The sequence below is a fragment of the Calidifontimicrobium sp. SYSU G02091 genome (genome assembly GCF_022631395.1).
Classification (GTDB): Bacteria; Pseudomonadota; Gammaproteobacteria; order Burkholderiales; family Burkholderiaceae_C; genus Calidifontimicrobium; species Calidifontimicrobium sediminis.
The window spans coordinates 1-87,323 of the sequence record NZ_JALBGB010000016.1; the positions used below are offsets into that span (position 1 = coordinate 1).

Sequence of the window (87,323 nt, forward strand, 5' to 3'; positions counted from 1 at the left end):
CGCCTGGGCCGCCGGTGCGGCCGGCGCGGGGGCGGCCGCCGCAGGGGCCGGTGCGGGCGCCGCGGCGGGCGCCGGCGCGGGCTTCGCTTCGACCGGGGCCGGCACGTCGGGCAGCACGCCCTTGATCACCGGCTCCTGCTTGGTGCGCGCCTTCTCGCGCCGCGTGATGCCGACCTCGTCGTCGGGCTCCTCGATCATCGTGTAGCTGGCGCGGTAGGTCTCCAGCCGCGGGTCGTCGTGGCGCAGCCGCTCGAGCTTGTAGTTCGGCGTCTCGAGGTGCGGGTTCGGGATCAGCAGCACCGTGACGCGCTGCTTCAGCTCGATCTTCGTGATCTCGTTGCGCTTCTCGTTGAGCAGGAAGCTCGTCACCTCGACCGGGACCTGCACGTGCACGGCGGCGGTGTTCTCCTTCATCGCCTCTTCCTGCACCATGCGCAGGATCTGCAGCGCGGAACTCTCGGTGTCGCGGATGTGGCCGGTGCCGTTGCAGCGCGGGCAGGTGATGTGGCTGCCCTCGCTGAGCGCCGGGCGCAGCCGCTGGCGGCTGAGTTCGAGCAGGCCGAACTTGGAGATCGAGCTGAACTGCACGCGCGCGCGGTCCTGGCGCAGCGCGTCGCGCAGGCGCTGCTCGACCTCGCGGCGGTTCTTGCTCTCCTCCATGTCGATGAAGTCGACGACGATCAGGCCGCCCAGGTCGCGCAGCCGCATCTGGCGCGCGATCTCGTCGGCCGCCTCGAGGTTGGTGCGCGTGGCCGTCTCCTCGATGTCGGTGCCCCGCGTGGCGCGCGCCGAGTTGACGTCGACCGCGACGAGGGCCTCGGTGTGGTCGATCACGATCGCGCCGCCCGAAGGCAGGTTCACGGTGCGGCTGAACGCGGTCTCGATCTGGTGCTCGATCTGGAAGCGGCTGAACAGCGGCGCGTTGTCGCGGTAGCGCTTGACCCGTGACGCCATCTCGGGCATCACGTGGTTCATGAACTGGTGCGCCTGCTCGTAGATGTCGTCGGTGTCGATCAGGATCTCGCCGATGTCGGCGGTGAAGTAGTCGCGGATCGCGCGGATCACCAGCGACGACTCCTGGTAGATCAGGAACGCGCCCTTGCCGGCCTTGGCGGCGCCGTCGATCGCGTCCCACAGCTTGAGCAGGTAGTTCAGGTCCCACTGCAGCTCGGCGGCGCTGCGCCCGATGCCGGCGGTGCGCGCGATCAGGCTCATGCCCTTCGGGTACTCGAGCTGGTCCATCGCCTCCTTGAGTTCCTCGCGGTCCTCGCCCTCGATGCGCCGGCTCACGCCGCCGCCGCGCGGGTTGTTGGGCATCAGCACGAGGTAGCGGCCGGCCAGGCTGATGAAGGTCGTCAGCGCCGCCCCCTTGTTGCCGCGCTCCTCCTTCTCGACCTGCACCAGCAGTTCCTGCCCTTCCTTGATCGCGTCGCCGATCTTGGCGGTCTTGGCGTCGACGCCTTCGCGGAAGTAGTTCTTCGAGATCTCCTTGAACGGCAGGAAGCCGTGGCGGTCCTCGCCATAGTCGACAAAGCAGGCCTCCAGACTCGGCTCGACGCGCGTGACGACGGCCTTGTAGATGTTGCCCTTGCGCTGCTCGCGCCCCTCGATCTCGGTCTCGAAGTCGAGCAGCTTCTGTCCGTCGACGATCGCCAGCCGCCGCTCCTCGGGCTGCGTGGCGTTGATCAGCATGCGTTTCATGTGCACTCCATCGATGGCCGCGCGTCGCGCGGCCGCACTGCAGCGCGCCGGCGGCAGGTGGCCGACGGCGCATCGATGCACGAGCCGCCGAAGAAGAACCGGGGAGGAACTGGCCGGGGCCGGCCGCCAACCGCGAGGCGGTCAGCGCGCTGGCAGAGCCACGTGCGCTTGGGTGTGGGCGTGCGCCCGACCCTCGGGCCCGCCTGACGGCGCGTCGGTGCGACGCGCCCCGCGCGCGGGTGCTCGTGACACCGGCGGCTGCGGATCGGCAAGGCAGGGGGAGGACGGATGCGCGTTCACTGCGGCGCGGGCGCGAACGGCGTAACCACCGTTGCGTCGATCAACCTGGTCGATGCCGCGAGGCCATCGCGTCGCGGCGGGATTCTTCTTCTGGTGGCGTCTCTTCCACCCCCGGCCGGCGGCTGCGCGGTCACGTCGGGACCGCACCCGTCGCCGCCCGGCGGTGTTGCATCACCGGGGTTGCGCCTTCCCAACGCCCGGCAAGTGCCCGGGTACACTGAGTCGAATCAAGCACTTACTTGCATCGGGTGCGCGCGCGAATTATAGGGCCTGGCCCCGGGGTGGCCGAGCGGCGGAAAAGCGGCGTCGGCGCCGGCCAGACGCGCGCGGGCGCCGTGACCGTCGCGGCCGAGGTGCGGCACGTCGGCGTCGACGAGGCGAGCGCCGGCCAGCGGCTCGACAACTTCCTGCTGCGCCTGCTCAAGGGCGTGCCGAAGACGCACGTCTACCGGCTGATCCGCGGCGGCGAGGTGCGCGTCAACAAGGGCCGCGCCGCGGCCGACACGCGGCTGGCCGCCGGCGACGTCGTGCGCGTGCCGCCGGTGCGCGTGGCGGCGGCTGCGCCGGCGCCCGCGGTGCCGGCGCGCGAGTTCGCGCTGCTGTACGAGGACGAGCACCTGCTCGCGATCGACAAGCCCGCCGGCGTCGCGGTGCACGGCGGCAGCGGCGTGAGCTTCGGCGTCATCGAGCAGCTGCGCCGCGCGCGCCCGGGCGAGCGCTTCCTCGAGCTCGTGCACCGGCTCGACAAGGAGACCTCGGGCATCTTGCTGCTGGCCAAGAAGCGCAGCGCGCTCGTGCGGCTGCAGGACCAGTTCCGCGCGCGCGACACCGACAAGGTCTACGCCGCGCTGGTGCGCGGCCACTGGCCGGCGCGCCAGCGCGTGATCGACCTGCCGCTGCTGCGCACGCTCGACGCCGCCGGCGAGCGCCACGTGCGCGTCGTCGACGCCGCCCACGAGCAGGCGCGCCGCGCGATCACGCTGGTGCGCCCGCTTGAGCGCTTCGGTGCCCGCGCCGACGCGCCGGCGGCGTGCAGCCTGCTCGACGTGACGATCAAGACCGGGCGCACGCACCAGATCCGCGTGCACCTCGCGCACGGCGGTCACCCGATCCTCGGCGACCCGAAGTACGGCGACTTCGCGTGGAACCGTGCGTGGGCGCGCGGCGAGGTGCTGCCCGGCGTGCGCTTCGCGCGCATGTTCCTGCACGCGCGGCGGCTGCGCTTCGAGCACCCGGCCACCGGCGAGGCGGTCGACCTCGAGTCGCCGCTGCCGGCAGAATGCGCGGCCTTGATCGACACGCTGCGCGGCCCCACCTCGACGCGATGACCCGCCGCTTCGACCTCGTCGTCTTCGACTGGGACGGCACGCTGTTCGACTCGACGGCGCTGATCGTGCGCTGCATCCAGGACGCGTGCCGCGACCTCGGCATCGCGGTGCCGAGCGACGCCGACGCGGCCTACGTGATCGGGCTCGGGCTGCACGACGCGCTGCGCCACGCGGCGCCGGCGCTGCCGCCCGAGCGCTATCCCGAGCTCGGGCGGCGCTACCGCCACCACTACTTCGCGCGCCAGCACGCGCTGTCGCTGTTCGACGGCGTGCTCGAAATGCTGGCGGCGCTGAAGGCGCGCAACCAGCTGCTCGCGGTGGCCACCGGCAAGGGCCGCCAGGGCCTGAACGAGGCGCTCGCGCACGCGCAGCTGCGCGGCGTGTTCGACGCCACGCGCACCGCCGACGAGACGGCGAGCAAGCCGCACCCGCGCATGCTGCTCGAACTGATGGACGAGCTCGACGTGCCGCCCGAGCGCACGCTGATGGTCGGCGACACGACGCACGACCTGCAGCTCGCCGCCAACGCCGGCACCGCGAGTGTCGCAGTGGCCTACGGCGCGCACGGTCACGCGTCGTTCGCCGGCTTCGCGCCGCTGGCGGTCGTGCGCAGCCCGCGCGAACTGCACGACTGGCTGCTCGCGCATGGCTGAGCCCGACGCCGGTGAGGCGCTGTTCCTCTGTGCCGGCGACGCGCTGGCCGAGCGCGGCCGCGCGCACCTGTTCGACGTCGTCTGGCGCGGCGAGGCGGTGCGCGCGTTCGCGCTGCGCGTCGACGGGCGCGTCGTCGCCTACGTCAACCGCTGCGTGCACGTGCCCAGCGAGCTCGACTGGGTGCCCGGCGAATTCCTCGACGCGCAGCGGCGCCACATCGTCTGCGCGGTGCACGGCGCGACCTACGAGGCGGGCAGCGGCCGCTGCGTCGGCGGACCTTGCGGCCGCGGGCGTCTGACCGCGATCGCCGTCGAGGAGCGCGCCGACGGGGTGTATTGGTATCCTTCGCCGGCGATCCGCCCCGCTGCGCGCAGCGACTGCGCGCCCACCTGAACCCGCTCCCCCGATGACCTCCACCGACGACACCCCCGCGTCGCCGTCGCCCGCTGGCGCCGGCGGCGCGTTCGAATCCGCAGCCACGCGCCCGGCGCCGCCGCCAGTGGCCGCCGCGAGCCTCGAGCACACCGTCGAGCGCCTCGTGCAGGACCTGCTGCGCGACCGGCGCAGCGAGCGGCGCTGGCGCGTGTTCTTCCGCCTCGCGTGGTTCGGCCTGTTCCTCGCGGTTGCTTTCGCCGTCTTCGTCGAGAGCCGCGGCCCGGCGGCGCCGGCCGGGCCGCACACCGCGTTGGTCGAGGTCAGCGGCGCGATCGCAGCCGACGCCGAGGCGAACGCCGACACCATCGTCTCGGGCCTGCGCGCCGCGTTCGAGGACAAGGGCGCGCAGGCCGTCGTGCTGCGCATCAACAGCCCCGGCGGCAGCCCGGTGCAGGCCGGCATCGTGCACGACGAGATCCGGCGCCTGAAGGCGCTGCACGGCAAGCCGGTGTACGCGGTCGTCGAGGAGGTCTGCGCGTCGGGCGCCTACTACATCGCCGCGGCGGCCGACGAGATCTTCGTCGACAAGGCGAGCCTGGTGGGCAGCATCGGCGTGCTGATGGACGGCTTCGGCTTCACCGGCGCGATGGACAAGCTCGGCATCGAGCGCCGGCTGCTGACGGCCGGCGAGAACAAGGGCATGCTCGACCCGTTCTCGCCGCAGAACGAGCGCCACGTCGCGCATGCGCAGGCGCTGATCGACCAGATCCACCAGCAGTTCATCGCCGTCGTGCGCCAGGGCCGCGGCGACCGGCTCAAGGACACGCCCGAGCTGTTCTCGGGACTGTTCTGGAACGGCGAGCAGGCCATCGAGCTCGGCCTGGCCGACCGCACCGGCAGCCTCGACTACGTCGCGCGCGAGATCGTCAAGGCCGAGGAAATCATCGATTACACGCAGCGCGGCAATCTCGCCGAGCGGCTCGCGCGGCGCTTCGGCGCCGGCGTCGGCGAGAGCCTCGCGATCGCGCTGCGGCACCTGACGCCGGCGCTGCGCTGATCGCGCGCGCGGCCCGCCGGGCGCCGGCGGCTCAGGCCACCGGCGGAATGCGCAGCGCCTGCCCCGGGTAGATCTTGTCGGGGTGCGTGAGCATCGGCCGGTTGGCCTCGAAGATCAGCATGTACTTGTTCGGCGTGCCGTAGAACTCCTTCGAGATCTTCGACAGCGTGTCGCCCTTGACGACGACGTAAATCTTCGACTCGGGCTGCGGCGTCGCGACGACGAGCATGTCGTTGACGGCGGCGACGCCTTCGACGTTGCCGCAGCACAGCACGACCTTCTCCTTCGTCGCCTGGTCGGCGACCTGGCCCGACACCGTCACGGTGCGCGTGGCGCCGTCGAACTCGACGGCGAGTCCGTCGACCTTCAGCCCCATCGTGTCGATGTAGGCGACGATCGCGTCGGCCGCGGCCTTGTTCAAGCGCGCGATGTTCTCCGGGTTCGGGGCCTGCGCCGCGGCCTCCTGTGCGGCCTTGGCCTCGCCCTTGCCGAAGAGCTTCTCGCCGGCTTCCTTGATGAAACTGATCAGACCCATCGCGACCTCCTGACGTGTGACGGTGCCGGCCGACTATAGGCGATCAGGGTGTCGCGGCCGATGCCGTCAGCAGCCCCTTGCGCTCGATGAACTCGATCACCTGCTGCAGCCCCTGCTGCGTGCGCAGGTTGGTCATCACGTAGGGCTTGTTCGGGCGCATGCGTCGGGTGTCGGCCTCCATCACGGCGAGGTCGGCGCCGACGTGCGGCGCGAGGTCGGTCTTGTTGATGACGAACAGGTCGCTCTTCGTGATGCCGGGGCCGCCCTTGCGCGGGATCTTCTCGCCGCCGGCGACGTCGATGACGTAGATCGTCAGGTCGCTCAGCTCGGGGCTGAACGTGGCCGCGAGGTTGTCGCCGCCCGATTCGATGAACACGATGTCGGCATCGGGGAACTTCGCGAGCAGGCGGTCGACGGCCTCGAGGTTGATCGACGCGTCCTCGCGGATCGCGGTGTGCGGGCAGCCGCCGGTCTCGACGCCGATGATGCGCTCGGGCTCGAGCGCACCGGCCACCGTCAGCAGACGCTGGTCTTCCTTGGTGTAGATGTCGTTGGTGACGACGACGAGGTCCCAGCGCTCGCGCATCGCCTTGCACAGCATCTCGACGAGCGTCGTCTTGCCCGAGCCGACGGGCCCGCCGACGCCCACGCGCAGCGGGGGCAGGGGTTTCGTGCGGCCGGGAATCGAGTGTAGGGGGTTCATGAGCGGAACAGGCGCGAGTACTGGGTTTCGTGGCGCGCCGACAGGATCGCGAGCCCCGGCGCGAACGACTGGCGGGTGTGGTCGGTGACGGCGAGCGCGTCGTCGACGGCGGCGGGAATCGCGTCGGCCAGCGCGGCGAGGATGCGCTGGCCGGCACTCTGGCCGAGCGGCACCGCGCGCACGGCGGCCTGCACGGCGTTCTCGGCCCAGCCGAACGCCATCGCGAGCAGTGCATCGCGCACCGGCGCGCCGGTGGCCGCCGCGGCGAGCGCGAACGCGACGGGCCAGGTCGGCGCCGGCGCGAGTGCGTCGAGCACCGCGACGCGCGCGTCGCCGGGGTGGCGCTGGCGCAGCCACTGCGCGAGCGAGCGGCCCATCTGCTCGCTTTGCAGACGCAGCTCGGCCGACTCGCGCGTGCCGGCGACCCACGCGTTGAGCGCCTGCACACGGGCGAGGTCGCCCGCCTGCCACGCGACGCATGCCGACGCGGTCGCGGCGAGGTCGCTGCGCGCCTGCACGAGCACGAGCTGGTCGAGCAGCCAGTCGCGGGTGCTCGCCTCGTCGAGCGCGACGCCGGCGTCGACCGCCGCTTCGAGCCCCTCGGAGTAGCTGAAGCCACCCACCGGCAGCGCCGGCGACGCGAGCCAGATCAGCTGCAGCAGCGCCGCGGCGGAAAGCGCGGTCGCCTCGCTCACGCCCGTCAGTGGTCGTGACCGTGACCTTGCCCGTGGCCGTGATCGTGGCCGCATCCCGGTCCATGGACATGACCGTGCGCATGACCATGGCCGTGCGTCGCGGCCGACGCGGCATGCGCATGGCCGTGACCCGTGGCGGCGTAGGCGCCGGCCTCCGGCTCGAACGGCGCGTGCTCTTCGTGCACGACCAGGTGCATCGCGCGCAGCATCTCGGCCAGCACGTGGTCGGGTTCGAGCTTCAGGTGGTCGGGCTTCAGCTCGAGCGGCACGTGGCGGTTGCCGAGGTGGTAGGCGGCGCGCAGCAGGTCGACCGGCGCGCCGTGCTCGGCGCAGGTGCGCACGACGAGCACCGGCTGCGGTGCGGCGTCGACGCGGATCAGCGAGCCGTCCTCGGCCACCAGCACGTCGCCGCCGCGCACGACTTGCCCGCGCGGCAGGAACACGCCGAGGTGGCGCCCGGCCGAGTCGGTCGCGTCGAAGCGGCTCTTCTGCCGCGTGTCCCAGTCGAGCGCGACGTGCGCGGCGCGCCGCACCAGCACCGGCGCGAGGCCGCGGCCCTGGGGGATCAGCTTGTGGACGGTCAGCATCGGCGGGCTTGAAGCGGTGACGGAACGCGGTTAGTATAACGAACGTTATAACTGTCGGGGTCGACGATGACGGCACTCAAGCTCACGCAGATCGGCAACTCGGTCGGTGTCATCCTGCCGAAGGAGATCCTCGCGCGGCTGAAGCTCGAGAAGGGCGACACGGTGTTCGTCACCGAGGCGGCCAACGGCATGCTGCTGACGCCGTACAGCCCCGAGTTCGAGGCGCAGATGGGCGAGGCGCGCCGCATCATGAAGAAGCGCCGCGCCGTGCTGCGCGAACTCGCCAAGTGAGCGACTGGGTCTGGCTCGACCCGGCCGTCGTGTGCGCGGTCCACGAGGAGCAGCTGGCCGAGCACGGCGGCGCCCCGGGCACGCGCGACGCGGGGCTGCTCGAATCGGCGCTGGCCCGCCCGCACCACCTGGCGGCCTACGGCGAGCCCGATGCCGCCGCACTGGCGGCCGCCTACGGCTACGGGATCGCGCGCAACCACCCGTTCGTCGACGGCAACAAGCGCACGGCGTTCGTCGCCGTCGAACTGTTCCTCGCGCTCAACGGCATCGAACTGACCGCCGACGACGCGGGCTGCGTGTTGACGATGCTCGCGGTCGCCGCCGGCGATCTCGCCGAAGACGATTTCGCCGCGTGGATCCGCCCCCACGCGGTGGCGCGCTGAACGCTCGCGCACCGCGTCAGAACAGGAAGTAGCGCTGCGCCATCGGCAGCACCGCGGCCGGCTCGCAGGTCAGCAGCTGCCCGTCGGCGCGCACCTCGTAGGTCTGCGGGTCGATCTGCATCGCCGGCAGGGTCCCGTTGTGGACCATGTCGGTCTTCTTCACGGTGCGGCAGCCCTTGACGGCGGCCAGGTGCTTGTGCAGCCCGTAGGCCTCGGCCGCGCCGCTGGCCAGCGCGGTCTGCGAGACGAACGTGATCGACGTGCGGTGCATCGCACCGCCGAAGGCGCCGAACATCGGGCGGTAGTACACCGGCTGCGGCGTCGGGATGCTCGCGTTCGAGTCGCCCATCGCCGCCGCGGCGATGAAGCCGCCCTTGAGCACGAGCGACGGCTTGACGCCGAAGAATGCCGGCTTCCACAGCACGAGGTCGGCCCATTTGCCGACTTCGACACTGCCGATCTCGTGGCTCATCCCGTGCGTGATCGCCGGGTTGATCGTGTACTTCGCGATGTAGCGCTTGACGCGGAAGTTGTCGTTGCGTGCCGAGTCCTCGGGCAAGGGTCCGCGCTGCACCTTCATCTTGTGCGCGGTCTGCCACGTGCGCGTGATCACCTCGCCGACGCGGCCCATCGCCTGGCTGTCGCTGCTCATGATGCTGATCGCGCCGAGGTCGTGCAGGATGTCCTCGGCGGCGATCGTCTCGCGGCGGATACGGCTCTCGGCGAACGCGAGGTCCTCGGCGATCGACGCGTCGAGGTGGTGGCACACCATCAGCATGTCGAGGTGTTCGTCGAGCGTGTTGACGGTGTACGGCCGCGTCGGGTTCGTCGAACTCGGCAGCACGTTGGCCTCGCCGACGACTTTCAGGATGTCGGGCGCGTGGCCGCCGCCGGCGCCTTCGGTGTGGAAGGTGTGGATCGTGCGGCCCTTGAACGCGGCGATCGTGTCCTCGACGAAGCCCGATTCGTTGAGCGTGTCGGTGTGGATCGCGACCTGCGTGTCGGTCGCCTCGGCCACCGACAGGCAGCAGTCGATCGCGCTCGGCGTCGTGCCCCAGTCCTCGTGCAGCTTCAGGCCGATCGCGCCGGCCTCGATCTGCTGCACGAGCGCGTCGGGCCGGCTCGCGTTGCCCTTGCCGAGGAAGCCGAGGTTCATCGGGAACGCGTCGGCGGCCTGCAGCATGCGCGCGATGTTGGCCGGCCCCGGCGTGCAGGTCGTCGCGTTGGTGCCGGTGGCAGGTCCCGTGCCGCCGCCGGTCATCGTCGTGATGCCCGACATCAGCGCTTCTTCGATCTGCTGCGGGCAGATCCAGTGGATGTGCGTGTCGATGCCGCCGGCGGTGACGATCATCCCCTCGCCGGCGATCACTTCGGTGCCGGGGCCGATCACGATGTCCACCCCCGGCTGCACGTCGGGGTTGCCAGCCTTGCCGATCGCCGCGATGCGACAGCCCTTGAGGCCGATGTCGGCCTTGACGATGCCCCAGTGGTCGACGATCAGGGCGTTGGTGATCACGCAGTCGACCGCCTCGTGCGGCCCGGGGCCGTTGACGACCTGGCTCTGCCCCATGCCGTCGCGGATCACCTTGCCGCCGCCGAACTTCACCTCTTCGCCGTAGCCGCCGGCGCGCAGCGTGTAGTCGGCCTCGACCTCGATGATCAGCTCGGTGTCGGCCAGCCGCACGCGGTCGCCGACCGTCGGGCCGAACATCTCGGCGTAGGCCCGCCTGCCGATCGTGGCCATCACAGGGCTCGCCCGGCCGCCCGAAGGGCCCTGGCGCCCCCTCGGGGGGCAGCGAACGAAGTGAGCGTGGGGGTCATCAGACTTTTCCTTGCACCAGGCCGCGGAAGCCCCAGACCTCGCGCGCGCCGGCGTAGTCGACGAGTTCGACGGTGCGCTGCTGACCGGGCTCGAAGCGCACCGCGGTGCCGCTGGCGATGTTCAGCCGCATCCCGCGCGCCGCGGCGCGGTCGAAGCGAAGCGCCGGGTTCGTCTCGGCGAAGTGGTAGTGCGAGCCGACCTGGATCGGCCGGTCGCCGGCGTTCTCGACGACCAGCGTGACGGTGCGCCGTCCGGGATTGAGCACGTGATCCGGGCCGTCGGTGAACAGTTCGCCGGGGATCATCGTCACTTCCTGCGTCCGAACCACCACAGGCCGGCGAGCACGGCGACCGCGAGGGCAACGCCGAACACGTCGCTCGCATGCCAGTGCGACACGCCGGGCAGGCCGTGGCCTTCGTGGGCCAGCGCCGGCCAGCCGGCCAGCGCGGCGGTGGCGCCGATCAGGGTCTTCGTCGTCATCGGTTTCTCTCCTCGCAGCACGCACCTTCACGGTGCGAACCCGTCACGCAATCGGTTGGTGCACCGTCACCAGTTTGGTGCCGTCGGGGAACGTGGCCTCGACCTGGATCTCCGGGATCATCTCGGCGACGCCATCCATCACGTCGGCGCGCGTCAGCACCGTCTTGCCCTCGCTCATCAGCGCTGCGACGCTCTTGCCGTCGCGCGCGCCTTCCATGATCGCCGCGGTGATCAGCGCCACCGCCTCGGGGTAGTTGAGCTTGAGCCCGCGCGCCTTGCGGCGCTCGGCGAGCAGTGCGGCGGTGAAGATCAGCAGCTTGTCCTTCTCGCGCGGCGTCAGTTCCATGGCCCGGTCGTTTGCAGGTTCGATGCCATGTTAAGCGCGCCCGCCGCCGGCGCGGCGGGGCTGGTGCGTTTCTTGTAGCAGCGCCGGCATGGCGCGCACCATCCCGATCACTCCGATGCCGGCGCCCGGCCCCGCCGAGGCGCCGCAGCAGGTCGTCAAGGTGCGGCGCGACTACAACAGCTGGGTCGCCAGCGAAACGATCGAGGACTACGCGCTGCGCTTCACGCCGCGCAGCTTCCGCCGCGGCGGCACCTGGCGCGTCGCGCACGCCGCGTTCGGCGGCGCGGCGTCGTTCCTGATCCTCGAGGCGATCGGCGCGACGCTGCTGGTGCAGCACGGCTTCGTCAACGCCGCGCTGGCGATCGTCGTCACCGGCCTCGTGATCTTTCTCGCGGGGCTGCCGATCAGCGTCTGTGCCGCGCGCCACGGCGTCGACATGGACCTGCTCACGCGCGGCGCCGGCTTCGGCTACATCGGCTCGACGGTCACGTCGCTGATCTACGCCAGCTTCACGTTCATCTTCTTCGCGCTCGAGGCGGCGGTGATGGCCTACGCGCTCGAGCTCGCGTTCGGCATCCCGCCGGCGTGGGGCTACCTCGTCTGTGCGCTCGTCGTGATCCCGCTCGTCGTGCACGGCGTGACCGCGCTCAGCCGCCTGCAGGCGTGGACGCTGCCGCTGTGGCTGGCGCTGCTCGTCGTGCCCTACGTGGCGGTGTTCGTCCAGCAGCCCGACGTGCTGACCGAGCTCGTGCGCTACGGCGGCGAGGGCGGCGGCGCCGGCTTCGACCCGATCGCGTTCGGTGCCGCGACGACGGTGGGCATCGCGCTGATCACGCAGATGGGCGAGCAGGCCGACTACCTGCGCTTCATGCCCGAGCGCACCGCCGCCAACCGCTGGCGCTGGTGGGCCGCCGTGCTGGCGGGCGGCCCGGGCTGGGTGCTGCCGGGCGTGCTCAAGATGCTCGGCGGCGCGCTGCTGGCCTTCCTCGCGATCACGCACAGGGTGCCGGCCGAGCGCGCCGTCGACCCGAACCAGATGTACCTCGTGGCCTACGAGTTCGTGTTCTCGCACTACGGGCTGGCGGTGGCGGCCACCGCGCTGTTCGTCGTCGTCTCGCAGCTCAAGATCAACGTCACCAACGCCTACGCCGGGTCGCTGGCGTGGAGCAACTTTTTCTCGCGCGTCACGCACAGCCACCCGGGGCGCGTCGTGTGGATGGTGTTCAACACCGCGATCGCGCTCGTGCTGATGGAGCTCGACGTGTTCCAGGCGCTGGGCCACGTGCTCGGGCTGTACGCCAACGTCGCGATCGCGTGGATCATGGCCGTCGTCGCCGACCTCGTCGTCAACAAGCCGCTGAGACTGTCGCCGCCGGGCATCGAGTTCCGCCGCGCGTACCTGTACGACGTCAACCCGGTGGGCGTCGGCGCGATGGCGCTCGCGTCGCTGCTGTCGGTCACGGCGCACCTGGGGCTGTACGGCGAGGCCGCGCAGGCCTACTCGGCGGCGATCGCACTCGTGACCGCGTTCGTCGCGTCGCCGCTGATTGCCTGGGTCACCGGCGGGCGCTACTACCTCGCGCGCACGCCGGCGGCACCGGATGGCGACGCCGCGCACGGCGCCTACGCGCGGCTGAAGCCCGCGGCGACGCAGCGCTGCACGATCTGCGAGCGCGACTACGAGGGCGAGGACATGGCGCACTGCCCGGCCTACGGCGGGGCGATCTGCTCGCTGTGCTGCACGCTCGACGCGCGCTGCGGCGACCTGTGCAAGCCGCACGCGAGCCTGGCCGCGCAGTGGACGGCGCTGCTGCACCGGCTGCTGCCGCGGCGGCTGTGGCCCACGCTCGACGCCGGGCTCGGCCACTGGTTGCTGCTGATGGCCGCCGTCGCGCCGGGGCTCGCGCTGCTGCTCGGCGTGCTGTACCAGCACGGCGCACGCTCGCTGGCCGCGCAGGTCGCCAGTGCCGACGCGGCGCCGGTGCTCGCGCTGCTGCGCGCGAGCTTCGTGCACGTGTACCTGCTGCTGCTCGTCGTCGCCGCGGTGGCCTGCTGGTGGCTCGTGCTCGCGCATCAGAGCCGTCGTGTCGCGCAGGAGGAGTCGAACCGGCAGACGCAGGCGCTGCGCGCCGAGATCGCGTCGCACCGCCGCACCGACGAGGCGCTGCAGCGCGCGAAGGCGCAGGCCGAGAGCGCACAGCGCGCCGCCGAGGCCGCCAACCAGGCCAAGACGCGCTACGTCACCGCGATCAGCCACGAGCTGCGCACCCCGCTCAACAGCATCCTCGGCTACGCGCAGCTGCTCGAGGAGGACGAGGCGATGCCGGCGCACCGCCGCCAGGCCGTCGCGGTGATCCGCCGCGGCGGCGACCACCTGCTCGGCCTGATCGAAGGCGCGCTCGACCTCGCGCGCATCGAGGCCGGCAAGCTCGCGCTGCAGGTCGAGCCGATGCGCTTTCGCGACGGCCTCGACGAGATCGCACGCCTGTTCGAGCTGCAGGCCGCGGCCAAGGGCATCGGCTTCGTGCGCACATTCGAGCCGCCGCTGCCCGAGGTCGTGCGCGCCGACGAGCGGCGGCTGCGCCAGATCCTGATCAACCTGCTCGGCAACGCCGTCAAGTTCACGGCGCGCGGGCGCGTCGAGCTGCGCGTGCGCCACGTGCGCGACATGGCCTGCTTCGACGTCGTCGACTCCGGCCCCGGGATGGACGACGCCGAGCTCGCGCGCATCTTCGAGCCGTTCGCGCGCGGCTCGGCCGCCGGCGGCAGCGCGGCCGGCGGCAGCGGGCTCGGGCTGACGATCGCGAAGATGCTCGTCGAACTGATGGGCGGCGAGCTGACCGCGACGAGTCGCCCCGGCGAGGGCAGCACGTTCAGCGTGCGGCTGTTCCTGCCCGAGGTCGCGCCTGCGCCGGGTGCGGCGCCGGCGCCGGGGCTGCGCCAGGGCTACGAGGGACCGCGCCGGCGCATCCTCGTCGTCGACAACGAGGAGGCCGACCGCGCGCTGATGCACGACCTGCTGCAGCCGCTGGGCTTCGCGATCGACGGCGTCGCGTCGGGCGAGGCGGCACTGGCACGTCTGGCCGACCGCGCGCAGCCGCGGCCCGATGCGATCCTGATGGACCTCGCGATGCCCGGCATCGACGGCTGGGAGGCGATCCGCCGGCTGCGCGCGGCCGGCCACGCACAGCCGGTGGCGGTCGTGTCGGCCAACGCGTTCGACCGCGGCCTGGACAACGACGTCGGCATCGGGCCCGACGACTTCTTCGTCAAGCCGGTGCGCTGCGCGCGGCTGCTCGACTGGCTCGGAGCGCGCCTCGATCTCGCGTGGATCACGCCGCCGCCGGCGGCGCCCGCCGTGCCCGACGCAGCACCCGGTCCCGAGCCGCTGCCCGAGCGTGACCAGCTGCGCGCGCTGCGGCAGCTGATCGCGGTGGGTTACCTGCGCGGCGTGCAGCGCAAGCTCGACGAGATCGAGGCCGCCGACGCCGCTGCGGCCCGCTTCGTCGCCCGGCTGCGTACGCTGGCGCAGCGTTTCGAGCTCGACGCGCTGCGCGCCGTCGTCGACCAGGCCCTCGATGGACCCGAACCGCACCGCCGCTGACGCGACCGACGTCGTCCTGATCGTCGACGACGTGCCGGACAACCTCGCCGTGCTGCACGACGCGCTCGACGAGTCGGGCTACACCGTGCTCGTCGCGACCTCGGGCGAGGCGGCACTGGCCACCGTCGCGCAGGCACGGCCCGACATCGTGCTGCTCGACGCCGTGATGCCGGGCCTCGACGGTTTCGAGGTCGCGCGCCGGCTCAAGGCCGACGCCGCGACCGCCGGCATCCCGATCATCTTCATGACCGGGCTCACCGACACCGAGCACGTCGTCGACGCGTTCGGTGCCGGCGTCGTCGACTACGTGACCAAGCCGGTGCGCACGCGCGAGCTGATCGCGCGCATCGAGAGCCACCTGCGCACCGCGCGCGCGCAGGGCCAGGCGCGCCGCGCGCTCGACGCTTTCGGCCACGCGACCTTCGTCGTGCGCGAGCGCGACGGCCGGCGCCTTTGGCAGACCGCGCTCGCGCGCGAGCTGCTGCGGCAGCACTTCCCGACCGTGCCCGAGGTGCTGACGCCGCCGCCGGTGATGGCCTGGGTCGCGCGCGAGGCGCTGCGCCGCCGTGCCGGCGCCGAGCCGCAGGGCTTCAGGGTCGGGCAGAGCACGCGCCGGCTCACGTTCGCGATGCACGCGATCGACGACAGCGGCGACGGCGAGTGGCTCGTCGTGCTGCGCGAGGACTCGGAAGCCGCGCTGCTCGACGCGCTCGCGCGGGCGTTCCCGGCGCTCACCGCGCGCGAGGTCGAGGTGCTGTACTGGGTGATCCACGGCAAGACCAACCGCGACATCGGCGACATCCTGTCGCTGTCGCCGCGCACGGTGCACAAGCACCTCGAGCACGTGTTCGGCAAGCTCGGCGTCGAGACGCGCACCGCGGCGGCGTCGCTCGCGCTGGCACGCGTCGGGTCACCGGTGCGCTGAGGGCTGCGCGACGAGCGCGGCGGCGTGCAACGTCGGCGCCGTCGGTGCAGGCCCTACGCCACCTTGCGTATAGGTGCGCGCAGGCTTCGTCCGTAGTCTCACGGGCATCCCTTCACGACCGTCCAAGGAGTGCCCGCACCATGAAGATCTCCCGCCGTTCCGTCACCGCCCTGGCCGCCGCCACCGCGCTCGGCGTGCCCGCCCTCGCGTTCGCGCAGCCCGCACCGATCAAGGTCGGCGTGCTGCACTCGCTGTCGGGCACGATGGCGATCTCCGAGACGGTGCTGAAGGACACGGTGCTGATGGCGATCGACGAGATCAACGCCAAGGGTGGCGTGCTCGGCCGCAAGCTCGAGGCGGTCGTCGTCGACCCGGCGAGCAACTGGCCGCTGTTCGCCGAGAAGGCGCGCCAGCTGCTGACGCAGGACAAGGTCGCGGTCGTGTTCGGCTGCTGGACCAGCGTCAGCCGCAAGAGCGTGCTGCCGGTGTTCGAGGAGCTCAACGGGCTGCTGTTCTACCCGGTGCAGTACGAGGGCGAGGAGATCTCGCGCAACGTGTTCTACACCGGCGCGGCGCCGAACCAGCAGGCGATTCCCGCCGTCGAGTACCTGATGAGCAAGGACGGCGGCGAGGCCAAGCGCTTCGTGCTGCTCGGCACCGACTACGTGTACCCGCGCACGACGAACAAGATCCTGCGCGCGTTCCTCAAGAGCAAGGGTGTCGCCGAAGCCGACATCATGGAGGAGTACACGCCGTTCGGCCACAGCGACTACCAGTCGATCATCGCGAAGATCAAGAAGTTCGCGAGCGAGGGCAAGAAGACGGTGGTCGTCTCGACGATCAACGGCGACTCGAACGTGCCGTTCTACAAGGAGCTCGGCAACCAGGGCCTGAAGGCCACCGACGTGCCGGTGGTCGCGTTCTCGGTCGGCGAGGAGGAACTGCGCGGCGTCGATACCAAGCCGCTGGTCGGGCATCTCGCGGCGTGGAACTACTTCATGAGCCTGAAGAACCCGACGAACGATGCCTTCATCAAGCGCTGGAGCGACTACGCGAAGGCCAAGAACATTCCCGGCCACAAGGACCGCCCGCTGACCAACGACCCGATGGAGGCGACCTACATCGGCGTGCACATGTGGGCGCAGGCCGTCGAAAAGGCCAAGAGCACCGACGTCGACAAGGTGCGCGTCGCGATGGCCGGCCAGACCTTCAACGCGCCGAGCGGCTTCGTCGCGAAGATGGACGAGAAGAACCACCACCTGCACAAGCCGGTGTTCATCGGCGAGGTGCGCGCCGACGGCCAGTTCAACGTCGTCTGGAAGACGCCGGGCCCGGTGCGTGCGCAGCCGTGGAGCCCGTACATCGCCGGCAACGAGAAGAAGAAGGACGAGCCGGCCCGCATGGCGCAGGCCAAGTGACCGTGCGAGCGGTGCCGTGCCGGCGTGCGATCGCGGTCGCGACGCCCGGCGCGGTACCGCGTCGCGGCCGCGGGTGAATCCGCGGCCGCGTCCGCCGACCCCGATGACCCGTTTCGCGCCGCGTTCGTCCCGCCCGATGCCGATCCTCTGTCGCCTGCTGCGCTGGTCGCTCGTCCTGAGCCTGTGGACGGCGGCGCTCGCGCACGCGCTGACGGCCGAGCAGGCGCGTGTGATCGCCGCCGGCGACAGCACCGACGAGCGCGTCGCTGCGCTGCAGGCCGCCGCGGTGCGGTCCGACCCGGCGCTGGCGACGCTCGTGCAGGCGATGCTCGACGGCTACGTGCGCGTGGCCGGCGACCGCGTGTTCGTGCTGCGCGACGGTGCGGCCTTCGACGCCGTCACCGGTGCCGCGGCGACGCTGCCCGCCGACGCGCAGGACGTGACGATCAACAACCGGCTGCGGCGCGAGCTGCAGGCCGCACAGGCCGCGCTGCAGCTGTTCTCGCCCGAGCGGCACGAGCGCGCGCAGGCCATCGAGCGTCTGCGCCGCGACGCCGACGCGTCGCGGCTGCCGCTGCTCGAGCGCGCCGCCGCCGCCGAGACCGACGCCGCACTGAAGGCGCAGCTCGAAGGGCTGCAGGCGGCGATCCTCGTCGCCGCGCCCGACCGCGCGCAGCGCCTGGCCGCCGCCGAGCGGCTCGCCGCGAGCGGCCACCCGGCCACGCGCGCACTGCTGCTCGAGCGCCTCGCGCCCGGCGTCGAGCCCGACGCCGCGGTGCGCGACGCGTTGCGCGCCGCGCTGCGCCAGGTCGAGTCGCGCCTCGCGTGGGGCGAGCGGCTGGGCGTGCTGTTCACCGGCATCAGCCTCGGCTCGATCCTGCTGCTCGTCGCGCTCGGGCTCGCGATCACCTACGGGCTGCTCGGCGTCATCAACATGGCGCACGGCGAGCTGATGATGATCGGCGCCTACGCGACCTACGTCGTGCAGAACCTGTTCCGCCAGTACCTGCCCGGGTGGTTCGACGGGTACGTCGTCGCCGCGATCCCCGTCGCGTTCCTCGCCGCCGCCGGCGTCGGCGCGCTGCTCGAGCGCGGCGTGATCCGCTGGCTCTACGGCCGCCCCCTCGAGACGCTGCTCGCGACCTGGGGCATCAGCCTGATCCTGATGCAGTCGGTGCGCTCGATGTTCGGCGCACAGAACGTGCCGCTCGAAAACCCGTCGTGGATGAGCGGCGGCCTCGCGGTGCTGCCGAACCTGACGCTGCCGTACAACCGGCTCGCGATCGTCGTCTTCGCGCTGCTCGTGCTCGCCGGCGTCGCGCTGCTGATCGCGAAGACGCGGCTGGGCCTGTTCGTGCGCGGCGTGACGCAGAACCGCCGCATGGCCGCGTGCGTGGGCGTCAACACCGCGCGCGTCGACACGCTGGCCTTCGCGCTCGGCGCCGGCATCGCGGGCCTGGCCGGCTGTGCGCTGAGCCAGATCGGCAACGTCGGCCCCGACCTCGGCCAGCAGTACATCGTCGACTCGTTCCTCGTCGTCGTGCTCGGCGGCGTCGGTCAGCTCGCCGGCACCGTGGTCGCCGCGCTCGGGCTGGGTGTGCTCAACAAGGTGCTCGAGGGCTGGGCCGGCGCCGTGCTGGCGAAGATCATGGTGCTGCTGTTCATCGTCGTCTTCATCCAGAAGCGGCCGCAGGGCCTCTTCGCGATGAAGGGCCGCAGTGCCGAGGCATGAGGGCCCGACGATGAGCGCCGTCCTGCCCCCCGCCGCGATCCCGCGCCCGCGCGCCGGCCTGCTGCTCGGCGCCAAGGGCTGGAGCGGCGTGATGGCTGCGCTCGTCACCGTCACCGTGCTCGTGCCGGTGCTCAACCTCGCGGTGCCGCCCGACAGCGTCTGGCACCTCGGCGACTACTGGGTGTCGCTGGTCGGCAAGATCATGTGCTACGCAATCTGCGCGCTGGCGATGGACCTGATCTGGGGCTACACCGGCATCCTGTCGCTCGGCCACGGCCTGTTCTTCGCGCTCGGCGGCTACGCGATGGGCATGTACCTGATGCGCCAGATCGGCCGCGAGGGGCAGTACCAGTCGGACCTGCCCGACTTCATGGTCTTCCTCGACTGGAAGGCGCTGCCGTGGCACTGGACCTTCAGCGACAGCTTCGTGTTCCAGGTGGCGATGGTCGTGCTCGTGCCGGGGTTGCTCGCGTTCGTGTTCGGCTGGTTCGCGTTCCGCTCGCGCATCAAGGGCGTGTACTTCTCGATCATCACGCAGGCGATGACGTACGCCGCGATGCTGCTGTTCTTCCGCAACGAGACCGGCTTCGGCGGCAACAACGGCTTTACCGACTTCAAGCGCATCCTGGGCATCCCGATCGCGACGCCGACGACGCGCATGGCGCTGTTCGTGATCACCGGTCTGACGCTGATCGGCTTCTACCTGCTCGCGCGCGCGATCGTCCACAGCCGCTACGGCCGCGTGCTGCAGGCGATCCGCGACGCCGAGAGCCGCGTGATGTTCAGCGGCTACGACCCGATCGCCTACAAGCTCAGCATCTGGACGCTCAGCGCCGTGATGTGCGGCGTGGCCGGGGCGCTCTACGTGCCGCAGGTGGGCATCATCAACCCGAGCGAGATGAGCCCGGCGGCGTCGATCGAGATCGCGATCTGGACCGCGGTCGGCGGGCGCGCGACGCTGATCGGGCCGATCGTCGGCGCCTTCTTCGTCAACGGCGCGAAGAGCTGGTTCACGCAGGCGTTCCCCGAGTACTGGCTGTACTTCCTCGGCGCGCTGTTCATCGCGGTGACCTTGTTCCTGCCGCAGGGCATCGTCGGCCTGTTCCGCCGCACACGGGAGACGCGCTCGTGACGCCCGACCTGATGGAGCAGGGCGCGCAGCGACTCGCCGCTTGGCGGGCGAAGCAGCAGGCCGCGCCGTCGGGCGGGCGCGATGCCTCTTTTGGCCGGCAGCTCGTGCCCGGCGAGCCCGACTTCGCGCACGGTGTGGCGCTGTACGTCGACGACGTCACCGTCAGCTTCGACGGCTTCAAGGCGCTCGACGCGCTGACGCTGGCGATCGACGTCGGCGAGCTGCGCTGCATCATCGGGCCGAACGGCGCCGGCAAGACGACGATGATGGACGTCATCACCGGCAAGACGAAACCCGATGCCGGCCGCGTGAGCTTCGGCAGCAACATCGACCTGCTGCGGCTGCGCGAGAACGAGATCGCGCAGATCGGCATCGGGCGCAAGTTCCAGAAGCCCACCGTCTACGAGGACCTCAGCGTGTTCGAGAACCTCGAGCTCGCGCTGAAGGCCGACCGCCGCGTGCGCGCGAGTCTGTTCTCGCGCCTCACGGGCGAGCAGCTCGACCGCCTCGGCGCCGTGCTCGAGCGCATCCACCTGAAGGGCGAGGCGCAGCGCACCGCCGGGCTGCTCAGCCATGGGCAGAAGCAGTGGCTCGAGATCGGCATGCTGCTCGTGCAGGACCCGAAGCTGCTGCTGCTCGACGAGCCGGTGGCCGGCATGACCGACGAGGAGACCGAACGCACGGCCGAGCTGTTCCTGTCGCTCGAGGGCGAGCACTCGCTCGTCGTCGTCGAGCACGACATGAAGTTCGTCGAGCAGCTGACCGAAGGCCGCAAGAAGGTCACCGTGCTGCACGAGGGCCGCGTGCTCGCCGAGGGGCGGCTCGCCGACGTGCAGGCCAACGAGCAGGTCGTCGAAGTCTATTTGGGCCGCTAGCGCGATGCTGAAGGTCGAGGGCCTGAACCAGTACTACGGCGGCAGCCACATCCTGCGCAACGTGTCGTTCGACGCGGCGCTCGGCGAGGTCACCGTCGTGCTCGGGCGCAACGGCGTCGGCAAGACGACGCTGCTCAAGAGCCTGATGGGCGTCGTGCCGGTGAAGACCGGCGCGATCACGCTCGTCGGGCGCGACGTCACGCGCGCGACGCCGTACGAGCGTGTGCGCGCCGGCGTCGGCTACGTGCCGCAGGGGCGCGAGATCTTCGGCCGGCTCACGGTCGAGGAGAACCTGCGCATGGGGCTGGCCACGCGCAGCGCCGGCACACCGATCCCCACCGAGCTGTTCGAGCTGTTTCCGGTGCTCGCGCAGATGCGCCACCGTCGCGGCGGCGACCTCTCCGGCGGGCAGCAGCAGCAGCTCGCGATTGCGCGCGCGCTCGCCGCGGGCCCGAAGCTGCTGCTGCTCGACGAGCCCACCGAGGGCATCCAGCCGAGCATCATCAAGGACATCGGCCGCGTGATCCGCATGCTCGCCGACCGCAAGACGATGGCCATCGTGCTCGTCGAGCAGTACTACGACTTCGCCGCCGAGCTCGCCGACCAGTACCTCGTGATGGAGCGCGGCGAGGTCGTCGCGCGCGGGCGCGGTGCGACGATGGAGGCCGACGGCGTGCGGCGGCTGATGGCGATCTGAGCCCGCGCCGGGCGGCTCAGGCCTCGTGCCCGAGTGGCTCGGTTACCGCCCCGGCTTCGACGGGCGCCTCGTCGGACGGTCGCTCCATGAACCACGCGCGCGCCTCGTCGCCCGGCATCGGCCGCGCGAACAGGTAGCCCTGCACCTCGTCGCAGCCGTGCCGGTGCAGGAACGCGAGCTGCTCGGCGGTCTCGACGCCTTCGGCGATGACGCGCAGCTGCAGGTGGTGCGCCAGTCCGACGATGGCCGCGACGATCGCTGCGTCGTCGGGGTCGTCGGCGACGTCGCGCACGAACGACGCGTCGACCTTCAGCCGGTCGACCGGGAAGCGCTTCAGGTACGACAGCGACGAATAGCCGGTGCCGAAGTCGTCGATCGACAGGCCCACGCCGAGCGACTTCAGCCGCTGCATCGTCTGCAGGTCGGCCTGCCGGTCGACCAGGATCGACTCGGTGATCTCGAGCTCGAGCCGCGCGGGGTCGAGCCCGGTGGCGGCGAGCGCGCGCTGCACGACGTCGTCGAGATGCGGGTGGCGGAACTGCCGCGCCGACAGGTTGACCGACACGCCCGGCGGGCGCGCGCCGCGCCGGGGCAGCCGCGCCGCCCAGCGGCAGGCCTCGGCGAGCACCCACTCGCCGACCTCGACGATCAGCCCCGTCTCCTCGAGGATCGGGATGAAGACGGCCGGCGAGACGGAACCCAGCCGCGCGTTGCGCCAGCGCAGCAGCGCCTCGAAGCCGATGACCTCGCCGCCGTCGATCGCGACCTTGGGCTGGTAGTGCACCGCGAACTCGCCGCGCGCGAGCGCACCGCGCAGCTCGTTGCCGAGCTCGAGGCGCTGCTGCGCGCGCGCGCTGATCGCCTGCGTGAAGAACTCGTAGCCGCAGCGGCCGTTCTCCTTCGCGCGGTACATCGCCGCGTCGGCGTTCATCAGCAGCGCGTCGGCGCTGTCGCCGTCGCGCGGGTACAGCGCGATGCCGACGCTGGCGGTGACGTAGACCTCGCGCTCGCCGAGCCGGTACGGCCGCGACGACTGCTCGAGCACCTTGGCCGCGACGTGCACCGCGTCCTCGTCCCTCGTGAGTCCCTCGGCGATCACGGTGAACTCGTCGCCGCCGAGCCGGCAGACGGTGTCGCTGATGCGAACCGCGGCGCGCAGCCGCGCGCCGACCTGCCGCAGCAGCTCGTCACCGGCGGCATGGCCGAGCGAGTCGTTGACGTGCTTGAAGTTGTCGAGGTCGACGAACAGCAGCGCGACGCGCTGCTGCTGGCGGTTGGCCGTGTGCAGCGCGTGTGCGAGGCGGTCGCGGAACAGCGTTCGGTTCGGCAGCCCGGTGACGGGGTCGAAGTTGGCGAGGAACGCCAGCCGGTCTTCGTTGCGCTTGCGCTCGGTGACGTCGATCGCGACGCCGATCGCGCCGTTGACGCCGCCGCCGGCGTCGCGCAGCGGCGAGTAGTGCGTCTCGAACACCACGCGGCCGATCTGCCACGTGCACGCGAAGGCCTCGCCGGCGAGCACGCGGCGCGTGTCGGCGACGACGTCCGGAAACTCCCGGTAGAGCTCGAACACCGACTGGCCGACGACTTCGCCGGGCCGGCGCCCCAGCGCCTGGAGCCCCTTGCCCTCCGACAGCACGAAGCGGCCGTCGGCGTCGAGCATCCACAGCACGACCGGCAGGCCCTCGATGACGCGGCGCAGCGTCTCCTCGCTGCGGTGCAGCGCGTGCAGCGTGCGCTCGCGCTCGGTCACGTCCATCACGGTGCCGATCATGCGCAGCGGCCGGCCCTCGCCGTCGAACAGGACCTCGGCGTTCTCGCGCACGACGCGCAGCCCGCCGCCGGGCAGCACGACGCGGTGCGTGAGGTCGTAGGGCTCGCCGGCGGCCAGCGCGCGGCGCACCGCGGCGTCGACGCGCGCACGGTCGTCGGCGTGGACGCGCTCGAGGAAGGCCCCGTAGCTGGCGGCGAAGCACTCGGGGTCGACACCGAAGATGCGGTAGATCTCGGGGGACCACTCCAGCCGGTTCTCGGCGATGCGCCAATCCCAGTGGCCCAGCCCGGCGATACGCTGCGCGCGCACGAGCCGGTCCTGTGCCTCGGCCATCCGTGCCGCCTGGGCCTGCAGCGCTGCGGCGTGGGCGCGGATCTGGCGGTTCTTGCGCAGCACGACGACGAGCGACGCCGCCAGCGACAGCACGAGCGTGCCGGCCAGCGCGTACAGCACGAGGACGATTTCGTGCTGGTAGCGCTGCACCAGGCTCGGCAGCGGGCGCAGGACCGTCGCACGCGCGGCGATCCCCGGCGGCAGCGCGAAGCCCCAGCGCTGCAGCTCGTGCGCGTCGAACAGGTACTCGTTCGGGCTCGCCTCGATGGGGGGCAGGTCGCGCAGCGGCTGGCCCGCGAGGTGCTGCACGAGGAGCTGCGCCGCGGCGCGGCCCTGCGCGGTGCCGCTCGTCACGTAGCCGCCGAGCACTCCCGGCAGCAGGTAGACGTCTTCCATGCTGATGACGGCGTGACGTCCGAGCGCGGTGATCGCCGCGATGCTCTCGCGCAGCGTCAGCGGCGTGCCGTCGGCGCCGGTGAGTGCGCCCAGCGTCGTCAGGAACAGGAAGCGCTCATGGCCGGCCTGCACGCCGGCCAGCAGCGCGTCGAGCCGGCGCTCGGCGACGAAGCGCACGCGCACACCGGGGTACGCGGCGAGCTGTGCGCGGATCTCGCGCTCGATCGCGCGGTAGGTCTCGGAGGCGTCGCCGACGACGACGACGTCCGATGCGTCCGGCGCGACGAGCCGCATCAGCTCCAGGTTCGGGCCGATCTCCTTGCGCTCGAACACGCCGGTCACGCGGTCGGGGTCCAGACGCGCGCGCGCCGAGACATCGTTCACGCCCGAGAACACGACCGGCGTGTTCGGGAACACGCGCCGCAGGTGCTCGAGCGCGAACACGAACGCGTTGTCGTCGGTCACGTAGACGGCGGCCGGCGCGTAGCCGCGGTACTTCTCGCTCAGGTGGTCGGCCACGCGCTGCGCGTAGGCCGCGTCGTACGGCACGCGCTTGGTGTCGAGGTACTCGGCGCGCACCTCGTAGGCGTGGGCCGCGTCGGCGGCCAGCCCGGCGAGGAAGCCCTCGTGCTGCCGCCGCGTCCACGGGTACTCCTGACTGTAGGAGTGCAGCACGAACACGTCGCGCGGCCGCGCGGCCTGCGCGTCGGGCGCCGCCGCCAGGCCCGCCCACGCCGCGAGCGCCAGCACCGCGACGCGCAGCCAGCGGGCGGTGCGGGCGAAGACTCCGATCCCCATCCGCGCGGTATCGGCCGCTGTGGCGGGGGCTTGATGGCGGCCGCTGCCTCAGCGGCGACTTGCCGCTGCAGGGTGTGCAGCGTTGCCGGGCTGCGGGCGGCAGCCGGGCGCCGGCGCCCGCGGGGCGGGGCGCGCCCCGGTCGCCGCCTCGGTCACGTCTTCGCGCCGCCCCCGCGCCGCAGCAGCGCCCACAGCGCGATCGCGCCGAAGGTCGCGGTGCCGATGCCGCCGAGCGCGAAGTCGCCGAACTTCAGCGTGTAGTCGCCGGTGCCCAGCACCAGCGTGATTGCGGCGACGACGAGGTTGCGGTTGTCGGAGAAGTCGACGCGGTTGTCGACCCAGATCTTGGCGCCGGCCACCGCGATCAGGCCGAAGACGACGATCGACACGCCGCCCATCACCGCGAGCGGGATGGCCTGGATCAGCGCACCGAACTTGGGGCTGAAGCCGAGCGCGATCGCGATCAGCGCGGCGACGACGAAGATCGCCGTCGAGTAGATCCGCGTGGCCGCCATCACGCCGATGTTCTCGGCGTAGGTCGTCACGCCGGTACCGCCCGAGGCGCCCGAGGCGATCGTCGCAAGCCCGTCGCCGACGAAGGCGCGGCCCATCACCGGGTCGAGGTTGCGCCCCGTCATCGCGCTGACGGCCTTGATGTGGCCCAGGTTCTCGGCCACCAGGATGATCGCCACCGGCGCGATCAGCAGAATCGCCTTCGCGTCGAACACCGGCGCGGCGAAGGTCGGCGCGCCGAACCACGCCGCGCGGGCCACGCCCGAGAAGTCGATCGGCTTGCCCAGCCCGAGACCGTTGGTCAGCACCGCGTAGACGACGCTGGCCACGATCAGGCCCACCAGGATCAGCAGCCGCTGCGTCATGCCGCGCGTGAACACCGCGACCAGCGCGACGCAGACGAAGGTGACGCCCTGCATCCACGCGTCGAACGGCGTCGGCGCCATGTTCTTGATCGGGATGCCCGCGAGGTTCAGCCCGATCACGGCCACCACGGCACCGGTGACCACCGGCGGCATCAGCGTCTCGATCCACTTGGTGCCGGTGGCCATCACGGCCAGCCCGATCAGCGTGTAGAGCACGCCGCAGGCGACGATGCCGCCGAGCGCGACGCCCAGGTTGGCGTTGGGCCCCGAGCCGGCGTAGCCGGTGGCTGCGATCACGACGCCGATGAACGCGAAGCTCGAGCCCAGGTAGCTCGGCACCCGGCCGCCGACGACGAAGAAGAAGATCAGCGTGCCGATGCCGCTCATCAGGATCGCGACGTTGGGGTCGAACCCCATCAGGATCGGTGCGAGCACGGTGGCGCCGAACATCGCGATCACGTGCTGCACGCCCATCGCCGCGGTCTGCGGCCACGGCAGCCGCTCGTCGGGCGCGACGACGGCGCCCGGCGCGGGGCGCACCTCGCGCCAGCTCAGCAACGAACTCATCGGGATTCCTCCTCGGCAACGGTGTGAGTGTTGTGCGGCGCGCGAGTCTAGCCGCGGACGCGGGCCGGCACTGGGGTGTCGCAGCACCGTCGACTCGAAGCAAGCCATGGGCCGGGGCGATACGATCGCTGGCCATGGACGGTGCCGACTTGCTGCCGAACGTGCACCGCGGCCGGCATCGGCCCGCGGCGGTGCCGGCATCTCGTCGCCGGCCGCGCCGAGGCCCGGGTTGGGCACGCGTGCTCGCCGTGGCGGCTTTCGGCTTTGCGCTCTCGGCGCCGGGTCGAGCCGACGACGCGGCATGGCCGGTGGCCGGTGAGCAGGGGCTGGTGCGCTACGTCATCGTGCCGGCGGAGCGGGTGCGCGACCGTGCCGCCTACGCGCGCCAGATCGAGCGCCTGTGCGCGCAGCGGGCGACCTGCTTCGTCAATTTCTACGCCAACCCCGGCGGCGCGCCGCTTACGGTGCCGCTGCCCGCCGCCATCGAAGCCGAAGCCACCGCGGTGTACCGCCGCTCGGGCAAGCAGCAGGCCGAGCGCTTCCTGTGGAGCTGCCGCCTGCAGCTGGGCGCCGAGCCCTGCTTCTGATGCGCCCCGCCTGCGGCCGGGGCAAGCGGCCTCGGCCGTTGCGCGCCGCGCCGGGCGCTTCAGTCGACCCACTCGGCGCGCACGATGCGCCACTCCTGCGGCCCGTTCAGATTGCGCGAGCAGCCCAGCGGCTCCGGGTCCGCGCCGGGGCGCAGCACGGTGCGCGAACGATCGCCGGTGCCGACGCCCATGAAGTAGCGGTCCAGCCACACGCGCAGCGTGCGCGTCGGGTGCGTGTTGCGCACCTGGATCTGCACGCCGTTGCGCGTCACGCAGGTGCCGGTGGGCTCTTCGACGAACTGCACGTGGCGGCGCGCGTCGTCGTCGGCGTGCGCCGCGGCGGTCAGCCAGGCGGCGAGCAGTGCGGCGGCCGCACGCCGCGCCGGCGCTCGCCACGGGGGTGAGGGACGAAGGGTCATCGGGGCAAGCTCCTGCAAGTGGGCCGACCGCGCGTCAGGGGCGATCGCCGTCGTTGGCATGCACGCGGATCGTCTGCGTCGCCATGTGCACCTCGACGAGGAAGAAGCCCAGCCCGACGACGAGCGCCAGCGTCGAGCCGGTGAACAGCACGCCCTCGAGCCAGCGCAGCGGCAGGTCGAGCAGTTCCTCGAGGAACAGCGTGGCGATGACCATGCACACGAGCAGCGCCGCCAGCGTGCAGGCCGTGATCGCGGTGCTGGCGAGCCGGCGGCGGCGCTCCAGGCCCTTGAGCTCGGTGACGAGCGCCGCTTCGTCGAGGCCGGTGGCATCGAGCGGCCGCTCCTTGAGCCGCCGCCCGCGGTCGATGATGCGGCCGAGCCGCCCGGCCATCACGTTGAGCATGCCGGCGATGCCGGTGAGCAGGAACGCCGGCGCCAGCGCGAGCTGGATCGCGTGGACGACATCGGGGGCGGGACTGCCGAGCGAGATCACGGGCAAGCGGCGCACGCGGCGGGCGCGTGAGGAAAGGCGACGCACGCCATTGTCAACCGTCCGACGCATCGCCGTGCGGGACGCCCGGCGCGCGGCCTCGCGCGGGATGCGCCAACGACCGGTGCGGGGCACGGGGGCGACTCGCCAGCGGCGCTGACGCGGTCAGGTTCGCCACACCCGCGGCGCGTGCGCTTCGCGCTGCCACGCGATCCGGCGCCATGCGGCCCACACGTCGTGCATACGGGCCAGCGCCGGCTCGACGCGCGCCGCCAGCAGGCGCAGCACGACGACGTGGTCGTTGGGTGCGGTCGCGCCCTGCATCGGCGTCGCGTGGGTGTCGCGCCGGCGCGCAGCGTCGAGCAAGGTCTCGCGCCGCGCCGCGTCGATCGGCGTGCCGGCGGCGAACCACAGCGTCGCGAGCACGCGGTGGCCGGCCAGGCCCAGCGGCCCGTCGAGCAGGCGGCGGTCGTCGGCGGCGATGCGGCCGCGTTCGAGCCAGCGGCCGGGCACCTCGAGGTGCTGCAGCACGTGGCCGCGCTCGAACGGCTCGCCGGCGGCGGGCAGGCCGAGCGCGAGCAGGTCGCAGCCGATCATCTCGGCGCCCTCGGCCAGCACGAAGCGCAAGACGTTCTCGGCGCGGCAGCCGCTGTAGGCGATCGTCTCCAGCGGCAGCCACTCGAGGCGGCCGCCGGCGTCCACCGTGGCGTCGACGTGCTGCTGCGCCGGCGTGCCGCGGCTGCGGTAGAAGCGCGTCGCGCCCGGTGTCGTGACGAGGGCGTGCGCGCCGGGCGCCACGTGCAGCGTCACGTCGAGCCGGTCACCGCCGACGAGGCCGCCGGGCGGGTGCACCAGCACGTGGTGGCACACGCCGGGGCCTTCGGGGTGCAGCGCCTTGAGCACGCGCAGCGGCCCGTCGTGGCGGTCGCGCGCGACGGTGCGCTCGCCGTCGCGGCGGTAGTGCAGGTGCAGGCGGCCGTGCCAGCGCGGTGCATCCGGCGTGGGCGCGGCGCCGGCGTGTGCGGGCGGGGCGTTCGGGGCGTGGGCGGTCAACGGGGAGATTGTCGGCGACCCCCCGGCCCGTTGCCGGCCTGGGCCGCTGCCACTGCGTTCAGGCGGCCGCGCGCACCGATGGTGTCGGGCCGGCCTGGGGCTCGCGCGCGTTGAGCAGCAGGTTCAGCAGTACCGCGGCGAAGGTGCCGAGCAGGATCCCGTTGGAGAGGAACTTCGCCGCCAGGGGCGGCAGCTGGGCGAAGAACTTGTCGGCCACCAGCGGGATCATGCCCAACGCCAGGCTGATCGCGACGACGTAGCCGTTCTTGCGGTTGTGCACGAAGTCGACGTGGCCGAGGATGCGGATGCCGGTGGCCGCGACCATACCGAACATCACGAGCGCCGCGCCGCCGAGCACATACTGCGGGATCGACGCGGCCAGCACGGCCAGCTTGGGCAGGCTGCCGAGCACGATCAGGATCACGCCAGCGGCCACGCACACCCAGCGGCTGCGCACGCCGGTGACCTGCACCAGGCCGATGTTCTGCGTGTACGAGGTGTAGGTGAAGGTGTTGAACACGCCGCCGACGATCGCGCCGACGCCGTCGGCGCGCAGCCCGCGCGCGATGTCGTCGGTGCCGATCTTCTTGCCGACAACCTCGCCGAGCGCGAGGAACTGGCCCACACCCTCGATCATGATGACGATCATCACCACGCACAGCGACACGGCAGTCATCAGGTCGAACGTCGGCCAGCCGAAGTGGAACGGCGTAATCGGCTGCAGCCAGGCGGCCGTGCCCAGCCCGGCGAAATCCACCTTGCCCAGCGCCAGTGCGACGGCAAAGCCCGCGCCGATGCCGATCAGCACGGCGACGTTGGCCAGGAACCCGCGGCAGGTCGCAATGACGAGCAGGATCGTCGCCAGCACGCTGGCCGCGATACCCAGGTGCAGCGGCACGCCGTAGTTCGGGTTGGGCACCGGTCCGTTCGGCCCCATGACGGTCGGGCTGCCGCCAGCGGCCCAGTTGATGCCCACCCGCATCAGCGAAATGCCGATCACCAGCACGACGGTGCCGGTGACCACCGGTGGAAAGAAGCGCACCAGCCGCCCGACGTAGGGCGCGGCCAGCAGCGTGAAGACGCCGGCGACGATCACGCCACCGAACACCGCCGGCAGCCCCAGCTCGGGGTTCGAACCGGTGGCGATGATCGGTGCGATCGCGGTGAAGGTCACCCCCATCATCATCGGCAGCCGGATGCCGACCTTGCCGATGCCCAGACTCTGGATGATGGTGACCAGACCACAGCAGAACAGGTCCGCGGCGATCAGGAACGCGATCGCGTCTTTCGGCAGCTTCAGCGCACCGCCGACGATCAGCGGCACGGCGATCGCGCCGGCATACATCACCAGCACGTGCTGCAGACCCAGCGTGGCGAGCCGGGGCAGGGGCAGCACTTCGTCGACGGGATGGATCGTGCGCCCGCCGGGCGCGGTGGTCGTGGTCATCGCATGTCTCCTCTGTCGTGCAGGCAAAGCATCCCCGACCCGGCCTCTCGTGGGCCGGTGGGCTCGGGGTGCGGTTGGGTCAGTCGCTGGGGCCGGCGCTGCCGAGCAGCGCCGCTGCGCGCGCCATCGCGGCGGGGTCGATGCGCGCGCGCACGCCGTGGAAGTCGGGGCCGCGGGTGGCATCGAGCCCCATGCGCGACGTGGTGCCGATGCCGGAGGCCGAGGGGTCGAGCGCGCTGCCGGGCAGGCCGTCGACGATGACGACGTCGCGGTGCGGCTGGAAGTGCGTGGCCAGTGCCCACAGCACCTCTTCGTCGCGCGTGACGTCGACGTCGTCGTCGACGGCGACGACCGTCTTCAGGTACGGGTCCCAGCCCAGCAGCCCCAGCATGACCTGCCGTGCCTCGCCGGGGCGGCTCTGCTTCAGCGCGACGTAGGCGTGGAAGTGCGTGCCCGAACTCGGGTAGTGCACCGCGGTGACGCTCGGGAAGCGCTCCTTGAGCTTCTCGACCATCTCCGACTCGCGCGGGATGCGGCCGAGGTTCAGGTGCTCGGCCGAGTTGCCGCCGACGACGTCGAGCAGCCACGCGTCGGTGCGGCGCATCAGCGTCTCGACACGCAGCAGGTTGTTCGTCGAACGGTCCGACGAGTAGCCGGTGAACTCGCCGAACGGGCCTTCCTCGGCATGCGCGTCGGGGTCGATCACGCCTTCGAGGACGAACTCGGCGTGCGCCGGTACCGCGATGCCGTACTTCGGCGTGCGCACGACTTCCAGCGGCGCGCCGAACAGCCCGCCGGCCACGTGCCGCTCGTCGACGCCATACGGCAGGCGCGCGGCCGCCGCGAGCATGAACAGCGGGTGCGCGCCGATCACCATCGCCACCGGCAGTGCGCGGCCCTGCGCCTTGTGGGCCTGCTGCAGGCGCCACAGGTGCCCGCGCGAGTGCAGGCTGGTGCCGATCTCGCGCGCGCCGTTGAGCATCGAGCGGTGGTAGCTGACGTTGCCGATGCCGGCGTCACGGTCCTCGGCGACGACGATCGCGTTGGTGATGTACGGGCCGCGGTCGGTCGCGAAGTGCCGGATCAGCGGCAGCTCGTCCCGCAGGTCGAAGCCGTCGCTGCGCACGACCGCCGTCACCGCGCCGCTGTCGACCTCGCGCGGCGCGCACAGCCGGCGGCTGCGCGCCTGATACTCGGCGTGGATACCCGCCGGACTCACGCCGCCGAGCATGCGCCCGACACGCTCGCGCGACGCGAACAGGTTGGTCACCAGCGGCGTCGCGATGCCCTGCACCTGTTCGAAGAACAGCGCCGGGTGGCGGCCGCGCGCCGCCAGCGTCCAGACGATGGCGGTCACGTCCTGGTCGGCACTGACCGGCTCGCGCAGCGCGAGCACGTCGTCGGGGTACAGCTCGCGGTAGGCGGCGACGAAGCGGTGCAGGTCCTGGCCGGTGTCGGCCAGCGCCGCGACGCGGGGGTCGAGGGCGGTCACGGCAGGCGCGCGTAGGTGTCCTTCAGGCGCAGCTGGGCCTCCTCGAGGTTGCGCGGCGGCGGTGTGGTCGGGATGCCGACCAAGCGGGCGATGTTGTTGCCCATGTAGTCCTCGAGGGTGTCCTCGTCCAGGCCGATGCCGTGCGGCGGTTCGCGGCACAGCATCTCGAGCTCGCGCAGCCACATGCCGGGCTCGTTGGGCGGGCTGTCGGTGCCGAACACGATCTTGTGCTTCGGCAGTTGCTTGGCGAACTCGGCGATGCGCGCCTGGAAGCACCAGCCCGACTCGCAGTACACGTTGGGCGTGTCCATCGCCATCCAGAACGCCTCGAACGAGTAGTTGCCGCCGGTCTGGATGCCGAAGTGCCCGATGATGAAGTTGACCATCGGGAACTCGCGGATGATCGGATAGAACATCGTCGGAATCGTGAACGGCCCGTCGCCGGTGTGGATCAGCACGACGATGTTGTACTTGGCGCACATCTTCATTGCCGGACGCAGCCAGTCCAGCGCGCGATCGGGCCGGTAGCCGTGCATGTTGGCGTGCAGCTTGATCATCTTGAAGCCGTACTCCTTGTGGTGGTACTCGATCTCGAGCGCACCGTTTTCCGGGCCCCAGCGCGGGTTGTAGGTGAAGTTGCCGATGAAGCGGTCGGGGTACTTCTGGCACAGGCTCGCGACGTAGGCCATGTAGTCGCGGATGCCGTCGCGCCCGCGGCGGTTGCCGTCGCGGTAGCCGGTGTTGCCGGGCGGCGGCTGGATGAAGCCCATGTCGATGCGCCGCGGCTTGCCGTTGATCATGTACGGGCCATCCATCAGCTTGAGCATGCGCTCGCCGGTGAACGGCTCGCCGGTGTGTCGCCATGCCTCGTCGACGAGGTTCGTGGGGTGCAGGTGGGTGTCGATGATCATGATGGTCTCGCGCGGGGCTTGCTCAGTACAGCGGGATCACGGGTTGCGGTGCGACCTTGCGGCCGAGGCGCTCGCAGGCTTCGTCGAAGCTGCGCGGCGGCGGTGACGTCGGCAGGCCGACCATGCGCGCGACGTTGTTGCCCAGATAGTCCTCGAGCGTGTCCTCGTCGAGGTTCAGCCCCTGCGGCGGGTTGGTGCACAGCACCTCGAGCAGTCGCAGCCACATGCCGGGCTCGTTCGGTGGCGTGTCGCTGCCGAAGAGGATCTTGTGCTTGGGCAGCGTCTTGGCGAACTCGACGATGCGCGACTGCAGGCACCACCCCGACTCGCAATAGACGTTGGGCAGCTCCATGGCCCACTGGTACGGCTCGAAGCAGTAGACGCCGCCGGTTTGCACGCCGAAGTGCGCCATCACGAAGTTGACCGTCGGGTAGGCCTTGATCATCGGCACCCACTCGGTCGGGATGCTGTACGGCCCGTCGCCGGTGTGCAGCTTGACGAGCACGCCGAGCTCGGCGCACTTGTCGAAGCACGGCCGCACCCAGTCGAGCGCGCGGTCGGGGCGGTACGCGTGCATGTTGGCCTGCATCTGCACCATCTTGAAGCCGTGCTCCTTGACGTAGCGCTCCAGCCCCTCGACGGCGGCCTTGACGCCGCAGCGCGGGTTGTAGACGTAGCAGCCGATGAAGCGGTCGGGGTGCTGCCGCACGGCCTCGAGGACGTAGGCGTGGTACTTGTCGATGCTTTGCGCGCCGGTCAGCTCGCCGTCGGTCCAGGTGTAGATCGTGTTGCCCTGCGGCGGCTGGATGAACGCCATGTCGATGCGCCGCGGCTTGCCGTTGACGAAGTACGGGCCGTCCATCGTCTTGAGCAGGCGGTCGACCGTGTACGGATCGCCGTCGTGCCACCAGGCGAGGTCGACCTGGTCGGTGGGATAGCAGCTGAGGTCGATGATCATCGGGGTTCTCTCATGTTGGGCAAGCACATGGTGGCACTGCTCGACGTGGCGATAAACGGTGCCGGCGGGATAAATCGATCAGGCGGGGTGATGAGGCGCGCCGAGCGCGGGTCGTGCAACTGGCTCAGGCGGCCAGGCAGCTGCGCAGCCCGGCGTCGAGGCGCTGCGCGTCGAGATCGCGGCCGATGAAGACGAGCTTGCTCGACGGTGTGCGCTCGCCCCACGGGTCGGCCGGCTGCAGGTCCATCAGCCGGTGCACGCCCTGCAGCACGTGGCGGCGTTCGTCGCCGGCGATCGCGACGACGCCCTTGAGCCGGAACAACTGCTCGCCACGCTCGTCGGCCAGCCGCGCGAGCCAGTCGAGCAGGCGCTGGCGGTCGAAGGCGGCGTCGTACACGCGGGCCACCGACTCGACCGACGGGTCGTGCACGTGGCCCGACGGCACCGCCGCCGCGTGGGAGTGCCCGTCGTGCCTGTGGTCGCAGTGTGCGTCGCACACGTGGTTGAGCTCGTCGTCCTGCAGCACCATCGGCGGCGGCATGAAGCCGCCGATGCCCAGGATGCGCGCGACGTCCACCCGCGCATGGCTCGAGCGCAGCATCGGCGCCGTCTCGTTGATGCGGCGCACGCGTGCCTCGACCGTGGCGAGCTCGTCTTCGCTGGCCAGGTCGATCTTGTTGATGACGATGCGGTCGGCCGTGACGAGCTGCTGCACCGCCTGGTTCGCATCGCCGTCGAGCTGCGGGTCGTCGAGGTGCGCGAGCGCGTGCTTGGCGTCGACCAGCGTGACGATCGCGTCGAGCCGCACCTGGCGCGCGACCTCGTGGTCCATGAAGAAGGTCGCCGCCACCGGCGTCGGGTCGGCCAGACCGCTGGTCTCGACCAGGATGTGATCGAAGCGCTCACGCCGTGCGAGCAGCTTCTGCAGCACCTGCACCAGGTCCTCGCGCACGTCGGCCACGCAGCAGATGCAGCCGTTGGTCATCTGGTAGATCTGCTCCTCTTCGACGCCGATCACGAGGTCGGAGTCGACGTCGACCTCTCCGAACTCGTTCTCGATCACCGCGATGCGGTGCCCGTGGCGTTCGGTCAGGATGTGGTTCAGCAGCGTCGTCTTGCCACTGCCGAGGAAGCCGGTCAGGATCGTGACGGGCACCGGACGTTCGGGGGTCAGGGGGGCGGTGGGGGTCATGGTGTCACCTCGGCCAAGGCCTGCAGGACTTTTTCGGGGGTGATCGGGAACGCACGGAAGCGCACGCCGATCGCGTCGTGGATCGCGTTGGCGATCGCGGGGCCGATCGCGATGATCGGGTCCTCGCCGACGCCCTTGGCGCCGAACGGGCCGCCGGGGTCGGGCGCGGTCTCGAGCATGATCGTGCGGATCGGCGGCATGTCCATCGACAGCGGCATCTTGTAGTCGACGAAGTTCGCGTTCAGGCTGCGGCCGGTCTTCGGGTCGACGACGTGGTCCTCGGTCAGTGTGTGGCCGATGCCCTGCTGGATGCCGCCTTCGATCTGGCCGGCGGCGGCCACCGGGTGGATCACCTTGCCGAACTCGTGCACCGGAACCACCTGCAGCACTTCGACCTGCCCGGTCTCGATGTCGACTGCGACCTCGACGAAGTGCGCGGCGAACGAATACGACTTGGTCGGCGTGTAGCTGCCGTGGCCGACGAGGTGCGCCGACGGGATGCCGCGCGCCGGGCTCATCACTTCGCGCACCGTGATCCGTCGCGACGCATCGGTCGTCACCGACACGACGCCGTCGCGCACGGTGAGCGCTTCGGGCGGCACCTCGAGCCGCTGCGCGGCGCGCTGCAGCATCTGCGCCTTGACCTGCTGCGCCGCCATCTGCGCCGCACGGCCGACCATGAAGGTGGTGTGGCTCGCGAAGGCGCCGATGTCCCATGGCACGACGTCGGTGTCGCCGTGCACGACGCTGACGTCCTCGAAGCGCAGGCCCAGTTCCTCGGCGACGATCTGCGCGAGCGCGGTGTGCGCACCGGTGCCCAGCCCGGCGGCGCCGGTCAACAGCGTCGCGCTGCCGTCCTCGTTCATCTTGACGATCGCGTTGCCCTGCTCCTTGATGCCGGGATACGCGCTCGAGCCGTGCATCTCGCAGCCCAGGCCCCAGCCGTAACGCAGCGGTCCCTGCGGCGGGCGCTTCGGCGGGCGTTGCGCGCCCCAGCCGACCTCGGCCATGCCGCGGCGGATGCAGTCCTCGAGCCCGTGGCCGACCAGCGGGTGCCCAGACGGCGCGAGGTCGCCCTCGCGCACCGCGTTCTTCAGCTTCAGCTGCGCGGGGTCGATGCCGAGCAGGGTGGCCGCCTCGTCCATCTGCAGGTCGAGCGCCCAGTACGCCTGCACGACGCCGTAGCCGCGGAACGCGCCGGCGATCGGGTTGTTGGTGTAGACGCACAGCCCCTCGAGGTCGACGTGCTCGCAGCGGTACAGCGAGGTCAGCGACGCCGTGCCGACCGTGGTCACACCGGGTCCGTGCGAGCCGTAGGCCCCCGAGTCGTAGACCAGCCGTGCCTGGCGCGCCGTGATCGTGCCGTCGCGCTTGAAGCCCTGCTTGAGCCAGATCCTGCACGGGTGGCGCGACCGACCGCCGAGGAAGGTCTCCTTGCGCGTGTACTCCATGCGCACCGGTTTCTTCGTCTGCCGTGCCAGCAGCGCGCACAGGAACTCGTGCTGGAAAAGGTCCTGCTTGGCGCCGAAGCCGCCGCCCATGTGGTCGCAGATCACGCGCACGTGATTCAGCGGCAGGCCGAGCACCTCGGCCAGGATGCCGCGCACCATGAAGGCGGTCTGCGTCGAGCTCCACATCGTCAGCTTGCCGTTGCCGTCCCACTGCGCGACGCAGACGTTGGGCTCCATGTACGCCGGGGTCGGGCGTCCGGTCTGGTAGTGGCCCTCGACGATCAGGTCGGCTTCGGCGAAGCCGCGTTCGACGTCGCCGCGCTTGACGCGCACCGGCGGCAGCACGAGGTTGCCACCCGGGCCGACGTCGTGGATCGCCGGGGCCCCGGGCGCGAGCGCGTCGTCGGTCGTGAAGACGGCCGGCAGCGGCTCGTACTCGACGTCGATCAGCTCGAGCGCCTGCTCGGCGACCTCCTCGCTCACCGCGGCGACGGCGGCCACGCCCTCGCCCCAGTAGCGCACCTTGGTGTCGAAGATGTACTGGTCCTTCGTGCACGACGCCGAGCGCGGGTGCGGCGAGCCGTAGTGCAGCACCCTGGGCACGTTCTCGTGCGTCAGCACCGCCTTGACGCCGGGCAGCGCGAGCGCGCGCGACGTATCGATGCGCCGGATGCGTGCGTGGGCGACCTGGCTGCGCAGGATCTTGCCGTGCAGCATGCCCGGCAGACGCAGGTCACCGGTGTACACCGCGGTGCCGGTGACCTTCTCCAGCAGGTCGCCGCGCCGCACGCTGCGCCCGATGACGGCATGGCCGCCGTCGTGCGCGATGGCCTGCACCTCGTTCGTCAAGGCCGCGTTCATGCCGCCACCTGCCGTGGGTCGAGCTGTGCCGCACAGCGCTGCACCGCCTCGACGATCTTCGTGTAGCCGGTGCAGCGGCAGATGTTGCCGGCCAGCGCGAAGCGGATCTCGGCCTCGGTGGGGCGCGGGTTGTCGTCGAGCAGCGCCTTGGCCATCATCAGGATGCCCGGCGTGCAGAAGCCGCACTGCGCGGCACCGCACTGCATGAAAGCCTCCTGCAGCGGGTGCACGTGGTCGGGGTCCGGCTGCAGCCCCTCGATCGTCTGCACCGCGCTGCCGTCGCACTCGACAGCGAGCACCAGGCAGGCGTTGACCGGCCGGCCGTCGAGGATCACGGTGCAGGCGCCGCAGTCACCGACGTCGCACCCCTTCTTCGTGCCGGTCAGGCCGGCTTCGAAGCGCAGCGCGTCGAGCAGGCTGCGGTTCGGCTCCACGGCGAGTTCGGCCGGCTCGCCGTTGATCGTCATCGTCACCACGGTCTTCATCGGGCAGGCTCCGCGGCCCGCTGCAGGGCCAGTTCGATCGCGCGCCGCGTTAGCACGCCGACCATGCGGCGGCGGTACTCGGCGCTGGCGCGCACGTCGCTGATCGGGCTGCTCTCGGCCATCGCGGTGCGCGCGACGACCTCGAGCAGGCCGGGGCTGATCAGGCGCTCGCCGCGCATCTGGTCTTCGGCACGGCGTGCGCGGATCGGCGTCGGCGCGACGGCGCCGAGCACGATGCGCAGGTCGTCGACGCTGCCGTCGTCGGCGAGCGCCAGCGACACCGCGACGCCGACGGTGGCCAGCTCCATCGCCTTGCGCCGGCCGTGCTTGAGGTAGGCCTTTCCGCTGCGTGGTGCCGGCGCCGGCAGCGTGAAGCCGGTGACGACCTCGTCGGGGCTCAGCACGGTGCGTCCCGGACCGGTGAAGAAGTCCTCGGCGGGGATGCGGCGCTCGCCGTCCGCGCTGCGGGTGTGCACGAGCGCGCCGTCGGCGATCAGCGGCGGCAGCGTGTCGGCCGAGGGCGACGCACGGCACACGTTGCCGGCCAGCGTCGCGCGGCAGCGCACCTGGATCGAGCCCAGCTCGCGCGCGGCCTGCCACAGTCCGGCGTAGTGACGCTGCACGTCGGCCGAGGTCTCGAGGTCGCGCACGCGGACGAGTGCGCCGATGTGCAGACCGCGTTCGGCGTCGTGGCCGAGCCGGTCGAGCCCCGGCACGCGCTTGAGGTTGACGACGTGCTGCGGCCGGCGCAGCGCTTCCTTGATCTCGACGAGCAGGTCGGTACCGCCGGCCAGCACGCTGGCGTGCGGGCCGTGCTGGCGCAGCAGTGCGACGACGTCGTTCAGGCTCGTCGGCGCGTGGTAGTCGAATGGCCTCATCGGTGTGGATCCCCTGGCGCCGGTCTATCGTGCACGCGCGTGACGCGGCGGTAAACGGCCACGCCGCTATATCTCGATCGGCCCGTTCGATGAGTGCACGCGGGCGTGGCCGCGGTTCACTGCGGTGGCGCGCCGCCTCTGGCCGCCGTGACGCCGGCCCAGCGGTAGGCGGTGCCGATGTCCAGATCGAACAGGTCGAGGATGCGCCCGAGCGTGTGGTCGACCATCTCGGCCAGCGAGGCCGGCCGCGCGTAGAACGCCGGCACCGGCGGCGCGACGATCGCCCCCATCTCGGTGACGGTCACCATGTTGCGCAGGTGCGCGAGCGTCAGCGGCGTCTCGCGTGCGAGCAGCACGAGACGCTTGCGTTCCTTGAGCATCACGTCGGCGGCGCGGCCGATCAGCGTCGTCGTGTGGCCGGTGGCGATTTCGGCCAGCGTCTTCATCGAGCACGGTGCGATTACCATGCCCAGCGTGCGGTACGAGCCGCTCGCGATGCAGGCGCCGACGTCGTCGTTCGCATGCACCTGGTGCGCCAGCGCCTGCACGTCGGCGAGCTTGAGGTCGGTCTCGCTGGCCATCGTCAGCTTCGCAGCGCGGCTGACGACGAGGTGCACCTCCAGCCCGTCGATGCCGCGCAGCAGCTGCAGCAGCCGGTGGCCGTAGACGAACCCCGAGGCGCCGCTGATGCCCACGACGATGCGACGCTGTGCCCCCATGTTCACCCTTCCATCAGCCGCCGTACTGCGGCACGTGCGTCGGCGCGAAGCTGCGCCAGGTCCAGTCCCGGCACTCTATCGTCTTGCGCGACGACGCGCCCGGCGCACAGCAACCACTTCAGGGTCGGACGCGCGCCGCTGACCACCGGCGCGAGCCCCGGGTCGTGCAGCCCGAAGAAGCGCGCGTCGTCGAGCGACCACACCGCGAGGTCGGCAGCCTGCCCGGCTGCCAGCGTGCCGACGCCGTCGAAGCCGAGCACACGCGCGCCGCCGGCGCTGGCCCAGTGCATGACGTCGTTGGCGGTCACCGCGTCGGCGCCGGCCTCGCCGTCGCCTTCGGGCCGAGCGCGGCTGCGGCTGCCGGCGTGCGCGCGGTGCACGAGCCAGGCGAAGTGCAGTTCGCTCAGCATGTCGGCCGCTTCGTTCGATGCCGCGCCGTCGACGCCGATCGATACCGGCGCACCCAGGCGCGCGAGCACCGGCGCCGGGGCGACTCCGCTGCCCAGCCGCGCGTTGCTCTGCGGGCAGTGCGCGATGCCGGTGCCGGTGGCCGCGAGCAGGCGCTGCTCGTCAGGCGTCACGTGCACCAGGTGCGCGAACCACACGTCCGGACCGAGCCATTCGTGCTCGCCGGCGAACTGCACCGGCGTCATGCCGTGCACCTCGCGCAGCTGCTCGATCGTCGACACCGTCTCGGCGAGGTGCGAGTGCAGCCGCACGCCGAGCGCGCGCGCCGCGCACGCGGCGGGCTTGAGCTCGTCGGTCCGCAGCGAGACGTTGATCGTCGTCGGCGCGAAGGCCACACGGCGCATCGGCCGTGCACCGGGCTGGTGGAAGCGCTGCACGGTGCGCTCGAGGTCGGCGAGCATCCCGTCCAGCGTCTCGGGCCGCAGGTGCGGCGGAGAGTCGGCCTCGACCTGCCGCACCTGCGTGGCCCCGCCGCGCAGCAGCATGAATCGCAGGCCCAGCCGCGCGGCCTCGTCGAAGAGGATTTCGGCGGCGTCGTGGCCGACACCGGGGTGATACAGGTAATGGTGGTCGGCCACCGTCGTGCAGCCCGACAGCAGCAGTTCGACCAGACCGATGCGCGCGGCCAGCCGCAGCGTCGCCTCGTCGAACGCGCCGCGGTGCCGGTACGGCACCGCCTGCAGCCACGGCATCAGCGTCAGGTCGATCGCGGCCGGCACGCCCTTGAGCAGCGACTGGAACAGGTGGTGGTGGGTGTTGACCCACCCCGGGGTCACGACGCAGTCGGTTGCGTCGAGCACGCGCTCGCCGGGCTGCGGCTGCAGCCCGCGCCCCAGTTCGACGACGACGCCGTCGGCGAGACGCACGTCGGTCGCGTCGTGGCGCGCCGCCGCGCCCGCGGCGCCGGTGACCAGTGCCGCGGCGCCGCGCAGCAGCAGGGCTTCGGCGTGTGCCATCGGCCCGGCCGGTCAGCGGTCCATCTCGCTCTCGTGCCAGCCGCCGAGCGCCCACTTCGACAGCGCCGACATCGCGATGAACAGCGCGATGCCGGTGGCCGTGATCAGCAGCAACGCAGCGAACAGGCGCGGAATGTTGAGCTGGAACCCCGACTGCAGGATCTGGTATGCGAGCCCCGATGCGGTGCCGCCGGTGCCGGCGACGAACTCGGCGACCACCGCGCCGATCAGCGCCAGCCCGCTCGAGATGCGCAGCCCGCCGAAGAAGTAGGGCAGGGCCGAGGGGACGCGCAGCCGCATCAGTGTCTGCCAGCGCGTCGCGCGGTTGAGCTTGAACAGGTTCTTCAGTCCGGGGTTGACGCTGCGCAGGCCGAGGATCGTGTTGCTGATGATCGGGAACAGCGCGACGATCGTCGCGCAGATCACCATCGCCGGGATCGGGTCGCGGACCCAGATGATGATCAGCGGCGCGATCGCGACGATCGGCGTGACCTGCAGCACGATCGCATACGGAAACAGGCTGACCTCGATCAGGCGGCTCTGCACGAACAGGAACGCCGCAGCGACGCCGAGCACGACGGCGGCGGTGAACGCGGCGAAGGTGATCTTCAGCGTCGTCGCCAGCGCCGACGACAGCAGCGCCCAGTCGGCCACCAGCGTGCGCACGATCTCGGCCGGCGACGGCACGAGGTAGGCGGGCACCTCGAACCACGTGCAGGCCGCCTGCCACAGCCCGATCAGTGCCAAGCCCACCAGCACCGGCGCGCCGAAGCGCGCCAGCGGGGACTCGACGAAGGGCCGCGGGCCGGCGGCGACGACGTCGTTGACCAGTGTTGCCGATGCCATCGGTGGTTCCTCCTGCGTCCGCGCGGTCAGCGCTCGCCGCGGTTGGCGCGCGCGAGGTGGTCGCTCAGCACGCGGCAGTCGTCGATGAAAGGCTGCGAAACCCGGTAGCTGTCGTCGCGCCGCTCGGGCGCGCGGATCGGCACGTCGGCAATCACGCGGCCGGGGCGTGCGGCCATGACGACGACGCGGCTCGACAGGAACACGGCTTCGTAGATGCTGTGCGTGACGAACACCACCGTCAGCCCCCGCTCGCGCCACAGTTCGTGCAGGTCGCTGTCGAGCTTGTTGCGCGTGAACTCGTCGAGCGCGCCGAAGGGTTCGTCCATCAGCAGGATGCTCGGCTGCACGGCCAGCGCGCGCGCGATCGATACGCGCATCTGCATGCCGCCCGAGAGCTCGCGCGGATAGACGCGAGCGAACTGGCTCAGGCCCACCAGCTCCAGCGCCTCCCGCACGCGCGGCAGGCTCTCGGACTTCGGCACACCGGCCAGATCGAGCGGCAGGCGCACGTTGTCGTCGACGCGTGCCCACGGCATCAGCGTCGCTTCCTGGAACACCATCGCCATCGAGCGGTGGCCGCTGCGCGGGCCGGCGGCGTCCTCGCCGTCGTGCAGCACGATGCGGCCGGTCGACGGCGTCTCGAGTCCGGCGAACATCTTCAGCAGCGTGCTCTTGCCGCAGCCCGACGGGCCGAGCAGCGAGACGAACTCGCCGCGATGGATCTTCACCGTCGCGCGGTCGAGCGCGTGGGTGCCGTTGGGGTAGGTCTTCTCGACGCGGTCGGCTTCGAGCACGACCTCGCCGACCGGCGTGATGGTGGGCACGAGACCCTGCAGCGCGGGCATGTCCATGTCGCGCTTCACGGCATCACCTGCAGGTCCTTCACGAAGCGCGTGGTGTAGGCCTTGCGCCAGTCGGTGTCGGGCTTCAGCAGTCCCCACTCGACCATGAACTTCGCCGTCTTCTCCCACCGCTCGTCGGTCATGATGCCGATGCCGAACCTGGCGGCGTCGCCGCCGGTGACGACCTGCATTTCCTTCAGCTTGGCGATGCCGAAGGCGATCTGGCCGTCGGTCATGTTCGGGTTGTCCTTCTTGATCAGCTCGTTGGCCGGCGTCGGGTCGCCCTGGATGTAGCTCTTCCACCCCTCGATCGTCGCGCGCACGAAGCGCTGCACGACGTCTGGCCTTTCCTCGACCATCTTGCGCGTCGTCGTGATCGCCTGCGTGTACGGCGGGTAGCCCTGCGCCGAGAGCAGGAAGAAGTTGGTCTTCACGCCCTTCTGCTGCGCCTGGTACGGCTCCGACGACGGGAACGCCTGCTGCACGATGTTCTTGTCAGCGAAGAACGGCTGCATGTTGAAGGTGTACGGGCGCATGTGTGCGTCGGTCAGGCCGTACTTTTTCTTGACCCACGGCCACCAGTAGGTGGTGCCGGTGCCGGCGACGAGGATCGTCTTGTCCTTCAGCTGCGACAGGTCCTTGACGTCCTCGTGCGTGAGCAGCCCCTGGATGTCGAACTGGAACGGCGCCGCGACGGTGACCAGCGGGAAGCCGCGCTCGACGCCCGACAGTACCGCGAAGTCGTAGTTCATGATGAAGTCGCTCTGCCCGGCCAGCAGCAGCTGGATGCCGTTGACCTGCGGCCCGCCCATGCGGATCGTCACGTCCAGCCCGTGCTTCTTGTACAGGCCGGTGGCCAGGGCCTGGTACACGCCGCCGTGCTCGGCCTGCGCGAACCAGGTCGTCGTCACCGTCACCTTGTCCTGGGCGTGCACGGCTGTCGGGCCGAAGCCCAGCACCAGTGCAGCGAGCCTGCACCACCGAAGAATGGAAAGGGGTCTCTGCGTCATCGCGATCTCCTGGAGTGCGTGTCGGGGGCAACCAAGCCAGAATCGGGCCAGCAGCGGGATTCATCGTTCCACTGCAGCCCTCCGCGACCAAGGGTGCCGCACCGATAAAGCGATCGAACGAACTCATGAATGTGACGACGCGCCAGCTGCGCGCCTTCATCACGGTGGCCGAGGTGCAGCACTTCACGCGCGCAGCCGAGCGGCTCGGTCTGTCGCAGTCGTCGGTCAGCACGCTGATCCGCGAGCTCGAGGACAACCTGGGCCTGCGTCTGTTCGACCGCCACACGCGCATGCTGCGGCTGACGCAGGCCGGCGCCGAGCTGCTGCCCGTCGCACGGCGTGCGATGGCTGGGCTCAACGACGTGCTCGGCAGCGCGAGCGAGCTGCGCGCCCTCGGCCGCGGGCGTGTCTCGGTGGCGGCCGCCTCGCTGCAGGCCGCGCTGTTGCTGCCGCCGCTGATTCGCCGCTACACCGAGGAGAACCCGGGCGTGCGCGTGAAGCTGTTCGACGTGCCCGAGCACGAGGTGATCGAGAAGCTGCGCACCGGCGAGGTGGACTTCGGGCTCGGTTCCGACACCGGCGCGCATCGCGACATCAGTGCACGCCCGCTGGTGGCCGACCGTTTCTACGTCGTGATGCGGGCCGATCACGCGCTGGCCCGCGGCGGCGAAGTGGCCTGGCGCGACCTCGTCGCCGAGCCGCTGATCGGACATCCGCCGGGCAACGCGGTGCGCGAGCAGCTCGACTTCGCGCTCGCCCGCGAAGGCATCCGGCTCGAACGCCGCTACGAAGTGCTGTTGCCGCTGACGATCCTCGGGATGGTCGAGGCGGGGCTGGGCATCGCCGTGATGACGACGGCGATGCTGCGGCTGGCGCACGCGATCGGCCTCGTCAGCCGCCCGGTCGTGGCCCCCGTCGTGCGCCGCGAGATCTCGCTGCTGTTCCACTCCGAGCGGTCGCTGTCGCCGGCCGCGCAGAACTTCCGCGACTTGCTGATGCGCCATCGCGACACGCTCGGCGACGTCGACACCGCCGCTGCGGGGTGCGCGCCTTGAGTGCGCAGCCCGCCGCGCCCGCGCGGGGGCGGCGACGCGCCGTGGCCCGCCCCGGGGCTTGGCCGCTTCAGCGCGAGCGCCAGAACCGCCGGTGCGTCGCGGCGATCTCGGCGGCGACCTCGGGCACCGGGCCGATCACGCGCACGTCTTTCTGGCCGCGCGCGAACACCTCGCGGCAGGGCAGGTCCAGCGTCGGGTTCTCGGCGTGGCTGCCGGTGAGTGCGAGCAGGTCGCGCTCGCTCATGCCGTAGATCACGCGGCCGATGTGCGCCCAGTACTGCGTGCCGGCGCACATCGCGCACGGCTCGACCGTGGTCACCAGCGTGCACGGCCACAGCTCGTCGGCGCCCCAGCGGCGCGACGCCTCGCGCGCGAGCACCGCCTCGGCGTGGTTGACGCTGTCGACGTTGCCCTGCTCCAACAGCACCGTGACGTGGTCGGGCGCCACCAGCAGCGCGCCGAACGGATGGTGCCCGGCGCGCATCGCGCGCTCTGCGAGGGCCTGCGCGCGTCGCAGCAGCGCGACGACCTGCTCGCGCGTCGGCTCGGTGCGCGCGTCGGCCATTCAGTGGCTCTGCGAGCCGCGGTGCGCCCACGCCGTGGTGCGCTTCTCGACCAGCGAGAACAGCTCGTACATCAGCATCGCCATGATGCCGACGACGACCAGCCCGGCGAACGCGAGCCCCATCTGTAGCGAACTGCCCGCGCTGATCAGCAGGTACCCGATGCCCTCGTTGGCCGCCGTCATTTCCGACACCGTCGTGCCGACGAAGGCCAGCGTGATCGCGACCTTCAGCGAGCCGTAGAAGTACGGCAGCGAGCGCGGCAGCCCGACCTTGGTCAGCACGTCCCAGCGCTTGGCGCCGAGCACGCGCAGGACGTCCTCGAGCTCGGGCTCGAGCGTGGCGAGGCCCGTCGCGATGTTGACCATGATCGGGAAGAACGAGATCAGGAACGCCGTCAGGATCGCCGGCCCGATGCCGATGCCGAACCACACGACGAGGATCGGCACGAACGCGGCTTTCGGCAGCGCGTTGAACGCCGTCATCAGCGGGTACATCGCGTTGTACGCCAGCCGCGAGCTGCCCATCAGGAAGCCCAGCAGCACGCCGACGACGATCGCGATCGCGAAGCCGGCCATCGTGACCCAGAACGTGCGCCAGGCGTGGCCGAGGATGGTGCTGCGGAACTCCCAGAACTGCTCGGCGATGCGCGCCGGGCTCGGGAAGATGAACTCGCTGACGTCGAAGGCGGTGCAGACGAGCTGCCACACGGCCAGTGTGGCGGCCAGCAGGATCAGCGGCGACCAGCGTTCGAGGGTTTTGCGGCGCATCGCGGCCTCACTGCGGCAGCGCCGCACCGACCTTGCCCACCGGCTGGCGGATCGCGCCGATGTGGCCGCGCAGCTCGTGCACGATGTCGGTGAACGCCGGGGTGTAGGTGATCTCGAGGTCGCGCGGGCGCGGCAGGTCGATCTCGCGGCGCACGATCATGCGCCCCGGGCTCTTGCTCATCACGTAGACCGTGTCGGCGAGGAACACGCTCTCGCGCAGGTCGTGCGTGACGAGGATGACGTTGAACTTCTGCGCCGCCTGCAGGTCGCGCAGCGCGCACCACAGCTCCTCGCGTGTGAACGCGTCGAGCGCGCCGAACGGTTCGTCGAGCAGCAGCATCTTGGGCTCGTGGATCAGCGCGCGGCAGATGCTCGCGCGCTGCTGCATGCCGCCCGACAGCTGCCACGGGAACTTGTCCTCGTAGCCGCCGAGGCCGACGCTTTGCAGCAGCCGGCGGGCCTTGTCGGCGTACTCGGCGCGCTTGGCGCGGAAGTTCGAGCGGTACGGCTCGACGATCTCGAGCGGCAGCAGCACGTTGTCGAGCGTCGTGCGCCACGGCAGCAGGCTCGGCGCCTGGAACGCCATGCCGGTGATCTTCAGCGGCCCGTCGACCTCGCGCCCGTCGATGATCACGGTGCCCTTGCTTGGCCGCTTCAGGCCGGTGGCGAGCTTCATGAACGTGCTCTTGCCGCAGCCCGACGGGCCGACGATGGCGATGAACTCGCCGGCGCCGACCTGCAGCGTGATGTCCTCGACGGCGAACTGCCCCTTGGCGAGCAGGTCGTCGTTGTACGCCAGCCAGACGTTGCGGAAATCGACGAACGTGCGCTGCATGCCGCTCACCACTTGCGCGGCACTGCGAACACGTCGCGCTCGGCCGCCGGCGGCAGGAACGCGTCAGTCCATACCGCGTCGGCGTTGACGCGCTCCTTGGTGCCGAACGCATCCGACACCTGGCTGGCCATCAGCGCCAGGCGTGGCTTCATCACGCTGCCGAAGCCCTCGGCCCTGGCATCGGGCGTCAGCACGACGGCGTCGAGTGCGAGCTTCAGGCGCCGTTCCTCGAGCGCTTCGTTGATGATCCCGTCGCGCTGCTTGACGAACGCGATTGCCGCCTTCGGATCGGCGACGACGTCCTTGACCCCCTTCGTGAACGCGCGCAGGAAGGCGCGCACCGCTTCGGGGTTGCTCTTCAGAAAGTTCTCCGACACGACGATGGCGTTGCCGTAGAACTTCACGCCGTACTGGGCGTAGGGAAAGACGACGATCTCGTCGGCCTTGACGCCGCGTGCCTCGAGGTTGAGCAGCGACGTGAACGAGAAGCCGGTGATCGCATCGATGTCGCCGCGCACGAGCATCGTCTCGCGCAGCGGCGGGTCCATCGAGGTCCAGGTCACGGCGCCGACATTGTTGGCCTTGGTGAACACCGGCCACGACTTGCGGCCGCCATCGAACACCGGCGCGCCCATGCGCTTGCCGGTCAGGTCCGCCGGCGTCTTGATGCCGCTCTTCTTGAGCGCCAGCACTGCCGCGGGCGTGTTGTTGTAGACCATCATCACGGCCACCGGCTTGTTCGGCGCCGTCGGGTTGTTGCCGTAGAACTCCATCAGCGCGGCCATGTCGGCGAAACCCATGTCATAGGTGCCGCTGCTGATGCGCGAGATCGTCGCGCCCGAGCCGCTGCCGGCGTCGATCGAGACGTTGAGCTTCGCGTCCCTGAAGTAGCCCTTGGCCGCGGGCGTGAGGAACAGTGCCGATGGCCCCTCGAAGCGCCAGTCGAGCTGGAACCGGATCGTGGTGTCTTGCGCGTGGGCGGGCACACCGGCACCGGCGAGCAGCGCGGTGGCGGTGGCGACGAAGGCACGGCGGGTCGGGGAACGCAGGGTCATGACGGGACTCCGAAGTGGTTCAGGACGAGCGGATCGGGCAGCAAATTCTGTGCACAGGTTGCCGGCGCGCTGCACCATGGTGAACCCGCAGAAGGCCCCGTCGTGGTGCCGTCACGGTGACTCCTGGTGCAGCAAATCGAACAAGGTGCGTGCGACGACCTTCGTCGCGCGGCGCAGGTCGTCGAGCACGATGTGTTCGTCGGCGCGCTTGGCGTTGCTCTCGCGCACGGTGCGTGGCCCGGCGCCGTAGATCGCAGCCGGCACGCCGGCGGCGCCGTACAGGCGCACGTCGGTGTACAGCGGCGTGCCGCTGGTCGGGATCGGCTCGCCGAACACGGCCTGCCCGTGCCGCTGCAGCGCGGCCACCAGTGCGGCGTTGCGGGGGTCGGGTTTCCACGCGTGCGCGAGCAGCAGGCGGCGGATCTCGACGCGGATCCCGGGCACCGTGGCGGCGGCCTCGGCGATCACACGGCGCAGGTCGGCCTCGACCTGCGCCGGATCTTCTTCGGGGATCATGCGGCGGTCGAGCTTGAGCACGACCTTGCCCGGCACGACGTTGGTGTTGGTGCCGCCCTCGATGCGCCCGACGTTGAGGTACGGATGCGTGATGCCGGGCACGCCCGACGTGACGCCCTTGTAGAGATCGTTCTGCCGGTACAGCGCGTTCAGGATCGCCACCGCGCCCTGCAGCGCGTCGATGCCGGTGTGCGGGATCGCGGCGTGCGCCATCTCGCCGAGCACGGTCACCTCCAGCTGCAGGCAGCCGTTGTGCGCGATGACGACCTGGTAGCTGAAGCCGGCGGCGATCAGCAGGTCGGGCTTCGTGAGACCGTGCGACAGCAGCCAGCCCGGGCCGAGCTCGCCACCGAACTCCTCGTCGTAGGTGAAGTGCAGCTCGACGCCGCCGCGCGCCGGTGCGCCGAGCGCGTCGCAGACGGCCTCGAGCGCGCGCACCGCGTGCAGGTAGGTCGTGAAGTCGCTCTTGCTGACGGCGGCGGCGCGGCCGTAGAGCTTGCCGTCCACGACCTCGCCGCCGTAGGGGTCGTGCGTCCAGCCCTCGCCGGGCGGCACGACGTCGCCGTGCGCATTGAGCGCGATCGTCGGCCCGCCGGGCGCGTAGCGGCGGCGCACGATGAGGTTGGTGATCGACTGCAGGCCGTGCGCCTTGACCTCGTCGGCCGGCACCGGGTGCTTCTCGACGGCCCAGCCCAGCGGTGCGATCAGCTCGGCGGTGCGCTCGGCGTGCGGCGCGTTGTTGCCCGGCGGTGTGTCGGTGGGCACGCGAACGAGTTCCTGCAGCAGGCGCACCTGCTCGTCGAAGTGCGCGTCGACCCAGGCGTCGAGTCGTTCGTGGGCGGGGTTCATGCGGTTTCGGCCAGTTGGTCGAGCAGGTGCTGGAACGCGCGCACCGCGAGCTCGATGTCGTCGTTGGTGCTCGATTCGAGCGGGTTGTGGCTGATGCCGGCGTTCAGGCCGCGCACGAACAGCATCGCCTGCGGCATCACCTCGTGCAGCTTCATCGCGTCGTGGCCGGCGCCGCTGGGCATGCGGTGTACCGGCAGGCCGAGCGCGGCCACCGCGTTCTCCCACCGCCGCTGCCATACCGGGTCGCTCGGTGCCGCGGCGGCGCGCATCGTCTCCTCGAGCACGCAGGTCAGGCCGCGCTGGCGGCAGATGCGCTCGAGCTCGGCCGTCACGTCGGCGACGCAGGCATCGCGCGCCGCGTCGGTCGTCGCGCGGATGTCGAGGCTGAAGCGGCAGCGCCCCGGCACGACGTTGATCGAGCCGGCGGGTACCTCGAGCTGGCCCATCGTGCCGACGACGTCTGGCACCGCGGCGGCGCGCCGCTCGAGGTAGACGGCGAGCTGCGCGACGGCCACCGCTGCGTCGCGTCGGCGGTCCATCGGCGTCGTGCCGGCGTGGCTGGCCATGCCGACGACCTCGCCGAGGAAGCGCCGGCCGCCGTTGATCGACGTGACGACGCCCAGCGGCAGGTCGAGTTCGTTGAGCACCGGCCCCTGCTCGATGTGCACCTCGACGAAACCCAGGTAGCGTGCCGGGTCGCGCTTCAGCGCCGCGATCGCGTCCATCGTGCCCGGCAGGCCGGCGGCGCGCATCGCGTCGCGCATCGTGACCCCGTCGGCGTCGGCCTGGTCGAGCCAGGCAGGGTCGAAGTGGCCGGTGAGCGCGCCCGAGCCGAGGAAGGTGGCCTTGTAGCGCTGACCCTCTTCCTCGGCGAAGGCGACGACTTCGAGACCGAACGGCAGCCGCCGCCCGGCGCGATGCAGTTCGCGCACGCAGGCCATCGGCACGAAGATGCCGAGCCGCCCGTCGTACTTGCCGGCGTTGCGCACCGTGTCGTAGTGGCTGCCGGTCAGCAGCCGCCTCGCGCCGGCGTCGCGGCCGTGATAGACGCCGACGACGTTGCCCACCGCGTCGATCGACACCTCGTCGAAGCCGGCGTGCTTCATCCATGCCTGCAGCCGGCGCGCGCAGGCGCGGTGCGCGTCGGTGAGGTAGGTCACCGTCAGCTGGCCGTGCTCCTTGAAGCCGGGGTCGCTCTCGGTGGCGAGTTCCTCGGCCCAGTCCCACACCAGGTTGCCGAGCTCGGGCGTGACGCCGAACTTGTCGTTCAGACGGATCTCGGCGATGCGGTGGACGTGGCGCAGGCACTCGGCGAACTCGAAGTCCGGGTGGCCGGCCAGCCGCCGCTCGAACGTGGCGATGATCTCGGCGCGCGTGAGGCCGGTGCCGCGCGGCCCGCGCACCGCGAGGATGAACGGCCAGCCGAACTTGGCGTTGTACTCGGCGTTCAGGCGCTGGATCTTCGCGAACTCGTCGGGCGTGCAGTCGGTGAGGCCGGCCTTGCCCTGCTCGTGCGTCGACTCGGCGGTCAGTGTCTTGGCGACCATCGCCTTGCCGGCGAGCTCGGGGTGCGCGCGGATCAGCGCGAGCTGCGCGTCGCGCCCGGCGTCACGCAGCACCTCGACGAGCGCGCGCTTGAGCGCGGCCAGGCTCGCGAACGGGCGCCGGTGCCACGCACGCTCGGCGATCCACGGCGAGTGCTCGTAGGTGCCGTCGAGCAGCGCGACGAATTCGGGCTGCGAGGCGGCGTTCAGTTGGGCGAGCGTCAGCGGCATGTCATTCCCAGATGAAGGCGCGGGCTGCGTCGAACGGGTGCGTGGCTTTCCAGTGCCGGGCGATGTCGATGCGCCGCGCGACCCACACGCGGTCGTGCGCCTCGATGTGGTCGAGGAAGCGCTGCAGCGCGCGCATGCGCCCGGGGCGGCCGAGCAGGCGGCAGTGCATGCCGATGCTCATCATGGCCGGGCGCTCCGCGCCTTCGGCCCAGTGCACGTCGAACGCATCGCGCAGGTACTCGAAGAACTCGTCGCCGTGGCTGAAGCCCTGCGGCAGCGCGAAGCGCATGTCGTTGCAGTCGAGCGTGTACGGCACGACCAGGTGCGGCGCCAGCGTGCCGTCGCTTTTGCGCACCTGCAGCCACAACGGCAGGTCGTCGCCGTAGTAGTCGCTGTCGTACTCGAAACCGCCGTGGTCGGCGACGAGGCGGCGCGTGTTCGGGCTGTCGCGGCCGGTGTACCAGCCCAGCGGGCGCTGCCCCGTCAGCCTTTCGACGATCTGCATGCCGATGCGCAGGTGCTCGCGCTCGGTGGCCTCGTCGACGTTCTGGTAGTGGATCCAGCGCCAGCCGTGGCATGCGATCTCGTGGCCGAGCTCGACGAAAGCGGCGGTCACGTCGGGGCAGCGCTCGAGCGCCATCGACACGCCGAACACCGTCAGCGGCAGGCCGCGGCGCTCGAACTCGCGCAGGATGCGCCACACGCCCACGCGCGAGCCGTACTCGTAGATCGACTCCATCGACAGGTGGCGCGCCGGGTAGGCCGCGGGGTTGAACATCTCCGACAGGAACTGCTCGCTGCCGGCGTCGCCGTGCAGCACGCTGTTCTCGCCGCCTTCCTCGAAGTTGAGGACGAACTGCACCGCGACGCGCGCCTGGCCGGGCCAGTGCGCGTGCGGCGGATTGCGGCCGTAGCCGGCGAGGTCGCGCGGGTAGCGGGCGGGGTTCGAAGGGGCGGGGGTCATCGTGGCTTCGAGGGATTCAGGCACGCGGCGGGCGCAGCGCGGCGGCGAGGTCGGGCACGCGCGGGTCCAGGTGCAGGTTGTGCTCGACGCTGTGCAGGTGGTGCGACATCAGCTTGACGGCGGCCTTGCCGTCGCGCTGCGCGAGCGCGTCGACGATGCGCTCGTGCTCGGCGTGCGAGACCTCGGCCGAGTGCGACGACTGGTACATCAGCGCGATCAGCGACGAGCGGCGCAGCAGGTCGGCCAGCAGTTCGGCGAGCACGTCGTTGCCGAGCAGCCGTGCGAGCACGACGTGGAAGTCGGCGAGCAGCCGCGTGCGGCCCGGCACGTCGGTGCGCGCGAGCGCCTCGCGCTCGGCACGCAGGTGCGCGCGCAGCTCGGCGAGCTGCGCGTCGGTGATGCTGGCGGCGAGCCGCTGCACGAGCGCGGCCTCGAGCATCGCGCGCACCTCGAACACCTGGCGCGCCTCCTCGACGCTCGGCGTCGCGACGAAGGCGCCGCGCGCGGGCTCGAGCGTGACGAGGTGGTCGCGGCTGAGCTGGTTCAGGGCCTGGCGCACGACGGTGCGCGAGACGCCGAAGATGTCGGCGATGGGCTGCTCGGCGAGCTTGGTGCCCGGCATCAGGCGGCGTTCGACGATCGCCGTCGTGACCGACTCGACGATGCGCTGCGTCGTCGACGCCTCGGCGGCCTTCGTGCGCCGCGCGGCGCCGCGACGGCTGCCGGTGGCGTCGACGACCTGGAGCTGGGCACGGCTGCGCGGCATGGGCGGGGCGGCGTCGATTGACGTGTGTGCTCAAGTGTATACACTCGGTCGCGACGCGCAAGTGCTGCGCGTTCAGGGTTCTCCCTCGATATCCGACTCTCCACCGCACCGCGACGCCGCACCCCGCGTCGCCCCGAGGCACACACGATGGGCAAACTGACCACGCACGTTCTCGACACCGCCAACGGCTGCCCCGCGGCCGGCATGCGCGTCACGCTGCTGCGACTCGACGGCGGCGAGCGCGTGCTCAAGACCGTGGTGCTGAATCACGACGGCCGCGCCGACGCGCCGCTGCTCGAGGGCGAGGCGCTGCAGCGCGGCCGCTACCGGCTCGTGTTCGCAGTGGCAGCGTACTTCCGCGGCCGCGGCGCCGCGCTGCCCGAGCCGCCGTTCCTCGACGAGGTGCCGCTCGAGTTCGGCATCGCCGATGCGGCGGCCCACTACCACGTGCCGCTGCTGGCCAGTCCGTGGAGCTACGGCACCTACCGCGGCAGCTGAGCGGCAGGCGGCGGGCAGTGCCCCTTCGATGCCCCCGCCCGGCGGCATCGATGACGTCGCGCGACCCTCAGTTTTGACCGCCGCGCGACGAAGTGGCAGGGTAAACCCGTGCGGCATCGTGCACCTTCGTGTATACACTTTGCCGACGTCGCCGCGGCGCCCGCGCGACGGGCCCGGCCCGCCGCCTGCGGTTTGCGACGTTCGCTCCTCACAGAGCCCGCTGTGGTGAGGGGAGGGTGCACCGGCTCGCCGGTGCGTGTTGCGCGACGGTGAGCGCCTGATGGACGCATACCTCCTCGACTGGGCCAACCTGCTGCTGCGCTGGGCGCACGTGATCACCGCGATCGCGTGGATCGGCTCGTCGTTCTACTTCGTCATGCTCGACAACAGCCTGACGAAGCCGCACGACGCCGACCTGAAGGCCAAGGGCGTCGACGGCGAGATGTGGGCCGTGCACGGCGGCGGCTTCTACCACTCGAACAAGTACCTGGTCGCGCCACGCTGGCGGCCGCTGCCCGAGAACCTGCACTGGTCGTACTGGGAGAGCTACAGCACGTGGCTCACCGGCTTCGCGCTGTTCACGGTGCTGTACCTGTTCAACGCCGGCACCTTCCTCGTCGACAAGACGGTGTTCGACTGGTCGCCGGGCGCGGCGATCGCCGCGGCGCTGGGCTTCCTCGTCGCGTTCTGGGTCGTCTACGACGTGATCTGCCGTGCCTTCGGCCAGCGCCACCACGGCGACCTGATCGTCGGCGTGTTCGTGTTCGCGTTCGTCGTGTTTGCGTCGTGGCTCGCGTGCCAGCTGTTCGCCGGGCGCGCGGCGTTCCTGCTGGTCGGCGCGATGATCGCCACCGCGATGAGCGCCAACGTGTTCTTCTGGATCATTCCCGGCCAGCGCAAGGTCGTCGCCGACCTGCGCGCCGGGCGCGACCCCGACCCGATCCACGGCCAGCGCGGCAAGCAGCGCAGCGTGCACAACACCTATTTCACGCTGCCGGTCATCGTCGCGATGCTGAGCAACCACTACGGCTGGCTGGTCCAGGGGCCGCACAACTGGCTCGTGCTCGTGCTGCTGATGCTCGCCGGCGCGCTGATCCGCCACAGCTTCGTCGCACGCCACAAGGCGCACGTCGAGGGGCGGCGCGCGCCGTGGGAACACGCCGTGGTCGGCACCGCGGTGCTCGTCGGGCTGGCGGTGTGGCTCGCGCCGCCGCCGCAAAGCGCCGAGCAGCGCGCTGCCGCCGCGCAGCCGGCCACCTACGCCGAGGTGCGCGCCGTGATCGACCAGCGCTGCGTCGTCTGTCACAACGCGCAGGTGCAGAACAAGAACGTCGCGCTGCACACGCCCGAGCTGCTCAGGCAGCACGCGCAGGCGGTCTACCAGCAGACCGCGGTGCTCAGGCTGATGCCGCTGAACAACGCGACGCAGATCACCGACGCCGAGCGCGCGCTCGTCAAGCGCTGGTTCGACAGCGGCGCGCCGGTCGACTGACCCCTTTCCTGGCACGGCCGCACCGCGGCCACACCCCCTCGCGACCGGGGCCTGGCGTCGCACCGACACGAACGACGAGGAGACACCCCCATGACCACGAACGCCGTCCACCCGGTGGACGAAAGACTGCCCCTCGGGCGGCTGACCGCGCTCGGCCTGCAGCACGTGCTGGTGATGTACGCCGGCGCGATCGCGGTGCCGCTGATCGTCGGCCGCGCGCTCAAGCTCAGCCCCGAGCAGGTCGCGATGCTGATCTCGGCCGACCTGTTCGCGTGCGGCATCGTCACGCTGATCCAGTCGCTCGGCTTCACGAAGTACTTCGGCATCCGGCTGCCGGTGATGATGGGCGTCACGTTCGCCGCCGTCGGGCCGATGGTCGCGATGGCCAACGCGCAAAGCGGCGTCGAAGGCGCGCGCGCGATCTTCGGCGCGATCATCGGCGCCGGCGTGCTGTCGGTGCTGATCGCGCCGCTGATGAGCCGCATGCTGCGCTTCTTCCCGCCGGTGGTCACCGGCACGATCATCGCGATCATCGGCATCAGCCTGATGCGCGTGGGGGTCGGCTGGGCGATGGGCGGGCCGCCGACGCTCGCGCAAAGCGTCGACGTGCCGAAGCTCGTCGAGATGACCAAGCTGATCGAGCCGGCGCTGAACGCCCCGGTGGCGCCGGGCGCCGCGCCGCCCGCCGTCAAGCTGCCGGGGCCGATCCCGATGGTCGACAACCCGAACTACGGCGCGCTCGACAACCTCGCGGTGGCCGGCCTCGTGCTCGTGTTCATCCTGCTGCTCGTCAAGTACACGCGCGGCTTCGTCGCCAACGTCTCGGTGCTGCTGGGCATCGTGCTCGGCTGCGTCGTCGCGGTGGCGCTGGGCAAGATGCACTTCGACAAGGTCGGCAAGGCGGCGTGGTTCGACGTCGTCACGCCGTTCGCGTTCGGCATGCCGACGTTCGACCTCGTGATGATTCTGACGATGACGCTGGTGATGATCGTCGTGATGATCGAGTCGACCGGGATGTTCCTTGCGCTGTCGGAGATCACCGGCAAGAAGATCGGGCAGGCCGAGCTCGCCGCCGGGCTGCGCGTCGATGGGCTGGGTACGGTGATCGGCGGCGTGTTCAACACGTTCCCGTACACCAGCTTCTCGCAGAACGTCGGGCTCGTCGGCGTCACCGGCGTCAAGAGCCGCTGGGTGTGCGTGGCCGGCGGCGTCATCATGATCGTGCTCGGCACGCTGCCGAAGATGGCGGCGCTCGTCGAGTCGATCCCGACTTTCGTGCTCGGCGGCGCCGGACTCGTGATGTTCGGCATGGTCGCGGCCACCGGCATTCGCATCCTGTCGACGGTCGACTTCAAGGGCAACCGCCACAACCTCTACATCGTCGCGCTGTCGATCGGCTTCGGGCTGATCCCGCTGGTGGCGCCGCGCTGGACGCAGCACATGGCGCACGGGCTGCACCCGCTGCTCGAGTCGGGCATCCTGCTGACCGCGATCAGCGCCGTCGCGCTGAACCTGTTCTTCAACGGCGCGAAGGGCGACACCGTCGGCGCGATCGAGGCCGCGAAGACGGCCGAGGCGCACTGAGTCACGGCCGAGCGACGACGCCGTGACGACGCCGCCCCGCCCGCCGCGCACCGAAGCGCAGGTGCGCGTCGACCTCGCGGCCGCGTACCGGCTGGCGGCGCTGAACGGCTGGGACGACACCGTCTACACGCACCTGTCGGCCCGCGTGCCGGGCGAGCCGGGCGTGTACCTGATCAACCGCTTCGGCCTCGCGTTCGACGAGGTGAGCGCGTCGAACCTCGTCAAGGTCGACGTCGCCGGCCGCGTCGTCGACGGGTCGGGCGCGCCGGTCAACCCGAGCGGTTTCGCGATCCACGGCGCGGTGCACGCGGCGCGGCCCGACGTCGAGTGCGTGATCCACCTGCACAGCCCGTGGGGCGTGGCGCTGTGTGCGCTGCCCGAAGGGCTGCTGCCGACGTCGCAGTGGGCGATGCGGCTGTGGGGGCGTCTCGGTCGCCACCCCTACGAGGGGCTCGCGCTCGGGGCCGACGAGCAGCGGCGCCTCGTGCAGCGGCTGGGGTCACTCGACGGCGTGCTGCTCGAGCACCACGGGCCGCTCGTCGTCGGGCGCACGGTGGCCGAGGCCTACATGCTGATGCACCTGCTCGAGCGCGCCGCGCAGGCGCAGCTGCGCGCGATGGCTGCGGCACCCGGCCGCGTCACCGGCGTCGCGCCCGCGCTGGCCGAGACGACCTACCGCCAGTGGGTCGGCGACGGCCGCGAGTGGGACGGCGACGTCGAGTGGCCGGCGCTGCTGCGCCGCCTCGACCGCGTCATGCCCGGCTACCGCGATTGAACTTCACCCCCTGAGGAGACCGACCATGCCCACGATCCGCGTCGAACTGTTCGAAGGCCGCAGCGTCGAGCAGAAACGGGCGCTGGCGCAGGCGCTGACCGAAGCCTGCGTCAGGACGCTTGGTGGCAGTGCCGACGGCGTCGACGTCCTGTTCTACGACATCGCGCGCCACGACTGGGCCACCGGCGGCCAGCTGTGGAGCGACAAGGCACCGGCCAAGCCGGCCGGCGGCTGAGGCGGCGTTCAGAACGGCGCGCTCCAGCGCGCCGCGAGCAGCCAGGTGCGCCCGGGCGCCGGCTCGAAGTAGCGCTGGTTGGCCTCGTTGACGATCACGCTGCCGGCGACACGCCGGCCGGCGAGGTTGTCGAGCCGTGCCAGCAGCTCGAGCCGCCCCGCGCCCAGGTCGCGCTGCCAGCGCGCGCGCAGCGCCGCCAGGACGAAGCCCTCGGCGAAGTCGGTGTTGGCGTCGTTGACCGGCACGTCGCTCTGGCCGCGCGCTTCGAGTGCGAGCTCGACGCCGCGGGCTGGCAGCCACGCCAGCTCGGCGTAGCCCCAGGCGTCGGGCGTGCCGGCGATGCGGTTGCCGGCGACGATCGGCGTCGACGGCAGCGTGTCGCGGTACGTCGCGTCGAGCCAGCTCGCGGCGAGCTGCGCGCGCCAGGCGTCGGCGATGCGCCAGCGCAGATCGAACTCGGCACCCTGCCGCAGCGTGCGCCCGACGTTGCGGAACGTCGTGCGTCCCCCGCTGCTGCTGGCCACGCCGATCTCGTCGTCGGTGCGGATGTCGAACACGGCGACGTCGAGCGAGAGGCCGCGCGACGGCTCGCGCCACTTCAGCCCCGCCTCCCACTGGCTGCTGGTCTGTGCGTTCAGCCCGGTGTTGAAGCCGGCCAGGCCGTCGGGACGGTAGAAGAGTTCGTTGAACGTCGGCGACTCGAAGCCGCGGCCGGCGCTGACGTACAGGTTCAGCGCCGGCGTCACGCGCCACTGCAGTGCCGCCGCCGGGTTCGTGTAGCCGAAGGCGCGCGAGCCCGAATCGTCGCCGTTGACGAGGTAGCGGTCGTCGCTGCGGAACTCGACGCGGCCGTGGCGCACACCCAGCGTGGCGGTCCAGTCGCGTGCGAGGTCGGCCTCGGCCTGCGCGTAGACGTCGCGCGCCGTCACGCGGTTGCGCTCGTCGCGCCGCAGCGCACCGGTGACGCCGAGCACGCGGTCGGCGTCGGTCGTGCCGACGAAGTTCTCGTAGCCGCGCCGGTGCTCGACGCTGCCGTCGACGCTGGTGCCGGCCACCAGCTGCGCGCTGCGCTCGCCGGCCAGCGCCCAGCGCCACACGAGGCGCGCGTCGACGCCGCCGTAGTCGCGGTCGAAGTCGATCACGCCACCGGGGTGCGTCGGCGAGGACTGCACCGTGAACGGGATCGACTGCCACTGCGTCACCGAGCGCTGGCCGACGTAGGCCGCAACGCGGCTCTCGCTGAGCGCGCCGGCGTCGTCGAAGCGGTGGCGCCACGCGAGCCCGGCCTGCTCCTGGCGGGTGTTCTTGCGGGTGTCGTACAGCAGCGCCTGCGGCGTCGTCTGGTCGGGGTCGGTTTCGAACTGCGTGCGCGTGAGCCCGAGCGGGTCGAGCGCGGGCTGGTCGAGCGCGTTGACGATCAGCACGACGCGGTCGCGCGGCCCGTCCCAGCCCAGGCGCGCGTTGCCCAGCGTGCGCTGCGCACTGCTGTGCGGGCGAAAGCCGTCGATCTCGAAGCGGCTCGCGCTCGCGCGCAGGCTGAAGCCGCCGTCGAACGGCGCCTCGACGCCGGCGCGCGCCTGCCACAGACCGTCGCTGCCGACGTCGCCGCCGAGCAGCCAGCGCCGCTCGGTCGGCGCCGCGCTGACGAGCGAGATCACGCCGCCCGAACTCGACCCGTACAGCGCCGAGAACGGCCCGCGCAGCACCTCGACGCGCTGCGCCCCGGCGAGGTCGAAGTGCGACACCTGCCCCTGGCCGTCGGGGCCGCTGGCGGGAATGCCGTCGGTGTACAGCCGGATGCCGCGCACGCCGAACGAGGCGCGTGCCCCGAAGCCGCGCGAGTGGATCTGCAGGTCCTGCGCGTAGTTGTGGCGGTTGTTCGCGACGACCCCCGGCACGCGCGCCATCGCCTCCGACAGGTTGACCATCGGGCCGGCCGCGCGCAGCTCGTCGGCGTCGATCACGCCGGCGGCGTACGGTGTGTCGAACAGGCGCAGCTCGGCGCCGCTGGCGGTCACGATGACACGCGTCGTCGCATCGGCCGTCGACTGCGCCGTGGCCGACGTCGCCGACAGCGCGATGGCCGCGGCGACGGCGACGCCGCGCACGCGGCGAAGATCCGGCGCAGTGGGACAGCGAGGGGGCCGACGGGGCCGCAACGGCACAGGCATCTCGGGGGCTCGCAGGCGAGTTGACACCGATCGATGATAGCGGGGCGGTCGCGTCCGGCACGCCCGTGGCCGCGGGCTGAAGAAGGCCCGCAGCGGGCACGGCGCCGGAGTCAGCGCGGCGCTGCCGCGTCGGCGCAGGCTGAGCGCACGTAGGCCAGCAGGCGCGCGGCAGGCCAGTGGTGCGGTCCCGCTGCGTCGGCGAATGCGCGCCGCACGGCCTCGGGCACCTCGTCGCCGTGACGCAGCGCCATCCACTCGTCGGGGAACAGGCGCTCGTCGATCGCGACGTGCTCGCGCACCTGCACGTCGGTGTGGCGCGGGTCGGCGGCGATGACGGCGAAGCGCTGGCGCAGGTGGAACGCATCGCCCTCGAGCACCTGCACGAAGTGGCCGTCGACGAAGACGAGCGCCCCGGTCAGGCCGAGCTGGCTGTTGCGGTTGTGCGCGGTGCGCACGATGTCGTAGGCGTCGCGCGCGCCGACGCCGGGCGCCGCGCGGCTCACGTAGACGAGGCGTTCAAACATCGGCGCTCCCGGGGGATGCTGCGCGGCTGCGGCCTGCGGCGGCCGACGCGACGAACGCGGCGATCGCGTCGGCCGGGCGCGGCCGGCTGAACAGGTGGCCCTGCGCCTCGATGCAGCCTTCGTCGCGCGCGATGGCGAGCTGCTCGGGCGTCTCGACGCCTTCGATCGTCGTCGCGATGCCGAGGCTGCGGCCCAGGCCGGCGACGGCGCGCACGATCGAGCGCGCGCCCGCGTCGCGCTCGACGTCGTGCACGAACGAGCGGTCGATCTTGAGCCGGTCGAACCGGAAGGCGTGCAGCGTCGACAGCGACGAGTAGCCGGTGCCGAAGTCGTCGAGCGCAACGCCGACGCCGTGCGCGCGCAGCTGCGCGAGTTGCGCGACGGCCTGCGCCGGCTCGCGCAGCATCACCGACTCGGTGATCTCGAGTTCGAGCCGCCCGGCGGCCAGCCCGCTGTGCGCCAGCGCGTGCGCGACGTCGCGCAGCAGCGCGCCGTGGCGGAACTGCACGGCCGACACGTTGACCGCGACGCGCACCGACGCCGGCCAGCGCAGCGCGTCGCGGCAGGCCTGCTCGAGCACCCAGCGGCCGATCGGCACGATGAGGCCGGTGTCCTCGGCCAGCGGCACGAACTCGGCGGGCGAGACCTCGCCGCGCACCGGGTGTCGCCAGCGCAGCAGCGCCTCGACGCCGCACACGGCTGCGTCGGCCACGCGCACCACCGGCTGGTACTCGAGGTGGAACTGCTGCAGCGCCAGCGCGGCGCGCAGGTCGGCCTCGAGCGTGCGGCGCCGGCGGGCGCGCTCGTCCATCGCCGGCTCGAAGTAGCGCAGCGCGCCGCGGCCGTCGGCCTTCGCGCGGTACAGCGCGAGGTCGGCGTTCTTCAGCAGCGTGTCGGGGTCGTCGCCGTCGAACGGCGCCACCGCGATGCCGACGCTGGTGCCGATGTGCGCCTGCACGCCGGCGATCTCGAACGGCGCCGACAGCGCCTCGATCAGGCGCTGGGCGAGCCGGCGCGACGCGGTCGGCTGCGGCGCGCCGCACTGCGCGATCGCGAACTCGTCGCCCCCCAGCCTTGCGACGAGGTCGGTGTCGCGCACGCAGCCGCGCAGCCGCGCGGCGACCTCGCGCAGCAGCTCGTCGCCCACCGGGTGCCCGTGGCTGTCGTTGACGGCCTTGAAGCGGTCGAGGTCGAGGTACAGCAGCGCGAGGTCCTCGCCGCGCGCGTTGCGCGCGAGCAGCCGCTCGAGTTCCTCGCGCAGCACCGCGCGGTTGACGAGACCGGTCAGCGCGTCGTGGCGCGCGAGGTGTGCGATCCGTGCCTCGGTGCGCCGCTGCTCGGTGACGTCCTCGTGCACCGCGATCGCGGTGCCGTCGGCCAGGCGCGTGACGACGATCGAGATCGTGCGCCCGTCGTCCATCACCCATTCACGCCGGCGCGTGCGGTCGCGGTCGGGCGGTGGCAGCTCGGCTAGGCGGCTCCACTCGGCTTCGCGCCCGCGCGTGGCGGCCAGGATGTCCGCGAACGGCGTGCCGGGGCGCATCAGCGCCTCGGGCAGGTCCCAGATCTCGCGGTAGCGGCGGTTGGCCAGCACGAGCCGGTCGGCGCCGTCGAACATGCACAGCCCGTGTGGCAACCGCTCGATCGCCAGCCGCAGCGCGGCGTTCTCGGCCGCCAGCGCGCGCAGGCGCGCATCGTCGCTCGGCAGCGGCGCGGCCGCGCGCTTCGACGCGGGGGGCTCGGCGGTGGACACGGGGGCGGTCATCGGGCGACGGCCACCGTGTGGCGGTCACGAACTCGGCTCGCCATGGTCATCGGCGCAAGGGCGATGCCGCTTGAGCCGCGCGCGAGCGCAGGGCGGCGCCCCGCGGGCGCCGCACCGTGCGGGATGTCACGTCGGCTGGCGCCGAACCGCCGGCGCGCGTCGCGTCAGAACGGGTAGTGCCGCGGCTGCGTCTGCACCGTGATCCAGCGCAGCTCGGTGAACTCGGCGATGCCGGCCTTGCCGCCGAAGCGCCCGATGCCCGAGCCCTTGACGCCGCCGAAAGGCATCTGCGCCTCGTCGTGCACGGTCGGTGCGTTGACGTGGCAGATGCCCGAGTCGATCTTGCGCGCGACGTTGAACGCGCGCGCGATGTCGCGCCCGAACACCGCGGCGGAGAGGCCGTACTCGTTGTCGTTCGCACACGCGATCGCCTCCTCGACGCCCCTGACGCGCACGATGGCCTTGACGGGGCCGAAGGTCTCCTCGCGGTAGATGCGCATCTCGGGCGTCACGTGGTCGAGCAGGGTGGCCGGCATCAGCGTCGAGTCGGCCTTGCCGCCGCACACCAGCTTCGCGCCCTTGGCCAGCGCGTCGTCGATCAGCGCGTTGCAGTGCTCGACGGTGGCCATGCCGACCACCGAGCCGAGCACGACGGGCTCGGGCTTGCGCGGGTCACCGAGCGGCAGGCTCTTGGCCTTGTCGGCGAACTTCCTGACGAACTCGTCGGCGACCTTCTGGTCGACGACGATGCGCTCGGTCGACATGCAGATCTGGCCGCTGTTGGCGAAGCAGCCGAACGCGGCGGCGTTGACCGCGTCGTCGAGGTCGGCGTCGTCGAGGATCACCAGCGGCGCTTTGCCGCCGAGCTCGAGCACGACGGGCTTGAGGTACTTCGCGCAGGTCATCGCGATGATCTTGCCCACGCGCGTGCTGCCGGTGAAGTTGACGCGCCGCACCGCCGGGTGCGCGACCATCGCCTCCACCACCGCACCGGCGTCGGCCGGCGCGTTGGTGATGTAGTTGACGACGCCGGGCGGAAAGCCCGCGTCCTGGAACGCCTCGACGATCAGCGCGTGCGTGCGCGGGCAGTTCTCGCTGCCCTTGAGGATCACGGTGTTGCCGCAGGCCAGCGGTGTGGCGATCGCGCGCACGCCGAGGATGACCGGCGCGTTCCACGGCGCGATGCCGAGCACGACGCCGGCGGGCTGGCGCACGCCCATCGCGAGGCTGCCGGGCACGTCGGACGGGATCACCTCGCCGGCGACCTGCGTCGTCAGCGCCGCGGCCTCGCGGATCATTCCGGCGGCGAGCATCACGTTGAAGCCGGCCCACATCCCGGTGGCGCCGGTCTCGGCGGGCACCGCCTCGACGAACTGCGGCGTCTTGGCCTCGAGCGCGTCGGCGGCCTTGAGCAGCAGCGCACGGCGCGCGCTCGGGCCCGTCTCGCTCCAGGTCTTGAACGCCTCGGCGGCGGCTTCGACGGCCATCACGGCGTCGGCGGGCGAGGCGGCCGGCGCGCGCGTCGCGACGGTGCCGTCGAGCGGGTTGCGCCGCTCGAACGTGGCGTTCTTCTCGGCCGTCACCTTCAGGCCGTTGATCAGCATCGACAGGTCGGACATGGGGTTCTCCTTCGGGTCAGGCGGGCGCCGCGGTGCGGCGCCGGTGCGCCGCGTCGGCGGCGGTCGTGGTGTCGGATTCGGCGGCGCCGAGGTAGGCCTCGCGCACCACCGTCGATCGCGCGAGCAGCTTCGCGGCACCGCTGGCGACGAGCTGGCCGCGCTCGAGCACGTAGCCGCGGTCGGCCACCGCGAGCGCCTTCTTGACGTTTTGCTCGACCATCAGCACCGTCGTGCCGGCGTCGGCGATGCGCCGCGCGATCGCGAGCAGCTCGTCGACCATCTTCGGCGCGAGGCCGAGCGACGGTTCGTCGAGCATCAGCAGGCGCGGATGGCTGACCATCGCGCGCGCGACAGCCACCATCTGCTGCTCGCCGCCGCTCATCGTGCCGGCGAGCTGGTTGGCGCGCTCGCGCAGCTTCGGGAAGTTCGTGAACGCCTCGTCGATGCGGCGCGCGCGCTCGGCCCTGGGCACCAGCCAGCCGCCGAGTTCGAGGTTCTCGGCGACCGTCATCTGCGGGAACAGCTGCCGGCCTTCGGCCACCAGCGCGACGCCGGCGCGCACGATCTCGTGCGTCTTCTCGGGCAGGTCGTCGCCGTCGAGCGTGACGATGCCGCGCCGCGGGATCAGGCCCGCCAGCGCCTTGAGCAGCGTCGTCTTGCCGGCGCCGTTGGGGCCGAGGATCACCGTGAGCCCCGGGCGCGCCTCGAGCGTGAGGTCGCGCAGCACGAGGAACGGGCCGTAGCCGGCCGCGAGGCCCTGCACCTTCAGGTGCGCGCGGCCGGTGCCGCCGAGCACGAACGGATCCGGGCGCCACCACATCACGGCGTCACCTCGGCGGTGTCGTCGATCATTTCGTCGCCGAGGTAGGCCTCGACGACCTCGGGGTCGCGCACGACGTCGGCGGGCGGCCCGTCGGCGATCTTGCGCCCCTGGTGCAGCACGATCACGCGCTCGACGTGGCGCAGCAGGATCGTCACCGCGTGCTCGATCCAGATCACCGTCAGGTCGAGCTCGTCGCGCATGCGGCGGACGAGCCGCGCCATCTCCTCGATCTCGCCTTCGGTCAGGCCTGCGGCGACCTCGTCGAGCAGCAGCAGCTTCGGCCGCGTCGCCAGCGCCATGCCGATCTCGAGCAGGCGCTGCTGGCTCGGCGTGATCGCCGCGGCCGGCAGGTCGGCGAGCGCGTCGAGCCCGATCAGCTTGAGGATGCTGTCGGGCGTGCGCAGCGCCCATGGCACACCGTCCTCGTCGCCCCAGAACACGTATTTGCGCGGCCGGCGGCCGGCGAACTTGAGGCCGAAGGCGATGTTGTCGCGCACGCGCATCTCGGCGAAGGTGCGTGGCGTCTGGAACGTGCGCGCGACGCCGTGCGCGGCGAAGCGGTGCGGCTTGCGGCCGGTCAGGTTGCGGCCGTGAACCACGAGCCGGCCCGAGGTCGGCTCCTGCACGCCCGAGATCGCGTTGAAGAACGTCGTCTTGCCGGCGCCGTTGGGGCCGATGATGCCCACCAGCTCGCCGGCGCGGAACTGCGCGCTGACGCCGTCGACGGCGGTCAGGCCGCCGAAGCGCACCGTGACCTCGTGCGCGTCGAGCAGCAGCGGCACGTGCGCGTCGTGCGGCGTGCCGTCGGGCCGCGTGTGGCTGATGTGCGGGTCAGATGACAACGCGGCGCTCCTTCTCGCGCTGCGCGTCGCGGGCCTTGTCGCCGCTCCACTCGTAGCGCTTCTCTTTCCACCACGCCCGGGTGTCGTTCCACCACCCGCGCAGCGTCTGCCAGCGCAGCGACGCCAGGCCGCCCGGCAGGTACAGCACCGACAGGATCAGCAGCAGGCCGAGCGTCATCATGTACAGCTGCGGCAGCTGCAGGCGCAGCGTCTCGGCGAGCAGGCTGAACACGATCGCCGCGATCAGCGGGCCCCACAGCGTCGCCGCGCCGCCGATCAGCGCGATCAGCACGGTCTGAAAGCCAATGAAGGGGTTGAAGACGGTGGTGGGGTCGATGTAGGTCCAGCGCACGCTCATCGCGGCGCCGACCGCGCCGGCGAACGCGGCGGTGAGCGCGAAGCCGGCGATCTTGACCCGCCGCGTGTCGACGCCAAGCGTCTGCGCGCGCTGCTCGTCGCTGCCGATCCCGCGCATCGCGAGGCCAAAGCGCGTGCGGCGCACGACGATCGACGTGGCCACCGCGAGCACCGCGAGCGCGAGCACCGTGAGGTAGACCGTGTCGCGCTCGGGCACGACGAGGAGCACGCGGCCCACGGTACCGGTGACCTGCTTCTCCCAGTAGGTGATCGCGTGGCGGATCAGCTCCGTCATGCCGAAGGTCAGCACCGCGAAGTAGGTACCGCGCAGGTGCAGCACCAGCGCGCCCATCACGACGGCCACGGCGGTCGCGATGCCGGCACCGTAGACGATGGCGAGCGTCCAGCCGTGGCCTTCCATCGTCAGCGCGCTCGTGTACGCGCCGATGCCGAAGAACGCCGCGGTGGCCAGCGACAGGTACCGAGTCGTGCCGCAGAACAGGCTCCAGCTCGTCGCCAGCGCGATGTACATCAGGCACGACAGCGCCATCGAGACGGCGAACTCGCTGCCGTAGTATGGGATCGCGAGCGACCAGCCGGTGAGGCCGAACAGCACCAGCAGGTCGCGGGTCAGGATCTGGCGGTCGTTCACGCGAGCCCCTCCGCGCTCAGCGCTTGCGGTGGAACAGCCCGTTGGGGCGCAGCAGCAGCACGGCGATGAACACCGTGTACGACAGCAGCGACTTCAGCGACGGACTCGTGAAGTGCATGCCGATCGCCTCGACGACGCCGAGCAGCAGGCCGCCCGCCAGCGCGCCGCCCATGCTGCCGAAGCCGCCGAGCGTGATCACGATCAGCGCCGTGACGGTGTAGGGCTCGCCCATCGCCGGCGCGATCGTGTACGTCATCGACAGCAGGCAGCCGGTGACGCCCGACAGCCCGAGCCCGATGCCGAACATCAGCGGGTGCAGCGTTTTCGTGTCGATGCCCACGAGCTGTGCGCCGGTGGGCGACTGCATCAGCGCGCGCACGCCCTTGCCGAGCAGCGTCGTGCGCAGCAGCACGATCAGCGCCGCCGAGAACACGAGCGACAGCGCGAGCACGAGCAGCTTGTTGGCCGCGAACTGCGCGCCGCCGATCGCCACCGGGTCGGTCAGGTAGTCGTAGCCGCGCAGCTCGCCGCCCCACACCCACGACGCGAAGTTCTGCACGAGGAACATCAGGCCGAAGCTGACCATCAGCGCGCGCGCCTCGAACACGTCGACGTTGGGCGACGTGTCGGTCAGGCGCTTGAACCACAGCCGGTGGATGACGAGGCCGAGCACGAAGGTCAGCGTGAAGCTCAGCGGGATCATCGCCAGCGGCGACCAGCCCAAGGCGGTGGCTGCGACCCAGGTCACGAAGGCGCCGAGCATCAGGAACTCGCCGTGCGCGATGTTCAGGATGCGCATCAGCCCGTACTGCAGGTTCAGCCCGAGCGCGACGAGCGCATAGATGCTGCCGGTGATGACACCGGAAGCGATCAGTTCGAGCCAGGCACCGAGGGACATGGACGTGTAGTGGAACGGCAAGGCCCAGCCCGTGCGCGCGAGACGCGCACGGGCCGTAGCCAGGCGAGCGAAGGTCCGCAGGGACCTTCGCTCGTCCGGGCTACGCCCAGGCCGGCTTGGCGATCGGCGCGGCGGTGGCGATGGACTTCGGCCAGACGACCTCGAACTCGCCCTTCTGCCACTGGCTCACCGAGCCGGGCGTGCCGACGTTCTCGCTGCCGTTGAACCGGATCTTGCCGAGGATCGTGCTGTGCTCGTTGTTCGCGACGTAGTCGCGGATCGCCTTGCGGTCCAGGCCGTGGCGCGCGACCGCGGCGGTCAGGATCTCGAGCGCCGCCCAGCACGCGCCGCTGGCCCAGCGGTCGGGCTCCTTGCCGTCGAAGCGCTTGGTGTGTGCCTCGAAGTACGCCTTCGCGCCGGGGCTGGTCTTGGCGTTCCACGAGCCCATGCCCATCACGCCTTCGGCGCTGGCGCCCATCACGTTGCGGTAGAGCTGGAACGCGGTGCCGACCGAGGCGTAGAACACCTTCGGGTTGAAGCCGATTTCCTTGGCCTGGCGGCTCGCGAGGATCGTGTCGGGCGGGTACGTGAAGCCGATGAAGGCGTCGGGGTTCTTGTCCTTGATCGAGCGCAGCACCGGCGACAGGTCCTTGACGCCGCCGGGGTAACTCTTGTCCTCGACCATGCTGATGCCCGAGCCCTGCAGCGCGACCTTCAGCGCGGCGTAGTTCTCGAGCCCGAACAGGTCGTCGACGTAGATCACGGCAACGCTCCTGACGCCCTGGCTCTTCAGCAGCTCGACGAGCGCGTGGGTCATCGGCGCCGGCTGCTGCAGCATCAGGAAGAAATACGGCAGCTTCATCTCGACGAGGCGCCGCGACAGCGCGGTCGGCGCGAGGAACGGGTAGCCGAAGCGGTTGGCCAGCGGCGCGACGGCGAAGTTCGCGTTGCTGCCCCACGGCGGCAGGATCAGGTCGACCTTGTCGCTGCCCATCAGCTTCTCGTAGGTGCGCACGCAGGTCTCGATCTCGCTGCGGTCGTCGCTGCTGACGAGCTCGATGCGGCGGCGGGTGCCACCGACGTTCAGGCCGCCGGCGGCGTTCTGCTGCTCGGCCCACAGGATGTAGTTGGGCTCCTGGCTGACCTGCGCGCCGCCGGTCCACGGGCCGGTGCGCGCGATCGCGTAGCCGACGCGCACCGGCTGCGCCTGCGCGAGCGACAGCATCGGCGCCGACAGCGCGGCGGCGCCGACGGCCAGCGCCTGCGTGGCGCGGCGGCGGGTCAGGCCGGGGGAACGGGTGTCTTGGCTCATCGCGTGTCTCCTGGTCGTCTCGGGTGAGGGCAGCCAGCGGGCCGCACGCGCACTCTAGGCGGCGGCCCGCGGCCGTGCTTGCCTGCGCGTGCAATCGGACTTGACGATTTGTGCACGGTGGCCTCGGACTTTCCCTAGGTCGGGCGACGGCTCCCGCTGCGGCCGCGGCGGGTGCGGCCCGGGATAATTTCGGCTCCGCCACGACCCGTGGGTGCCGCGATGACCACCGCTGCCGCGCTGATGACGACCGACGAGGTGTCGCCGCGCGAGCGCGTCGCGTTCTGGGCCGACTGGATCCACCGCCTGTTCGGCGGCCTCGAGTCGGACCTGTACGGCGACACCACCTTCGACGGGCGCATGGTCAGCGCGCACGCCGGCGACGTCGTGCTGACAAGGCTCGAGGCCAACCGCCACCGCGTGATGCGTTCGCGCTCGCTGGTGCGGCGCAGCGACACCGGCTACGTCAAGATCGTCGCACCGTTGCAGGGGCGCGCCGGCGTCGAGCAGCACGGTCGCCGCGCGTGGGTCGGCCCGGGGCAGTGGAGCCTGTACGACACCACCGACACCTACGCGGTGGACAACCCGGTGCGCGTCGAGCACCTGATCGTGATGGTGCCCAAGGCGAGCCTGGTCGAGCGCGGCCTGCCGCTGCCGCAGCTGTGCGCGCGCCCGCTCGGCGACGGCGGCGTCGCGCGGCTCGCGCTCGAGACGATGCGCCACGCGTACCGCGAGCTGCCGACGATGGGCTCCGACGCGGCGCGCGGTGTCGGCGAGCTGATCACGCACTGCGTGCACCTGTCGCTGCTCGACCTCGCCGGCCGCGGCACCGCGGCGACGCAGCGCGAGGCGCTGCGCGAGCGCATCAAGCGCCACGTCGCGCAGCGCCTGGGCGACCCGCGGCTGAGCGTCGACGCGATCGCGCGCGCGCTCAACGTGTCGCGCCGGCAGCTGTACAACGCCTTCGCCGACGAGCCCGACGGCGTGGCCGGCTACGTGCTCGCGCAGCGGCTCGACGCGTGCCGCGCCGACCTCGCCGACCCGCGCCAGGCGCATCGCGCGATCACCGACATCGCGCTCGACCGCGGCTTCACGAGCCTGGCGCACTTCAGCCGCGTGTTCCGCGCCGCCACCGGGATGTCGCCGAGCGACTACCGCCGGCTGCACGGCGGCGGCTGACGCGGCAGCGCGTCACGCCGCGCGCGCCGCCTCCAGCGCGGGCGCGACGACCGCCTCGAGCTCGCGGCGCAGCCACTGGTGCATCGGGTCGGTCTGGTAGCGCAGGTGCCACACCATGTACATCGGCATCGGCGGGCACGCCACTGGCACCGGCGCATGCGCGAGCCCGCGCAGCAGGTCCACGCGCAGCAGCCCGGGCAGCGTTGCCAGCCGCCGGCTGCCGCGCACGAACGGACGCACGCCGGCGAAGTCGGGCACCCGCACGACGAAGCGCCGCTGCACGCCGGCGGCACCGAGCACGCGGTCGATGTCGAGCGCGCGCCCCGCGTCGCGCAGCACCGTCACGTGCTCGGCCTGCTCGTAGGCCTCGCGCGTGGCTGGCGCGTCGCGCTGGCTCGCGTCGTAGAAGACGCGGTAGCCGTCCTCGAACAGTCGCTTGTGCACGATGTCGCCCGCTTCGGGCGGGCGCGGCGAGATCACGAGGTGGCAGCCCTCGTCGCGCAGCATCTCGGCGCTGGGCACCTCCGACGGCACGACGTGCAGCGTGAGCCCCGGTGCGGCGTCGTGCAGCCGTGCGAACAGCCGCGGCAGCAGCAGGTCACGCTGCAGGTCGTTGGCGGCGATGCGCACGGTGGCCACCAGCCGCGCCGGCTCGAACGTCCCGGCGGCGGCGAAGCCGCGCAGCGCCTCGAGCAGCTCGCGCGCGCGCACCGCGAGCGCTTCGGCGTGCGCGGTGGGCACGACGCCGCGGCCCGACTTGACGACCACCGCGTCACCGACGATCGCGCGCAGCCGCTCGAGCCCGTGGCTGACGGCCGACTGCGTCACACCCAGCCGCCCGGCCGCGCGCGTGATCGAGCGCTCCTCGACGACGGCGACCAGCAGCTGCAGCAGCCGCGGGTCGAGGTCCAAATGATCGAAACGGCTCATGCCAGACATGAACGTGGGCGTGTTTACGGCCGCGGCCGGCGTGCCGACACTGCGGTCGAGCGGCCCACGCGGTGGCGGCAGGCCGAGTGTGACCGAAGACGACGCAAAGGAGACCGCCGATGCGCACGACGAGCGACGACACAATCCCCGGCACCGTGCTGTTCGACGGTGCGATGGCGCGCAAGGGCTACGCGCTGAACAAGATGTGCTACTCGTTCAACGACGCCGCCAACCGTGCCGCGTTCGTCGCCGACGAGGACGCCTACTGCGCGAAGTACGGGCTGAACGCCGAACAGCGCGAGGCCGTGCGCAGCCGCAACGTGCTCGCACTGCTGGCCGCCGGCGGCAACGCGTACTACCTGGCCAAGTTCGCCGGCATCTTCGGGCTGGACATGCAGGACATCGGCGCGCAGCAGACCGGCATGACGAAAGAAGCGTTCAAGGCCAAGCTGGTGGCCGCCGGCCGCGACTGAACTCCGAAGGAGACGACGATGGCCCGCATCCTCGGCAGCATCATGACCTCGCACGTGCCCGCGATCGGCGGCGCGATCGCCCGGCGACTGCAGCAGGACCCGTACTGGAAGCCGTTCTTCGACGGCTTCGGCCCGGTGCGCCAGTGGCTCGGCGAAGTCCGGCCCGACGTCGTCGTGCTGTTCTACAACGACCACGGCCTGAACTTCTTCCTCGACAAGATGCCGACCTTCGCGGTCGGCGCCGCGCCCGAGTACCGCAACGCCGACGAGGGCTGGGGCATCCCGCAGGTGCCGCCGTTTCGCGGCGACGAGGACTTGTCGTGGCACCTCGTCGAGTCGCTCGTGGCCGCCGAGTTCGACCCGGTGGTGTGCCAGGAGATGCTCGTCGACCACGCGTTCACGCTGCCGATGGCGCTGCTGTGGCCCGACCAGCAATGGCCGGTGACGGTGGTGCCGGTGTGCATCAACACGGTGCTGTTCCCGCTGCCGTCGGCGGCGCGCTGCTTCAAGCTCGGGCAGACCGTCGGCCGCGCGATCGAGGCCTGGCCGCGCGACGCGAACGTGCTCGTGCTCGGCACCGGCGGGCTGTCGCACCAGCTCGAGGGCGAGCGCGCCGGCCACATCAACAAGGCGTTCGACCTGAAGTTCATCGACAGCCTGACCGCCGATCCGACGTGGGCGACGCAGTACTCGAACAAGGAACTGGTGCGCGAGGTCGGCACGCAGGGCATCGAACTGCTGAACTGGCTGGCCGCGCGCGGCGCGCTGAGCGGGCGCGTGAGCGAACTGCACCGCAACTACCACATCCCGATCTCGAACACCGCCGCCGGGCTGCTGCTGCTCGAAAACCGCCGCTGAACGCGGACGGCGTGCGTGCCGGCGCCGGGCCGCACGACGACGGCGCCCCGACGGCCGCAGCGCACCGTGCGACGCGATGGCTGTGCGGGCAGGGGGGCCTCAGCCGGCGCAGGGGGCCGTCTGGCCGTCGGCCAGCGCGGCCAGCGCCGCCGGGTCGAGCACGTGCACCGTGTAGCCGCTGACTTCGAGCACACCCTGCTGCATGAAGCTGCGCATCAGGCGCGACAGCGTCTCGGGCGTGATCGCCAGCTGCGACGCGATGTCGCGCTTGCGCTCGTGCAGCTGCACCACCGCCTGGCCGGGCACGCCCGGGCGCGGGACGCAGCGCTGGTGCAGCCACGCCGCCAGGCGCGCCGGCGCGTCCTTGTGCATCAGCTCGTGCGTGTTCAGCGCCAGCGCGCGCACCTGCGCGGCCAGCGCGTCGATCAGCGTGCGTGCCAGCGTCGGGCGGCGCTCGATGAGCGGGGCCAGCACGTCGAGCGGCCACTCGGCCACTGCCACCGGGCTCAGCGCGCGCGCGTCGAGCGGGAAGGTGGTGTCGAGCCAGGCCGACGCCAGATCGAGCCAGGCCGGTGCGTGCACGAGCCGCTCGGGGCGGAACTGCGTGTCGGCCAGCGCGACGCCCAGCGCGACATCGCCTTGCAGCAGCACGACGACGGTGTGCGCGACGTTGCTGCGCTGGAACACGGGTTGCCCCTGCGCGACCAGCCGCGTGCGCGCGTCGCGCTCGAGCGCCTGCGCGTCGGCGGCGCTGACGCCGAGCGCGGCCAGTGCCGGGGCGAGCCGCCGCGCCGGCGACGCCCGTTCGCCGCCGCCCGGATACGGCAGCGCCGGCCCAGCGGCCAGCGGGGCCCGCGGCGGCGTCGCCGCACGCGGCACACCGCGCGCAGACGCCGCCGGGGAGAGGGTGCCGGTGTCGGTGCTCATAGCGTGGTCTGTCCTTGTGGCGGCCGCGGCGGGCCGATGGCCATGTCAGTGCCCGCATCGTCGCGCGGCCCCGCCCGCGCTGGATTGCGCCAGATCAACGCCACGCGCCGACACCCCCGCAGCGGCCGCCGCGGGGGCGCGGCGGCCGCTGCCCGCCGGTGGCGGCGCGTCGGGGGTGCCCGGCGATCGCGGTATAACGCGGGCCTTCTTCCGCACCCGCGCGCCGCGCCCGTCGTCCATGCACACCACCTTGCACCCCCTGCTGGCCCAAGGCGCCGACGGCGCGACCGCCATCTCGGCGCCCGGGCGCGCGCCGCTGAACTTCGCCGGGCTGCGCGCGCTCGTCGCCGAGACGACGGCGCGCCTGAACGCGCTCGGCCTCGGCCGCAACGACCGCGTCGCGATCGTGCTGCCCAACGGCCCCGAGATGGCGACCTGCTTCGTCGCCTGCGCCAGCGCGGTGGCCAGCGCGCCGCTGAACCCGGCGTACCGCGCCGACGAGTTCGACTTCTACCTGTCGGACCTCGGGGCCAAGGCGCTGATCGTCGAGCGCGGCAGCCCATCGCCGGCGATCGAGGTCGCCGCGCGGCACGGCGTGCGCGTGATCGACCTGGTGGTCGCCGACGGGGCGCCGGCCGGGCGTTTCACGCTCGAGCCGCGCGAGCCGTACGCCGGCGCGGCCGCCGCGCTGCCGGGCGCGGCCCAGGCCGACGACCTGTCGATGCTGCTGCACACGTCGGGCACGACGTCGCGCCCGAAGATCGTGCCGCTGTCGCAGAAGAACCTCGCCGCGTCGGCGCAGCACATCGCGCGCACGCTGCAGTTCACGCCGGCCGACTGCGGGCTGAACATCATGCCGCTGTTCCACATCCACGGCCTGATCGCCGGCGTGCTCGCGCCGCTGGCGGCCGGCTCGCAGGTCTTCTGCACGCCGGGCTTCAACGCGCTGAAGTTCTTCGCGTGGATGGACGAGGCCAGGCCCACCTGGTACACCGCGGTGCCGACGATGCACCAGACGATCCTCGCGCGCGCCGACAAGAACCGCGACGTGATCGCGCGCCACCCGCTGCGCTTCATCCGCAGCAGTTCCAGCTCGATCCCGCCGCAGGTCATCGCCGAGATCGAACAGACCTTCGGCTGCCCGCTGATCGAGGCCTACGGCATGACCGAGGCGACGCACCAGATGGCGAGCAACCCGCTGCCGCCGGGCGTGCGCAAGCCCGGCACGGTGGGGGTGGCCGCCGGCCCCGAGATCGCGATCATGGGCGACGACGGCACGCTGCTGCCGCGCGGCGCCACCGGCGAGATCGTGATCCGCGGCCCGAACGTGACCGCCGGCTACGAGAATAACCCCAAGGCCAACGCCGAGGCGTTCCGCGACGGGTGGTTCCGCACCGGCGACCAGGGCGTGATGGACGCCGACGGCTACCTGAGCATCACCGGGCGGCTCAAGGAAATCATCAACCGCGGCGGCGAGAAGGTCAGCCCGCGCGAGGTCGACGAGATCCTGATGGACCACCCGGCGGTCGCGCAGGTCGTCACGTTCGGCATGCCGCACGCCAAGCTCGGCGAGGAAGTCGCCGCCGTCGTCGTGCTGCGCGAGGGCGCGAGCGCGACCGAGCGCGAGCTGCAGCAGTTCGTCGCCGCGCGCGCCGCCGACTTCAAGGTGCCGAAGAAGATCCTGTTCATGGATGAGATCCCCAAGGGCGCCACCGGCAAGCTGCAGCGCATCGGGCTGGCCGCCAAGCTCGGCCTCACCGGGTAAGCCCCGAAAGGGTTAGCCCGTAAAACTAAGCCGCCCTTTAGCGGCGGCGCCCACAAAGTCTAAGTTGTTGCCCAGCGGGGGGCGTCTCTACAGTCGGAATCCCGATTCCGACCTTCGTGGAGAGCCCATGATCCGCTCGCTCGTCGCTGCCACCGCCTTCTTCGCCGCCGGCTGCGCGCTGGCGTGGGAACCGTCGAAGCCCGTCGAGTTCGTCGTGCCCGCCGGCACCGGTGGCGGCGCGGACCAGATGGCGCGCTTCATCCAGGGCGTCGTGGCCAAGCACAACCTGATGAAGCAGCCGATCGTCGTCGTCAACAAGGGCGGCGGCGCCGGCGCCGAGGGCTTCCTCGACGTCAAGGGCGACAAGGGCAACCCGCACAAGATCATCATCACGCTGTCGAACCTGTTCACGACACCGCTGGGGACCGCGGTGCCGTTCAACTGGCGCGACCTGACGCCGGTGGCGATGCTCGCGCTCGACAACTTCGTGCTGTGGGTCCACGCCGAGTCGCCGTACCAGACGCCCAAGCAGTTCTTCGACGCGCTGAAGTCGGGTCCTGACCGCAGCCTCAAGATGGCCGGCACCGGCAGCAAGCAGGAAGACCAGATCATCACCGTCGCGCTCGAGAAGGCCGCCGGCAAGAAGATGAGCTACATCCCGTATCCGGGCGGCGGGCAGGTGGCCACGCAGCTGGTGGGCAAGCACGTCGACGCGACCGTCAACAACCCGATCGAGGCCGAGGGCCACTGGCGCGCCGGCAAGCTGCGCGCGCTGTGCGTGTTCGACAGCAAGCCGCTGCCGTACAAGGAGAAGGTCACCGCCACGCAGGCCTGGGGTGACCTGCCGACGTGCTCGTCGGCCGGCATCCCGGTCGAGTACACGATGCTGCGCGGCATCTTCATGACGCCGGGCGCGACGCCCGAGCAGGTCAAGTTCTACGTCGACCTGTTCGACAAGGTCCGCGCACTGCCGGAGTGGAAGGAGTTCATGGCCAAGGGCGCGTTCAACCAGACCTCGATGAGCGGCCAGCCGTACTTCGACTGGCTCGCGCGCACCGAGCAGCAGCACCGCGTGCTGATGAAGGAAGCCGGCTTCCTGGCCAATTGACGCTCGCCCGCACGATCCCCCCGGACCTCCCATGAGTGAATCGAACGACGCCGCCGACGGCGGCACGGTCGGCGTGCGCTGGCCCGAACTGCTCGTCGCGCTCGGCTTCATGGCCGTGGCGGCCGTCGTGATGTTCGACAGCCGGCGCATCGGCGCCGGCTGGGCCGACGACGGACCGCAGTCGGGCTATTTCCCCTTCTACATCGCGCTGGCGATGTTCGGCGCCGGCGCGTGGACGGCCGGCGTGCAGATCGTGCGCTGGCGCCGCGTCGAGGTCTTCGCCGAGCGCGCGCAGATCCGCAGCGTGCTGACGATCCTGTGGCCGATGGCGGTCTACGTCGCGCTGATTCCCTGGGTGGGCATCTATCTCGCGTCGGCGCTGCTGATCGGGTTCTTCATGTGGCGCCACGGCCGCCACGCCGTCGCGCTGACGCTGGCGGTCGCGGTCGGCGTGCCGCTGGCGTTCTTCCTCGTGTTCGAGCGCTGGTTCCTCGTGTCGCTGCCCAAGGGCCCGATCGAAGCGCTGCTCGGGTTCTGAGGCTGCCGTGGACGAGATCCAGAACCTGCTGCACGGCTTCGGCATCGCCGCGACGCTGCCCAATCTGGGCTTCATGCTGGTCGGCATCACGCTGGGCGTGCTGATCGGCGTGCTGCCCGGCCTCGGCGGCGCCAACGGCGTGGCGATCCTGCTGCCGCTGACGTTCAGCATGAACCCGACGTCGGCGATCATCATGCTCAGCTGCATCTACTGGGGTGCGCTGTTCGGCGGGGCGATCACGTCGATCCTGTTCAACATCCCGGGCGAGCCGTGGAGTGTCGCGACCACCTTCGACGGCTACCCGATGGCGCAGCAGGGCCGCGCCGCGCAGGCGCTGACGGCGGCGTTCACGTCGAGCTTCGTCGGCGCGATCTTCGCGGTGCTGCTGATCACGTTCCTCGCGCCGCTGGTGGCGAAGTTCGCGCTCAAGTTCGGCCCGCCCGAGTTCTTCGCGGTGCAGCTGCTGACGTTCTGCAGCTTCGTCGGGCTGAGCAAGGAGCCGCCGGCCAAGACGATCGCCGCGATGATGCTCGGCTTCGCGCTCGCGTCGGTGGGCATGGACTCGGTCACCGGCAACCTGCGGCTGACCTTCGGTTTTCCGGAGCTGCTCAAGGGCTTCGACTTCCTGATCGCGGTGATCGGCCTGTTCGGCATCGGCGAGATCCTGCTGACGATGGAAGAAGGCCTCGCGTTCAAGGGCAAGAGCGCGAAGATCAAGCTGCAGGTGGTGTGGCAGACCTGGCGCGAGCTGCTGCGCCACTGGAAGCTGTTCCTGCGCAGCGTGCTCGTGGGCTGCTGGATGGGCGTCACGCCCGGCGGCGCGACGCCGGCGTCGTTCATGAGTTACGGCATCGCGCGGCGCATGTCGAAGCACCCCGAGCAGTTCGGCAAGGGCCGCATCGAGGGCGTCGTCGCACCCGAGACGGCGGCGCACGCGGCCGGCACCTCGGCGCTGCTGCCGATGCTCACGCTGGGCATCCCCGGGTCGCCGACGGCGGCGGTGCTGCTCGGCGGCCTGCTGATCTGGGGCCTGCAGCCCGGGCCGATGCTGTTCGTCGAGCAGAAGGAGTTCGTCTGGGGGCTGATCGCGAGCATGTACATCGGCAACATCGTCGGCCTGATCGTCGTGCTGACGACGGTACCGTGGTGGGCGGCGATACTGCGCATTCCGTTCTCGGTGATCGGCCCGGTGATCATCGTGATCTGCGCCATCGGCGCCTACACGGTCAACAACTCGATGTTCGACGTCTACGCGATGCTGGTGTTCGGCGTGCTCGGCTACCTGTTCAAGAAACTGAAGTACCCGCTGGCGCCGTTGGTGCTCGCGCTCGTGCTCGGCAAGATGGCCGAGTCGAGCTTCCGCCAGTCGATGCTGCTCAGCGACGGGTCGCTGGCGATCTTCTGGAGCAACCCGCTGGTGGGCAGCATCGCGGGGCTGGCGGTCGTGATGCTCGCGTGGCCGCTGTTCGGCGCGGCCAAGTCGGCGCTGCGCCGGCGCGAGATGCTGGCCGATGGGCGGGCCGCGCCATGAAGATCGCCGTCGTCGGCGCCGGCGCGATCGGCGGCTACCTGGGCGCCAGGCTCGCGCTCGCGGGCGAGCAGGTCACGTTCATCGCGCGGCGCAAAAACCTCGAGGCGATCAACGCCCACGGATTTCGCCTGATCCTCGAAGACGGCAGCCTCGCGCACGCGCGCGACGTGCGCGCCGTCGAGCGCTACGCCGACGCCGGCCCGCAGGACGCGGTGCTGCTGACCGTCAAGGCGCACCAGGTGCGCGACCTGCTGCCCGACCTGCGTGCGCTGTTCGGCCCGCAGACGATGGTCGTCACGATGATCAACGGCGTGCCGTGGTGGTACTTCCACAGGCTCGCCGGTCCCTACGAGGGCCGCCGGCTCGACAGCGTCGACCCCGGCGGCGCGATCGCCGCGCACATCGAGCCCGAGCGCATCATCGGCAGCGTCGTCTACCCGGCAGCCGAGCTCGTCGAGCCCGGCGTCGTCAGGGTCATCGAGGGCAACCGCTTCACGCTCGGTGAGCCCGATGGCAGCCGCAGCGAGCGCATCGAGGCGCTGTCGCAGGCGATGATCCGCGCCGGCTTCAAGGCGCCGGTCAGCAAGGACATCCGCGGCGAGATCTGGGTCAAGCTGTGGGGCAACCTCAGCTTCAACCCGATCTCGGCGCTGACGCACGCGACGCTCGAGGACATCTGCCGCTTCCCGCCGACGCGCGCGCTCGCCGCGCGCATGATGGCCGAGGCGCAGGCGGTGGCCGAGGCGCTGGGCGTGCGCTTCAAGATCGGGCTCGAGCAGCGCATCGCCGGTGCCGAGGCGGTCGGCGCGCACAAGACCTCGATGCTGCAGGACGTCGAGGCCGGCCGCGCGCTCGAGCTCGAAGCGCTGGTCGGCGCCGTCGTCGAGCTCGGCCGCATCACCGGTGTGCCGACGCCGACGATCGAGGCCGTCTACGCCGCGGTCCAGCTGCTGCAGCGCACGCTGCAGGCGCAGCACGGCAGGCTGCAGATCCAGCCGCTGGCCTGATCAGCGCGACGCCGGCTCGCCCGGATGCGCTGGCGCCACGCTCGGCTGGCGCGACATCCACCACGCCACCGCCGCGCAGCTGACGGCGGGGATCCAGCGGATCGCCGGCGGCATCGCGAACCAGCCCCACAGGCTGCCCACCGTCATCATCGCGTAGGCCAGCCACTTGGCGCGGCGCGGGATCACGCGGTCGCGGCGCCAGTCGCGCACCATCGGGCCCAGGCGCGGGTGCGCGAGCAGCCAGCGCTCGCAGCGCAGGCAGCCGCGCGAGAAGCACCACGCCGCGAGGATCACCAGCGGCGTCGTCGGCAGCAGCGGCACGAAGATGCCGACGATGCCGGCGGCCAGCGCCAGCGTGCCGGCGGCCAGCCACAGCACGCGCTGCCACCACGGACGCGGCACCGCACCGAGCACCGGAACCTGCGGGGACGCGCCGCCGTCTTGCATCGCACGATCGTAGCCGCAGCCCGGCCAGCGGCGCGCGCGCCTAGACTCGCCTCATGAGCGACGACGCCGTGCGCTTCCCCTCGATCGACGGTCTGCGCGCCTTCGAGGCGGCGGCGCGGCTGGGCACGTTCGAGCGCGCCGCCGACGAGCTCGCCGTCACCGCCAGCGCGGTGGCCAAGCGTGTGGCCACCGTCGAGGATCTGCTCGGCACCGCGCTGTTCGACCGGCGTGGGCGCGGGTTGCAGCTGACCGCCGCCGGCAAGGAATACCTCGGGCAGGTGCGCGCGGCACTCGGCCTGCTCGCTGCGGTGCCGCTGCACCGGCGCAGCGCGCAGCGCATGCAGCGGCTGCGCGTGTGCGCGCCGCCCACCTTCGCGCGCGAGGTGCTGGTGCCGGCACTCGAGGGGTTCACGCGCGCGCGCCCCGACGTCGAGCTCGAGGTGGTGCTGTCGATCCCGTTCCTCGACATCTCGCCGGCCGACGCCGACGTCGAGGTGCGCAGCGGCGAGGCACGCACCACCGGCGGCGCCGTGCTGCTGCGCGACCGTGTGCGTCCGCTGGCTGCGCCGGCGCTGCTGCACCGCCTGCCGCCGCTGCGCCGGCCGGCCGACCTCGCGCACGCGCCGCTGCTGCGCACGCCGCTCGAGCCGTGGGGACCGTGGCTGCGCGCTGCCGGGCTCGACTGGCCCGAGCCCGCGCACGGCCCGCGCCTGGTCGACCTCGGCATGGTGCTCGAGGCCGCCGTCAGCGCGCAGGGCGTCGCGCTGGCGCGGCCCACGCTGGCGCGCCGGTGGCTGGCCGCCGGCGCGCTGGTGCCGCTGTTCGACGTCGACGCCGAGCCCGCGCACGCGTACCACGTGCGCGCGCAAGGCGGCGGCGACGCCGCGGCCGACTTCGTGCAGTGGCTGGCCGGCGTGTGCCGCGACGTCGAGGCCGAGGCCCGCGAGGCCTTGCGCGCCGCACGTTCCGCCCAGGGCTGAACATCTTTCCGCCGGCGCCCGCGGCGGTGTCGGTAGCATCGCGGCCGTTCGACGCCCGATTCACCCCGAGGAGACCGCGCGATGCCCGTGATCACGAACATCGAAGACCTGCGCGTGCTGGCCAAGAAGCGCGTGCCGCGCATGTTCTACGACTACGCCGACAGCGGCTCGTGGACCGAGAGCACCTACCGCGCCAACGAGAGCGACTTCCGCAAGATCAAGCTGCGCCAGCGCGTGGCGGTCAACATGGAGAACCGTACGACGGCGACGACGATGGTCGGCGTGCCGGTGACGATGCCGGTGGCCCTCGCGCCGACGGGGCTCACGGGCATGCAGCACGCCGACGGCGAGATCCTGGCCGCGCGGGCGGCCGAGAAGTTCGGCATCCGCTTCACGCTGTCGACGATGAGCATCTGCTCGATCGAGGACATCGCCGCGCACACGACGCAGCCGTTCTGGTTCCAGCTGTACGTGATGCGCGACCGCGACTTCATCGAGCGGCTGATCGACCGCGCGAAGGCGGCCGGCTGCGACGCGCTCGTGCTGACGCTGGACCTGCAGATCCTCGGCCAGCGCCACAAGGACCTGAAAAACGGGCTGAGCGCGCCGCCGAAGCCCACGCTCGCGAACCTGATCAACCTCGCGACCAAGCCGCGCTGGTGCCTGGGCATGCTGGGCACCAAGCGCCGGCAGTTCGGCAACATCGTCGGCCACGTCAAGGGCGTCGGCGACATGGGCAGCCTGTCGGAGTGGACCGCCAAGCAGTTCGACCCCAAGCTCAACTGGGGCGACGTCGAGTGGATCAAGAAGCGCTGGGGCGGCAAGCTGATCCTCAAGGGCATCCTCGATGTCGAGGACGCGAAGCTCGCCGCCGACTCGGGCGCCGACGCGCTGATCGTCAGCAACCACGGCGGGCGCCAGCTCGACGGCGCACCGTCGAGCATCGAGGCGCTGCCGGCGATCGTCGACGCAGTGGGCTCGAAGATCGAGGTCCACATGGACGGCGGCATCCGCAGCGGCCAGGACGTGCTCAAGGCCTGGGCGCTCGGTGCGCGCGGCACCTACATCGGGCGCGCCTTCCTCTACGCGCTCGGGGCGATGGGCGAGGCGGGCGTCACGAAGTGCCTCGAGATCATCCACAAGGAGCTCGACCTGACGATGGCGTTCTGCGGCCACACGAACATCCACAACGTCGACCGCCGCATCCTGCTGCCGGGCACCTACCCGGTCTGAACGCCGGAGGGCGCCGCGGCGTGCGTCGCCCGTGGGCGGCACGGAACCGCGCCTGCCGCGTGGGCTCCAACGCGGCCATCGCCATCACCCACGCCCGCCATGCACCTGCTGATCTGGAGCCTCGCCCTCGTCCTCCTCGCGCTGTGGTCGCTGTTCGGCTGGGCCAGCCACGCGGTGCTGACGCTCGATGCGCCGACGCTGGCCGGCGCCGACGCGTGGATCACGCAGGCTGCGGCGCAATTGCCTGGTGCCGCGCTGCTCGACGCGTGGTGGCCGCAGTGGCGCGACGCGCTGCGGCTGACGATCGACGGCACGCGCGCGCTGCTCGGCGCGCTGGCCGGCATCGCGCCGTGGCTCGTCGCCGCCGTGTGGGCGGCTGGCGCCGTTGCACTGGTCGGCGCTGCCGCACTCGCATCGCTGCTGTGGCGCTGGCTGCGCCCGCGCGCGGCCCGGCCCGTCGCGCCCTGACCGCCGCCACCGCGGCGGCCGATCAGACCGCGGCGGCGAAGCTGCGGTCGAGCTCGGCGATCCAGTGCTGCTTCTGCGCCGCGCTCGCGAAGCTCGCTTCGAAGCCGTTAGCCGCCAGCTGCCACGCGTGCCGCACGCCGAACTGCGGCAGCGCGGCGAAGGTCTGCACGTAGTTGTCGGCGACGTAGCCGCCGAAGTACGCCGGGTCGTCGCTGTTGACGGTGACGCACAGCCCGGCGTCGAGCAGCGCCGGCAGGTTGTGCTGCGCGAGCGTCGGGAACACGCGCAGCTTGACGTTCGACAGCGGGCACACCGTCAGCGGCACGCGCTCGCGCGCGAGCCGCTCGACGAGCGCCGCATCGTCGACGCAGCGCACGCCGTGGTCGATGCGCTCGACCTTCAGCACGTCGAGTGCCTCGCGGACGTAGTCGGCCGGCCCTTCCTCGCCGGCGTGCGCGACGACGTGCAGCCCCAGTTCGCGCGCCTTCGCGAACACGCGCGCGAACTTGGCCGGCGGGTGGCCGCGCTCGCTGCTGTCGAGCCCGACGCCGATGAAGTGCTCGCGGTAGGGCAGCGCCTGCTCGAGCGTCGCGAAGGCGTCGTCTTCGCTCAGGTGGCGCAGGAAGCACAGGATCAGCTTCGCGCTCAGCCCCCACTCCTGGTGCGCGCGCTGGCACGCGTGGTGCAGCCCCACGATGACGGCCTCGATCGGCACGCCACGCGCGGTGTGCGTCTGCGGGTCGAAGAAGATCTCGGCGTGCACGACGTTGTCGGCCGCGGCGCGCTCGAGGTAGGCCCACGCCATGTCGAAGAAGTCCGCCTCGTGGCGCAGCACGCTCGCACCGGCGTAATACACGTCGAGGAAGCTCTGCAAGTCGGTGAACGCGTAGGCCGCGCGCAGTGCGTCGACGCTCGGGTACGCGAGCGCGACGCCGTTGCGCTCGGCGAGCCGGAAGATCAGCTCGGGCTCGAGCGTGCCCTCGACGTGCACGTGCAGCTCGGCCTTGGGCATGCGGCGCAGCAGCGCGGGCAGGCGCTCGCGCGGCAGCGCGTTCCAGCGCGGGTCGTGGGCGGGGGTCGTCATCGTCAGCAGACTCCGAAAGTGATGCCCTGCGCCTGCAGCCAGCGCCGGTAGGCGACGCTCAGGCGGTCGGCGGCGCAGTGCAGCTCGCCGCCGGAGACCGGCAGCAGCCGCGGTCGCTGCGACTCGAGCACCGGGCGGTCCTGGCGGAAGATCGTGTCCTGGAACGCGACGAGCGCGTCGTCGGGCAGCGTGTCGTCGCTGGTGAAGATCGTGAACCACACGCGGCAGCGGTCGGGCTCGGTCGGGCAGGCCCACAGCGCGTAGGCCTCCTGCGGCGCGTCGCCCTCGGCCTTCTTGGTCAGCAGCGCGCTGTACGGCGACAGCACCTGGTAGCGGTAGGCGACCCAGGCGCCGGCGCCGGCGCCGGCACTGGCGCGCGGCTGCCACGCGCGGTAGTCGGGCACGCCGGGGCGGCCGTGGGCGTCGGGCACGACCTGGTAGTCCGGCACCTGCAGGTGATCGCGCGCGCCGAGCCAGCCTTCGTGCACGAGGCCGAAGTGCGCGGTGTCGAGGAAGTTCTCGACGACGCGCGGCGCGCTGGTGGCCACGTCGTACGGCCCGCACAGCAGCCGGCGCGCCGGCAGGTCGGCGAGCAGCGGCGGCGCGTGCGGCGGCTCGGCGCTCGCCCCGGCGGGCGCGACCCAGCACAGCCCGTGCGCCTCGCGCAACTGCCAGGCGTGCGCCGCGTGGCCGGCCGGCGGCGTGAAGTCGGGCAGCGCTGGCACGTGGCGGCAGCGGCCGTCGCCGCCGAAGCGCCAGCCGTGGTACGGGCACTCGAGCTGGCCGCCATGCACGCGCCCCATCGACAGCCGCGCGCCGCGGTGCGGGCAGCGGTCGGCGAAGGCGCGCAGTTCGGCGCCGTCGTGCCACAGCACGAGCGGCTGATCGCACCGCGTCACCGCGAGCGGCCCGCCGCCGTTCACGTCGGACACCGCGGCCACCGGCAGCCACCAGGCGGATTCGGGGGGCGGGGTCATGGGCGAGGGGCGGCGGTCGAGCGGGTGCGGTGGCGGCCATCTTAGCCGGCGCCGCCGCAGGCGCCGTCGCGGCGCGACGCCGTCTCAGGCCGGCAGCGCGAGCGCGTCTCGGCGCTGACGCGCTCGAGCCGCGCCGCGAAGTCGCCCGCCGGCATCGGCCGCCCGTAGAGGTAGCCCTGCAGCTCGTCGACACCGAGGCCGACGAGCAGTTCGGCCTGCGCCTGCGTCTCGACGCCCTCGGCGGTCACGCTCATGCCCAGCGCCTGGGCCATCGCGACGATGGCGCCGACGATGCTCAGCGCGCGCGGGTCGTCGGCCATCTCGGCGACGAAGCTGCGGTCGACCTTCAGCACGTCGGTCGGCAGCCGCCGCAGGTAGCTCATCGACGAGTAGCCGGTGCCGAAGTCGTCGAGCGCGATGCGCACGCCGTCGGCGCGCAGCGTGTGCAGCAGGTCGGTGACGGCGGCGCTAGCGTCGACGATCGTGCCTTCGGTGACCTCGAGCTCGAGCGTGTCGGGCGGCAGCGCGGCGGCGCGCAGCTCGCGGCGCACCGCGTGCAGCAGCTGGCCGCCGCGCAGCTGGCGCGCCGACACGTTGACCGACACGCGGTCGACACGGCAGCCGGCGCGCCGCCATGCCGCCACCCGCTGGCAGGCCTGCGCGAGCACGTGCTCGCCGAGCGCGTCGATCAGCCCGACCTCCTCGGCGATCGGCACGAAGCGCGCCGGCGGCACCGCGCCGAGCTGCGGGTGCGTCCAGCGCACCAGCGCCTCGGCCGACACGACGCGCCCGCTCGCCGCGTCGACGCGCGGCTGGAAGTGCACCTCGAGCTCGCGCCGTTCGATCGCGCGGCGCAGGTCGTGCGCCAGCTGGCGGCGGTCGCGCTCGTGCGCTTTCATCTCGGCCTCGAAGAACACGACGCAGCCGCGGCCCGCGCCCTTGGCGCGGTACATCGCGATGTCGGCGTGCGCGAGCAGCTCGTCGAAGCCCTTGCCGTCGTCCGGGTACATCGCGACGCCGACGCTCGCGCCGATGAAGCACTCCTGGTGGCCGACGCGAAACGGCGCCGACAGCGTCGCGACGACCTGGTCGGCCACGCGCGCGGCGTCGTGCGGCATGCGCAGCCCGGGCAGCGCGATCGCGAACTCGTCGCCGCCGAGGCGGCCGATCGTGTCGCTGTCGCGCACGCAGGCGCGCAGCCGCTGCACGGCCTGCGTCAGCAGTGCGTCGCCGACGCCGTGGCCGAGCGTGTCGTTGACCTGCTTGAAGCGGTCGAGGTCGACGAACAGCAGCGCCACGTGGTGCTGGTTGCGGCGCGCCGCCGCGATGTCGCGCTCGACGCGGTCCTTCAGCAGCATGCGGTTCGGCAGCCCGGTGAGCAGGTCGTGGCTGGCCTGGTGTTCGAGCATGCGCTCGCGCGCGCGCGCCGCGAACGCGACGGCGACGCGGTCGGTCAGTTCGCGCAGCTGGCGCAGCACCGAGTCGCCCACCTGCGCCGGCTCGACGCCGGCGACGGCGACGAGCGCGCAGACGCGGTCGCGCCACAGCGCCGGCAGCACGAGGCCGCGCTCGAGGCCGAGCTGTGCGAGCAGCGCGTCGCTCCACGCCGAGGCTGGCGCCCACGGCTCGTCGGCAGCCGTGCCGTCGTCGCGGCGCAGCCACAGCGCCGCGCGCCGCGTCAGCGTCGCGATCAGCGCGCGCGGCGGCGCCGCGACGGCATCGCCGTCGGGGGCGGCGCCGATCCACGTGCCGCCGCCAGCGCGACGTTCGTCGTCGCGCGTCGCGAGCACGCGCACCTGCGTGCCGGGCAGCAGCTTCTCGATGCGCCGCGCCACCCGCTCGCGCACGCGGTCGAGGTCGAGCCCTGCGAGCAGCTCGCGGTCGATGTCGGCCAGCACGCGCATCGCCTCGATGCGCGTGCCGAGCTGGCGCGCCATCCCGTTGAGCGCCCTGGCGAGCTGGCCGAACTCGTCGCGCTCGTCGTCGATCGCCACCGGCTCGTCGAAGCGCTGCTTCGCGAAGCGCCGCGCGCCTTCGATCAGGCGGTCGATCGGCACCAGCGTGCGCCGGATCTGCAGCACGCTCAGCCACGCGACGAGCAGCAGCGTGAACAGCCCCATCGCGCCCAGGCGCCACGCGTCGGCGAGCGTCGCCGCGCCGACGCCTGCGCGCGGATGCATGAAGACGACGCGCCACGGCGGTGCGTCGAACGCGGCCTTCAGCGGCACCGAGCGCGCGACGACGTCCATCCCGTCGACGAGCGCTGGCGCACCATCGGCCGTGCCGTCGAGCGCGAGTGCGACGTGCGCATGCGCCGGGTCCGAGCAGTGCAGCACCTGCGCGGCCTGTGCGACGCAGACCTCGACGTCGGAGCCCAGGGCCTCGTCGGTCTCCCACAGGAAGGCCAGGCCGAGCTCGGCCCACAGCAGCCCGCGGGCCGGGTCGCTGGGGTCGAGCGCGACGCCGAGCCACGGCGCGCCGTTGCGCGTCGTCGGCGCCCGCAGCACGGCACGGCCGCCGGCCAGGTGCAGCCACTCGTGGTCCGACGGGGCGGCCGGCATCCAGTCGGCCGTCGCGGCGGGGCCGACGTCGCCGCCGCGCGGCGGCGCGACGCGGATCACGCGGCGGAAGACGACTTCCTCGTGCAGGCCGCCTCCCTGCAGCACGGTCGCGAGGTCCAGCGGCGACTCGGCGAGCGCGCGCAGCGCGAGCCCGGCGTTGAGCAGGCGCTCGTGCAGCGCGCGCGCGTAGGCGCCCGCGCGTGCCTGCAGGTGCTGGCGCGCGTGCGTTTCGTTGGTCTGCTGCACCTGGTGCCAGGCCAGCAGCGCGAGCACGAGCACCGGCACGAAGGCCGAGACGAGGAACAGGCCGAAGATGCGGCGCGCGACGCGGCTGCGCAGGAAGGTGCGGTCGAACATCGCGCCGCCTGCTGCGCGTCAGCGCGTGAAGTCGGCGCCGACGCCGATGAAGTCGCCGTCGAGCGCGCGCAGCACGTCGTCGGCGCTGTCCCTGTGACTGACCTGCGGCTTCGAGACGCCGTCGCGTCCGACGCTGTAGAGGTCGAAGTCGGTGTTCAGCGGGTTGAGCTTGCGGTCCTTGCGCGCCTTGCCCTTGCCGCCCTGGCCCGAGACGTCGACGTAGACATAGGGCCGGCCCCAGGGGTCGAGCCGGCCGCTCTGCCCGACGTCGGCCAGCGACGCCGGCAGCTCGCGGTGCTCGAGCTGGTAGTGGGCGATCAGCGCCTGCATCGCGGCGATGTCGGTCACGGCCTGCGCGCGGCGCACGCGCTCGCGATGGTCCTGGTACGCCGGCAGCGCGATCGCCGCCAGCACGGCCAGCAGCGCCACGACGAGCCCGAGTTCGACGACCGTGAACCCGCGCGCGCGCCGCGATGCGCCGCCGCCGGGCGCGCGCGCGGCGCCGACGCGTCCCTCCCCGGTTGTCGTTGTCTCCCTCATTGCCCCGGGGGTATCGACCGTCGACGCGCGGTCTTGACCGCGGCGACGCACGTGCGTGCGCACGCGGGGGCGTTCGTGCCATGCGTCACGCGCCGCAGCGTGACGCTGCGGCGTCAGGCCACCAGGAGCGCGCGGAAGTCGTTGACGTTGGTGTACGTCGGCCCGGTGACGACGAGGTCGTCGAGCGCGGCGAAGAACGAATAGGCGTCGTGGCGGTCGA

Annotated in this window: 83 protein-coding genes; 31 read left to right on the forward strand and 52 right to left on the reverse strand. The window is 71.6% G+C overall.

The window, feature by feature from the left end:
• Positions 1–1,701, reverse strand: a 1,701-nt coding sequence (locus MOJ79_RS11050; RefSeq protein ID WP_241924201.1) for an Rne/Rng family ribonuclease, incomplete at its 3' end; no start/stop codon positions are given.
• Positions 1,702–2,336: 635 nt separating this feature from the next.
• Between MOJ79_RS11050 and MOJ79_RS11055 the strand changes: the two genes are divergently transcribed.
• Genes MOJ79_RS11055 through MOJ79_RS11070 form a run of 4 tightly spaced genes read left to right on the forward strand, consistent with a single transcriptional unit; the run spans position 2,337 to position 5,415 of the window.
• Positions 2,337–3,329 carry an RluA family pseudouridine synthase gene (locus tag MOJ79_RS11055; protein WP_442863114.1) on the forward strand — a complete coding sequence of 331 codons (993 nt, stop codon included), beginning with the start codon at positions 2,337–2,339 and terminating at the stop codon, positions 3,327–3,329.
• Positions 3,326–3,982: an HAD family hydrolase gene (locus MOJ79_RS11060; RefSeq protein ID WP_241924202.1), complete on the forward strand. Its 657-nt coding sequence runs from the start codon at positions 3,326–3,328 to the stop codon at positions 3,980–3,982. Before MOJ79_RS11055 ends, MOJ79_RS11060 begins: the two co-directional genes overlap by 4 nt.
• Entirely contained in the window at positions 3,975–4,376 is a 402-nt protein-coding gene (locus MOJ79_RS11065; RefSeq protein ID WP_241924203.1) for a Rieske (2Fe-2S) protein, read from the forward strand. Before MOJ79_RS11060 ends, MOJ79_RS11065 begins: the two co-directional genes overlap by 8 nt.
• A gap of 13 nt (positions 4,377–4,389) precedes the next feature.
• The gene (locus tag MOJ79_RS11070) at positions 4,390–5,415 is read left to right on the forward strand and encodes a S49 family peptidase (RefSeq protein ID WP_241924204.1); all 1,026 of its coding nucleotides are present in this window, start codon (positions 4,390–4,392) and stop codon (positions 5,413–5,415) included.
• A gap of 31 nt (positions 5,416–5,446) precedes the next feature.
• On the opposite strand, the gene lysM is transcribed toward MOJ79_RS11070, so the two are convergent.
• The 4 genes from lysM to ureE are packed head-to-tail and all read right to left on the reverse strand — an operon-like array spanning position 5,447 to position 7,935.
• A complete protein-coding gene (lysM, locus tag MOJ79_RS11075; RefSeq protein ID WP_241924205.1) occupies positions 5,447–5,950 on the reverse strand; it encodes a peptidoglycan-binding protein LysM in 504 nt (167 codons plus the stop codon).
• Between the two features lie 43 nt (positions 5,951–5,993).
• Positions 5,994–6,653, reverse strand: coding sequence for an urease accessory protein UreG (gene ureG / locus MOJ79_RS11080; protein WP_241924206.1), 660 nt, complete (start codon positions 6,651–6,653; stop codon positions 5,994–5,996).
• A complete protein-coding gene (locus MOJ79_RS11085) occupies positions 6,650–7,402 on the reverse strand; it encodes an urease accessory protein UreF (protein WP_442863115.1) in 753 nt (250 codons plus the stop codon). Before MOJ79_RS11085 ends, ureG begins: the two co-directional genes overlap by 4 nt.
• Entirely contained in the window at positions 7,354–7,935 is a 582-nt protein-coding gene (gene ureE / locus MOJ79_RS11090) for an urease accessory protein UreE (protein WP_241924207.1), read from the reverse strand. The genes MOJ79_RS11085 and ureE overlap by 49 nt, the downstream gene beginning before the upstream one ends.
• 66 nt (positions 7,936–8,001) lie before the next feature.
• Between ureE and MOJ79_RS11095 the strand changes: the two genes are divergently transcribed.
• Complete coding sequence (locus tag MOJ79_RS11095) at positions 8,002–8,226, forward strand: AbrB/MazE/SpoVT family DNA-binding domain-containing protein (protein ID WP_119288603.1); 225 nt, start codon at positions 8,002–8,004, stop codon at positions 8,224–8,226.
• Complete coding sequence (locus MOJ79_RS11100; RefSeq protein ID WP_241924208.1) at positions 8,223–8,609, forward strand: type II toxin-antitoxin system death-on-curing family toxin; 387 nt, start codon at positions 8,223–8,225, stop codon at positions 8,607–8,609. Before MOJ79_RS11095 ends, MOJ79_RS11100 begins: the two co-directional genes overlap by 4 nt.
• 16 nt (positions 8,610–8,625) lie before the next feature.
• Here the strand turns inward: MOJ79_RS11100 and ureC are convergent, their stop codons facing one another.
• From ureC to ureA, 4 genes are all read right to left on the reverse strand, one after another.
• Positions 8,626–10,353, reverse strand: a complete 1,728-nt coding sequence (ureC, locus tag MOJ79_RS11105) for an urease subunit alpha (RefSeq protein ID WP_241924209.1) — start codon at positions 10,351–10,353, stop codon at positions 8,626–8,628.
• Between the two features lie 76 nt (positions 10,354–10,429).
• Positions 10,430–10,735 carry an urease subunit beta gene (locus MOJ79_RS11110; RefSeq protein ID WP_119288596.1) on the reverse strand — a complete coding sequence of 102 codons (306 nt, stop codon included), beginning with the start codon at positions 10,733–10,735 and terminating at the stop codon, positions 10,430–10,432.
• A gap of 2 nt (positions 10,736–10,737) precedes the next feature.
• Positions 10,738–10,911: a hypothetical protein gene (locus MOJ79_RS11115; protein ID WP_241924210.1), complete on the reverse strand. Its 174-nt coding sequence runs from the start codon at positions 10,909–10,911 to the stop codon at positions 10,738–10,740.
• Positions 10,912–10,954: 43 nt separating this feature from the next.
• Positions 10,955–11,257, reverse strand: coding sequence for an urease subunit gamma (ureA, locus tag MOJ79_RS11120; RefSeq protein WP_241924211.1), 303 nt, complete (start codon positions 11,255–11,257; stop codon positions 10,955–10,957).
• A gap of 88 nt (positions 11,258–11,345) precedes the next feature.
• Between ureA and MOJ79_RS11125 the strand changes: the two genes are divergently transcribed.
• The 7 genes from MOJ79_RS11125 to urtE all read left to right on the forward strand — a co-directional run bounded on the left by MOJ79_RS11125 (position 11,346) and on the right by urtE (position 21,640).
• A complete protein-coding gene (locus tag MOJ79_RS11125) occupies positions 11,346–14,861 on the forward strand; it encodes a hybrid sensor histidine kinase/response regulator (protein ID WP_241924212.1) in 3,516 nt (1,171 codons plus the stop codon).
• Complete coding sequence (locus tag MOJ79_RS11130; RefSeq protein WP_241924213.1) at positions 14,836–15,786, forward strand: response regulator transcription factor; 951 nt, start codon at positions 14,836–14,838, stop codon at positions 15,784–15,786. Before MOJ79_RS11125 ends, MOJ79_RS11130 begins: the two co-directional genes overlap by 26 nt.
• Before the next feature lie 140 nt (positions 15,787–15,926).
• The gene (gene urtA, locus MOJ79_RS11135) at positions 15,927–17,204 is read left to right on the forward strand and encodes an urea ABC transporter substrate-binding protein (RefSeq protein WP_241924214.1); all 1,278 of its coding nucleotides are present in this window, start codon (positions 15,927–15,929) and stop codon (positions 17,202–17,204) included.
• A 136-nt stretch (positions 17,205–17,340) separates the two neighbouring features.
• Positions 17,341–18,936, forward strand: coding sequence for an urea ABC transporter permease subunit UrtB (gene urtB, locus MOJ79_RS11140; protein ID WP_241924215.1), 1,596 nt, complete (start codon positions 17,341–17,343; stop codon positions 18,934–18,936).
• A 10-nt stretch (positions 18,937–18,946) separates the two neighbouring features.
• Positions 18,947–20,068, forward strand: coding sequence for an urea ABC transporter permease subunit UrtC (urtC, locus tag MOJ79_RS11145; RefSeq protein ID WP_241924216.1), 1,122 nt, complete (start codon positions 18,947–18,949; stop codon positions 20,066–20,068).
• Complete coding sequence (gene urtD / locus MOJ79_RS11150; RefSeq protein ID WP_241924217.1) at positions 20,065–20,943, forward strand: urea ABC transporter ATP-binding protein UrtD; 879 nt, start codon at positions 20,065–20,067, stop codon at positions 20,941–20,943. Before urtC ends, urtD begins: the two co-directional genes overlap by 4 nt.
• 4 nt (positions 20,944–20,947) lie before the next feature.
• Positions 20,948–21,640 carry an urea ABC transporter ATP-binding subunit UrtE gene (gene urtE, locus MOJ79_RS11155; RefSeq protein WP_241924218.1) on the forward strand — a complete coding sequence of 231 codons (693 nt, stop codon included), beginning with the start codon at positions 20,948–20,950 and terminating at the stop codon, positions 21,638–21,640.
• Between the two features lie 16 nt (positions 21,641–21,656).
• Here urtE and MOJ79_RS11160 read toward each other — a convergent pair whose 3' ends face one another.
• Complete coding sequence (locus MOJ79_RS11160) at positions 21,657–24,938, reverse strand: EAL domain-containing protein (RefSeq protein ID WP_241924219.1); 3,282 nt, start codon at positions 24,936–24,938, stop codon at positions 21,657–21,659.
• 152 nt (positions 24,939–25,090) lie between these two features.
• Positions 25,091–26,383, reverse strand: coding sequence for a solute carrier family 23 protein (locus MOJ79_RS11165; protein WP_241924220.1), 1,293 nt, complete (start codon positions 26,381–26,383; stop codon positions 25,091–25,093).
• Positions 26,384–26,622: 239 nt separating this feature from the next.
• Between MOJ79_RS11165 and MOJ79_RS11170 the strand changes: the two genes are divergently transcribed.
• Positions 26,623–26,970 (forward strand): hypothetical protein, encoded by a 348-nt coding sequence (locus MOJ79_RS11170; protein ID WP_241924221.1) that lies wholly within the window; start codon positions 26,623–26,625, stop codon positions 26,968–26,970.
• A gap of 59 nt (positions 26,971–27,029) precedes the next feature.
• Here the strand turns inward: MOJ79_RS11170 and MOJ79_RS11175 are convergent, their stop codons facing one another.
• The 16 genes from MOJ79_RS11175 to MOJ79_RS11250 form a co-directional block, all read right to left on the reverse strand.
• Positions 27,030–27,389, reverse strand: a complete 360-nt coding sequence (locus MOJ79_RS11175) for a hypothetical protein (protein ID WP_241924222.1) — start codon at positions 27,387–27,389, stop codon at positions 27,030–27,032.
• A 34-nt stretch (positions 27,390–27,423) separates the two neighbouring features.
• Entirely contained in the window at positions 27,424–27,897 is a 474-nt protein-coding gene (locus tag MOJ79_RS11180) for a DUF2721 domain-containing protein (protein WP_241924223.1), read from the reverse strand.
• Between the two features lie 147 nt (positions 27,898–28,044).
• Positions 28,045–28,851, reverse strand: a complete 807-nt coding sequence (locus MOJ79_RS11185) for an urease accessory protein UreD (protein ID WP_241924275.1) — start codon at positions 28,849–28,851, stop codon at positions 28,045–28,047.
• Between the two features lie 139 nt (positions 28,852–28,990).
• Positions 28,991–30,379, reverse strand: coding sequence for a nucleobase:cation symporter-2 family protein (locus tag MOJ79_RS11190; protein ID WP_241924224.1), 1,389 nt, complete (start codon positions 30,377–30,379; stop codon positions 28,991–28,993).
• Between the two features lie 79 nt (positions 30,380–30,458).
• Positions 30,459–31,871, reverse strand: coding sequence for a UbiD family decarboxylase (locus MOJ79_RS11195; protein ID WP_241924225.1), 1,413 nt, complete (start codon positions 31,869–31,871; stop codon positions 30,459–30,461).
• A complete protein-coding gene (locus tag MOJ79_RS11200) occupies positions 31,868–32,782 on the reverse strand; it encodes an amidohydrolase family protein (protein ID WP_241924226.1) in 915 nt (304 codons plus the stop codon). Before MOJ79_RS11200 ends, MOJ79_RS11195 begins: the two co-directional genes overlap by 4 nt.
• A gap of 22 nt (positions 32,783–32,804) precedes the next feature.
• Positions 32,805–33,740 carry an amidohydrolase family protein gene (locus tag MOJ79_RS11205; RefSeq protein WP_241924227.1) on the reverse strand — a complete coding sequence of 312 codons (936 nt, stop codon included), beginning with the start codon at positions 33,738–33,740 and terminating at the stop codon, positions 32,805–32,807.
• 124 nt (positions 33,741–33,864) lie between these two features.
• On the reverse strand, positions 33,865–34,932 hold the full coding sequence (locus MOJ79_RS11210; RefSeq protein ID WP_241924228.1) for a CobW family GTP-binding protein: 1,068 nt from the start codon (positions 34,930–34,932) through the stop codon (positions 33,865–33,867).
• Positions 34,929–37,244, reverse strand: coding sequence for a xanthine dehydrogenase family protein molybdopterin-binding subunit (locus tag MOJ79_RS11215; protein ID WP_241924229.1), 2,316 nt, complete (start codon positions 37,242–37,244; stop codon positions 34,929–34,931). The genes MOJ79_RS11210 and MOJ79_RS11215 overlap by 4 nt, the downstream gene beginning before the upstream one ends.
• Complete coding sequence (locus MOJ79_RS11220) at positions 37,241–37,729, reverse strand: (2Fe-2S)-binding protein (RefSeq protein WP_241924230.1); 489 nt, start codon at positions 37,727–37,729, stop codon at positions 37,241–37,243. The genes MOJ79_RS11215 and MOJ79_RS11220 overlap by 4 nt, the downstream gene beginning before the upstream one ends.
• Positions 37,726–38,607: an FAD binding domain-containing protein gene (locus tag MOJ79_RS11225; protein WP_241924231.1), complete on the reverse strand. Its 882-nt coding sequence runs from the start codon at positions 38,605–38,607 to the stop codon at positions 37,726–37,728. The genes MOJ79_RS11220 and MOJ79_RS11225 overlap by 4 nt, the downstream gene beginning before the upstream one ends.
• Positions 38,608–38,723: 116 nt before the next feature.
• Positions 38,724–39,326, reverse strand: coding sequence for a UbiX family flavin prenyltransferase (locus tag MOJ79_RS11230; protein ID WP_241924232.1), 603 nt, complete (start codon positions 39,324–39,326; stop codon positions 38,724–38,726).
• Positions 39,327–39,328: 2 nt separating this feature from the next.
• Positions 39,329–40,750, reverse strand: a complete 1,422-nt coding sequence (locus MOJ79_RS11235) for an amidohydrolase family protein (protein WP_241924233.1) — start codon at positions 40,748–40,750, stop codon at positions 39,329–39,331.
• 12 nt (positions 40,751–40,762) lie between these two features.
• A complete protein-coding gene (locus MOJ79_RS11240) occupies positions 40,763–41,596 on the reverse strand; it encodes an ABC transporter permease (protein WP_241924234.1) in 834 nt (277 codons plus the stop codon).
• 26 nt (positions 41,597–41,622) lie between these two features.
• Positions 41,623–42,447, reverse strand: a complete 825-nt coding sequence (locus tag MOJ79_RS11245; protein ID WP_442863116.1) for an ABC transporter ATP-binding protein — start codon at positions 42,445–42,447, stop codon at positions 41,623–41,625.
• Between the two features lie 8 nt (positions 42,448–42,455).
• A complete protein-coding gene (locus MOJ79_RS11250) occupies positions 42,456–43,448 on the reverse strand; it encodes an ABC transporter substrate-binding protein (RefSeq protein WP_241924235.1) in 993 nt (330 codons plus the stop codon).
• 125 nt (positions 43,449–43,573) lie between these two features.
• Between MOJ79_RS11250 and MOJ79_RS11255 the strand changes: the two genes are divergently transcribed.
• A complete protein-coding gene (locus tag MOJ79_RS11255; protein ID WP_241924236.1) occupies positions 43,574–44,503 on the forward strand; it encodes a LysR family transcriptional regulator in 930 nt (309 codons plus the stop codon).
• 67 nt (positions 44,504–44,570) lie between these two features.
• Here the strand turns inward: MOJ79_RS11255 and MOJ79_RS11260 are convergent, their stop codons facing one another.
• The 8 genes from MOJ79_RS11260 to MOJ79_RS11295 all read right to left on the reverse strand — a co-directional run bounded on the left by MOJ79_RS11260 (position 44,571) and on the right by MOJ79_RS11295 (position 52,596).
• A complete protein-coding gene (locus MOJ79_RS11260; protein WP_241924237.1) occupies positions 44,571–45,068 on the reverse strand; it encodes a nucleoside deaminase in 498 nt (165 codons plus the stop codon).
• Positions 45,069–45,836: an ABC transporter permease gene (locus MOJ79_RS11265; protein ID WP_241924238.1), complete on the reverse strand. Its 768-nt coding sequence runs from the start codon at positions 45,834–45,836 to the stop codon at positions 45,069–45,071.
• A gap of 7 nt (positions 45,837–45,843) precedes the next feature.
• Positions 45,844–46,671 carry an ABC transporter ATP-binding protein gene (locus MOJ79_RS11270; protein WP_241924239.1) on the reverse strand — a complete coding sequence of 276 codons (828 nt, stop codon included), beginning with the start codon at positions 46,669–46,671 and terminating at the stop codon, positions 45,844–45,846.
• A 5-nt stretch (positions 46,672–46,676) separates the two neighbouring features.
• Positions 46,677–47,726 (reverse strand): ABC transporter substrate-binding protein, encoded by a 1,050-nt coding sequence (locus tag MOJ79_RS11275; protein WP_241924240.1) that lies wholly within the window; start codon positions 47,724–47,726, stop codon positions 46,677–46,679.
• A gap of 111 nt (positions 47,727–47,837) precedes the next feature.
• Positions 47,838–49,091, reverse strand: coding sequence for a M20/M25/M40 family metallo-hydrolase (locus MOJ79_RS11280; RefSeq protein WP_241924241.1), 1,254 nt, complete (start codon positions 49,089–49,091; stop codon positions 47,838–47,840).
• Entirely contained in the window at positions 49,088–50,866 is a 1,779-nt protein-coding gene (gene uraD / locus MOJ79_RS11285; protein WP_241924242.1) for a 2-oxo-4-hydroxy-4-carboxy-5-ureidoimidazoline decarboxylase, read from the reverse strand. The genes MOJ79_RS11280 and uraD overlap by 4 nt, the downstream gene beginning before the upstream one ends.
• A gap of 1 nt (position 50,867) precedes the next feature.
• Positions 50,868–51,830: an allantoinase PuuE gene (gene puuE / locus MOJ79_RS11290; protein ID WP_241924243.1), complete on the reverse strand. Its 963-nt coding sequence runs from the start codon at positions 51,828–51,830 to the stop codon at positions 50,868–50,870.
• Between the two features lie 16 nt (positions 51,831–51,846).
• The gene (locus MOJ79_RS11295; RefSeq protein ID WP_119353270.1) at positions 51,847–52,596 is read right to left on the reverse strand and encodes a GntR family transcriptional regulator; all 750 of its coding nucleotides are present in this window, start codon (positions 52,594–52,596) and stop codon (positions 51,847–51,849) included.
• A gap of 147 nt (positions 52,597–52,743) precedes the next feature.
• Between MOJ79_RS11295 and uraH the strand changes: the two genes are divergently transcribed.
• The 5 genes from uraH (at position 52,744) to MOJ79_RS11320 (ending at position 57,180) form a co-directional block, all read left to right on the forward strand.
• A complete protein-coding gene (gene uraH / locus MOJ79_RS11300; RefSeq protein WP_241924244.1) occupies positions 52,744–53,094 on the forward strand; it encodes a hydroxyisourate hydrolase in 351 nt (116 codons plus the stop codon).
• 280 nt (positions 53,095–53,374) lie between these two features.
• Complete coding sequence (locus tag MOJ79_RS11305; RefSeq protein ID WP_241924245.1) at positions 53,375–54,586, forward strand: urate hydroxylase PuuD; 1,212 nt, start codon at positions 53,375–53,377, stop codon at positions 54,584–54,586.
• Between the two features lie 90 nt (positions 54,587–54,676).
• Positions 54,677–56,170: a nucleobase:cation symporter-2 family protein gene (locus MOJ79_RS11310; protein WP_241924246.1), complete on the forward strand. Its 1,494-nt coding sequence runs from the start codon at positions 54,677–54,679 to the stop codon at positions 56,168–56,170.
• A gap of 22 nt (positions 56,171–56,192) precedes the next feature.
• On the forward strand, positions 56,193–56,945 hold the full coding sequence (locus tag MOJ79_RS11315) for a class II aldolase/adducin family protein (protein WP_241924247.1): 753 nt from the start codon (positions 56,193–56,195) through the stop codon (positions 56,943–56,945).
• A gap of 25 nt (positions 56,946–56,970) precedes the next feature.
• The gene (locus MOJ79_RS11320) at positions 56,971–57,180 is read left to right on the forward strand and encodes a 4-oxalocrotonate tautomerase (RefSeq protein WP_241924248.1); all 210 of its coding nucleotides are present in this window, start codon (positions 56,971–56,973) and stop codon (positions 57,178–57,180) included.
• An 8-nt stretch (positions 57,181–57,188) separates the two neighbouring features.
• Here the strand turns inward: MOJ79_RS11320 and MOJ79_RS11325 are convergent, their stop codons facing one another.
• From MOJ79_RS11325 to MOJ79_RS11365, 9 genes are all read right to left on the reverse strand, one after another.
• Entirely contained in the window at positions 57,189–59,288 is a 2,100-nt protein-coding gene (locus tag MOJ79_RS11325; RefSeq protein ID WP_241924249.1) for a TonB-dependent receptor family protein, read from the reverse strand.
• A gap of 173 nt (positions 59,289–59,461) precedes the next feature.
• Complete coding sequence (locus MOJ79_RS11330) at positions 59,462–59,875, reverse strand: BLUF domain-containing protein (protein WP_241924250.1); 414 nt, start codon at positions 59,873–59,875, stop codon at positions 59,462–59,464.
• Positions 59,868–61,640, reverse strand: coding sequence for a putative bifunctional diguanylate cyclase/phosphodiesterase (locus tag MOJ79_RS11335; protein WP_241924251.1), 1,773 nt, complete (start codon positions 61,638–61,640; stop codon positions 59,868–59,870). The genes MOJ79_RS11330 and MOJ79_RS11335 overlap by 8 nt, the downstream gene beginning before the upstream one ends.
• A 164-nt stretch (positions 61,641–61,804) precedes the next feature.
• Positions 61,805–63,259 carry an aldehyde dehydrogenase gene (locus MOJ79_RS11340; RefSeq protein WP_241924252.1) on the reverse strand — a complete coding sequence of 485 codons (1,455 nt, stop codon included), beginning with the start codon at positions 63,257–63,259 and terminating at the stop codon, positions 61,805–61,807.
• 16 nt (positions 63,260–63,275) lie between these two features.
• Positions 63,276–64,079, reverse strand: coding sequence for an ABC transporter ATP-binding protein (locus MOJ79_RS11345; RefSeq protein ID WP_241924253.1), 804 nt, complete (start codon positions 64,077–64,079; stop codon positions 63,276–63,278).
• Positions 64,079–64,855, reverse strand: coding sequence for an ABC transporter ATP-binding protein (locus tag MOJ79_RS11350; RefSeq protein WP_241924277.1), 777 nt, complete (start codon positions 64,853–64,855; stop codon positions 64,079–64,081). The genes MOJ79_RS11345 and MOJ79_RS11350 overlap by 1 nt, the downstream gene beginning before the upstream one ends.
• 58 nt (positions 64,856–64,913) lie before the next feature.
• Positions 64,914–65,933, reverse strand: coding sequence for a branched-chain amino acid ABC transporter permease (locus MOJ79_RS11355; protein WP_241924254.1), 1,020 nt, complete (start codon positions 65,931–65,933; stop codon positions 64,914–64,916).
• Between the two features lie 16 nt (positions 65,934–65,949).
• On the reverse strand, positions 65,950–66,831 hold the full coding sequence (locus MOJ79_RS11360) for a branched-chain amino acid ABC transporter permease (protein WP_241924255.1): 882 nt from the start codon (positions 66,829–66,831) through the stop codon (positions 65,950–65,952).
• A 100-nt stretch (positions 66,832–66,931) separates the two neighbouring features.
• Positions 66,932–68,143: an amino acid ABC transporter substrate-binding protein gene (locus tag MOJ79_RS11365; protein ID WP_241924256.1), complete on the reverse strand. Its 1,212-nt coding sequence runs from the start codon at positions 68,141–68,143 to the stop codon at positions 66,932–66,934.
• Between the two features lie 219 nt (positions 68,144–68,362).
• Between MOJ79_RS11365 and MOJ79_RS11370 the strand changes: the two genes are divergently transcribed.
• A complete protein-coding gene (locus tag MOJ79_RS11370) occupies positions 68,363–69,319 on the forward strand; it encodes a helix-turn-helix domain-containing protein (RefSeq protein WP_241924257.1) in 957 nt (318 codons plus the stop codon).
• Between the two features lie 12 nt (positions 69,320–69,331).
• On the opposite strand, the gene MOJ79_RS11375 is transcribed toward MOJ79_RS11370, so the two are convergent.
• Positions 69,332–70,249: a LysR family transcriptional regulator gene (locus tag MOJ79_RS11375; RefSeq protein ID WP_241924258.1), complete on the reverse strand. Its 918-nt coding sequence runs from the start codon at positions 70,247–70,249 to the stop codon at positions 69,332–69,334.
• A gap of 119 nt (positions 70,250–70,368) precedes the next feature.
• Here MOJ79_RS11375 and MOJ79_RS11380 point away from each other — a divergent pair, with 119 nt between their 5' ends.
• Positions 70,369–70,722 (forward strand): protocatechuate 4,5-dioxygenase subunit alpha, encoded by a 354-nt coding sequence (locus MOJ79_RS11380; protein WP_241924259.1) that lies wholly within the window; start codon positions 70,369–70,371, stop codon positions 70,720–70,722.
• 18 nt (positions 70,723–70,740) lie between these two features.
• Complete coding sequence (locus MOJ79_RS11385) at positions 70,741–71,580, forward strand: class III extradiol dioxygenase family protein (RefSeq protein WP_241924260.1); 840 nt, start codon at positions 70,741–70,743, stop codon at positions 71,578–71,580.
• Between the two features lie 99 nt (positions 71,581–71,679).
• Here MOJ79_RS11385 and MOJ79_RS11390 read toward each other — a convergent pair whose 3' ends face one another.
• Complete coding sequence (locus MOJ79_RS11390; RefSeq protein WP_241924261.1) at positions 71,680–72,507, reverse strand: Crp/Fnr family transcriptional regulator; 828 nt, start codon at positions 72,505–72,507, stop codon at positions 71,680–71,682.
• Between the two features lie 238 nt (positions 72,508–72,745).
• On the opposite strand from MOJ79_RS11390, the gene MOJ79_RS11395 reads away from it, so the two are divergent.
• The 5 genes from MOJ79_RS11395 to MOJ79_RS11415 all read left to right on the forward strand — a co-directional run bounded on the left by MOJ79_RS11395 (position 72,746) and on the right by MOJ79_RS11415 (position 78,456).
• Positions 72,746–74,272, forward strand: coding sequence for an acyl--CoA ligase (locus MOJ79_RS11395; RefSeq protein WP_119353171.1), 1,527 nt, complete (start codon positions 72,746–72,748; stop codon positions 74,270–74,272).
• Between the two features lie 127 nt (positions 74,273–74,399).
• Positions 74,400–75,380 carry a Bug family tripartite tricarboxylate transporter substrate binding protein gene (locus tag MOJ79_RS11400; protein WP_241924262.1) on the forward strand — a complete coding sequence of 327 codons (981 nt, stop codon included), beginning with the start codon at positions 74,400–74,402 and terminating at the stop codon, positions 75,378–75,380.
• A gap of 31 nt (positions 75,381–75,411) precedes the next feature.
• A complete protein-coding gene (locus MOJ79_RS11405; RefSeq protein WP_241924263.1) occupies positions 75,412–75,918 on the forward strand; it encodes a tripartite tricarboxylate transporter TctB family protein in 507 nt (168 codons plus the stop codon).
• 7 nt (positions 75,919–75,925) lie between these two features.
• Positions 75,926–77,449, forward strand: a complete 1,524-nt coding sequence (locus tag MOJ79_RS11410) for a tripartite tricarboxylate transporter permease (RefSeq protein ID WP_241924264.1) — start codon at positions 75,926–75,928, stop codon at positions 77,447–77,449.
• Positions 77,446–78,456: a 2-dehydropantoate 2-reductase gene (locus MOJ79_RS11415; protein ID WP_241924265.1), complete on the forward strand. Its 1,011-nt coding sequence runs from the start codon at positions 77,446–77,448 to the stop codon at positions 78,454–78,456. The genes MOJ79_RS11410 and MOJ79_RS11415 overlap by 4 nt, the downstream gene beginning before the upstream one ends.
• Here MOJ79_RS11415 and MOJ79_RS11420 read toward each other — a convergent pair whose 3' ends face one another.
• A complete protein-coding gene (locus tag MOJ79_RS11420) occupies positions 78,457–78,903 on the reverse strand; it encodes a YbaN family protein (RefSeq protein WP_241924266.1) in 447 nt (148 codons plus the stop codon).
• Positions 78,904–78,956: 53 nt separating this feature from the next.
• Between MOJ79_RS11420 and MOJ79_RS11425 the strand changes: the two genes are divergently transcribed.
• The 3 genes from MOJ79_RS11425 to MOJ79_RS11435 all read left to right on the forward strand — a co-directional run bounded on the left by MOJ79_RS11425 (position 78,957) and on the right by MOJ79_RS11435 (position 81,584).
• Positions 78,957–79,883 (forward strand): LysR family transcriptional regulator, encoded by a 927-nt coding sequence (locus tag MOJ79_RS11425; protein WP_241924267.1) that lies wholly within the window; start codon positions 78,957–78,959, stop codon positions 79,881–79,883.
• An 81-nt stretch (positions 79,884–79,964) separates the two neighbouring features.
• Entirely contained in the window at positions 79,965–81,116 is a 1,152-nt protein-coding gene (locus MOJ79_RS11430; RefSeq protein WP_241924268.1) for an alpha-hydroxy acid oxidase, read from the forward strand.
• A 99-nt stretch (positions 81,117–81,215) separates the two neighbouring features.
• Positions 81,216–81,584: a hypothetical protein gene (locus MOJ79_RS11435; protein ID WP_241924269.1), complete on the forward strand. Its 369-nt coding sequence runs from the start codon at positions 81,216–81,218 to the stop codon at positions 81,582–81,584.
• Positions 81,585–81,606: 22 nt separating this feature from the next.
• Here the strand turns inward: MOJ79_RS11435 and MOJ79_RS11440 are convergent, their stop codons facing one another.
• The 5 genes from MOJ79_RS11440 to MOJ79_RS11460 form a co-directional block, all read right to left on the reverse strand.
• Complete coding sequence (locus MOJ79_RS11440) at positions 81,607–82,668, reverse strand: adenosine deaminase (RefSeq protein ID WP_241924270.1); 1,062 nt, start codon at positions 82,666–82,668, stop codon at positions 81,607–81,609.
• Between the two features lie 2 nt (positions 82,669–82,670).
• Positions 82,671–83,645 carry an aromatic ring-hydroxylating oxygenase subunit alpha gene (locus MOJ79_RS11445; RefSeq protein WP_241924271.1) on the reverse strand — a complete coding sequence of 325 codons (975 nt, stop codon included), beginning with the start codon at positions 83,643–83,645 and terminating at the stop codon, positions 82,671–82,673.
• Positions 83,646–83,686: 41 nt separating this feature from the next.
• The gene (locus MOJ79_RS11450) at positions 83,687–86,563 is read right to left on the reverse strand and encodes a putative bifunctional diguanylate cyclase/phosphodiesterase (RefSeq protein ID WP_241924272.1); all 2,877 of its coding nucleotides are present in this window, start codon (positions 86,561–86,563) and stop codon (positions 83,687–83,689) included.
• A gap of 18 nt (positions 86,564–86,581) precedes the next feature.
• Positions 86,582–87,103: a prepilin-type cleavage/methylation domain-containing protein gene (locus MOJ79_RS19035; protein ID WP_272885378.1), complete on the reverse strand. Its 522-nt coding sequence runs from the start codon at positions 87,101–87,103 to the stop codon at positions 86,582–86,584.
• A gap of 113 nt (positions 87,104–87,216) precedes the next feature.
• Positions 87,217–87,323, reverse strand: a 107-nt coding sequence (locus MOJ79_RS11460) for an MOFRL family protein (RefSeq protein ID WP_241922935.1), incomplete at its 5' end; no start/stop codon positions are given.

Bases quoted from the DNA above. Each gene is read 5' to 3' on its own strand.
- MOJ79_RS11125 (WP_241924212.1), top strand. From the start codon at position 11,346: ATGGCGCGCACCATCCCGATCACTCCGATGCCGGCGCCCGGCCCCGCC.
- uraH (WP_241924244.1), top strand. From the start codon at position 52,744: ATGGGCAAACTGACCACGCACGTTCTCGACACCGCCAACGGCTGCCCC.
- puuE (WP_241924243.1), bottom strand. From the start codon at position 51,830: ATGACCCCCGCCCCTTCGAACCCCGCCCGCTACCCGCGCGACCTCGCC.
- MOJ79_RS11070 (WP_241924204.1), top strand. From the start codon at position 4,390: ATGACCTCCACCGACGACACCCCCGCGTCGCCGTCGCCCGCTGGCGCC.
- MOJ79_RS11220 (WP_241924230.1), bottom strand. From the start codon at position 37,729: ATGAAGACCGTGGTGACGATGACGATCAACGGCGAGCCGGCCGAACTC.
- MOJ79_RS11160 (WP_241924219.1), bottom strand. From the start codon at position 24,938: ATGGGGATCGGAGTCTTCGCCCGCACCGCCCGCTGGCTGCGCGTCGCG.
- MOJ79_RS11360 (WP_241924255.1), bottom strand. From the start codon at position 66,831: ATGTCCCTCGGTGCCTGGCTCGAACTGATCGCTTCCGGTGTCATCACC.
- MOJ79_RS11085 (WP_442863115.1), bottom strand. From the start codon at position 7,402: ATGCGGCCACGATCACGGCCACGGGCAAGGTCACGGTCACGACCACTG.
- MOJ79_RS11450 (WP_241924272.1), bottom strand. From the start codon at position 86,563: ATGTTCGACCGCACCTTCCTGCGCAGCCGCGTCGCGCGCCGCATCTTC.
- MOJ79_RS11205 (WP_241924227.1), bottom strand. From the start codon at position 33,740: ATGATCATCGACCTCAGCTGCTATCCCACCGACCAGGTCGACCTCGCC.
- MOJ79_RS11115 (WP_241924210.1), bottom strand. From the start codon at position 10,911: ATGACGACGAAGACCCTGATCGGCGCCACCGCCGCGCTGGCCGGCTGG.
- uraD (WP_241924242.1), bottom strand. From the start codon at position 50,866: ATGCCGCTGACGCTCGCCCAACTGAACGCCGCCTCGCAGCCCGAATTC.
- MOJ79_RS11230 (WP_241924232.1), bottom strand. From the start codon at position 39,326: ATGGGGGCACAGCGTCGCATCGTCGTGGGCATCAGCGGCGCCTCGGGG.
- urtC (WP_241924216.1), top strand. From the start codon at position 18,947: ATGAGCGCCGTCCTGCCCCCCGCCGCGATCCCGCGCCCGCGCGCCGGC.
- MOJ79_RS11275 (WP_241924240.1), bottom strand. From the start codon at position 47,726: ATGACCCTGCGTTCCCCGACCCGCCGTGCCTTCGTCGCCACCGCCACC.
- MOJ79_RS11425 (WP_241924267.1), top strand. From the start codon at position 78,957: ATGAGCGACGACGCCGTGCGCTTCCCCTCGATCGACGGTCTGCGCGCC.
- MOJ79_RS11335 (WP_241924251.1), bottom strand. From the start codon at position 61,640: ATGACCGCCCCCGTGTCCACCGCCGAGCCCCCCGCGTCGAAGCGCGCG.
- MOJ79_RS11420 (WP_241924266.1), bottom strand. From the start codon at position 78,903: ATGCAAGACGGCGGCGCGTCCCCGCAGGTTCCGGTGCTCGGTGCGGTG.
- MOJ79_RS11320 (WP_241924248.1), top strand. From the start codon at position 56,971: ATGCCCACGATCCGCGTCGAACTGTTCGAAGGCCGCAGCGTCGAGCAG.
- ureA (WP_241924211.1), bottom strand. From the start codon at position 11,257: ATGGAACTGACGCCGCGCGAGAAGGACAAGCTGCTGATCTTCACCGCC.
- MOJ79_RS19035 (WP_272885378.1), bottom strand. From the start codon at position 87,103: ATGAGGGAGACAACGACAACCGGGGAGGGACGCGTCGGCGCCGCGCGC.
- MOJ79_RS11235 (WP_241924233.1), bottom strand. From the start codon at position 40,750: ATGGCACACGCCGAAGCCCTGCTGCTGCGCGGCGCCGCGGCACTGGTC.
- MOJ79_RS11365 (WP_241924256.1), bottom strand. From the start codon at position 68,143: ATGAGCCAAGACACCCGTTCCCCCGGCCTGACCCGCCGCCGCGCCACG.
- MOJ79_RS11445 (WP_241924271.1), bottom strand. From the start codon at position 83,645: ATGACCCCGCCCCCCGAATCCGCCTGGTGGCTGCCGGTGGCCGCGGTG.
- MOJ79_RS11305 (WP_241924245.1), top strand. From the start codon at position 53,375: ATGGACGCATACCTCCTCGACTGGGCCAACCTGCTGCTGCGCTGGGCG.
- MOJ79_RS11065 (WP_241924203.1), top strand. From the start codon at position 3,975: ATGGCTGAGCCCGACGCCGGTGAGGCGCTGTTCCTCTGTGCCGGCGAC.
- MOJ79_RS11190 (WP_241924224.1), bottom strand. From the start codon at position 30,379: ATGACCACGACCACCGCGCCCGGCGGGCGCACGATCCATCCCGTCGAC.
- MOJ79_RS11345 (WP_241924253.1), bottom strand. From the start codon at position 64,079: ATGTGGTGGCGCCCGGATCCGTTCGTGCTCGGCGGCACCGGCCGCGCG.
- MOJ79_RS11265 (WP_241924238.1), bottom strand. From the start codon at position 45,836: ATGCGCCGCAAAACCCTCGAACGCTGGTCGCCGCTGATCCTGCTGGCC.
- MOJ79_RS11245 (WP_442863116.1), bottom strand. From the start codon at position 42,447: ATGGACATGCCCGCGCTGCAGGGTCTCGTGCCCACCATCACGCCGGTC.
- urtA (WP_241924214.1), top strand. From the start codon at position 15,927: ATGAAGATCTCCCGCCGTTCCGTCACCGCCCTGGCCGCCGCCACCGCG.
- MOJ79_RS11330 (WP_241924250.1), bottom strand. From the start codon at position 59,875: ATGTTTGAACGCCTCGTCTACGTGAGCCGCGCGGCGCCCGGCGTCGGC.
- MOJ79_RS11060 (WP_241924202.1), top strand. From the start codon at position 3,326: ATGACCCGCCGCTTCGACCTCGTCGTCTTCGACTGGGACGGCACGCTG.
- MOJ79_RS11415 (WP_241924265.1), top strand. From the start codon at position 77,446: ATGAAGATCGCCGTCGTCGGCGCCGGCGCGATCGGCGGCTACCTGGGC.
- MOJ79_RS11130 (WP_241924213.1), top strand. From the start codon at position 14,836: ATGGACCCGAACCGCACCGCCGCTGACGCGACCGACGTCGTCCTGATC.
- MOJ79_RS11175 (WP_241924222.1), bottom strand. From the start codon at position 27,389: ATGACCCTTCGTCCCTCACCCCCGTGGCGAGCGCCGGCGCGGCGTGCG.
- MOJ79_RS11340 (WP_241924252.1), bottom strand. From the start codon at position 63,259: ATGTCCGACCTGTCGATGCTGATCAACGGCCTGAAGGTGACGGCCGAG.
- MOJ79_RS11405 (WP_241924263.1), top strand. From the start codon at position 75,412: ATGAGTGAATCGAACGACGCCGCCGACGGCGGCACGGTCGGCGTGCGC.
- MOJ79_RS11250 (WP_241924235.1), bottom strand. From the start codon at position 43,448: ATGACGCAGAGACCCCTTTCCATTCTTCGGTGGTGCAGGCTCGCTGCA.
- MOJ79_RS11165 (WP_241924220.1), bottom strand. From the start codon at position 26,383: ATGAGTTCGTTGCTGAGCTGGCGCGAGGTGCGCCCCGCGCCGGGCGCC.
- MOJ79_RS11310 (WP_241924246.1), top strand. From the start codon at position 54,677: ATGACCACGAACGCCGTCCACCCGGTGGACGAAAGACTGCCCCTCGGG.
- MOJ79_RS11255 (WP_241924236.1), top strand. From the start codon at position 43,574: ATGAATGTGACGACGCGCCAGCTGCGCGCCTTCATCACGGTGGCCGAG.
- MOJ79_RS11270 (WP_241924239.1), bottom strand. From the start codon at position 46,671: ATGCAGCGCACGTTCGTCGATTTCCGCAACGTCTGGCTGGCGTACAAC.
- MOJ79_RS11280 (WP_241924241.1), bottom strand. From the start codon at position 49,091: ATGAACCCCGCCCACGAACGACTCGACGCCTGGGTCGACGCGCACTTC.
- ureG (WP_241924206.1), bottom strand. From the start codon at position 6,653: ATGAACCCCCTACACTCGATTCCCGGCCGCACGAAACCCCTGCCCCCG.
- MOJ79_RS11210 (WP_241924228.1), bottom strand. From the start codon at position 34,932: ATGACCCCCACCGCCCCCCTGACCCCCGAACGTCCGGTGCCCGTCACG.
- MOJ79_RS11380 (WP_241924259.1), top strand. From the start codon at position 70,369: ATGCGCACGACGAGCGACGACACAATCCCCGGCACCGTGCTGTTCGAC.
- MOJ79_RS11295 (WP_119353270.1), bottom strand. From the start codon at position 52,596: ATGCCGCGCAGCCGTGCCCAGCTCCAGGTCGTCGACGCCACCGGCAGC.
- MOJ79_RS11375 (WP_241924258.1), bottom strand. From the start codon at position 70,249: ATGAGCCGTTTCGATCATTTGGACCTCGACCCGCGGCTGCTGCAGCTG.
- ureE (WP_241924207.1), bottom strand. From the start codon at position 7,935: ATGCTGACCGTCCACAAGCTGATCCCCCAGGGCCGCGGCCTCGCGCCG.
- MOJ79_RS11395 (WP_119353171.1), top strand. From the start codon at position 72,746: ATGCACACCACCTTGCACCCCCTGCTGGCCCAAGGCGCCGACGGCGCG.
- MOJ79_RS11430 (WP_241924268.1), top strand. From the start codon at position 79,965: ATGCCCGTGATCACGAACATCGAAGACCTGCGCGTGCTGGCCAAGAAG.
- urtB (WP_241924215.1), top strand. From the start codon at position 17,341: ATGCCGATCCTCTGTCGCCTGCTGCGCTGGTCGCTCGTCCTGAGCCTG.
- MOJ79_RS11200 (WP_241924226.1), bottom strand. From the start codon at position 32,782: ATGATCATCGACACCCACCTGCACCCCACGAACCTCGTCGACGAGGCA.
- MOJ79_RS11390 (WP_241924261.1), bottom strand. From the start codon at position 72,507: ATGAGCACCGACACCGGCACCCTCTCCCCGGCGGCGTCTGCGCGCGGT.
- lysM (WP_241924205.1), bottom strand. From the start codon at position 5,950: ATGGGTCTGATCAGTTTCATCAAGGAAGCCGGCGAGAAGCTCTTCGGC.
- MOJ79_RS11385 (WP_241924260.1), top strand. From the start codon at position 70,741: ATGGCCCGCATCCTCGGCAGCATCATGACCTCGCACGTGCCCGCGATC.
- urtE (WP_241924218.1), top strand. From the start codon at position 20,948: ATGCTGAAGGTCGAGGGCCTGAACCAGTACTACGGCGGCAGCCACATC.
- MOJ79_RS11215 (WP_241924229.1), bottom strand. From the start codon at position 37,244: ATGAACGCGGCCTTGACGAACGAGGTGCAGGCCATCGCGCACGACGGC.
- MOJ79_RS11435 (WP_241924269.1), top strand. From the start codon at position 81,216: ATGCACCTGCTGATCTGGAGCCTCGCCCTCGTCCTCCTCGCGCTGTGG.
- MOJ79_RS11370 (WP_241924257.1), top strand. From the start codon at position 68,363: ATGACCACCGCTGCCGCGCTGATGACGACCGACGAGGTGTCGCCGCGC.
- MOJ79_RS11110 (WP_119288596.1), bottom strand. From the start codon at position 10,735: ATGATCCCCGGCGAACTGTTCACCGACGGCCCGGATCACGTGCTCAAT.
- MOJ79_RS11240 (WP_241924234.1), bottom strand. From the start codon at position 41,596: ATGGCATCGGCAACACTGGTCAACGACGTCGTCGCCGCCGGCCCGCGG.
- MOJ79_RS11400 (WP_241924262.1), top strand. From the start codon at position 74,400: ATGATCCGCTCGCTCGTCGCTGCCACCGCCTTCTTCGCCGCCGGCTGC.
- MOJ79_RS11095 (WP_119288603.1), top strand. From the start codon at position 8,002: ATGACGGCACTCAAGCTCACGCAGATCGGCAACTCGGTCGGTGTCATC.
- MOJ79_RS11225 (WP_241924231.1), bottom strand. From the start codon at position 38,607: ATGAGGCCATTCGACTACCACGCGCCGACGAGCCTGAACGACGTCGTC.
- ureC (WP_241924209.1), bottom strand. From the start codon at position 10,353: ATGGCCACGATCGGCAGGCGGGCCTACGCCGAGATGTTCGGCCCGACG.
- MOJ79_RS11440 (WP_241924270.1), bottom strand. From the start codon at position 82,668: ATGACGACCCCCGCCCACGACCCGCGCTGGAACGCGCTGCCGCGCGAG.
- MOJ79_RS11260 (WP_241924237.1), bottom strand. From the start codon at position 45,068: ATGGCCGACGCGCGCACCGAGCCGACGCGCGAGCAGGTCGTCGCGCTG.